We start from the raw sequence: 115,343 nt of genomic DNA, 5'->3' as shown, positions 1-115,343 counted from the left end.
ATTCCAGCTCACTCCAGCTCGCGCCAGCCCACTCCACTTCAGGCCTCCTGACGTCACTTGCCCCAGCCTCCACCCGACGCTACAAAGCGCGCACGCCACCCATCAATCCACAAAAAAAAAGACTACGTAGTCACTAAATTAAACTAAAGTATATTTAATTAATATTCAGCAACTTACTTCACATACATGGATCATGGAATTTTCTATTGTTGAATACGTATGTCGTTTGGATTTACAAGTGTGCACTCCGCAGCGCCACCACCTCGAGCGCCGCCGATTGCCCCTCGCTGCCGGCCAGGGGCTCACAACGACAACAGGAGAGCTCCATGCGCCACTTTCACCCCCTCCCCTTCAGCCTGACCGCCCTGACCGCCGCTGTCGGTCTTGGCCTGTCCGCGACCGCCCTTGCCCAGCAGGAACGCACCATCGACGTCAGCCTGCCGCTGGGACCCGAGTCACAGCAGGGCATCGGTATCCTCAAGTTCGGTGAGGAACTTGAGCGCCTGTCGGATGGCCGTCTGACCATCGAACCTCACTACGACAACGCCCTGGGCGCCGAGCGTGAGGTCATCGAGGGCATGGGGCTTGGCATCATCGACGCCGGCATCGCCTCCACCGGCCCCATGGGCGGTTTTGTCGACGAGTTCCTGCTGTTCGACCTGCCCTACATCTTCGAGGACCACGAGCACGCCTACGGCTTCCTCGACAGCGAACACGGCGAACAGCTCGCTCAACTCGCCGAAGAGCAGATGAACGTCAAGTTCCTGGCCTGGATGGAAAACGGCTTCCGCCACAACACCAACTCGGTACGCCCGCTCGAGCACCCGAGCGATCTCGACGGCATCAATCACCGCACCCAGGAAAGCCGCGTTCAGGTGGACACCTGGGAAGCGCTGGGCGCCAACGCCACGCCGATGGCCTGGACCGAGGTCTACACCGCGCTGCAGCAGGGGGTCATGGACAGCCAGGAAAACCCGCTGGCCACCATCTACGACGTCAACTTCTACGAGGTCCAGGACTACCTGAACATCACCCAGCACGTCTATTCGCCGGCGCCGCTGATGATGAGCCTGAACCTGTTCAACTCGTTCAGCAAAGAAGATCAGCAGATCATCCTCGAAGCCGCGCAGATCGCACTGCCGGTGCAGCGTGAGGCCAGCCAGGAGCTGGAGCAGCGCTACAAAGGCGAACTGGCGGAACTCGGCATGACCGTGACCGAGCCGGACCTGGGCCCCTTCCGTGAGGCCGTCCGTCCGGTGATCGACAAGTGGGCACCGACCGTGGGCGAGGACCTGGTCGACGCCGCGATCAACTTCGACCACTAAGCAACAAGGCGCCCGCCGAGCCCATGGCAAGGCGGGCGCCGTCTCTTCCTGCGAGGCATCCCATGCAATCCTTCCTGCAATTCGTCAACGCCGGGATCGGGCACTTCAACCGCTTGATCGGCTGGGGCCTGGCGCTGCTGCTGCTGGTCATGACCGTACTGATCTTCTGGCAAGTCTTCGCCCGATTCGTGGTCGGCAGTCCCTTGTTCTTCTCCGACGAGATCGCGCGCTTTTCGATGCTCTGGCTGACCTTTATCGGTGCCGGCTACGCCTACCGCAAGGGCACCCTGATTTCGGTCGACATCGTGCTGGAGTATTGCGGCGAACGCGTGGGCAGCCTGATGCGCATCCTGGTTGTGCTGTGCTCGGCGGTGTTCGCCTTCGTCATGATCAAGTACGGCTTCGAGCTGGTCGGCCGGGTCTCCAGCCAGACCGCCCCCAGCACCCGAATTTCGATGATGTGGCCTTACCTCGCCATCCCGGCAGGCGGCATCGTGATCATGGTCAATAGCCTCGGCCTGCTGATCGACGAAGCCCTGGGCCAACCGGTCCACCACCATCAGGAGGTGAACTGACCATGGCACTGTTACTGTTCGTCCTGCTGATTTCACTGTTCATTCTTGGCGTCCCCATCGCCTTCTCGCTGGGCTTGGCCTCGGCCATCACCGTCTGGCACGGAGACCTGATGCCGATGCTGATCGTCGCCCAGCAGATGCTGGCCTCGGTCAATTCCTTTCCGTTGATGGCGATCCCGTTCTTCATCCTGGCGGGCTACCTGATGCAGGGTGGCGGCATCTCCAAGCGCCTGGTCGACTTTTCCAACACCCTGGTGGGCAGCATGACCGGCGGCCTGGCCATGGTGGCCATCGTCACGTCGCTGTTCTTCGCGGCGATCTCCGGCTCCGGCGCCGCCACCACCGCCGCGATCGGCGCCATCCTGATTCCCGCCATGCTGTCCAAGGGCTATCCCGGTGGCTACGCCGCCGCCAACCAGGCCGCCTCCGGCGCCCTCGGCGTGATCATCCCGCCCAGCATCCCGCTGATTCTCTACGGCATCGCCGCCAACGTTTCGGTGGGCGACATGTTCATCGCCGGTATTCTGCCGGGCATCCTGGTGACCCTGACCCTGCTGGTGTTTGCCTACTTCTTTGCCCGTGCCAATGGGCTTGGCGGCGGAGAAAAAAGCTCGCTCGGCGACGTCTTTCGCGCCGGTAAAAAGGCGATTCTGGCCATCCTGATGCCGGTGATCATCCTCGGTGGCATCTATGGGGGTGTCTTTACGCCCACCGAAGCCGCCGTCATCGCGGTCGCCTACTCCTTCGTCATCGGCACGCTGATCTACCGCGAGATCAAGTTCGCAAGCCTGGTCGGCATCCTCAAGCAATCCGCCGTGACCACCGCGGTGGTGCTCAGCATCATCGGCGCCGCCGGGCTCTATGGGCGCATCCTGCAAAGCCTGCGGGTCCCCGACATGATCTCGGACTTCGTGATCTCGGCCATCGACAGCCCGCTTCTGTTCATCCTGCTGGCGAACCTGTTGCTGCTTCTCGCCGGCATGTTCATCGAAGCCGCCGCCGCCATCCTGATCTTCGTGCCGATCCTGCTGCCGATCGCGGTGAGCTACGGCTTCGACCCGATCCACTTCGGCATCATCATGGTGGTCAACCTGGCCATGGGCATGTTCACCCCGCCGGTCGGGCTCAACCTCTTCGTCGCCTCCCAGATCACCAACATCGGCATCGCTCGTCTGACCTGGGCGGTCATGCCCTTTGTCGCGATCGTGCTCGCCAACCTTCTGATCATCAGCCTGCTGCCGGTGTTGTCCACCTGGCTGCCGTCGCTGTGACCCCACACAAGGAGAACACCATGAACGTCGTTGAAAGCCTCACCCCGCGCCAGGGACTGCGCGTGCTGGTCACCGCCGGCGCCTCCGGCATCGGCCTGGCCATCGCCGAGGCCTTCGTCCAGGCCGGCGCCAGGGTCCACGTCTGCGACATCGACAGCGAGGCCCTGGCCGCCCTGCCAGACGGCATCACCCATACCCGTTGCGACGTCAGCCGCGAGGACGAGGTCGCCCGCCTGTTCGATGACGCCCGCGCACTCGGCGGTCTCGATGTGGTGGTCAACAACGCCGGGATCGCCGGCCCCACCGCGGGCATCGACGAGATCGATCACGCAAGCTGGACCCAGACCATCGACATCAACCTGAACGGCCAGTACCGCGTCGCCCACCGCGCCGCGCCGCTGCTGCGCGAAAGCCAGGGACTGCTGGTCAACCTGGCCTCGGTAGCCGGACGGCTTGGCTTCGCCTACCGCACGCCCTACGCCGCGAGCAAGTGGGCGGTGGTCGGCCTGACCAAGAGCCTGGCCTGCGAGCTCGGCCCGGACGGCGTGCGGGTCAATGCCATCCTCCCGGGCATCGTGCGCGGGCCTCGCATCGAGAAGGTGATCGAGGACCGCGCCGCCAAGCGCGGCATCAGCTACGCCGAGATGGAAACGGAGAACCTGTCGAAGATCTCCATGCGGCGCATGGTCGAGCCCACCGATATCGCCGCCATGGCGCTGTTCCTGGCGGCGCCGGGGGGCACCAACATCAGCGGCCAGGCACTCAGCGTCTGCGCCAACGTCGAATCCCTGTGACCACGGAAGCCTCCTTATGACCAGACCCGTAGGTATTCTCGGCGCCGGCCTGATCGGCCGCGCCTGGGCCATCGTGTTCGCCCGAGCCGGCATCGACGTGCGCCTGCATGACGCCGCAGACGAGGCGCTCGAGCGGGCCCGCGACGCCATCGCCACCTCCCTCGACGACCTCCACCAGGCAGGGCTGATCGAGGACCCGGAGCGGGCGATGTCGCGTATCCGCTACGACAGCGACCTGGCATCGGCCATGGCCGGGGTCGGCTACGTGCAGGAGTGCGGGCCGGAAGATGTCGAGACCAAGCGGCGCATCTACAGTGACCTTGAAGCCGTGGTGGCCAAGGACACCGTGCTGGCCAGCTCGACTTCCGGTATCGCCGCTTCGCGCTTCACCGATCACCTCCATCATCCTGACCGTTGCCTGGTGGCCCATCCGGTCAATCCGCCCTACCTGATCCCGCTGGTAGAAGTGGTGCCGGCGCCGGCCACCGGGCAAGCCGCGGTGGCGTCCACCATGGCGCTGATGGAACAGGCCCGGCAGACACCGATCCTGGTCAACAAGGAAGTCCCTGGCTTCGTGCTCAATCGCCTGCAAGGCGCCTTGCTCAACGAGGCGCTGAGACTGTTCGCAGACGGGGTGTGCTCCGCCGAGGATCTGGACAAGACGGTCAAGCACGGGCTGGGCCTGCGCTGGTCGTTCATGGGGCCCTTCGAGACCATCGACCTCAATGCGCCCGATGGCGTGGTCGACTATGGCAACCGCTATGGGCCGCTGTATCGCGACGTCGACCGCGAGCGCGGTGACGACGATCCCTGGAAAACCACGACCCTGGCGGCACTCGACCAGCAGCGCCGTCAACAACTGCCGGCCCAGCGCCTGGGCGAGCGACAGGCCTGGCGCGACCGACGCCTGATGGCGCTGATCGCCCACCAGCAGACGCTGACAAACGATTGACCCGGGCCAACGACGGACCCAGACCAGCCACTGTCCCACCTTACCCGCCTATCCATCATTCAAGGACCCGACCCATGGCAAAGCAACGCAAGGTCATCATCACCTGCGCGGTCACCGGCGCGATCCACACCCCGTCCATGTCGCCGCACCTGCCGGTCACCCCGGAAGAGATCGCCGAGGCAGGCATCGCCGCCGCCGAGGCCGGCGCCTCGATTCTGCACCTGCATGCGCGTGATCCCGACAACGGCAAGCCGACCCAGGACCCGGCCATGTTCGAGCGCTTCCTGCCCCGCATCAAGGACGCCTGCGACGCGGTCATCAACCTCACCACCGGTGGCAGTCCGCACATGACGGTGGAGGAGCGCATGCGCCCGGCCATGGAGTTCAAGCCCGAGCTTGCCTCCATGAACATGGGCTCGATCAACTTCGGGCTGTTCCCGATGCTCGACCGCTACGCGTCGCTTGAGCACCAGTGGGAGCGTGAGCACCTGGAGAACAGTCGCGACCTGGTGTTCAAGAACACCTTCGCCGACATCGAGAAGGCGATGACCCTGGGCGCCGAGAACGGTACCCGTTTCGAGTGCGAGTGCTACGACATCGGACACCTCTATTCCCTGCGCAACCTGCTCGACCGCGGCGTCATCGGCGGCCGCGTGTTCGTCCAGAGCGTGTTCGGCATCCTCGGTGGCATCGGTCCTCACCCGGAGGACGTGATCCACATGCGGCGCACCGCGGACCGGCTGTTCGGCGACGCCTACGAGTGGTCGGTGCTGGGCGCCGGCAGCAGCCAGATGCGCATCGCCGCCCAGGCCGCCGCCATGGGGGGACACGTGAGGGTCGGGCTCGAGGATTCGCTGTGGCTGGGCCCGGGCAAGCTGGCCGAGACCAACGCAAGCCAGGTCGCCAAGGTGCGCGAGATCCTCGAGGGTCTGTCGTTTGAGGTGGCGACCCCGGACGAAGCGCGTCAGATGCTGGGACTCAAGGGCGCCGACCAGGTCGGCTTCTAGGGAGACGGACGATGACCCTGTATCGACTCGGGGGCGAGGCCCCCGATATCGCCGCCAGCGCACTGGTGTTCGACGAGGCCACGCTGATCGGCGACGTACGCCTGGGTGAGCGCGTCAGCGTGTGGCCCGGGGCCGTGCTTCGTGGCGACAATGCGCCTATCGTGGTGGGAGACGACAGCAACCTGCAGGACGGCTGTGTGGTTCACTCGGACCCCGGCTATCCGGTTACCATGGGACGCCAGGTCACGGTGGGTCACCTGGCCATACTGCACGGCTGCCGCATCGGCGATGACGTGCTGGTGGGAATGAATGCCACGGTACTCAACGGTGCCGACATCGGTGATCGATGTATCATCGGCGCCGGCGCGCTCGTCACCTCGGGCAAGCGCTTTCCCCCTGGCTCGTTGATCATCGGCAGTCCAGCCAAGGTGGTCAGAGAACTGACCGAGGACGAGATACAGTCGGTGCGCGACAATGCCCGCGTCTACACCGACAAGATCGCCGCCTATGCGTCTCTGGAGCCTGTCGAGCCGGCGTGATCGCCGGCCATTTCTGCCACCCGACACGACATGACTCGATGAAAAAGAAATCCGTCACCTCACACGATGTCGCCCGTCTTGCCGGGGTCTCGCAGTCTGCCGTCAGCCGGACCTTTTCGCCGGATGCCAAGGTGTCGGACAAGACCCGCAAGAAGGTCATGGAAGCGGCGCGGCAACTGGGCTATCGGCCCAACACCATCGCCCGCTCTCTGATCACGCGATCGAGTCGCACCATCGCGGTGGTCGTCTACAGCCTCGAGAATCCCTTCTACAGCTATATGCTGGAAAAGGCGTCCCGCTTCTTCAAGCAGCAGGGTTACCACCTGCTGCTGTTCTCGGCGTCCAGCAGCGACGGCTTCGATGACGTGCTCGACGACATCCTGAGAAGCCAGGTCGAAGGCATCCTGATGCTGGCGATTACCCTCAATGACGACCAGGCGGCTCTGGTCTGCGACTACGGCATTCCGGTGGTAATCATCAACCGTACGGTCGACTACGCGGGCATCAGCCAGGTCGCCTGTGACAACTTCCAGGGCGGCTACTGGGCGGGCCGCCACCTGGTCTCGCTGGGCCATCGCCGCATCGCCTACCTGTCTGGCCTGGTCGATTCCTCCACCGACATCCAGCGTCGCGCTGGCTTTGTCGAGGGCCTGGCCTCCATGGGGGCAGCCCTTCACGACAGCGGCATCGGCCACTACCAATACACCAGCGCCTGCCAGGCCACCCGTCTGCTGTTCGCCAGCACCACCCCACCCGACGCCCTGTTTGCCGCCAACGACCTGATGGCCATCGCCGCCATGGAAGTCATCCAGAGCGAGTTCTGCCTCAAGGTGCCCGAGGACGTCTCGGTCATCGGTTTCGACGACGTGCCCATGGCCGCCTGGCCGAGCCACTCGCTGACGACCCTGCAGCAGCCGGTACAGACCATGATCATGCGAGCCACCGAGTTGCTGCTGGCCCAGATCGACCAGCCGGACACCCCACCACAGCAGATCACCCTGCCGGTCACGCCGATGCTGCGCGGCAGCGTCAGGCGCCCTTCAGGCGACGTCAACGACACCTAGTGAAGCGACGAGCCTATCGCCATCCGCCGACGCATGCGTGAGCATGCGCCGGCGGATGGGCCAGCGCCTATTCCACCTCGAGCTGTCCATGGTCGATCAATCGATCGAGGAAGGCGTCGCTGGATGCTCCGCCCATGCGCACGCCGGCCAGGACGATAAACTGATCGGCGCCGGCGCCGTGTGCGCCGATACCACCATCGGACTTGACCGCGATGACGGTATCGTCACCCTCCTGACGGGCGTGCAGGAAGTCCGACACCTGGTGGTCACGGGCGTCATCGAGCAGATCGGAAAGATCGAGCCGGTCTGCCTCGGGATTGCGGGCGGTGTTGCCCAGGGTGAAGTCCTTGATCTCGTCTTCTGCAGGCCTGCGCACACTGCCCGCATCCCCCGCCTCGTAGCCAAAGGTGTCGGCGCCAAAGCCGCCCCACATCACGTCGCCACCGCGACCGCCGATCAGCACGTCGTCACCACCACCGCCGATCAGCACATCGCCCCCCCCTTGCCCAAGCAGGGTGTCGTTGCCGCCATCGACACGGTCTGTATCCATCAGCTCCCGGTAGTGGTCCTGGATATAGGCAATGATCTCTGCGTCGCTCGCCTCGGCGCCATTGCCATGGTGAACCGACCACTTGAGGTACTCGGTCAGCCCTTCGTAGCCGAGGCCGTCGTGGCTGCCGGCGGCAAAGCTCTCGTGGGTATCGCCGTCTCTCCAGCGAAGGTGGTCGGAGTTGACGGTGTCGCCAAACAGAATATCGGCCTTCACCCCGCCGGCAAGCACATCGTCACCGAGTACCTCGAGCGGTGCGTCGGGGCCACCCTGCGCCAGCGCGGCGTTCAGTACCTCCTGGGTGTTGACGATGACCGACTCACCGGCGGGTGACGTCCACTCGGTGCCGTCCTGCAGGGTGATGGTGCGAGTCCCCTGGGTCTCGGTATTGTCGAAGATGTCCAGATAGTCCTTGCGCAGCAGACCCGCAGGATCCGGCTCCCCCGCTACCTCTTCACCGATACCGAAGGTATGCACCTCGGACAGCCGACCGAGTTGAAGGAACTGTTGATACGCCTTGTGGACAGGGGTAAAGGCCCCCGCCACATCGCTCTCCACGATGTGTCCACCCTCCCGGTAGGAGGTTGGGAGACCATCGGTCAGGAACATGGTCAGCGACCTGTCACCTTCATCTTCCTTTGCGACATGGTATTTTCTGGCGGCGGAGAGGGCTGCCTGATAGTTGGTGGAGCCCTGGGCGGCCGCACCGTTGACGTAAGCGATAAGGCCAGCCACGTTATGTTCGTTCAGACCATCGACCGCTCTGGGTGAATGCGCCTTGTCGTCAAAACGCACCACTTGTACGTCCACATTTCCGTCGTGACCCGCCAGACGTGTGAGCAACAGATTGACGTTCTGCTGCAATAGCTGGAGCCGAGTCAGACCATCGGTGCCGGACGGCTGGCGCATGCTGCCGGACTCGTCGATCAGGATCGAGATATTGTAGTCGACACCTGACGCAATCAATCCCTGCTTGCCGCCCGGGTCGCCGATCAGGACGTCATCACCCGGGCCGGTCGACCCATGATTGTCCCCATTGTCACCGACATAGAGTTCGCCATCTTCCCGGCCCGCCATCACATCGACCGTCAGTGACGCCGAGGTGATATCACCGTCGCCATCGGTGCCGGTGTAGTCGATCACTGCGTCACCGGCGAAGCCCTGGTGCGGGACGAAGGTCAGGGTGCTGTCGGGGTTGATGGTGACGCTGCCGACGCCAGCACCACCCTGAACGCTGGCCCTGATGACACCGCCCGGGCCATCGGCACCATGTTCATCGTTGGCCAGCACATCCACACGCACCGGCGTGCCGCTGGCGGTGGTGGCACTGTCGTCATGGGCGATTCCGCTGTCGTCATCGATGATGATCTGCACAGCTCCGTCAGCGCTGTCGCCGTCCCCATCGGTGACGGTGTAGCCCACTGTGAACTTGATATCGTCTTCAAACCTGCTGCTGCGGTGGTCCAGCGGACCCTCGACAAACAACTTGTAATAGGGGCCCGTTGCAGGGCCATGCAGTATCCAGATAACGCGGTCACCGTTGTCGTCGAATCCTTCCAGCGAACGACCGTTACCACTGAGCTGCCAATTGATCGGGACGCCGCCGGAGGTCAGTGCCGGCAGCCCGGCGGTGTGCCAGGTGAAGGAACGCACGCCGTCGTTACCGACGTCATAGTTCAAACGAGCGGCGGTAAAGCTCTGGGAAGTCAAGGCGTCCCCTACGCCACCTCGAATGCCGTCGGGTAGGCCCTCTTCGTCAACCACCGACCTGATCAGACCGGCGGTCGGGGTATGGTCGTGTGGACTGTCGATCGAGGTGTAGGTGCTCGCATTGTCTGTTTCGGAATCGGTGTTCATGACAGTCTCCTGTCCTTGGGTGGGTCGAAATTCGCGTATGACTCCTTGAAGCTAGGCGGTCGATACCGACCTCGACACTGGACTGGAGGCCACCACTTTTCGCCCCATTACTCCTCGACATCTGGCGCCAAACGCGACTTTCATAAAAAACCGACACTTGCGAATCAGCAAAAAACCACTTCACACCAAAAGCCACACGAAAGAAAATTCACGAAATTCGTTGCCAACTGAAAAACAACACTTTTTTGTTTTCCACCGATTTGAAAACATGAGATTCCGGCATCGAAAAACTCGAAACAACACAGTTCCGTAGGTCGGATCAACGCCGGCGCTGCCCTGGCTTATAAAAGCCAACAGTCCACCTTGTCGGTCACCGCTACCTTTTGGAATATTGATCGATCAACATTGATCACACGACAGAAAAAACATCCATCAATCATCGATAAGTCGAGGCAGAATTTCAGCCGGTTTATCGACTTAAAAAAGACGCAAAAAAAATTGCGATAGCCGACAAGATATCACCCGACCAAAGGCCGGGTGATCGAAGGGGATCTTCGCTGGAGTGATCCACCGCTGACTCCACTCTCTACTCCACTGCCTACTCCACCAGCAGCGCGGCCTCCTGGCCGATGCGCTCCAGCGTGGTGTCGCCTGCGCCCGGCACACCGGCACCGTTCAGGACCAGCGCTTGTTCGCTGTCTGCGCCACTGCCACTGCCGCCACCACTGCCTCCACCACTGCCCCCTGCCGACGCGGGGCCTACGCTGTCGGTCTGGTCCTGTTCCGGAGGCAGCCAGACCGATACCTCCTCGTCGCTCTCGTCATCAAGCAATTCCGACAGCGCCAGCCGGTCCGTCTGGGCGTTGTCCAAAGCGTTGCCGAGGACGTCGTCCTGAGCCTCGGCTTCGAGGACACTCACGGAGCCAAAGTCGTAGGGCAGCGATCCCGACTGGATGCTAGACTCACCGGGGGCGTCATCACCGCCATCGGTGATACCGTCCGCCAGACCGTCCTCAGCGACGACAACCGGGGTGAGACTCGAGTTGGCCCTGGCGTAGTCACCGGTATCGACATTGCTCTCCACTGTGATGGAAACATCGTCCACATCGATGGAGCCGTCACCGTCGATGACGTTCAGGTAGACGGTGGCGATTCCCGTAAAGTCGGGATGGGCCGTGAAGAAAAATCCTGCGCTGGTGGTGCTGACGCTGCCGACCGCGTCACCCCCCTGAACCTCGACGCTGAAGTCGAGGCCATAGTCGGCACCGGACCTGGAGAAGCGCAGTACATTGCCGAAAAATACCGTGGAGCCACTCTCGATGGTTGCTTCCATGCTGGCCACGGCGAAGGGGCTATCATCGTTTACCCGTACCTGTATCTTGCTTGCGGCACTGTCACCGTCGCCATCGGTGATCCGGTAACCAATATCGAAGTCGATGTTGCTTTCCACATAGGCATCGTCATGGTCCATCGACTGCTCCAACCACACCTGATAGTCCCCGCTGAGGACATCGGTGAGTTCAAACCGTATTACCGTACGCCCATCGGCAGCGCCCCTGAGCACAAGACCGTCGTCGCTGAGCTGCCAATCGATCGAAGATCCCCGACTCGTCAGCGTCGGCAGGTCCTCGGTCAGCCAGGTAAAACTGCCAGGCCCGTCATCGCCGAAGTCATAGCCCAGTTGACCATTGTAAGAAGTGCCAGCGGGGTCAGGAATATCGCCAGGACCACCACCTATACCGTCAACCAGACCGTCCTCGTCGAGGAGAACCCAGGGCGGCGTGGATGGGGTGGTGGGGATACCATTCCCCTGCGGGTCCCTGACGGTGACGGTAAGCCGCCCCTCACTGGTGTCGCCGTCGCCATCGCTGGCGCTGTAGTCGATCAGGGCGCTACCGGTGAAGCCGTCGCCAGGCACGAAAGTCAGGGTATCGTCGCCATTGACGCTGACGCTGCCGACGCTCGCCCCTCCCTGGACGCTGGCCGCGACCACCCCGCCACTCCCGTCGGCGCCGTGGTCGTCGTTGGCCAGCACGTCCAGGGTGACCGGGGTGGCGTTATCGGTGGTGGCGCTGTCGTCGTTGGCCCGACCACTGTCGTCATCCACGGTGACGCGCAATACACCGTCGGCACTGTCGCCATCAGCGTCGCTGATGGTATAGCCCACGCTGAAGTTGAGATCGTCCTCGACACCGGCGTAGGTGTGATCCAGCGGCTGTGCCACCGCCACCTTGTAGCTGCCGCTGGCGAGGTCGGTAAGCTGCACCGAAATCACCCGCTCACCGTTGCCGTCAAACCCCACCAGGGAGCGACCATTGCCGCTGAGGCGCCAGTTGACCGGATCGCCGCCGCTGGTCAGCGCGGGCAGGCCATCGGTGTGCCAAGTGAAGCCGCCCAGACCGTCATCGCCAGCGTCGTAACCCAAGACGCCGGTCTCCACGGTCTGCTCGGTGAGCGCATCCCTGACACCGCCGTGGATGCCGCCGGCCAGACCATCCTCGTCGACCACGGCCTTGGCCGGAACTGTGGCGGGGTCACCATCGGTCTCGGGGGTGGTCGGGACATCGTTGCGCTGCCCCTCGACCGTGACAGTAAGCCGCCCCTCACTGGTGTCGCCGTCGCCGTCGGTGCCTGTGTAATCGATCCGCGCCTCACCCACGAAGTCCACATGGGGCACAAAGGTCAGGGTGCCGTCGGGGTTGGCGGTAACACTGCCGACGCTCGCCCCGCCCTGGACGCTGGCCGCGACCACCCCGCCACTCCCGTCGGCGCCAAAGGCGTCATTGTCCAGCACATCCAGCGTCACCGAAGTGCCAATGGTGGTGGTGGCGATGTCGTCGTTGGCCCGGCCACTGTCGTCATCCACGGTGACACGCAATACACCGTCGGCGCTGTCGCCATCAGCGTCGCTGATGGTATAGCCCACGCTGAAGTTGAGGTCGTCCTCGATGCCGGCGTAGGTGTGATCCAGCGGCTGTGCCACCGCCACCTTGTAGCTGCCGCTAGCCACATCCGTAAGCTGCACCGAAATCACCCGATCGCCATTGCCGTCGACCCCCACCAGCGAGCGACCATTGCCATTGAGCCTCCAGCTCACCGGGTCGCCGCCGCTGGTCAGCGCTGGCAGGCCGGCAGTGTGCCAGCGAAAGCTGCCCGGACCATCGTTGCCCACGTCGTAGCCCAAAACGCCCTCGGCGACGGTATGTTCGGTCAGCGCATCCCTGACACCGCCGTGGATGCCGCCGGCCAGGCCATCCTCGTCGACCACGGCCTTGGCCGGACGGGTCGCAGGATCATCGTCGGTCTCGGGAGTGATGGGGGCATCCACGCCGCTGGTATTCATCAGCGCAGTGGCGCTGGCATTGGCTCTTTCGGTGTCGGTATTCATGGGAGTGTCCTCGCCGCCGGTTGGTGGCGGCAAACAACGAAAACAAGGCAACAAGCTCGGTTTTATTCCTGCGACTGCCTTAAACCTAGGCACTGATTTTCGCTCTCGACACTGGACTGACGAACACCAATATCACTCAAAGTCTCCTTGTTTTCCGACATCAAAAATTTCTTTTTTATAAAACAGCCAATTGCGCGTCAGAAAACACCTCAGGCACCAATCCACACTTTGTGATAAAAAATTCACAAAATTCTAAATAATTGATAATTTGACACTTTACTTTATAAATAAACACCAAGGTCGCTGCCATTAAGCGATTCCACAATCGATTAAGCACAATTTTGCATGCTTATTCCACGCCCCGAGCAACGATGACTGCGAACAATCACACAAAACACTCTAGACTTTACGTCACGATTTCCCTCCCTTGTCAGTTCGACAACTAAAAAAACAAGAACCACGCTTCCATCTTTCCATAAGCGAGTACACGCCGGCCTTTACGCACGCCGCTATAACGTCATGCCAAAGAATTATTACCTTTTGATTCAAACCCCGATTGGCTGGATTTACGTGCTGATGTTGTGGGTCGAGATCACCCCCGAAGAACAGCCGATAGGTGCTGCGCTTGCAGGATGCAGTGCACGGCTCTGTCGCTCGGAGGGGGCTGGGAGGGGGCTAGTGGTGATAAGAGATAGCCGTCCAGCGTCTGGCGTCTCGTACTCGAGGGAGGCTCGTCGCTATGCAAAAAACATCACCCGGCCAAGGGCCGGGTGATTGAAGGGGACTTTCGCTGAAGTGATCCATCGCTTGCTCCACGGCTTACTCCAACATTTGCTCCACCGCTTGCTCCACGGCCTATTCCACCGCTTGCTCCACCGCTTGCTGCACGGCCTATTCGACCGCTTACTCCACTCTCTACTCCACTCTCTACTCCACTGCCTACTCCACCAGCAGCGCGACCTCATGGCCGATGCGCTCCAGGGTGGTATCGCCGGCACCGGCGCCGTTCAGGGCCAGCGCTTGTTCACTATCTGCGCCGCTGTCACTGCTGCCACCACTGCCGCCGCCACTGCCCCCTGCCGACGCGGGGCCTACGCTGTCTGTCTGGTCCTGTTCCGGCGGCAGCCAGGCCGCTACCTCCTCGTCGCTCTCGTCGAGCAATTCCGACAACGCCAGCCGGCCCGCCTGGGCAGCGACTTCCTCGCCTGTCACAAGCACACCCGTGTCGCCAATGGCAGAGGCACTGACGTCAGCATCCGCTGGCGCTGGCGCCACGTTGGCTCTAGCGAAACTGCGAGCCTCATCGTATTCGCTATCAGCAGCATCTACCCAGAGACTCGTTTCACTGATAAAGCCCCCGTCGTACAAGAACGTCACCGTATGATCGGGATTGATCGTCACCTGGCCACCATCACCGCTGGAGACTCTCACCTTCAGGGAACCGTAGCCATCGCCGCCGAAGTTCACCAAATCGAGGGTCACCGGAATGCCGCTATAAAAGGTAAAGCCTTCCAGATCAGCAGTGATCACAGGCGTGTCGTCATCTACCGTCAGCCGGAGTTGTCCTTCAGCAGTATCGCCGTCACCGTCGGTAATGACGTAGCCGACCGCGACATTGATATCACTCTCCCCAAGGTCATCTTTGTGGTCCAACGGACGATACAGCTCGACGCGGTAGTCGCCGCTGTCGATATCGGTCATCTCGATGCCAATCACAGTATTACCGTCGCTATCGGAGGCCAGGAGGCTGTGGCCGGAGCTACCGAGTGACCAGGCCAGGGGGCGTCCTTGCGACGTTAAAGACGGCATGCCTTCTGTCGTCCAGCGGAAGCTGCCACGCCCTCCCTCACCGAAGTCATAGCCCAGCGAACCGGTCACCACGGTCTGCTCACCGGGAACGTCATTGAAACCGCCGGGGTTGCCGCCGAGGCCATCCTCATCGACGACGGCCTCGGCCACCATGGTGGCGGGGTCGCCATCGGTTTCCGGGGTCGTCGGTCTGGTGGGGTCGCCACCCGTCACATCGATAGAGAGCGTCGCCTCGCTGCTGTCACCGTCGTTGTCGCTGCTGCTGTAGTCGATCTCCGCCACGCCGGAGAAGCTCGGGTTGGGTATGAAGGTCACGGTGTCATCGGCATTGACCGTGATGCTGCCGACCCCTGCCCCTCCCTGAAGGCCAAACCCGCCGATGCTCCCCGGCCCATCGGCGCCATATTTATCGTTGGTGGACACATCCACGGTAATCGGGGTGTCACTGTCGGTACTGGCGCTATCATCGCTGGCGCTGCCGGCGTCGTCGTCGACAAAGAGCAGGAAGACACCCTCGGCACGGTCCCCGTCGCGATCGGTGACGGTATAGCCAACCTCTAAGGCGCGGTTATCCTCTACAACATAAGACAACGAGGGGGACGGCTCGTGATCCAACGGCTGGAACAGCGCCACTCGATAGCTACCGCTGGCAACATCGGTCAATTGCACCGAGATCACCCGGTCGCCACTGCTATCTACGCCCAGCAGCGAACGCCCGTTACCGCTTAACTGCCAGGTCACCGGATCTCCGCCGGTCGTCAGCGTCGGCAGATCGTCGCTATGCCAGGTAAAACCACCCTGACCGTTATTTCCGAAGTTGTAGCCCACCAAGCCGGTGGCGACGGTGCGTTCGGTGGCAACATCCCCATCTCCTCCCGGGATACCGCCTGGCAGCCCGTCTTCGTCGACGAAGGTCCTGACAGGGACAGTGTTCGGATCGTCATCGGTTTCCGGGGTAGTCGGGATGTCATCGGTTTCGACGTCCACGACAAGCGTGCCGGTACTGATGTCACCGTCGCCGTCCATTGCGTCATAGTGAACACGCGCAACGCCAGAGAAAGACGAATCGGATTCAAAGGTCAAGGTACTGTTAGGGTGGATCTTGAGGGTGCCGACGCCGTCGGCGCCACCCTGAATGCGGGCGCCGACAAGACGTCCCGGCCCATCGGCGCCGAACTCATCATTGGCCAGCACATCCACCCTGACCCGGTCACCGCTCACGGTGCTGACACTGTCATCATTGGCGCGAACGCTGTCGTCATTCACGCTGACATTGAGCACGCCTTGCGCAGCCTCGCCGTCACGATCGGTGATCACGTAGCCCAGCGCCATGTCGATACTGTCCTCGCTCATGGCATCATCGTGATCAAGCGGTCGGAGCAGTGACACGCGATACTCTGCGTTGAGAATATCGATGATTCTGACGCGCAGGACGTCATTGCCCTCGGTATCGGAGGCCGTCATGGTATGGCCGGTGGCATTGAGCGACCAGCTCAATGGGCGGCCTTGTGACGTCAAGGAGGGCAGACCGTCGGTGCTCCAGCGGAAGGTTCCACGCCCATCAGAGCCAAAGTCATAGCCCAGCGAGCCGGTCACGACGGTCAGCTCGCCTGGCGCATCACCCGGACCACCGGCAACACCACCGGCCAGGCCGTCCTCGTCGACAACCGCCGTGGCGGGTCCGGTGGCTGGATCGTCATCGGTCTCCGGGGTGGTAGGACGATCCGTGCCCTGGTCGACACTGACGCTGAGCTGTCCAGCGGTAATGTCGCCGTCTGCATCGCTGCCGGTGTAATCAATCAGCGCGGTGCCGCTAAAGCTTGCCTGTGGCACAAAGGTCAACACGCCAGCGCTGGTTAGCGTGACGCTGCCGACATCCGCGCCTCCCTGGACACTGGCAGCGATCACCCGTCCCGGGCCATCGGCGCCGTGGTCGTCGTTGGCCAGCACGTCCACATCGACCGCGGTAGCGCGATCGGTGCGCGCACTGTCGTCGTTGGCACGACCACGGTCATCATCCACGGTCACGCGCAGCACACCCTCAGCAGTGTCACCGTCAGCGTCGCTGACGCTGTAGCCCACGACGAAGTTGAGGTCGTCCTCGACCCTGGCGTTGGCGTGGTCCAGCGGCCTTGCCACTGCCACCTTGTAGCTGCCGGTCGCCTGATCGACAAGCTGAACCGAGATGGCCCTATCGCCATTGCTGTCAAACCCCACCAGCGAACGACCGTTACCGTTGAGCCGCCAGGTCACCGGATCACCGCCGCTGGTCAGCGACGGCAGGCCGTCGGTGCTCCAGCGAAAGTCTCCCTGGCCATCGCTGCCGAAGTCATAGCCAAGCACGCCCGTCGCGACCGTGAGTTCGGTGGGCGCATCCCTGACACCGCCGTGGATGCCGCCCGCCAGGCCATCCTCGTCGACCACGGCCTTGGCGGGGTTGGACAGGGGGTCGCCGTCGGTCTCCGGAGTGATGGGAATACCGGCATCATCGCTCTTGACCACAACGCGGAGCTGTGCACTGCGGGTATCACCGTCGGCATCGCTCGCGGTGTAGTCGATCAGCGCACTCCCTGAGAAGTCAGGGTGGGGGATAAAGGTCAGGGTGCTGTCGGGATTGATGGTGACGTTGCCAACCGCTGCCCCACCGCGCACGCTGGCGGAGACGAGACCACCCAGGCCATCAGCGCCGTACTGGTCGTTGGCCAGCACGTCCACGCTGATCGGGCTGGCCTTGTCAGTAGTGGTGCTGTCATCGACCAGCAGCATACTATCGTCATCCACGCTGATCCTTAGCTGGCCCTGGGCAGTGTCGCCGTTGCCGTCGGTGATCATGTAGCGAACGGTCAGATCGATATTGTCCTCGAGGCTGGCATCGTCGTGGTCAAGCGGCCGGTGCAGCTCGACACGATAGAGCCCCTGCTCGAGATCGGTGATGCGGACGCTGATCACCTCGTTGCCAAGCGCATCCACGCCCGTCACCTCATGCCCGGTACCGTTGATCAACCAGCTTAACGGGCTACCCTGTGAGCTCAGCGCCGGCAGGCCATCGGTGACCCAGTGGAAGGGAAACAGCCACGGGCCATCCTTGCCGAAGTCATTGCCCAGCGACCCGGTGACGACCCTGGCCTCTCCGGCCACGTCCCCCGGGCCGCCGGCGATGCCACCGGCGAGGCCTTCCTCGTCGAGCACGGCCCGGGCCGAGACGGTGGCAGAGTCGCCATCGCTCAGCGGCGTGATCGGTACATTGTTGCCAGAGGCGCCGACACTGACCTCGACACGTCCGCCGGTCTCATCGCCATCACCGTCAGTGTATCCGAGCTGCAACAAGGCCTTGCCGTGGAACTCGGGATGCGGCGTGAAGGTGGCATAAAAATCACCCTCTTCGTGGCTGACCTGGCCAACGCTATCGCCGCCGACGACCTCGGCGCGAAAGTTGGCGACCCGCTCGAAGTCGGCGCCGATAAGGATGTCATCCCGCAGATCAAACCTGACCGGGGTATCGGTGCCAGTGAAGTACCATCCCCTGTACCCACCACCACGGGGACTGTCGTCGTCCACCAGGATGTCCAGCGAGCCTTGCGCACTATCGCCGTTGCCATCGGTGATGACGTAGCCGACGCTGAAGGTGATGTCGTCTTCCAGGTAGGGGTCGCTGTGATCCAGTCCCTTTAGCAGTTCAACTTTGAAGATGCCCGGCTCCAGGCCCAGGAGCTTTATGCTGATCACGTCTACCTGGTCATAGTAGCCGAAAATATTGAGACCGCGGGCCTTGCCGATCAGGCTGTTACCAGCGGCGTTGAGCGACCAGGTCACAGGCTCACCATTCGCACTCAATTCGGGCAAGCCATCGGTGGACCAGCGGAAGCTGCCAGGCCCAGCCTCGCCAAAGTCGTAGCCCAGAAAACCGTCGAAATAGGCTTGGTAGTATCCGATATCGCCGGAACCACCTTCCAGGCCAATCAATTCATAGGCAAACAAGTAAAGCCGGTCCTCATCGACGATGGCGGTGGGCGCCACGTTCTCAGGATCACCGTCGCTGTCCGGGGTGGTGGGGCCGCCGGCGTCGCCACCTTCGACGACGACGCTGAGTGTGGCGGCGGCGGTGTCACCGTCGGCGTCACTGACGACGTAATCGATCAGCACCTCTCTGCCGAAAAGCTCCGGGTGAGGCACGAAGGTCAGGCTGTTGTCGGGGTTGATCGTGACGCTGCCGACCGCTGGCCCGCCGCGCACGCTGGCGTCGATGATGCCCCCAGGACCATCGGCGCCCAGCCCGTCGTTGTCCAGCACCGCTACCCTGATCGCCGTGTCGACGGCGATTGTGGCGCTATCGTCTCGGGCCACCAGGCTGTCGTCGTCCACCACGATGTCAAGCCTGCCGGCGGCAACGTCTCCGCCACCGTCGGTGACGGTATAGCCCACCTCGATAGAGAGGTCGTCCTCGATGCCAGAAATGACATGATCCAGCGGCTTGTCCAGCGTCACCTTGTAGCGGCCGGTCACCACGTCGACAAGCTGTACCGCGATGACCCTGCCGCCACCGCTGTCGACGCCCAGCAGCGAACGGCCATTGCCGCTTAGCCGCCAGCTCACCGGATCGCCACCGGAGGTCAGTATCGGCAGGCCATCGGTGTGCCAGCGGAAGCCACCCGGACCATCATTGCCGAAGTCGTAGCCCAGCGATCCGATGGTCACGCGACTCTGGGTAGCCGTGTCGCCGGCCCCCCCGGCGATACCGCCTGCCAGGCCATCCTCGTCGACCACCGCCTTGGGCGACCGGGTGTCGGGGTCGCCATCGGTCAGTGGCGTGATCAGCCCGTCAGGATTGACGGCCGCAACAGACACGGTGAGGGTGCCGACGGGGAAGTCACCGTCGCCATCGGAGCGGGCGTAGTCGATAAGCGCATCGCCGGAGAATCCCACAGCGGGAACAAAGGTCAGGGTGCCATCGGGATTGATCGACACGGTGCCCACAGCGTCGCCGCCCTGAACGCTTGCCTGCATGACCTTGCGTACGCCCTCGGCGCCGATCTCGTCGTTGCTCAGCACGTCCACGATGACCGGGGTGGCACTGAGGGTGGCAGCGCTATCGCTGTTGGCGCGGCCGGCGTCGTCATTGACACGGATCTCGAGTACGCCTTCAGCCGTGTCGCCGTCACCATCGGTAACGACATAGTCGATCACAAAGTCGACATTGTCCTCGATGCTTGGATCCGAGTGATCCAGCGGCTGGAACAGCTCGAAGCGATATTCACCCGTCGTAATATCGACAAGTTCAAGCCTGAATACCGAGCCGAACTGCGCGTCCTTGGCAATCAAGGTCCGTCCATTATTCACCAGTGACAGGCGCGGCACTTCCCCTCTCACCTCCACATCTACCAAATAGGAGCTACGAATCCAGGAGAAACCAGCAACCCCATCGTCGCCAGCGTCATAACCCAGGAAACCGGTGGCGACCGTTGACTCGCCGGCGATATCGCCGATACCGCCAGCAATGCCCCCGGGCAGACCCTCCTCATCGACGACGACCCTGGCCGGTTGGGTATCGGGGTCGTCGTCGGTTTCCGGAGTGGACCGCGTCGTCGAGGCAGCGTCGCGGACATTGACGGTCAGACCTCCTTGGGTGGTGTCACCATCGCCATCGCTGCTGGTGTAATCGATCAGGGCATCGCCCAGAAAGTCCGGGTGAGGCACGAAGGACAAGCGGCCATCGCCCCGGACCGTGACGCTACCGACATCGGCTCCCCCTTGAACGCTGGCCGCGACAACCCCACCCGAACCGTCGGCACCGAGAACGTCGTTAGCCAGCACGTCGACGATGACCTGGGTGTCCTTGGACGTGGAAGCCCTGTCGTCGTTGGCGCGAGGAGCGTCATCATTGACCGTGACCTCGAGCACGCCGAAAGCGCTGTTGCCAGAGACGTCGACGACGACATAGCCCAACTCGAAGTGAATACTGTCATCGTTGCCAGCGCCTGAGTGATCCAGTGCGGCAATCTGGTCGCGGTCAGCAAAGTGTCTAACGTCAGGCAACCGTACCTCATAGCTGCCGGAGGCTAAGTCGGTAAGCACCACCTCGATGACCGCATACTCCTCCTGGGCGTCACTATCGTAGGCAACCCCACGCACCCTGTGGCTACTAGCGTCAATCAACCATGACACCGGATAGCCGTCAGCGGTCAGACGCGGCAAACTGGCGATATCCCAATCGAAGCTGCTCACCCGTTGAATTTCGTAGCCAGTTTCTTCTGAGCAATCGCTGCCGAGGTCATAGCCCAGCGACCCGGCCGCCACGACCGTTTCGCCTGTGCCTGAGCCGCTGGCACTGCCGTAGTAAGAGGCGGCTTCATCGACGATAGCGTGGGCCGGTTCGGTGGTGGGATCGCCATCGGTCTCCGGGGTGGTCGCCACCTCGCTGTTCTCACATTCTCGGATATCGAAGTGGGCCTCGATGTTCACCCGGTCGCCGTCACCATCAATGACAACGATCTGGAACTCGAACGATCCCTCGGCATCGGGGTCGGCCTTGAACACCCAATATTCCAAGTTGACGGCGAGCAGGCCTTTGTCGGTGTCGATCATCGCCCCCAGTGGATATTCGGTGTCGTCACCGGGCAGGCTGACAAAGACGCGGTCGAGGCCTTCTTTGCCAGCATCCATCCTCCAGCGATCGACGACAAAGTTCCCCGGAACGACCGAACTGGGAGTATCGATGCCGTTGTACCCCGAGTAGGTGGGTGGCGCTACATCAACCACATTGATGTCGACCCAGGCCTTCTCTTCCCTGCCCTCGTTGTCGGTGGCGATGAAAGGAAACGATAACGACAGAATGTCGTCGAAATCAGGCCCGGTATGGTCCAGTTTCCGATTCACCGAAACAGTGACCAACTCGTCGTCGTCAGTCACTTGCAGGATCAGCAGGGCTCTTCCCGGATCCTCGTCCAGCAAACTCTCCTCGAACAGCATCAATCGCTGCCCGTCGGGTGAAATCCGAAACCCCACTGGCTCACCGTCCGCCGTCAGTTCGGGGAGGTCAGGAGCCACCCAGCGATAGGGCTCATTGCTGGCAGGATCTCTGTTGTATCCAAAGTCGTGGTTCAGCCTGAAGCTATAACTCCCACCGCCATCGGTGACAGAGAGAAGGACAGCGGGCTCCGCGCCGCGGGTATTCATCACCGCAGTGGCGCTGGCATTGGCTCTTTCAGTGTCGGTATTCATGGGAGTGTCCTCGCCGCCGGTTGGTGGCGGCAAACAACGAAAACAAGGCAACAAGCACGGTGTGATTCCTGCGTCTGCCTTAAACCTAGGCACTGATTTTCGCTCTCGACACTGGACTGACGAACATCATTATCACTCGAAGCCTCCTTGTTTTCCGACATCAAAATTTTCTTTTTTATAAAACAGATAATTGCGCGTCAGAAAACGCCTCAGCCACCAATTCACGCTTTGTGATAAAAAATTCACAAATTTTTAAATGATTGATAATTCGAAACTTTACTTTATGAATAAATACCAAGATCGCTGCCTTTAAGCGAATACATAATCGATTAAGCACAATTTTGCATGCTTATTCCACGCCTCGGGCAACGATGACTGCGAACAATCACACAAAACACTCTAGATTTTACGTCACGATTTTCTTCCCTTGCCAGTTCGACAACTGAAAAAACAAAAACCACGCTTCCATCTTTCCATAAGCGAGTACACGCCGGCCTTTACGCACGTCGTTATAACGCCATAACAAAAAATTATCACCTTCTGATAAAAACCCCGATTGGCCGAATTCAAGTGCTGATGTTGTGGGTCGAGATCACCCCCCGAAGAACAGCCGATAGTTGCTGCGCTTGCAGGATGCAGTGCACGGCCCTGTCGCTGGGAGGGGGCCGGGAGAGAGGGCTGGGAGCGCTCGTAGCGATGCGAGATAGCCGAGGCGTCTCGTACTCAAGGGAGGCTCGTCGCTATGCAAAAAACATCACCCGGCCAAGGGCCGGGTGATCGAAGGGGACTTTCGCTGGAGTGATCCACCACTTGCTCCACGGCCTATTCGACCGCTTGCTCCACTCTCTACTCCACTGCCTACTCCACCAGCAGCGCGGCCTCCTGGCCGATGCGCTCCAGGGTGGTGTCGCCGGCACCGGCGACGTTCAGGGCCAGCGCTTGTTCGCTGTCTGCGCCGCTGTCACTGCCGCCACAGCGCCATTGGGATGATCAGCCCAGCGGCCTTCGAAGCTCGAATGATCGCATAGACCGGTGTCCACTTTTGTTGGGCAAGATCAGGAAGCATCCGCCTGGCGATGGAGCCCAGGCCGTTATGCCTTTCGGGGGATGGCGCCCTCCCACCTCACTCGCCACACTGCGACCACGCCCGAGCAACACGCCAATGCTGCACATCCTGGCACCACCCGACGGATACCGGGAAGACATCAGGCGCCAGACAGCGTCCTGCTTCAGTGATCACATGTCTCCCCCGGCACCGCGGCTCTCTTCTTTCCCTGGGCCCGACACATGGAGTGGAAAATGAGGACTTCCATCGCTGCGACAATGCTGACCGTGGCCCTGTCGGCAGGCCTGTTGGCGGCCAAGGCCCCCATCGCCATGGCCAGCACGCTGTCCCGGGCGGTGGCGGAAAACGACCATCGCCAACCGGCCATTCCCCACCCCCAGCAGCAGGCCGCGGCCGCCCAGGCACTGGCGGACTTCGAGGCCCGCGCGGGCCAGAAGCCTAATATCCTGCTGTTTATCGTCGATGACCTGGGCTACGGTGACCCCGGCGCCTTCGGTGGCGGCGAGGCCGTCGGCGCCCCCACTCCGCATATGGACCGGCTGGCCGATGAAGGCCTGATGCTGACGTCGACCTATTCGCAGTACACCTGCACGCCCACACGTGCGGCCATCTTTACCGGCCGTCTGCCGGTACGCACCGGCCTGATCCGCCCGATCCTTGCCGGCGACAGCGTCAGCGTGAATCCATGGGAAGGCGAGACGTCCATTGCCAGGCTGCTGTCGAACCAGGGCTACTACAGTCTGCTGGTGGGCAAGTGGCATATCGGGGAAGAAGAAGGCATGCGCCCCCACGATGTGGGCTTCGACGAGTTCTACGGCTACTATCGCGCGCAGAAGGAATACACCCAGCGCTTCGATGAGCGTCGCTATCCCGACCTGGTACTGGATGACGACAAGCTTGAGCGCTACGACCGGATCAAGGCCGATGACAACCTGATCCACGGCCTCGCCGACGGCACCACCGAGGTGGTCAGCCAGGTCGACTCCATCGAGGACATGGCCGAGGGTGACGCCCGACTCAGGGACTACACCGTCGACAGCATCCAGCGGCTGTCGCAGCAGGACGCGCCCTTTTTCATCACCCACGCCTTCATGAAGGTGCACGCCGACAACTGGCCATCGGAGGCGTTTCGCGGCGCCAGTCCATCGAAGTATCCCTACAAGGACGCCGTCGTCGAGGTCGACAGCTATATCGGTGACATCGTTCAGGCGCTGGATGACAGCGGCGAGCTGGAGAACACCTTCATCTTCGTCACCTCGGACAATGGGCCCCAGATGGATAGCTGGCCGGACAGCGGCTACACCCCCTTCCGTGGCGCCAAGGGCACCACCTGGGAAGGCGGCGTGCGGGTCCCGGGCATCGCCTACTGGAAGGGCATGATCCCGCCCGGCCAGCGCTCCGACGGCCTGTTCGATCTGATGGACCTGTTCAATACCTTCGCCACCCTGGGCGGCGCCGAAGACGGCATCCCTCAGGACCGCTACATCGACGGCATCGACCAGACGTCCTTCTTGCTTACCGAGAACGGTCAGTCCCACCGCGAGCAGGTCTACATGTGGCTGGGCAACCAGTTCACCGCCCTGCGCATGCGTGAGTACAAGATGCATACCGCTGTGGTGCGCGCCGACGATGGCCTGCGCTGGATCGATATGGCGACGGTGGAAAGGACCGCCCTGGCCCCTTGGCTGTTCAATCTCTACATCGACCCCAAGGAACAGATGACCGTCGGCCACCGACGCAACGCCTGGCAGGCGTCCATGGTGGCCGAAGCCGGCGCCCATCGCGCCACCTTCGAGAAATTCCCGGCCAAGAACATCGGACTGGAGTAGCCCGGGCGCCGAGCTCAAGGCCCGCAGCGCCCCTCGCAGGACTGGTCTCTGCCAGGTCGGCAGACGGTGACGACCGTGGCGCCGACGACGTCTGTGCTATCGAGGCGACTTGCCTACTCTGAGGCTGTCGCCGCACGGTGCTTGAGCAGGCTGATACCGGTCACCGCGCCGAGAATCAGCAGCATGCCCCCGACCTGAGGCAGGGTCAGGCTCTCGTCCAGCACGAACAGCCCGAACAAGGTCGCGGTGACCGGTTCGACCATGGCGACGATGGAGGCCATGGTCGGCAGCGTATAGCGCACGCCGACAACGTAGCAGAAGAACGACAGCGCGCCGCCCAGCACACCGACCAACAGAAACAACGAAACGTCAGCGGACGCCGGCACCGAGGCCAGCGTCGAGAAATCCGCCAGCGGCAGGATCAACAGGGCGGCGGTGGCCAGCGCCATCGGCAGCGCCGCCGTGGCCGAGCCATGCAATGCCGCAAAGCGAAAGCCGAAGATGAAGAAGGCGTAACCGACGCCTGCCAGCAAACCGGCGGCGATCCCGAACGGCGTCACCACGCCGGCGTCGGCGCGGTAGATGCCGGTCAACAGCACGATACCGCCCATCACCACCGCCATGGCCAGCCACTGCACCAGTGATGGCCGCTCGGCCCCGGTGAGGAAGGACACGACGAACACGAAGATCGGCGCGCTGTACATCAGGGTCGCCGCCACCGCCACACTGCTCTCGCTGATGCTGATGAAGTAAAAAGTGAAGTTGGCGGCGATACCGCACCCGGCGAGCATCGCCCACATCACCATCCGGCGGTTGACCGTCGGTCGCCCGCGCCGCCACCAGGACAGCGCCAGCCACGCGAGCATCACACCCACCCCCACCAGCGCCCGCCAGAAGGACACCGCCTCAGGCGTCCAGTCGCGCTGCAACAGCAGGCTGCCGAAACCGCCGGCGAGCCCCCACTGCAGCGATGCCAGCATCACCAATAACGTCCCTGTCATTGCCATGACATGCCCTCGCTTCGAACAAATGAGCTCTCTATCGGGCGTCGCTGCCCAACCGTACCCCAGCGTAGGAAATGATCACGGCGCGTCCTAGAGGCGCGGCAATGACTTCGTGTAAGCCTCATGTACCTTCGGCCGGGCGGCGACACCTTCGGCTAAGGCGCCCCGCGTCACCTCACGCCAGCAGCGCCTCGATATCATCGAGCAGCGCCTGGGGCACCCAGGCGCCACGTGATTCACTCAGCGCCCGCTCACGGTAACGACGCTGGGCCGGCAAGCGTGCGCCCTGGCCCAGCAGCTCGTCGAACAACCGCTCGGCCCTGGCCATGTGCGCCTCGCTGCTGGCGCCTGCGGTGCGCGCCGGATCGATGGCGATGATCAGTTCGCCGTGGTACGGAAGTCCTGCGCGACCGGCGTCGTGCTCGCTTGACTCGACGCTCAGCAGGTCACCGATCATCGGGCCGGCGATCAGCTCGACCATCAGCGCCAGTGCCGACCCCTTGTGCTGACCAAACGGCAGCATGGCGCCGTGATCCAGCACTTCTTCGGGGTCGGTGCAGGGCGCCCCGTCGCGATCGACCCCCCAGCCCTCGGGGATCGGCTTGCCCTCGCGGCGATGCAGCTCGATGTCGCCCCGGGCGATGGCACTGGTGGCAAAATCGAACACCAGCGGCTCGCGCCCGGGCCTGGGCCAGCCAAAGGCCAGCGGGTTGGTGCCCAACAGCGGACGACTGCCGCCGTGGGGCGCCATGTAGGCCTGGGTGGGGTTACAGGCGATCGCCACCAGGCCCTGTTCCGTCAGCCGCTCGAGTTCGACCCACAAGGCGGTGGAATGCACGCAGTGATTGATCGCCATCAGCGCGACCCCGGCGTCGCGGGCCTTGTCCACCAGCAGCGGCAGCCCCAGCTCGAAGGCCAGCGGTGAAAAGCCACCGCCGGCATCGACCCGCACCACCCCGGCGGCCACGTCTTCGACCTCCGGGACGGCGTCGGCGACCGCCGCGCCCTGGCGCAGCGTCTGGACGATCCCCAGCAGACGGTAGAGCCCGTGTGAGTGGCTGGCATCCATCTGCGCCGCCACCAAGGTCTCGCCGAGGGCCCTGGCCTGCTCGGCACTGAAGCCCTGGTGCTCCAGCACGCGGCGACTGAGCGACATCAGCGCCTCGCGGGTCAGGTAGGCCCCGTTGTCGACGGTGGTGTCGGTGTCCTTCATGGGGGCGTCTCCTTTGTCAGTGTCCGGGGTCATTTCCACGAGGGGCCACTCAACTGCTCGGGTAGCCACAGCGCCAGCGACGGGAAGCTGAGTACCAGCGCCAGCACCACCAGCTGTACCACGATAAAGGGCACCACCCCGATGTACATGTGCTTGAGCGTCACCTCCGGCGGTGTGATCGCCCTGAGGTAGAAGATCGACGGTGCCAGCGGCGGCGTCAGATAGCTAGTCTGCATCACCACCAGGAAGGCCACGCAGAACCAGATCTCGTCGAAGCCGAGTGCACGCACGATGGGCATGGCCACCGGGATGACGATCAGCACCACCGAGATCATGTCGAGCACGAAGCCGGCCAGGAAGGCGATCAGCAGGATCATGCCGAGGATCATCCAGGGGCTCATGCCGGTGTCCATCAACAGCGACTGCACCGTGGCCATGCCACCGGCGGCGAAGAACACCCCGGCGAACATGTTGCCCCCCAGCACGATCAGCAGAATCATCGCCGAGATATTCAAGGTCCGCTTGGCCGAGTTCCACAGCACGTCCAGCGTCAGGTTGCGATAGGCCAGCGCCAGCACCACCGATCCCAGGGCACCGCAGGCGGCCGCCTCGGTCGGCGTGGCGATGCCGAGCAAGATCGTCCCAAGCACCGTCATGATCAGCGCCATGGTCGGCAGCAGCGCACCGAAGGTCATCTTGAGCTTCTCGCCGAGGGTCGCCCGCTCGGCGTCATCCTGCGCCATGCGCGGTGCCATCTCCGGCTTCAAGTAGGCGATCAGCACGATGTAGAGCAAGAAGAACAGCGCCATCAGGAAGCCCGGGAACATCAGGCCGCTGAACAGCGACCCCACCGAGACGCTGGCCACCGGGCCCAGCACCACCACCGTGATAGACGGCGGGATCGCCGTCCCCAGCGAGCCGCTGGCACAGATGGTGCCGGACATCAGCGACTTGCTGTACTGATGCTTGAGCATGACCGGGATGGCCAAGAGCCCGATCACCGCCTCGGTGGCACCGACCACGCCACTGGCTGCGGCGAACAAGGTCCCCATGACCACCGCGCCGACGCCCAGTCCCCCCGGCAGCCGGCGGGTCCAGAAGTGGATCGCCGTGAACAGCCGCTCGGCGATACCGGAGCGCTCGAGCATGGCGCCCATGAAGATGAACAGTGGCACCGCCGCCAAAATCGAATTGGAGGCGGTGTCCTCGATCTTGGTCAGCAACTGATAGGCGGCAGCGTCGCCGAACTGCATGATGCCGAACAGCGTCGCCACCAGAATCATTGAAAATGCGATCGGAAAGCCGGCGATGATGAAACCGATCAAAGCCGGGAACATCACCAGCGCAAGATAGTCGCTCATGCCGCGCCCCCCTGTTCGGGCGTGCGCCCTTGCATGATATGAACCGCCTTGAGGATCTCGGCCACGACCTGCAGCGCCAGCAGCACGAAGCCGGCCCACCAGGTCAGAAATACGGGCCAGATCACCGGGTTCCAGGCCGAGCGGCCAGAGCGCTCGTTCGAGGCGAAGGCCTCCAGCGCATACTGCCCCAGCTCCCACACCAGCCAGCCCAGCACCGGCAGAAACAGCAGGTAGCCGACCAGGCGCACCGCTGCGTTGGTGCGATCCGACCAGCGCAACGTCAACAGATCGACGCTGACGTGCTGGCCCAGGCGCAGGGCGTTGGCCATGCCCAGCATGAAGATGGCACCCATGACCATGTAGCTGACCTCGAAGGCCCACAGGGTCGGGCGGCCCAGCACGTAACGGCTGAACACCTCATAGACCAGGGCCGCGATCAGCGGAAAGGTCAGCATGGCGCCCAGCCCTCCCGCCATGCGGGTCAGCCGCTCGATAGCGTGAATAAGCTTCATCTCGTTTGCCCACAGGTGGTGGTAAAGACAGCGGCCCGACCAGGCAGCAAGGGGGTTAGCTCTTGCTGTCTGGCCGGGCCGCAAGACGTGTGGTCAGTCGCGACCCATGGCACCGATCGGCAGGCGATACTGCTGCCAGTTGGTCATGCTGGCCTTGAACTCACGCTGGGACTCGAGCACCCGGGCAAACCACTCGTTGCTCTCGGCGTTCTCGTCTTCCCACTTGCGCGTTTCTTCATAGATGGCGTCGATGAACGACTGATCCAGCTGGACGATCTCGTTGGGGCCGTCGACCAGCGCCTGGTAGGCCTCGAGGTCGGCGTAGGAGCTCGCGAGCCAGGAGTCGAACACGCTTAGCTTGCCGGCCAGACGCAGCAGCTCCTGCTGTTCGGCGCTCAGCGCATCCCAGGCGTCCTGGTTGACCTGGCACTCGAGGAAGCCACCCGACTGGTGCACGCCAGGCAGGATCACGTACTGCGCCACGTCCTGGAAGCCGGTGGGCTTGTTCATCTCGGGGCTACCCCACTCGGCGGCGTCGATCACGCCACGGTCCAGGGCGTTGTAGATCTCGCTGCCCGCCATGACCACGGTGGATGCACCCAGCTGAGAGGCGATCTCGGCCCAGGCGCCGGAGGTGCGCAGGCGCAGACCCTGGAAGTCCTCCAGCGTCTCGACCTTCTTGTTGGAGTGCAGGAAGATCTCGGTGCCCAGAATCGAACAGGGGAAGGCCACCACATCGAAGACGTCACGGCGGAACTCTTCATACAGCTCCACGCCGCCGCCCTCGTACATCCACATCATGAACTCTTCCGGCGTCAGGCCGCTGGAATGCCCGGCCAGCAGCGCCGCGGTGGGATCGGTGCCGTAGTCGTAGTTGACGTAGTTATGGCTGACCTCGGCCACCCCGGCCTTGACCGTATTGGTGACCCGCAGGGCGCCCCCCAGGGTGCCACCGGGGAACACCTCGATGGCGATGTCACCGGCCGTCAGCTGGTCGACATAGTCGGCGAAGGTCTGGGCATCGCGCTCAAGCCAGGGACCGCCGCCCCAGGGAGTGGCCATCTTCCAGTTCACTTCCTCGGCGTTTGCACTCAGCGAGGCACCCGCCAGCGCGGCCGCCAGGGCGACACCGCCCGCCAGTCGATTCAGTTTGTACATTATTATCCCCATTGGATTTTCTTGTGGAAATTCGGAGCGCAATGACCGTGCTGGCAAGCGCTTTGGCAACCCCGGGATCACGCCGGAGCGCCCGCTCACACGCACACACCTTGCTATTGTCGCGTTCGTGAATGAGGATTGCATATACGCAATATTCAGTCAAAACTATAAAAAAAGACCAACAATCAACGCTTTTTCTTGAAAAATTCGAGACAAAGGCGTCGGAGGCCAGCATGAGCGACACCGTCACCCCGCCCCCACGCGTCAGGGAGCGTCCGCGCAAGGCAGGTTCCATCGGCACCAACCTGAAGGCACTCAGAAGCGATAGGGGCCTGACCATCGCCCAGATGGCCGAGGCCTCGGGCAGCTCCGCCGCCAGCATCTCGCGTATCGAGAACGGCCGGCTATCCCCGACCTACGACGTGATCGTCAAGCTGGCCGCCGCCCTGGAGGTGGATGTCAGCGAACTCTTCTATCACAACGAACGCAGTGCCCTGAGCGGCTGGCGCACCCTCACCCGGGCGGGCCAGGGGCCGGTGGTCGAGACGCCCAACTATCGCTTCGAGCTTCTGTGCAACGACATGGTGGCCAAGGACTTTCTGGTGTTTTCCACGACGGTGCTCAACACCAGTATCGAGGAGTTCGGCGAGTTGCAGCGCCACGCCGGACATGAGCAGATCGTGGTGCAGCAGGGTGAAGTGGAGGTATGGACGGAGCACTACGAGCCGACCCGGCTCAAGGTCGCCGACAGCATGTCCTTCGACAGCCAGATGGGCCACGCAGTGATATCGGTCGGCGACGAGCCGGCGCGGATACTGTGGATCTGCACGTCCTGAGGGGCCCGGCAGCCGTAGGCTCGTCTCGACATCGAGCCCCATGCACACTGCGCCGGCCCGGAACAAGCGCCGGCGTGGCCGGCCACACAGGGGCCGACCACGCTCGTCGCCCGTAGCGCTTGCGTACAGGCAGACGAGCGATGGCTCAAGTGCGAGCGATAGTGCCAACGGCTTGCCGGACAACGTCGCAACATCGCCGATACGCTGGCGATGCCTGACGATGGCGACATCGATATCGACTTTGAACCTCCTCGTGCGGAGATCGCCACCAGACCAGCCGATGACTCATGATGCTGCTAGACTGCGCAAGGGCCAGTAAGGCAAGGCTGATCCTGCAGTGGCGGCCTGCGCCCAAAGCAGCAACTCACGGGTTACCCGTTCAGGACGAGATATTGCTGGAAGACATTCTGACGAACCGGCGCCTGCCGAGATCCACCAGGCTACACAGGACAAACACCACAGCGGCGAGGCTGACGATGGTGGGACCCGTGGGCGTGTCGAGCCAGTAGGCCGCCTGAAGACCACCGCTAGTAGACGCGGCTCCGATCACCGCGGCCACCAGCACCATGGCTTCCGGAGTGCGGCAGAAGGGTCTGGCGGCGGCGGCGGGAATGATCAGCAGTGCCGCGATCAGCAGTACCCCCACCACCTTGAGCGCCACCGCCACGACCACCGCCAGGGACAGTGTCAGCACCAACTGCTCGCGCCCGGGATGGATGCCATTGGCCCGTGCCAGATCCGCGTCCAGGGTCGCCGTCAACAGTGACGACCAGCGCCACCCCACCAGCGCCATGACCAGCAAGGCGCCGCCGGCGATCAACACCAGATCCCCCTTGCCGACCGCCAGAATGTCACCGAACAGATATGCCATCAGGTCGATACGCACCCCGGACACGAAGGACACCGCCACCAGCCCGAAGGCCAGCGCCGAGTGCGCCATGACCCCGAGCAAGGTATCTATGGCATAGCCGCGCCCGCTGAGCAACGAAACCAGGATCGCCATCAGCAACGACACCACCAGCACTCCGACGAAGATCGAGGTCGACAGCAACAGCGACAGTGCCACACCAAGGATGGCGGCGTGCGCGGTGGCATCGCCGAAGTAGGCCATGCGGCGCCACACCACGAAACAGCCCAGCGGGGCGGCGGCCAATGCCACACCGATTCCGGCGAGCGCCGCACGCAGCATGAAGTCATCGAGCATCAGGCCGAGACCCCCATTGAGCGGGCAGCGCCCACCTGCGCCAAGGCCGGGCTAGCGGCGTCGCTTTCGCGCAGGTGTTCGTGGCGGTAGAAGGCGAGCGCGTCAGCGGTGTCGGGGCCAAACAGCGCCTGATAGGCCGGGGACGCCAGCACTCGCTCGGGCGTGCCCTGGCAGCAGACGTGGCGATCGATGCAGATCACCCGATCCGAGGTGCGCATCACCACATGCAGCTCATGGCTGACCATCAGGATCGCGCAGCCCGTTTCGCGCCTCACCCGCTCGATCTGGCGATAGAAATCCGCCGTACCCCGGCGGTCGAGTCCCTGGGTTGCCTCGTCGAGCAGCAACAGGTCGGGCTTCTCGAGCAGGGCTCGCGCCAGCAGAACACGCTGTCGCTGGCCGCCTGACAACGACAGCAACTGTTGTGAGCCCAGCTCAGGCACGCCAGCCTGCGCCAGGGCCTGCTGCACGGCTTCGCCGGAACGTCGACGAGGCAGGTTGAGAAAGCGCGTGACCGTCATCGGCAGGGTCGGATCGATGGCCAGCCGCTGCGGTACGTAGCCGATGGTAAGCCCGGGCCTTCGCACCAAACGTCCGCCAGCGGGCGTCAGCGCACCGATGATGGTACGCAAAAGCGTCGATTTTCCCGACCCGTTGGGGCCGACCAGCGTCACGATTTCGCCGCATTCGAGCTTGAGGTCTATGCCCTCGAGGATGGTCTGCCCTCCCAGGACGACCCGCAGATCATCGATCGACAATAGCGGCATGAACATTCTCCAGAGCCTTTCTCGATTTCGAAAACAATGTTATATCATAACAAAACATGCCACAATCAGCCGCCCCGAGAACGCCCCAAGAGATCGATGACGATGCACACCTCGCTACGCCCCCTTCTCCTCCCTTGCCTGCTGCTTCCTGCGGTGGCTTCCGCAGAGGTCCCCTCGGTGGCCGTGGATATTCCACCGGTCCACAGCCTGGTGAAGCGCGTAATGGGAGACCTGGGGACGCCGCAACTGGTCATCCAGCCTGGGGCCTCTCCCCACGGCTACGCCATGCGGCCTTCCGAGGCCAAAGCACTGGCGCAGGCTGACGTGGTGTTCTGGGTCAGCGATGGGTTGACGCCCTGGCTTGCCAAGGCACGCCAGTCACTGGCGGCGGATGCACAAGAAGTCGAGTTGATGGAAAGCGCCGGCACCCAGCGCCTGACCTATCGACAGGGCGCCACCTTCGAGGCCCACGATCATGATGAGCACCATGAGCACGAGGAGCATGAAGGTCACGGGCACCACGAAGGGCATGACGGCCACGAGCACGAGCACGGCGCACATGACGGGCACAAGCACGAACAGCATGCCGGGCACGACCATCACGACCATTCAGGCTGGGACCCCCACGGCTGGCTGGACCCGGTCAATGCCCAGGCCTGGCTCGAAGCCATCGCAACCTCACTGGCCGAACTCGATCCCGACAACGCCGACATCTATCGACACAACGCCGAGGAAGCCCGCAGCGAGCTTGATGACCTGATCGATGAACTGGAGACCCGCCTTCAGCAGGCCCAGGGTACGCGCTTCATCGTCTTCCACGATGCCTACCAGTACTTCGAGCGCCGCTTCGATGTACCGGCGACCGGGGCGATCTCCCTGGGGGATGCCTCTGACCCGAGCCCTGCGCGTATCCGAGAGATCCAGCAGCGTGTCGCCGAACTCGGCGTGCAGTGCGTCTTCCGAGAGCCCCAATTCAACCCGGCGCTGGTGGACAGCGTGTTCCAAGGCACCGGCGTCGAGACGTCGCTGGTCATCGATCCTCTGGGCGTCGACCTGCCGCTCGGTACCGAGCTCTATCCCGCATTGCTGCGCCAACTGGCCGACGGCGTCGCCCGCTGCGCCGCCGAGGCCGAGTGATTAAAGACCTGTTCTTTCCAAGGCCTCCCCAGGGAGGCCACAACGCCCCACCGATCATCCCAAGGAGCAAGACGATGGACCCGATTCTGACCCGCCGCATGGCCGTCGCCGCAATCAGTGCCCTGACACTGGCGACCGCCCCCCTGGCCCTCGCACAAAGCGATTCCGCGGCCAGCGAAACGCACGATCACGACCACGATCACGATCACGATCACGATCACGATCACGATCACGATCACGACCATCATGATCATGAGCATGATCACGCCAAGGACATCTACGCCGGCTATTTCGACGACGACCAGATCAAGGATCGGCCGCTGTCCGACTGGGAAGGCGACTGGCAGTCCGTCTACCCCTACCTGCTGGACGGCACCCTCGACGAAGTGTTCGCCCACAAGGCCGAACAGAGCGATGACAAGACCGCCGAGGAATACAAGGCGTACTACGAGATCGGTTACGAGACCGACGTCGACCGTATCGTCATCGATGGCTCTACCGTCTCCTTCCACGAAGATGGTCAGGTGCTCTCCGGCGAATACGCCTCCGATGGCTACGAAGTCCTGACCTACAAGGCCGGCAACCGCGGCGTTCGCTACATCTTCGAGTACCAGGGTGAAGACGACAGCCTGCCGAACTACATCCAGTTCAGCGACCATGCCATCTACCCGACCGAGGCCGATCACTACCACCTGTACTGGGGTGACGACCGTGCGGCCCTGCTTGAAGAAGTCACCAACTGGCCGACCTACTACCCCTCCGAACTGGATGGCCAGGGTGTCGTCGATGAAATGCTGGCCCACTAAGGCCCAGGCATAGGCACAGAGAGACCAAAGCCCCTCGATCGAGGGGCTTTCTTCGGCAGCCCGCACTATTGTGCAATCGGAAGAGTCTTTAGGTGAGCCTCGATCGCCTCTCGAACTTGCGATGTCATCGGAAGATCAAGCTTTTCAGCCTGCCAATGCTGCTGAAACAGCGCGACAGTCTCCAAAGCCGTATCCCGAACCAGTTTTCCGGGAAGGGCAGCCTTGGCTGCCATATGCTTCAGTTCGTCAAAGGTCAGCTCGGAAAACGCGCGAGTCCGACTCACCCTTAGCCCCAGGTCATCACTCGGGATGTAGGGAATCGTCGAGACCAGATCATAAGCAGGAGCTAGCGCAGCACGTCGTCGGTCGGGGTAGATCAGCGACCAGTTTTTCAGATGCATATCGCCGTTTCCGATCAGCGCGCAGAACACCAGACGCCGCACGAACTCTACGATGTCCGCCTCACAGGTCTCGGCAGCCAGCACTTGAGCGATGTTGCGCATGGTCGCTTTCTGGTATTTTTGCTCGGCGTAGACTCCGTAGACCTGCGCGAAATCTTCGATATGGACGGCGCTGCCATCAGACAGCCTGTCAAAGCGTTCGATTACAAAGGCTCGCTGTCCGATCTTGTCGATACCTTCTGGCAAATTGTCGATAGCGTCAGTGTCGACAAGATCGATCAGCGGAACATCTATCCCGACAAGACGCGCAAGCGTCATCATCGAATACTCGTTCTCAGGCACTGCGTCGAACTCTCGCGACGGGAGTTTCACGATCCAGGAACCGCCCACACCAGATGCAGGAATCGTCAGACCACCAGACGGTGCGAGAACCGCCGATAACTTTAGCTGAACGCCAGCGAGCGAAAACCGCAAGGCACCGATGGAGGGAACTGAGCCGGCGTCAGCGGCACCGTTTGCGCCAACGCCCGACGACGACCATGCCTCGTCGTCGGCGAACCTGATGGTGACCGCGCCGGGCAGGTCGTGGCCGAGTGCCGACAGTAGATGAAATTCTCGCTCAGCGTTCACGCCGGCCTTTTCTGCAAGATAGGTACGCAAATGCCCTTCCGGCAGAAGGTTGGAAAAAAAAGGCATCACGCGCTTTTGATAAACGCGGAAGTCCGAAAGCAGTCCATCGAACTCGTCCTTGAAAGCGAGCCCCAGGGTCGGCCTGTAAGGGTCATCGATATAGCCATCATGGAAAGCGAAGATCGTCCGGTCGCCACCCACGTTGGTGAGCGTACCAACCGGCTCTCCGTTAAGCAGTACATCGAGCACAGAGACATCAGTCATCGCCCTCCTCCTCCAGGTGATAGGCCGGCCTGGGCGCACGCGACGTCGCTTGAGATGCCGCAAGCCGGGCCAACTGGGTGCGTAGGGAGGCGATGGCATTCGCAGCGCCGTCGATGGCCTCCTGGCTGGCGGCAGGCTTAATCGACTCGACGGTGCATCTCACCTGTTGTACTACATCGGGGTCAAGCTGACTGTGGATCTGGGTGATCTCGCGGATACGGCGCTTGAGAGTATCGTAATTCCCCGTGGGCATCTGGGTAGCGAGTACATCGACCTTGTCGCGCAAGCGCTGGAGTTCTCGCAGAGTCTCTCCGTTGGCGGGCGGCGTGTCGGCGACGCTACGAATAATCGATTGAACCGCCGGGATCGCCTTGCGAGGAACGAGCATCAAATCCAGTTCCAAAGCGTGGGCGATCGACGAAAGACTCGAGACACGCAAGTCAACGCCATGGTTCTCGATCTTCGAGATATGCGACTGCGGCACGCCTGCAAGCTTGCTCAGCTCCCGCTGGCTAAGCCCCTTGGCCTCCCGAGCGGCCTTGAGTCGTGCCGCCAGGTGCTCTACCCCGTAACTCATCGATTCGCCCTACCATCCCGACAGACATCAAATATATATAAAAATAGATCGGAAGGACCAATTGATCAATTTTTATAGATCACCAGAGACCTTCGTCTACGACATGGTCGACGACAGCGCAGTATCGGCGCGAGGTCCCGGACTGGATGCCAGAAAGAACGCAGCACGGGCTTCACCCACAAGGGGATGCACCTCGCAGCGCTCTGCCAATGGTGCCAAGGAACCCAATATCGGTCATGTACCGACAAGGCTAGAAAGGTGAGTCCGGCAAGCCGAGTAGCGCGACAAGGGAGCGAGATGAAGCCGCCATGAGGTTAAAACCGAAACGGGTCAAGGCGTTGAAGTGCGATACCGGCGAGATAAGGCAGGCAGAAGAGATCCCGAGAAAGGCATCAAGGTAAGGAAGAAAGCCTCTTCTCTCCCTCGGCGTTCGACCGGAAAAGTGAGCAAGGTAGCGGGGGCTAGATGGAGTGGCTAGATAACCGGGCCAGGCGGCTTCGCAAGACAACCCAAGCATGCGGAGCCCGAAAAGAAGATCAACGCCGACCTCATATGGCCAGACCTAGACTTTTCACACACAAAAACGACAAGACCCGCCGAAGCGGGTCTTGTCATTCATCTCAGTAAGCTAACTAGAAGTTAGATAACCTTGATGTTAGAAGCCTGAAGGCCTTTCTTGCCCTGGGTCACGTCAAAAGAGACCTCTTGACCGTCCTGCAGGGACTTGAAACCTTCAGCCTTGATTTCGGAGAAGTGGGCGAACAGGTCGTCACCACCGTCGGCCGGAGAAATGAAGCCGAAACCTTTAGCGTCGTTAAACCACTTAACTGTGCCAGTTGCCATGATCGAATTCCTTAACGCAGAGCGTTGTCATTACAGTTTGCCGGGTGTCATCCCAGAAATATGGATATAACAAGGGGGATATTGCCAGGCTACCGAATGATTCGATCAGTACTGAAATATACGACTTGCTAACCAACGAGAAGCATCCTCTCACGGATCGGCGTGCCTTGTCAAACCTTTTTAAAGCATGGCAACAGAACTTTCGCACGTTGCGCTTCAGCTGCTCCAGACGACGGCGTAAAAACCTCCAACATCTGACGAAATGACATTTTTATCAGAAACTTACACCCGCCTTCCGCCTAGGCCCGGCAATAAGCACGGGCTTGCTGGACGGCTTCAGCTCGCTTGCGAATCAAGGCGTGGCGAGCAGAGGCGCCGTGCGCGCCCCTCCAGGAATCTGACGAGGAGACGTCCAGAAATGCACCGGTCTATCAGCTGACAGACGCATCCTCGGCTGACGTCGCCCACCCACGATGAGAAAAACGCAAAATCGACCCTCCGCGCGCCCTGAGCCGACACGGAGCCCGTTGAGCAGCGTTGGCAGACCGAGCCCTTTTGGGCCCATGGCGTTTGCTGCCTAACCAATCGCTTGCGAATACGAGCCGGAAGACCAGTCTCGCTGTCCTCGTCTCCCACCAGCGCCAGGCAAGTCCGCTGGCTACTCACCAAGCGAGCAAGCATCCGGAATCTGATGCCTATCGATCAATACAGCCAACCGGTGAAACGCCTAGATCGCTCGGTCGACTTGGCTTCCACGCCACCCGATGGCTGGGAGGGCGGCTCCCCTTCGCCACATCAACTCCAGACGCCAGACTGGTCAAAGGCACATTATCTCTTGATCAACACCTTCTACGTTTCCTTGAGAAACCCATTGCAACAAAGAGCAGTGTGTCAAAAGTCATAGGCTGGGTCATGCAGCCCATCTCATGGAAGAGACCTCTAATAAATGTTAATCTAATTTTTTCATTGGCGCCCCATATTGATCCCATCGACGATCAAGATTCTCTACAGCCCGTGCTGATACCTAGAACTAAACCCCAGGTGGTTCATGAAGAAGATTTTTACTGCTGGCATTGTCGCATGTGCATTATTGGCTGGTCCTCAGTTAGCGCTTGCCGACCAAGACACTATTTACCTAAGCGCACAGGAAAAGACCGAGACGGCCAGAGAATTGGTGGGGAAAGCCATCGATGCCTATCTTGCTGGTGAAGACGATAGCGCCATTTTCGAGTTTGATCCTACGGGTGAAGCGGTTTACAAAGACAACTACACCTCCGATGACATCAAACAGTTGGTAGAAGAGAATGGCGAGCTGGTAGGATTCGAGGTTTTTCAAACAGATTGGAAGCCGTACGAAGGTAAGGAGTACAGCGTAGATACTGCATGGATGGCATATGACCGTGTCGGTGTACTACTGAAATTTGAAAACGGTGAGGAAGTTGACGTAAATACTCGTCTAGCCTGGACAAACGAAGAAGATGAAATGGGTGGTGTGCCGCCCGATCATATTCGTCCGTTTATTGTCGGCTATGGCTACGAATAAGTGAGACAAGCCAGAAGACCACGCATCCACCGTGGTCTTCTGCTCAACTGTGGTGGGTCTCACCCTTCAGGCCGCAGACCAGTCATCCAAGCTTACCTGGGTTCGCCATGGGCATCTGGCGCACGGTGGACGCCCATCGGATAAGCAGGATACCCGATACGATTTAGGCAAGTAGCACGCCCCCTCCCCGCCCCGCCACGCCACGCCACGCCACGCCAAGCCAAGCGATGCTACGGCTACAAGAACAGCAACGCTGCGCGACACCCTCCTGTAGGCCTCCTGTAGCGTTTGTAGCGCGGCATGCGTCAACCCGGTAGTTGAACCGACACAAAGTGGATGGTCAGCGCCGCGCGAAAAATCGGCGCAGCCGACCGATAAGGCCGTGAACGTCAACATCACTCGCTGGTCTTGGCTTCCACACCGGGAATGGGCTGGGTTGACCTGGGAAACTCTCCTTTCAACACATCAACACCCGACTGGGGATTGGCCAGCGGCACCAGATCTTGCCTGGCCTGACGCCGCTCCTCTGTGTCGATCCCCATACGTTGGTCTCGATCTTCGACCAGGCCTGGCTGCGGCTCTCCGGTACGATTGAAGGACCAAGCCAGCTCGGGCTTACCCAGTGGCAACGCCTGGTCTTCTTCATCGCTGTGTGAACTGCTCCACGTATGCCACGTCTTGCCATAGCTGTTCATCTTGGATTGCATCAGCTCATGATCCGCAGTTTCAGGCAGGTTGGGCGCGACCAGTTGACCAGACAGAATCTCCCCATTATGGGGGTGCCAGTATTGCTTCTCTTCTTCAGGTAGGGTCTCAAAAACGCTTTCGGATATGATGTATTCCACCCCGGTGAGGTGGGCATCCGCGGTATTTCCATCGTAAAGAGCACACTGCATGAAGTCTTCATTGACCTGCTGGCAGAAATGATGCGCTTCGAATTGATGGCTTGGCTCATCTTTCATGGGATGGAAGCCAACAAGATAGATATTGAGCTGATCCGTCGGTGCATCGGTCTGCAATGCACTGGCCCCTGCTTCCAGCACATTGGTCTTGGTGCTTTCAGTCTGTCCGGGCACGTCGGCTGCAGGGCCCGTCTCGGCCATACCGGTACAGCCGTTTAGAGCGACGACACACAGAGCCGCTGACGCACCGCGATAAAACACTGGAGTTACAGTCACACGCTTATCTTTCATGACCATTCCCTTGGCACGATGAATATCACGCTCACCCATCGCATCATCTGACAGATGCGCCTAGGTTACGTCTTTGCAATAGCATCACGACTATACAAGCCGGCTCTTATCTACATCAACACGCCGAATGCCAACTCTATATGACGTCAGCCTTGCTCTTGGCGGCTCTCCCAGCCGTTGTTTATCAGTTGCTTAGCGGCTTCTGGGCATCGGGATGAGGACGGAGACGGAGACGGAGACGGAGGCGGAGATAACATGCGGAAGCCACGGACACTTGTCAGCCGTTGATTATTGCCATTCGTGCAATAACAAATTGCAGACAGGCGCCTTTTTTGTGTCTGCGCCAATGCACTAAGCTCGCCAACCAGCCTCTTGGACTCGCCACAGCACAGGCGGTCGGCCCAAGTGCATGTCAGTGCTCATTCTCTGACGACTCATCGTGAAGGAGGTCTCGATCATGTCAGCGCCCATCCTTACCCGCTTGGCGTTCGTCAATTATCAGCTCGATCGCCCGGAAGGTCTGCAGATCAAGGTGGACCCGGACGGCGAGACCGGTCGGCGCATTGAGCCGAAGCATGATCGCCAAAGCGTCAGCTTGCAGGATCTGCGCGCTACTCCGCCAAGCTTCGCGTCCCAGGGCCTGCTGTTTCTCGATACGCCCGAGCTTGCCGTGGATGTGCGCGACGCCAAGGCGCGCGACCGCCTGCACACGCCAGCCATCGAGGCGTTGCTCAAGCAACAGCTCGGTGTCAGTGAGGTGCATGTGTTCGACCACACCTTGCGAGGCTTCGAAGGTGAACGCGTGTCGGCGCAGCATGTGCATGTCGACTATTCGCCAGCCTCTGGCCCGCAGCGCGTGCGCGATCTGCTGCCGCCCGAGCAGGCCGAGCAGTGGCTGAGCGGCCACTACGGCATCGTCAATGTCTGGCAGCCCGTCGAGCAGGCCGTCGCGCGTGACCCGCTGGCATTCGCCGATACCCAAAGCGTGCACCATGAGGACTGGGTCAACATCGACATCCTCTATCCGGATCGCTGCGGCCAGATCCAGGGCCTCGTCCACAATCCAGATCACCGCTGGTACTTCGTCTCGCACATGCGCCCCGACGAAGCCATCGTCTTCAATGCCTTCGACAGCGCCGGCAAGCCACCGGTCGCGCATACCGCGGCCGAGCTGCTCGACACGCCCGAAGATGCGCCGACACGCACCAGCCTGGAGACGCGGGTATTGGTCCGCTATCCCGACTGAGGTGGATCGGCCGTTGGTGGCTGCTGAGTTCCACGGTCAACATGGCGGCTACCTGGCCCATCCAGGTAGCTGACCATTTCTCCTGGGTACCGACACTCACCGCCAGATGACGGGCATCCAGGCCTTCCTCCCGGCAGGCCTGGCTGTCGCCACGTTCTCGTCTCACATTCTTCGTCATTCAGGAGCTTTGCCATGAGCTTGTCATTCCATGTCGTCAGCCACGAACGCGGCTTCTCCCCCACGCCCCTGCCCATCTGGACGGACAACGGCGACGTCTCTGACCTATTCGAAGCCGGCGCGACGCCTGAGGTTGTCCGTCAGGAGGTCGAGGGTGTCCCCGGCGCCTTCCAGCTGCTCAATGTGCTGACACCTGCCGAGGCCGACAACTTCGTTGCCGTTCTGGAGGACATGGGCTTCGAGGAAGATGCGCCGGTCTCCCTGCCGCGCTCGGTACGCCACAATCACAACGTCAACTGGATCGTCAGTGAAGCGGTCGATCAGGTCATCTGGCAGCGCTCAGCGCCGCTGGTCACCGAGCAGATCCAGGGCGAGGGAGCCAAAGGCATCAATGCGCGCTTTCGTGTCTATCGCTACGAGGCCGGCGACTTCTTCAAGCCGCACACCGATGGCGCCTGGCCGGGCAGTCGCGTCATCAATGGCGAGGTCGTCCAGGACGCCTATCCGGGCCTGATGAGCCAGTACACCTTTCTTATCTTCCTGAGCGATGGCTACACTGGCGGGCGCACCGAGTTTCTAGTCAGCCGCCGTGATCCCGACAAGCCGGCTCAGTCGCGGGACGATATCCAGACGGTCTCGGTCTCCACGCCCAAGGGTGGCGTACTGTGCTTCCCGCATGGCTCGCATCCGCAGCACTGCGTGCACGCCAGCGAGCCGATCCGCGACGGCGCCAAGTACATCATCCGCAGCGATATCCTCTACTGATGGCTGTCAGATGAGCACCATCTGATAAACACCGCCTGATGAGTATCGTCCAAGCAGTCGCGACGCGCGCACAGGGCCCGATCTCCCTTTAGATCGGCCCCTTCGTATATCTGGACGGCGGAAAGCGCTCACGGCTGGCTAGTGACAGGACAGCCGCTCGCGACGGGCCAGCAAGAAGTCGATCCAGGCGCGCACGCGCGGGTTATGCTGATTCTCGCGCGCGTAGACGACATGGATACCGGTGTCGAAATCCGATGAGGTGACCTGATAGTCCTCCAGCACCGGCATCAGGCGGCCGCTTGCCAGCTCACCTCGTATGGCCCAGAGCGGCTGTACCACGACGCCGGCGGCGCCCAGCGCCGCCTGGGTGAGAATGTCGGCATTGTTGGTGCGCAACGCACGGGCCCGCACCGAGATACGATGCTCACGATCCCCTTGCACCAATCGCCAGTGATGATTGGCGGTGGTATAGCTGAAGGTCAGCAGACGGTGCTGCTCCAGGTCTTCCGGCCGATGGATCGGGGGCTGGGCCGCGAGGTAAGACGGCGCGGCGGCCAGCACGAAGCGCTGGTCACTGATGTGCCGCGCGATCAGGCTCGAATCTTCCAGGTGACCGATGCGCAGGGCCACGTCGAAGTGGTCCTCGATCAGATCCACACGCTGGTCGCTGCTGACGATATCCAGCGCCACCTCGGGATAGCGCTGCATGAACTCGCTCACCAGCGGCGCCAGATAGAGGCGTGAATAGCGCCACGGCACCGAGATACGCAGCGGCCCCGCGACGCGCTCACTCAGCGTCTCGAGCTCATCCTCCAGTTGTTCCACCTCGGCCAGAATGGCGCGAAAGCGGATCAGGGCACGCTCTCCAGCGGACGACAGCCGCACATGGCGAGTGGTGCGCACCAACAGCGGCTCGCCCAGCTGGCGCTCCAGATGATTGACATGACGTGTCGCCGTGGAACTGGCGATATCCAGCTCCCGCGCCGCCACATTGAAGCTCTGATGCTCCGCCACCTTGAGAAAGGTGCGCAGGCGTTGAGTCAGTTCGTTCATGGTGCTCCTGCGAATCCTCCGCGTCCTTGTCGCATGCCCCACAGGTCAGCCGGCTGGCAAATCACCTGACCAGTAGACTCGGCAGTCGGTGGGCGAAGTCGCCTGGCGATGACGGTTGGCGATGGTCGGGCTCGAGCATATCATCGTCGCAACGCTGGATGGCCGAAAGGGAGGACGAATGACATGGACATCATGAGCAGCATGAAAGGACTCGCGGGCGGCGTCCTGATCGGCCTCTCGGCAGTGATGCTGATGGCCTTTCTGGGACGTATCGCGGGTATCAGTGGCATCACGCGGGGAGCGCTTCTGGAATCAGGCCCGGACCACCGCTGGCGCATTGCCTTCGTGCTCGGGTTGATCAGCGGCCCGCTGCTCCTCGTGCTGTTCAATCTTGACTGGGGCAATGTGGCCGAGCGCTCAGATGCGCTGATCGGCGATCCCACCAGCGGGGGCCTGAGCATGATGTTCGCAGGCCTGCTGGTAGGCGTGGGAACCGGCATCGGGGGCGGCTGTACCAGTGGCCACGGCGTCTGCGGTATCGCTCGTCTTTCACCCCGCTCGCTGGTGGCCACTGTGGTGTTCGTGACCGTCGCCATGCTGACGGTCTTCGTGAGCCAACACCTGCTGGGAGAGTCACCATGAAAGCGATCATCGGCTTCATCACCGGCCTGGTCTTCAGCCTCGGGCTGACACTCAGCGGCATGACCGATCCCGCGCGTGTCGTCGGCTTTCTCGACGTGGCCGGTGACTGGGACCCCACACTGATCTTCGTGCTTGGCGGTGCCGTCATCACCACCTTCATCGGTTATCGCCTCGTCTGGCGGCGCGGCACTCCCCTGCTGGGCGAGCGCTTCCAACTGCCCACGCGTCGCGATATCGATGGCCGCCTGCTGCTCGGCGCGGCCCTGTTCGGTGTTGGCTGGGGCCTGAGCGGTTACTGCCCCGGGCCTGCCATCGTCTCCAGCAGCGCCATGAGTCTGCCATTGGCGGGTTTTCTGCTGACGATGCTACTGGGCTGGTGGCTGGCCACACGCCTGACTCGCGGTCACTAAACCGAGTGCCACGCTTCGCCCAGCAAACGCCGGCCATCCGGCCGGCGTCACAACGGAGTCACACGGGATCTTGTGCGGTAGCTGGTTTATTTATCACTCTGAAAACGCCATTCAAGGCCGCTTTTAGCAGATAATTTAAACCTAAGCCGAGTCTCAGCCCCTGCTCGAGGCCAAAATCAGCCGGAGGAAGCTTAAGGGACAAAGTCAGGTAGAGAAGGCCGCTGCAGGGAAAAAGACGGGAAAACATCACGTCAATCCTGATAATGCGTGTACTTTTTCGCACTTCCCTTCACTTTCTCGGCCGGATATTTCTCCGCATTCTTCTCCATCTTCGTCCGGCACGCCGCTTCGATATCCACGTCCAGCTTGCCTGCCAGCCGGATCAGGTAGAGCTGAACATCGGCGATTTCATCGCGCACGGCGGCCAGTTGCTGCTCATCCAGCTCCCTGGACTGCGCCTCGGTCAGCCACTGAAAGCACTCCTGCAGCTCAGCTGCCTCCACCGTCAGCGCCATGGCCAGGTTCTTGGGTGAGTGGAACTGGTCCCAGTCGCGTTCGGTGGCGAACTGGTCCATGGCGTCGCGGAGCTGCTTGAACGGGTCTGACATATGGGGGTCACCTGGTTTGCGGTATCGGATAGCGCTGAGCATGCCTGCTCTGTCACTCGCTATCCAGCCAGCATTGGCATATGCGGCCACTCAGCCGTCCACTCACTCACAGCGTGGAGAGAAATTCGCCGATGACCGTCAGGTCTGCACAGTCACTGGGTAAGATCACTGACAGCGCGTCTCGATGCATTGGACATAGACATTCATCGTGAGCGAAACCAGCGCGAGAAAGCCGAGTCCGCGATGGCAACCGATATCCTCCGCTCAATCGATGACATCCTGCTGGTATTGACGCGTGATCGGGATCGCCTCCAGCAGGAGATCGATGACCACCTGATTAGCACCCTGCCTTGAAGCAAGATCGCGCCTTTCTGCAACCGATTCCCAAAGCCGGCCGTCGGGTGTCACTCCGACTATTAGCGATGCTACGAAGCCGCGTTTTCAAGAGCGCCCGGTAGGCTGCAGTATTTGCAGGACTGGTGCCTGTCAGTTGGGAATCGGGTAGCTCTGTAGGGGGCCGGCCCCGCTTGTCGAAAGCCGGTAATCCGATACTGCGTCAGAGCCTATACATGACAGCCATCGTCGGGCCGAAGCGAAATCCAAGTATCTCGGCGCTTTACCAGCGGCTAACCTGAAGTGGTAAGAGCAAGATGGCGGCCCTGAGAGCAGCGATGCGGAAGCTGATCCGCATCGCCTATCGTTTCTTCAAGACCCAAACTGAATATCGGCCACAAACCGCCTGATGAAATGTTTGTGGCGGGTTAGGAGAAAAATGGTACCAGGGCATCGAGCACAGCGTCGGTGACTTTCTTCTAGTAGAGACCTTGTATCACCTGGTCCTCGCCGTGGTGCGTACCTTGGCCTTCACGGCCTCGTCGCGTTCAATGCGATCGGCTATGCGGTAGGCGAGACGCAACTTGTCGTCGTCGCTGACCTCGGCGCCATAGACTTCGCTGAACTGGTCGGTGATCTCGGCCAGCCCCTACTTCTCGAGAACTAGAGCACATTCCTGGCTCTCCAGCTTAAATCATTGATTAATACAATGATCATTCGCGGTAGCCCACAATACTGAAATTGGATCAATACGTTCAGGTATCAATCCCGCCCCCATGTTCCTTCTCACTCGCTGGGCACAGTGGTTATAAAGCCCTAGGAAACGTTGTCGCGTGACTTCCTTATCATAGGTAGGTGGTGGCGCATCCATGGAGTTTTCCAAAAGCCATTGTTGCACTTCCACTGGATTGAGACGGTTATCACCCGCCGCATCAAGAAATAGCGAGAACTCTTCGCTCATACGTCGTCCGGCCTCATTTTGCCAACGCAGGAGAGCCGCGAAAATTATGCTCTGTTTAGGCACCATTCCTAAGCCAGTAGAGGCAAACTTACCACCAAATTCGATGCTCGTCGCAATATCGATCAGAACTCTAAAAAGTTCACTATTATAGTTAATAAGTTCAAAATCCTCACGTTCTCGGGCAAGCTCCCGATCAAAAGTAATGGAGTGGATAGCGCGTGTGAGGTTGAATCTTTCCTTAAAGTGATTGGGAAGACGCAGCCTCCAAGCACGTCCCTTTAAGTAGGCAGTATCTAACTCGATCTCTAGAATGCGGCACATGCCAGATACGAATGACTTAAGATGCTCTTCAGTCACCACGATTTGCTCGTTGAATGTCGCGGCATCGAAGCTGGCTGCATGTTCGAAAAGGTCACGCTGCAGACTGGCAGCTTCCCTTGCGCGCTCGAGTGCGTCGTCAATCCTCTTCTGGGTACGGCGAATATCCTGCTGCTGTGATTTCTCAATAATCTCCTCAAGATTAGCCATATCAGCCATTTCACCTAGGATGTCATCTTTTAGGTTCTCATTGAATTCATCGCCTTGGACATGGGCCATGTCCGTCACGACTTGGCTAAGCCGGTCGTACATCATGGCGATGATATCTTCATCTAGTGTTCCCTTGGAGTTGATGTTCAGGACCACGACACGCTTTCTCTGGCCATAACGGTAAAGGCGCCCTATGCGTTGCACTAGACGCATGGGGTTCCAAGGAAGGTCGTAGTTGATCATGATGTGACATTGTCGGTGTAAGTTAAGGCCTTCTCCACCCGCTTCGGTCGACACTAGGAACTGGCCGCACGATTCGAACGCTTCAATGGCAGCCATACGCTCATCAAGTGACATACTCCCATTTATCAAGTGCACCGTGGGTTCGCCGAAACTCTCTGCAAGGGCTTGGGCCAAATACCTCTGCGTCGTTCTGTACTCAGTGAAGATGAGAACTCTTTCTTCTGCGGAGTTCACCAAAGTGGACTGAATAATGGTCTCCATGAAACTTTGCAGTTTTAGATCATTCTCATTGAGAGCCTGAGCTCGTCTAATAAGATCCTCCAAGTGTTCCTTTTCCCCGGCGAAGAACTCGTCCTCCCCCTCTGAAATCAGCCGCGCTGTGGTCTCCTCAGACTCACCTTGGTACCTGTGATCTTCATACCTCTCGGTGTCATGACCGTCCTTTTCTTCGAGCTCACTCTCAAGACGTTTCAGCCGGTTTAGCAATGATTGGTGAATCGCAGCAACGCTCGACGCCGCCAGTTTCCTATAGACGGTCATAACGAAACCGATCGCATTCCCGGTACGTCCCAAGCTGGCACCGGCACGATAGCCTTTCTTTAAGTAGCTCTGCAGCGATTTGTCGAAATCACGCGATTCCGTGCTAGTTGGGACTTCGACAGAATGAGTAGCTTTGCCTTGGAAGATGAAATTTCCTTCTTTATCAGTAACGTCCGATTTGTAGTTCCGGATCACCATCTCGCCCAGCAGGCCAGGATTGAGGTCGATAAGTTGAAGCTCTTTTCGCAGTTCTGGCCGCAGTAGTTCGAGCAGTGCCGTAAACTTGTCTTGCATGCCTTGATGGGGAGTAGCTGTCAACAGTATTAAGTTCTCTATCTTTTCACGACGGCGTAATTCCTTAACGAGATCGAAACGTCCGGATGCATCTAACTTTAATCCATACTGTCTACGTGACAGCCGGTGCGCCTCGTCGACCAAAACCAGATCCCATGGCTCAGCATGCAGCAACATCTCAAGATGATGCTCTTGCTTCAACTGGTCCATAGAACCTATAACATAGTCATGAGAGTGATCCTGCCAGTGACTCGCCTTCCTGATGGTAAAATCCCGCCCATATATCTTGAAATCATGAAGGTCGAAGCGACTAGACAGCTCTTCCTGCCACTGCATGGTAAGGCCGGAGGGCGTGATAATCAGGACTCGTCTTGCTTCCTTTCGCTGTCGTAGAGCATAGATCAGCATGCCGGCCTCGATAGTCTTTCCAAGGCCTACATCGTCGGCCACTAGCCAGTTGTAGTTACCGGAATTAAGGATATGGTGGACCAAATGTATTTGGTGGGGAAGCGGGTCAATATCCAGGTTGGAAAGTGCGCCTGTATTCTGCTGCCAGTGCTGGAAGAGATAGGCCAATATGCGCATACGCGCACGCTCTGAAGTACAGATGGCATCGAACTTTCCAGTCAGAAATCTTTGCTTAACACTTGGTACTAAGGAGAGGACATACCATGGCAGCCAGCGCCTGATTTGCAGGTCCGGAAATTCAACTAGATGGAGGTCCATGCCTGCGACAACATTGGACTGTACAATCATTCCTTCGCCGAATCGCTTAGCTTCCCGTGATCCTGCAGCACTAACATGCATTCCTGTCTTAAACCCGGAGCGCACCCGGCTGGCCGGCAACCAAGTAGTCTCCTTCCTCCCCGGCCAGGCCAACTGGACTTTGGCCTCATTCTGAATGGTGTCGCTACGAATAACTCGTGCAACGCTCTCTTCCCCGGAAGGCAACGGACATAGCACCCTGCAGCCAGGGACCGGCAGGTGGCGTTCAGGAATAGTCATTTTATTACCAAAAGGTAGTCGCTAATTTCAATTTGGCTGAGAACCAGTGTTCGAACAGCCTCATCCTCGTTATACCCCGTCAGAAACAGTTTCTGTAGGGACGATACTACTTCTTCAGCCGTGCGTGACAAAGCTCCTGGTTTCCTATATTTCAAACTCAACAACTCCCCAATATTATTATTTGTTCCATTCAGCCTACTTATCATTCTGCGGGGGGGGGGGATTCCGTTTGTCTTTTGCCACTTCCCTTATTGATTCCCTTCCTTTTCTTGCCGTTCTTTCTTTTTTTATCGTCACTCATTGACTTCACCCCGGAATTGAAATTGGAGTCACGGTAGCGAACGTCAAACCACATTTGTTTCCGGGTTATCCACTATATACGCCATACCGAAGTACATCAGCTGCCTGCGAAGATTCTCACGCATCGGATCTATTGGAACCCAGCCAGGCACATCTTCATGTTCTAAACCATCTGGTTCCCATTTTAATTGCATGTGTACCGGGATGTCAGGATTGGCCCGATAGGTCACATAGTTGAGGTATTTACTGAAGGACTTAAAATACTTTCTTAGCCCATCATCCTGATACCATTCATCGAAAAGGTCCTCAATGAACCTCTCGACTTCTTCTATCTGGGGGATGCCGCCCATTGATGTACCAAGCATTCCGATGATACGCAGACATTGTGCCCAGCTGAGCACCCTATAGGTAGAGTCGGAACCACCGTTGCGGTAAAATGCAATCCAGAGCATCCGATTCTGAGACCAGAAGGCCTTCAGTTGGATAGCCAACTGGAACTCCTCAGGCACCATACCGTCATCCGCATGGCGCTGCAGATGCGTAAGGATCGCACCATAGCCTCTGGTATTGAGCACCTCGGCGAGCGCGTGTAGATAGCCATCGTCCCAATGGTTCTTCCGGATAAACTCGGCCGCTCGCTGGCAGGCCCTGAGGTACTGGCTGATACGCCTAGTTCCATCCTGAGCCGGTCCTTCGTCCAGGAGTGCCTCATCCAGCAACTCCTGGTCGGTCAGGCCATACTCGAATTCATTCCCCACTTCCTCGGTGAAGCCTTCGAAATCCTCTAACGACTCTGCGCCCTGCGCAAAGTCTCCCAAGGAGTCATGATCGTAAACATCATCTTCGAAGAAAGCAGTTAAACTGTAATCGTCATGATCTTCGTAGAGGTAATCCGTCGATTCCTGAACGTCTTCCTGCTTAAGGTTAGCCAGGCGGAATCGGCCGGCTTCCGACGAGAGTCGAGTGGCTACCGACGACTGCTCCGCAAGCACATGCTCAGGTGAGGCATTGCATTGGTTCGTCGGGACTACCAGGCCACCCTCACTTTCCTCCAAGTCTCCTGCCACGGAAGGCTTTGGATCTTCTTCAGAAGGTACTGGTAAACGGGCTTCCCCCCAATCAGCAGCAGCTTCATCTGGACAGGAAACCTCTGTGGTATTCTCGTTGCACTTAACAGAAATGGATACATCCTGATGGCTCGACTGGCTGTCAAAGTCGGTGCGGAATGATACTTGGGTGCTAACAGTTATGCTCAAGTCAGGATCACCTGTCAAGGTGCTATTATTTTTCTTTCTCTGTGCATTCATTTCTTTTACAGGCAACGTTGTATCAGCTTCGATGCCATAGGGTTCTTGCGTTGTTCGAGGCGGAAGGCAGTGACCCGTATCGGCATCCTTGTTTGATAGAAATATCTTATGGCCGATGCGCGACGGTCTTTGGAAAGAGGATCTTGCATGGCTCTTTTTAAGCGACAAGCGTTGCCTCCTGCGCCCCAGCCCTGATCCATCGGACTGGGATGGAGGCTCACAGAACACATGTCCTGGTACTTTATAGGGGGATTGTGGTACCTCCCCAGGATCAGGGATAGAACATTCCGTGGGGGTGTTTATCTCCTCATTTACGCAGCCTTTGTCTTGGATGATCTCGAACCAGCGCTGTTCTTCTTCGGGGAAGTCCTTCTCCGTTTCATGATCATGGACAGGAGGTGATTGCTCGGCATGCGACCCCAGAGCCAGGGTCTCGTCAACTGTTGCAGGTACTTCGACTGTTTCATCAACATCGGACAAGGCCTCCCCTATGTCAGGTTTCTGCTCGAAAAAAGCTAATCTTGCTATTTCCGAATAATGGGTCTCAGCGTTGCCCTCCTCGTAGATCCATGTGTCGTCTGCGAGAGTTTCCATGGACTGTAGCTCTTCCTCATGGAATTTCTCTTCGGACTCATGATCTCCAGAAGTAAGTTCTGAGTCTCTACTTTGGCCGGACGCATCGTCTTCTCTATCCTCCACTGGCTCTGACCGTAGATCCTCTTCTTTACCGCTTCGCAGCACCCTCCTGAACAGATCAAGCAACCCCATAACATGCCTCGTGGACCATCTTCGTACGGGAAGCACTCTCATTTCTCGGACCACTACCGATAGCAGCCCTTATCACTTGAAAAATCGATAGGTTAGTTCCCTGGTTGCACATTACTCGCGCTCCTTCCTGACAGTAGTTTCAGGATCAATAATGCAAACTGCCTTCCCGTCTCCTCATCTTCCAGAAGCGGCATGCTGAGCTTCTCGTGGTCGCTGAGGGCATCGAGCACGGCGTCGGTGACCTTCTTCGGGAAGAGGCCGTGCATCACCTGGTCTTCGCTGTGGTTGCGCACCTGGGCCATCACCGACTCGTCGCGCTCGATGCGGTCGGCGATGCCGTTGGCGAAGTGCAGCTTGTCGTCGTCGCTGACCTCAGCGCCGTAGAGGTCGTTGAGGCGGTCGATGATCTCGGCCAGACGTTTCTTCTCGGGGTCGTGGGGCTTGCCTGAACCCACTTCGCTGACCGGGGTGAGGCCGTAGTCGCCCTCGGCTTCCTCAAGGCGCAGGCGCTTCTCCTCGCGCTTGGTGAGACGGTAGTGGGTCAGCTCCAGCTCGCTGACGTCGATGCTCTCCTCCTCCAGCAACCGGTCGGTGCGCAGCAGCGGGTGCAGATGGCGGGCGAAGACACACAGCTGCTCCAGCTCAGGGTCATCGAAGGTGACGATCTGGCTAAGGAACTCGTAGGTACGCACAAAGCTCTGCAGGTTCTTGCGGAAAAGGTCGAGCTCGTCGCGGGTGGTGCCAGCGTCCTTTAGCTCCTGCTCGGCGCGTTTCAGGCCCTTGTCGTCACCATTCTGCTCGGCGGCCTGGCGAGCCTCTTTCCAGACCTGGAGCTGCTCCAGGGCCAGCTGGTAGCGCTGCTTGAAGCGATCCTGGGCGGGGCGGCAATAGTAGCTGAGGCTGGAGGCCGGCGCCTTGGGGTCAAAGAAGACCTTGGCGAAGGCTTCCACCTCAGGCCAGTGATAGATTCCACTGGCGTCCAGGCCGCGCTGCAGGTCATAGACCACGTTGGGATCAGAAACGTCGGCCAGCTCGGCCTTGCGGTAATAAGGCGCGAAGGCGTCAAGGATTTCCTGCTCGTCGTTGAAGAAGTCGAGGATGAAGGTCTGCTTACCGGGAAACAGCCGGTTGAGCCGTGAGAGGGTCTGCACGCAGTCCACATCACGCAGCTTCTTGTCGACGTACATGGCGCACAGCTTGGGCTGATCGAAGCCGGTCTGGAACTTGTTGGCGGCGATCATCACGTTGTAGTCGTCGGTGTCGAACGCCTCAGCCAGATCGCGGCCCTTGAGCCCGGGATTGAGCAGCTTGCTGGTCTCGGTGACCTCTTCGGGGATCTCCTCATCCGGTGGCACGCTACTGGAGAAGGCGACCATAGGGTGAACGTCGGCGTAGCCCTTCGCCACAATGTAGCGGCGCATGGCTAGCTGGTAGCGCACCGCTTCCTGGCGACTAGCGGTGACCACCATTGCCTTGGCCTGGCCATCGAGCAGGTGGCGGACGTTCTCGCGATAGTGCTCGACGATGACCTCAACACGCTGTGCAATGTTGTAGGGATGCAGACGCACCCACTTGGCCAGGGTCCGTGAGGCCTTCTTGGAATCGACTTCCTCGTCTTCCCCCTCGGGATGGGCGAGCTTCCAGGCGGTGCCGTAGGTGACATAGTTACGCAGCACGTCGAGGATAAAGCCCTCCTCGATGGCTTGGCGCATGGAGTAGAGGTGGAACGGCTCGGGCTTATTGTCGGCGCAAGCCGGTAGATCGGGGTCCGGCAAACGGCCGAACAGCTCAAGGGTCTTGGCCTTGGGGGTGGCCGTGAAAGCGTAGTAGCTGATGCGCTCGCTGGGGCGGCGTGAGGCCACGGCAGCATCCAGCATGTCCTCTGCACTGATTTCTCCTGACTCCTCCCCGTTGGCCGCTCCTGCGGCCGCCAGCAGGGCCTTGAGCTTGCTGGCCGAGCTGCCTGTCTGCGAGGAGTGGGCCTCGTCGGCGATCACAGCGTAATGGCCCTCAGCGAGCTGAGGGCGCTTGTCCAGGGCGTCAAATAGCGCCGGGAAGGTCTGGATAGTGACGATGATGATGCGGGTGTTGCTGGCCAGCGCCTCGGCGAGCTGCTCTGACTTGCTCTTGCTGCCAACGTCACGGGTGATGGGGCGCACCACGCCGTGGGCATGCTCGAACTGATAGATGGTGTCCTGCAGCTGGCTGTCGAGTACCGTGCGGTCGGTGACGACGATCACCGAGTTGAACAGCTTCTTCCCGTCCTCGGCGTAAAGGTTAGCCAGCTGGTGTGCGACCCAGGCGATGGAATTGGACTTACCGGAACCAGCACTGTGCTGCACCAGGTAGCGGTGCCCCGGCCCCTCAGCTAGGGTGACCTGCACCAGTCGATTGACCACCTCCCACTGGTGGTAGCGGGGGAAGATCAGTGTCTCTTTGGTGGTGCGCCGGCCGTGGAAGTCTTCGCTGGTCTTCTTCTCCAGGTGCAGGAAGCGACCGAGCACCTTCAGCCAGGCATCCGGCGCGAACACCTCCTCCCACAGGTAGGCGGTGGCGTAGCTCTGCTCGTCTTTCGCGGGCGGATTGCCGGCACCGCCCTCCACCGTGCCGCGGTTGAAGGGCAGAAAGTAGGTATCCTTGCCGGCCAGCTTCGTGGTCATGGCCACCTCGGCCTGACTCACCGCGAAATGCACCAGGGCGCCGCGCTTGAAGCTCAGCAGCGGCTCGGGCTTGCGGGTGACGGGGTCCTTTATCGGGCGGTCCTGGCGATACTGACGCTTGGCGTTCTCCACCGTCTGCTTGAACTGACTCTTGAGCTCTAGGGTGGCGGTGGGGATACCGTTGACGAACAGCACCAGGTCCAGCCGTGGGTTGTAGTTCTGGCCGGCGCTCTCGCCCCCATTGCCCTTCTCGCGCGCGTGCGGCGAGTAGGATACCTCCGGCACCACCCGCAGGCGGTTGGCGCGGTAGCGGGCCAGCGAATCCGGATTCATGCCGTGATCAGGCTGGAAACTGCAGAGGTCGAACTTCACCCCCGGTACCTTGAAGCCGTGACGCAGCACCTCCAGGGTGCCGGCCTGCTCCAGCTCGCGGACCACTTTCTGCACAAACACCTTTTCCGGTGCCTGAGGGTTGGACTTGCAGAACTTTTTCCAGCGCTCGGGCCAGGCATCGCGTACGTAGCCGAGCAGATCTTCGGTATAGAGCGCCGTGGCGCGCTCAAAGCCGCTGGCTGTGCCAGCCTTCCAGCCGTGAGCCGTCATGGCGTCGATGATGTCCTGCTGGAAGCGAGCTTCCCTGCTGTCCGCCATATTGTCCCCTGCGCTTGGCGTGATTATGCACAACAGCCTAGCGCGTCAGGGATATTTGGAGAAGGCTACTTAAGACAATGCATTGCCCTGAGAGGGTAGTCTTGCCAGTTTTCAGGGAAGGCCATTTCGGCCACTTGAATCGCTTGGCGGTTGATTTGGCCGATGGCCGTTCACGACGATGATGAAATACTCGCTCTAGATGCCGCCGCACGGTATGGCAAAAAGCAACATTCCTAGATCTGCTTCCGTGAAAGGAGTAGGAGCGTACGCGATGATAGCTGGACACAGCGAACGAGGTGGTTTACTGGCTCTAGATCGATGGTGATCTCCTGCAGATTTAGTTATTTCTCTGAAAGTGGCGCTCTGTGGAGCGATTCCACGCGCATTTGTAAACTGCACTTCGCCACCGGCCACCAGCCACCAGAACAAAACTGATGGTGCTTCAGCTAAGCGTCTCGATCAGCTCCGGATCATCCGCTTCCGGCTTGTTGACCCGGCTGCTTCTCGGCCAATGGGTCAGCTGGTCGTAGGGCAGCATCGGGGTTCAACGGATCGCCGTCATCGTCCCGGGGTACCGCCGAAATTCAGGTGCCTGGTGTGACGTTGTCGCGGGACGTCAGCTCACCTTCGGACAGTAGCAGCTTTAGAGCGCGCTCCAGACTGGGGAAGTCGCTGGATAGGGCGTAGCGGCCGCACATAGTCTTGGAGCCTCCGTGATAGGAAGCGCTGAAAGCAGCCACAAGCACGTTCGTTTGGGTTGCCAGCAGCAGACCTCATGCCTATCATATGGACATGGATTGGGAATGCCCGATCGGCAAGGGGCCTCGGCGAATGCGTCGGGGCCTTTTGTTTTCAAGGATATACCTTCAGGCCCCACCCCTGGATCCGACCCGCCCGACTACGCCGGAATTTGCCATTCAAAATGTCGTAGGCTCGATTGGGTTGGCCCGGGTTCAATAGGTGCCGGCCTATGGGGCGTGCAACCATGTCAGCTAGCTGCAAGCCAGCCGAATTCACTTTCTTGCTGGCCATGACGATGTCCAAAGTTTCTGCAAGCCCCTCCATTCGTGATCGATCTTTTATGCGTCGAAATTCAAGCTCCAAAGCCTGATCCTCTTGCAGCCCTCTCTGCTCGAAAACCACATGCGTCAACTGACCACTCTGGCCAAGGGCTTACAGCTCCATGAAAACACGCTCCAGCCCAAACTCCATCGCCACATGATATGGATTACCATCGACCCCATGTCGCGCGGAAAACTCATTTTTCATGATGCAGCTTGCCACCAGGATAAAAGGGGAGTTTTCAATAATGTCAGTAAGATCGGACAGAAAGTCACGCCTGACATTAGGGTTTAGAAGTATATCAAATGGCTTTCTTGACTTACGAATCTCAGCCTCATGCAAAACGACCATATCATGGCCAAAGTAACGAAACTTCAGCTCCTGTATTTTTGGAACAATCTGAGTGAGATAGTCACGCTTATGGATGATACAGAAGGCGAGGACAAAAACGGGGTAATCAGGGTTAATGTTCTTTAGACCATGATCTCCGCTTTCATCGACGTAAACAATATATTCTCCAAAATCCCCCATTCCCATCCTCAACCCTTTTCCTATTCACCTGCTTCATTGACCGCAGCACTCACCTGCAGATCCTGCCATTCGCCGTAGGTCATGCCGCTACCCTCGGCTTTCCAGGAGATGCGGCCATTAGCGCTGCGTCCAGAGACCACCGCAGCGGCAGCGCTGGGGCTGCTGAAGCTCTGGTCCTCGTTGAAGTTCCGCGTGCCATCGCTTTCCACCAGCACTCCATCCTCGCAGAGCTGATTATAGAGGCTCTGGTAACCTCGCTCGGTACCAACCCAACTGCCCCGGGCCAGGGAACCCTTGAAGACGTAGAACTCGCCGTCGATCTCCTGCCCGGTGGCACGGATACCGTGGCGCGGCACTTCCAGGGTGAAGCGCGGTGAGGTCTCGGGCTCGGTTGCTGGAGCCGACTCAGCAGGACGCGAGGGGTGCGACGACTCACGCAGGAAGTCTAGGCCCAGCACCGGCAACACGGTGCGTATCTGCTCCATAAAAAACGCCATGTCGGCACGGTCCGACTCGGGCAGGTTGATGTACTCGTGGGCGGTGCCGTTGATCAGCTTGCAGCGGCCGACCTGGCCGGCGCTCTGGATCAGCAGGCTCTCCAGGTACTTCACGTGGGCCTTGGTGAGGTTCTGGTCCTTGCTGGTGACCAGGCAGACCTTCTCCCAGAAGTCCTTGCCGCCCTTCTCCTCCGGGCGATTGTGCTGCTTGAGGCGAGTGCCGACGTCGTCGCTCTCACCGATGTAGACCAGCGGGCGCAAGCTGTTCTCGGGGTCCGGGCCGACCAAGAAGTAGATGCCGGTGCGACCGCACTCGGGGCGTTGCACCAGCTCGCTCAACTTGCTGCGCGGCCCGGTGAGCACGTGGCCGGTCCAGTTCATGATCTCGGCGGTGAGCAGGCCGTTGGGCGTGCCGTCCACCAGAAAGAGCCGGATGCTGCGTCCCTGCGTCATACCATCTCCGTTTGTGTGGCCTCAGTGAATGCCGTTGAGCCCTCAGGCGGCTGCCAGCCACGCACGTCGATCTTGCCGGTGACGGCGGCGGAGATCAGGGCGGAGCGGCGCTCTTGGAGCAACTTGATCCCCAGCTCGCCCTCCTTCATCAGGGCATCGAGGCGGGCGGTCTCGTGATCGAGAAAAGCAGCGATAGCTTGCTGCTCTTGCTCAGGAGGTCCGGGGTGCCAAATTGCTCCAAACTCATCTTGTCCCAAATTTTGCATGCTGGAACTGGTGCCTGCACAAGCAATCTTCACTTGATCTCTGTAGGCAGGCGAGCGAGTAAAATAGTAGAAATATTTCGGAATACACTCTCTACGAAGCGACACTTTCCATAGTCGATCCGGAAGGAAAATTCCGGTTGGAGCCTCGACCACTAACCCTGCTGACCCGACCAAATCAGGAGTATTCATCCTACTAACAATCAGTGTGCCTGCTTGTATCGGGCAGGAGACTCGCCCCAGATCTTCTTGATTGACAGTCTTGTTTTCCCGCCAATCAAACCAACCTTTATAAACACAACTGGTCTTCAAAATCCCCAGCTCCCCTTCGGCAGCAGGAACATCAGCCGCGTTGACGCTTGTACCCGATTGAACCGATGCAATAGCTCGCTTAAGCGGGGTTACCTCCCAATGCGCCGGCACTTCCCCCAGCCACTCGACACCGGAGTCCTTCATCGGCACATCCGGATCCAGCCCCTTGGTGACGGCATGAGAAATCACCGCCTGGCGCTTCTCCTGGAGCAGCTCGATCAGGCGCTGCTGCTCTTCCACTAAGGCGTCGATACGAGCGGTTTCGTGGTCGAGGAAGGTGGCGATGGCTTGTTGCTCTGCCATAAGAGGGGAAGGGTGCCAAATAGCTCCAAATTCATCCTGCCCCAGGTTCTGCATGCTGGAACTGGTTCCAGCACAAGCAATCCTCACCTGATCTCTGTAAGCAGGTGTGCGCGTAAAGTAATGATAGTATTTCAGGCTGCAGCTTTCCTGCATCGACACCTGCCATAGCCTATCTGGCAAAAAAATACCAGCCGGGGCTTCGATAACTAGACCAGCTGATCCGACCAAATCAGGCGTGTTCATTCTACTGACAATCAATGTGTTTTCACGCACTGGGCAAGAGACTCGCCCCAGATCCTCCCGATTAACGGTCTTATTTTCTCGCCAATCAAACCATCCTTTATAAACACAGCTGGTCTTCAGAACTCCTAGTTCGCCTTGAGCTGCAGGCATATCAGCCGCGTTAACGCTTGTCCCCGACTCGACTGATGCAATAGCCCGCTTGAGCGGCTTGACTACCCAATGCGCCGGCACTTCCCCCAGCCATTCGACGCCGGAGTCCTTGTATTCTGGATACTTCGGAAACGTCATGCCGATAGCTCCTCGATCATCTGCTTGATCCGGTCGGTGCAGGCCTTGAGGTCGGCGTCGATCTCCTCCAGCGGGCGCGGCGGGGTGAACCGGTAGAAGTGCCGGTTAAAGGGGATCTCGAAGCCGACGATACCAATACGGCCATCCAGCGGGTCGCGCTTGTCCTCGTCGATCCAGGCGTCGGGGACGTGGGGTTTCACCTCGCGCTCGAAGTAGTCGAACACCGACTCGTCGAGCGGCACGTTCTCGTTATCGCGTAGCCCCGTGTCGGGCTCGGGGTTACCCTTCTTGTCCAGGCATATGTCTGCCTTCGGGTCGCGCTCGGAGAGCGCATTGAGGATCGCCTTCTGCAATGGGGCGCCGACCTTCATGCCCTCCGGCAGGTGTTGCTTGAGCGCGGCCTTTAGTGCCTTGGTAAAGACCTCACGATTGGTCCAGAGCTGCTCCGGGTCCAGGGTCGCGCAGGCGGCCTTGATCGCCTCGCGCTCGGCATCAATGAGCTTCTGAATCGGCTTCTCGTCGTCGAGCTTGGCCAGGCGCTCGGGACTTGCCTGAAAGTTGAGGCGTAGCGGACGCTCCACGGTAATGCGCCGGTAGCCAAAGGCCTCCACCGGGAAAAGCTTGCTCTCCTCATTTTCCTGGTTGGCGCCGTAGAGACACACGATCTCGTCGATGTCGCGGTCGGCAACGAACTGGCGCTTGCTGCCCAGCGACTTGCGCATCTTGCTGGCCCGGCCGGTGGCGTTGATCAGCTGCACCTGGCCCCGGCGCTCGGCAGGCTTGTTGTTCGAAAGGATCCACACGTAGGTGGCAATGCCGGTGTTGTAGAACATATCGGTGGGCAGGCCGACGATCGCCTCCACCAGGTCGTGCTGCAGCAGGTAGCGGCGGATCTCGGACTCCCCGCTGCCGGCACCGCCGGTGAACAGCGGCGAGCCATTGAGGATGATACCGATACGCGAGCCCCCATCCTGCCGGGCGCGCATCTTGCTCACCAGGTGCATCAGAAATAGCAGCGAGCCGTCGGAGACCCGCGGCAGGCCAGGGCCGAAGCGGCCCTCATAACCTTTCTGGTTGTGCTCGTCGGTGATTGCCTTCTGGACCTTCTTCCACTCCACCCCGAACGGCGGGTTGGAGAGCATGAAGTCAAAGTGCTCGGCGGGCAGCTGGTCGTCGGAGAGAGTGTTGCCGAGCTTGATCTGCTCCACCGCCTGACCCTTGATCAGCATATCGGCCTTGCAGATGGCGTAGGACTCGGGGTTGAGCTCCTGGCCGTGCAGCGAGACGGTCACGTCCTGGCTGACCTGCTGGATGTACTCGTCGCTCTCGGAGAGGAAGCCGCCGGTGCCTGCGGTGGGATCGTACACGGTGACAATGCCGTGGGGGCTCAGCTTGCCCTCCTGGCCGGTCAGCACCAGGGAGGTGGTCAGGTGGACGATGTCCCGCGGGGTGAAGTGCTCCCCCGCCGTCTCGTTGGAGCTCTCGGCGAACTTGCGGATCAGCTCCTCGAACACCAGGCCCATGCCGTAATTGGTGAGGCGCTGCGGGCTCATGTCGATGGAGGCGAAGCGCTGCACCACCTGGTAGAGCAGGTTGCTGGCCGAGAGCTGCTGGACGAAGCCCTCGAACTCGAAGTGCTCGAAGATCTCCCTGGCGTGCTGACTGAACGACTGCACGTAGCTCATCAGGTCGTCGGCGGTCTGGGTATCGGAGAGCGTGCCCAGAGTCAGCGGCGAGGCGTTGAAGAAGGGCTGCTCCGCGGCGCGCAGCAGCAGCTTCTCGCGCACCGCCTCGGGCTTGGCCTGGTGGGCGTAGGCGGCGTCGAGCACCTCGGCCTTGGTGGGCTCCAGTACGCACTCAAGGCGCCGCAGCAGGGTGAAGGGCAGGATGATACGGCCGTACTGGGACTGCTTGAAATCGCCGCGCAGCAGGTCTGCCACGGACCAGATAAAGGCTGCCCGCTGAGAGTGACTCTCCGTATTCACGATGCTTCCCCACGTTTTGTGCAATTGAGAACTTGTCGGGGAGCATCATACACGGGAGGCAGGGCTTCCAGCAGTCTAGCCTTCAGGCGTAACCACAGTGTGATTGACTAGATCACCCTCGGAGCTTGCATCACTCATCGGGCCCTTAATGAAGCAACCCGACTGACCTTTCCCCCAGGGACCGCCACCGACATCAACACTTTCAAAACTTTCAAATCCCAACGTCGCTTTCAGCGACGGATCATGTCTCCGGTGTCATGAAAATTGGAAGTGCTTGAGGTTATCGGTATCCGAGGCTTGGACTATCTCTATAAATGGTTCAGCACCGACAGGCAGGGTAAGTAGACTCGCGTCATCTCGCAGGCGGTGCAGTGGCTCGCCTGCTTCCAGGTGCTCGAGCCAGTAGCCATCGGTGCCAAGCAGCACCATTTGACCCAGCTTCAGCGAGAACGCTAGGTGTTCAGGAGCTCTGAAACGCCTGGCGTTCAGGCACCGGGTTAGCTGGTGCTCACGCCGTTCGTGCTCTTCTCTTGAGCGTGGGGATGGAAGGCCAGACTCATAAGCCAGCAGGTGCGGTGTGGTCAGCCATCGTGTCTTGGTCTGCCCTTGTAGGCCTACCCGGCAATCACCACAGTGCCAGATCGGTGCTACCAGCGTCTCATGATCAAGGCTGACCATGCAGTAACTGGCGATATCACGAAGGAAGCCGTTGCGGAGAGAGGCCTGCTCCTCTCCGAGACGAGCATGTACCACCGCTTGTGAGCAAGCCGTTACCTCGGCGAGCGCTTGAAGCCCAGCATCCGCCCAATGACGCGCCAGCTCAGCGCCTCGGGGACCTTTTTCTGCGCCGTCGACCAGTACCGCCAGAAGATGATGGCGTTGCTGCCCCACTGCCGCAGCATCGCTGTTGCAGCTGCGCTCGCGGCCTTGTCTGCTGAACCAGTTTGCCAGCATCAGCCGCGCTCCCCGGCCAGGACCTCCAGGCGCTCGAAGAGCAGCGCTTCGCGGTTAGGGTCTCCGGCCGCACTCTGCACGGCATATCCGAAGAGATCATTGCCGAGAAGTTTGCTGAGCTCATCTGCGATATAGGTCCGAAGGACGCTGTCGGCAGCTCTCACCTCATCAAGTAGCTCGGGGCGGCCATCCACGAGATTGAGGATGTCCTCGATGTCGTGGCTCGATAAAGGATCGTCCTCACCCCGCCCCTTGTAGGCTTCAAGCTTGGTGGCAACGAAAAGCGGTGGTGCGACCACGCGGATGGAAAGCCCCCCACCTAACGAGACGGGCTGTGCCGTTTCCAGTGCCTGGGGATACCAGTGATTGCTGAAGCCGAGCACGTCGTCATGGTCCGGCATCAGATCGACGCGCAACTCCCCCAGCTTCATGGCGCAGATTGGCATATCCTCATCTAGAGAGGAGGGCTCATTGAATCCCTTCGCCTTCAGCGCTTGCTTGAAGCGCTGCAGGTCGACATAGCTCATGACGCTAATGATCAGATCCACGTCATCGGTACTGCGCACCTGCTCTCGAGTGAACGCATCGGTTAGTAGTAGCCCGGTCGTACAGCCCCCGACGAAAGCTACCTGATCGCGCAGTTCATCCCCGAGGGCCTCGGCCACCTGGCGCAACATGGCACGCTGATCGTCAAACAAGCTCATCGCTTACTCCAGATACTCAGCCAGCCGCTCCGCAGCGACCTTGCTCTCGCGGGGATGACCCAGCCGAATGGCATCGACCAGAGCCAACATGGCATACAACTCTCGATCGCGACGCACCGCATAGGGCACACTCTTGAACAACGGCTCAACAGCCTGGCCTTTGCTTTTGCCCCGGGCGTCTGGCCATACCATCGGCAACTCACCTGAGCTATATAACTGGCCTTCCAGCGCTGGCGCGGCAAAGGTCGTCGCAATGCCGCGGGTAATTTCCCCGGGCTTGGCCGGGAACACGTAGCGCACGCCATGCATGATGAAGTTGAACAGAGCTCGGGCGTTGGCGCGCGGCACGCCGGTTCGGTGATCCTTGCGAATCAGACCTACCTCCAGACATCGCTGAAGGGCAAGGCTAACCTGACTTTTGCTGATGCCGGTTTCCTCGGCCAAGGCCCGCACGCTGTAGCGTGCCTGCAACTGGTCGTCCTCGAGTCCAGGCAAGCTCTCGCGCACCCCGTCAATGTCATCGAGCGCCCAGTCCCTCCAGTCATCTGGGAGCGCCTTCTCTCCCTTGCCAGTGTGAGTATCGGGGCCACGGCCGTCCTTACGCCTCAGGGCCACCAGCTTCAAAAGCAGACCAATATCTTGACTTTTCATAGTGTCACCACCGCTCCTGTCCCACGTCCTAGGACACGGGACAGGCTCGATGAATCACTACCGAACTGTCAAGGAAAATCGTCCACTACAGAGGGATTCGCTTGTAAACCAAGATGGCGTCTGCAAGCTCGAGCGAATCCACCTCCGATAGCTCTACATGTCGCTCCTGCATGGTTGCGACTAAGCCACTGGCTTCGCAACAGGCCCCACCCTCAGGTTCGCCCGACCGATCATCCTGGCACACTCATCCAGGGCGTCAGGCGCAGAGTATGAACCCTGGCTGGCCGGAAGGCCCCGGTACCCGATACGAGTAAAGCGAATATCGCGATGATTGCAGACCAGATCCAGTATCAGGGCCGTAGGGCTACCCCATTTCACCTACTGCTCCGGTGGACGGGCGCATCTTATGGCGCCGACGTGCTTCAGAGTTCGGACCAATGCTGGGGACTATCTAGATGGAGGCTACGGGGGCAGTAGACGATCGCACACTGCGTGACGCCCGTTCACTCAAGGAAGTGGTGCTGGAACGATGTTCGTGGACAGCCAAGCATCGGGAAGCCCCGGCGTACAAGAGCAATGTAAAACCCAGACAGGACAACCAACAGGCAGGAAGGGGGGCGGTGGTGGGCCCAGTAGGACTTGAACCTACGACCAAGGGATTATGAGTCCCCTGCTCTAACCAACTGAGCTATAGGCCCTTATCAGCGCGGGCGTATGATAGCGAAAGCTGCGGCCGTAGGCTAGCGGGTTTCGGGTGGACGCTTGCCACTGGTCAGTATGGCGGCTTTCGAGGCGCTTTGGCTGTGCCCTTCCTCGCATCACAGCCCTTGTCGCATCATCGTTCTAGCGCCTCAAAGTCCGGTTTTGGCGGCTGGGTGTACCGCCGGCGTACCCGCAGCGCCCCGCTCCACCCCATGCGCCCCTTTCCCTTCACACGCCCCCTCTTTCCGCGCTCCTTCTCACGCGCTCGCCCTCTATGGCTTGGTATTACTCTCCGGGGCTCTCTATCAGGCTCCGCCGCCGCGTCCTGCCCTGCCCTGCCCTGCCTCGGTTCGAAGTGGCAATGCGCCATACCTGAACCGCTTGGTGCCTACTACACCAACCCAAGGATGGTGTAGGGGGCTTCGCAGCAGCGGCGTTCGTCGCGTTCGCTGACGCTGTGCAGGTCGTAGTTGCGGTCGTTGTCGTAGGCGACGAACAGGCGTTCGCGGTCGAGCACGGCGAGGCCTTCGGCCTTGTGTTCGAACTCGAGCACCTTGTCGTTCTCGTCGCGTACCAGGGTGGGTGCCCTGCCCTGGCGGAAGTCGTGCAGTGACATCACCCACAGATAGCCGCCGATGACCTCGTCGTCGCCCTCTTCGGTCTCGAAGCTGGTGAGCAGGTAGAGCTGGCCGTGGTAGGGATCGTACTCAAGGCTCGACAGGCCACAGATGTGCTCCACGCCGTCGTACTCGCCGGGGTCGAAGCTGAAGACGTCGTGCAGGGCGTCGACGAACTCCAGGTTGTCGTCGTCGTTGATGATGTAGTGGGCGCCGATGACCCGGCGCACGTAGTCGAAGTCATCGTGGGCCTTGCCCTGCTCGCGGATGCCAAACAGCAAAAGGCCATCGCCACGCTCGCCGGGGATAGCAGCCAGACCCTCGATCTTGTAGTAGGGCTCGCCTACGGCTGCGTCCATCTTGCGCCGGAACTCGAGCGACCCTTCCACACCGTCACGGGGGTCGGGGTCCACCACCTGGACCCGGTCAGGCTCATGAAGAGGCCAGATCAGCAGGTGGTTGTAGGCGTTGAGATCGTGGGTCTCGTCGTCGATGCGATCGAAGCCGGTGGTGGCGATCATGTGTCGCCCATCGGTGGTCAGGGCGAAGTCTTCATACTTCACCGCTTCCTTGATGGTCTGCTGGGTCAAGTAGTCGATACGGCTGTCGTCGGGACCATCGGCGGTCAACGGCAGGCTGAAGGCGGCAGAACGCTCGTGGCCGGGGATCGGCTTGTCGCTGGCCATCAACAGTCGCTCACCATCGTAGGCCACCGCGGAAATCTCGGCGTTGACCAGCTCGCCCTGGTCGTCACGCAGGCCGGGAGGAAAGCAGTGGATCGTGCCCTGCTTGAGGATCTTTACTCGTGCCATCAGGCCTCCTGATCGTCGCGTGGTAGATGCATCCAGCCTACGCCTTGTGCCTCTGGTCGGCGAGGGGGTGAGCTTGACTTGCACAAATCTTAAATTTTAATACGAACGCTTCGCATTATTTTCACAATTCGCTATATTGCTTGCCGCTGCCGAAGCTGCACATCTGCCCCACGGGCAACACGCAGCTCCCTCGGCAGGTGGCGCGAGACGGGCCGCCAGAAGCCCGGTCCGCACTGTCCCATCGGCTCGTCTCGACAAGCCGGTCAACATCAGCCAAGCGATCATTCCATGCCTTCCCAGATTCCGACCCAGATCCACACACGCCCGCGTCCCCTAACTACTGCGCCAGTCACCGCCGTTACGTCATCCGGCGGCTCTCCCTTGTCAGCGTCACTTTCCCTCGGTGCAGGCCTTTTGCTGCTGGCCGCTGCTCCGTCGCTTAGCTGGGCGCAGGCGGTTGGCGCCGATCAGCCAGGCACCGACGCCAGGGCGGCCACCGACGAGGCAACAGTCCAATCCCAGGAGACCATGGTGGTTGTCGGCTCGCGCACGCCGAAGTCGATCAGCGAGATTCCGGGTGCGGTGTGGGTGGTGGACCAGCAGCAGCTGGAGACCCAGATCGCGACGGGAGCCGACCTCAAGACCGCGCTGGGTCGGTTGGTACCGGGGCTGGATCTGGCCCCACAGGGACGCACCAACTATGGCCAGAACATGCGTGGCCGCAGCGTGCAGGTGCTGATCGACGGCGTCTCGTTGAACAGCTCCCGGGGTCTGTCGCGACAGTTCGACGCCATCGACCCGTTCAACATAGAGCGCGTCGAGGTGCTATCCGGCGCCAGCAGTCTTTATGGCGGTGGCGCCACCGGTGGCATCATCAATATCGTGACGAAGAAAGGTGACGGTCCCGGTCGCCACTTTTCCACCGCGACGAGCGTCACCAGCGGCTTCAATGACAGTGACGACGCCGACTTCCGCCTGGCCCAGTCGATCAGTGGCGGCAGCGAGCGTGTCCAGGGACGTCTGGCGGTGGCCTATCAGGACAATGGACGCTTCTATGACGGGCGTGGCGACGAGATCTTCCCGGACATCGCCCAGACCGACCTGCAGGACAATCGCTCCATCGACATCATGGGCAGCGTCGATCTGGCGCTGAGCGCCGAGCAGACGCTGACGCTTGGCGCTCAGCTATACCGCTCGGCCTATGAAGGGGACCGTGGGCTCTACTTCCCCAACCTGGCGCTAGGCAATCTGGAAGGCGCCGAGATCCGCGACGGCTATTCGTCGGATCGCGATCCCGAGACGGATCGTCGAATGGTCAACCTGCAGTACCACCACGCCGACCTGCTGGGTCAGGACTTCTACCTGCAGGCGTTCTATCGCGAGGAAGAGGCAAGCTTCAATGCCTTCCCCTACGCCACCACTCAGGGCGTCGAATTCCGCGCCTCCAAGCAGGACACCGATCTGGGCGGTATCAAGGCGCTGTTCGATGCCGAGCTGGGCGAGCGCATCTCGCTGACCTATGGCCTCGACATGGACCGTGAGTCCTTCGACGCCGACCAGATGTACTTCGACATCGCCACCTCGAATGCCAGTGGCGGTCTCACCCAGGAAGAGCGCGAGATCGGCCCACGCTATCCAAGCTACGAGGTCGACGGCTACGCCGGCTTCGCCCAGGGCGACTGGCGGGTCACCGACGGCCTGACCCTGTCCGCCGGGGTGCGCCAGCAGCATATGGACGTTGAGGTCGAAGACTTCAACGGCGTGCCGGGTGGCGAGAATGACTATGACGCCACCCTGGTCAACGCAAGCGCCCTCTACGATTACGGCAACGGCCACCAGAACTGGATCCAGTTCAGCCAGGGCTTTGAGCTGCCGGACCCGGCCAAGTACTACGGCAAGAGCGCCGATGTCAGCGTCGACGACAACCCGCTGGACGCCATCAAGACAGACCAGGTGGAACTCGGCTGGCGCTTCAATGACGCCGACTGGAGCACCCAGGCGGCGATCTACTACGCTTGGTCCGACAAGGCGGTGGAAAATGCCGAAGACCTGTCGGTCAGCGTGGTCGAGGAAAACAAGCGCGACTACGGCCTCGAGGCGGCGGTGACCCGCTTCCTGGACGGAGGCTTCGAGGTCGGCGGCACCCTGCACCTGGTGCGCTCGGAGCAGGAAGACGAGAACGGCAGCTGGGAAAAGCGTGACGCCCGCTATGCGTCGCTGTCCTCCGCCACCGCCTTCGTCGGTTGGCAGGACATGGCGGCAGGACGCAGCGCCCGCCTGCAGGCCAACCATGCCCATAACCTGGAAGATGACGATGACCGCCAGATCGACGGCTACACCACGGTGGACCTGGCGCTGGCCCAGGATATCGATATCGGCCGTCTGACGCTGGGCATCGACAACCTGCTCGACGAGGAATATTCCACCGTCTGGGGACAGCGAGCGGCAATGTTCTACTCGCCCTACTACGGTCCGGAGTACCTGTACGACTATCAGGGTCGGGGACGGACCTTTACCCTTGGCTGGACCATGGACTTCTAATATTCGTCCTGGGAATTTCCATTCCCACCAAGCGCCGGGCCATTTCAGGTCCGGCGCTTATGGTTTCCGGCTGGTGGCGTCGCTCACCTGGCGCGATGACTTCGGGTAGTATTCCTCCTTCCTCTCATTTGATAATGAATTGCATTTGCTTTTGCATCATGGCATGCTCTTGCCCCTCCGCATTTCCGCTTTCCAGGACTGTGAGACGGTTCATGTTCCAGGCCCGGCCCACCAACACACTCGCCAAGGCCCCTGCGTCGCGGGGTGCTGAGCTGTCTTGTGATGATTTATCGAAGGCCCGCGCCGGAGGTGCCTGGGTGCTGGTCAGCGTGTTGTTGGGCACCTTTACCGTCAGCCTCAACAACAGTGCGCTGAACCTGGCGGTGGCGGAGCTGATGGCGACCTTCGATGCCAGCGCCAGCCAGGTGAACTGGGTCATCACCCTGTTCATGATCAGCATGGCCATGACCATGCCGCTGACCGGCTATCTAGCCGATCGCTTCGGCCGACGGGTGATCTATCTGCTGGGGCTGATCGGTTTTATCGCCGGTTCTGGCCTCGGCGCCATGGCCGACAGTCTAGACAGCATCATCATCGCCCGGGGCGTCCAGGGCATGGCGGCGGGGCTGATGATGCCGCTGTCGCTGGCACTGATCTTTGCCGCCTACCCGCCCGAGCAGCGGGGCCGCGTCAGCGGCATCTGGGGATTTGCGGTGATGATCGCGCCGGCCATCGGCCCAAGCGTCGGCGGCCTGCTGCTGGAGGTCAGCCACTGGCGGGCGCTGTTCGTCATGAATCTGCCCTTTGCGCTGCTGGGGCTGGTGGTCGGCTGGCGCTGCCTTCGTCGGGAGGCACCCAACCGTGCCAGGCGCTTCGACCTGCCGGGCTTTGTGCTGATCACCATCGGTATGGGCGCGGTGCTGTTTTCGCTGAGCCGAATCGACAGTCTGGCCGAACTGCTCACGCCCTCGGCGCTCGTTCCCCTGGGGCTCGGGCTTGCCGCCCTGGCAGGGTTCGTGGTGGTCGAACGTGGTATGGAGTGCAAGGCGGGGCGAATGCAGGAACGGAATGCCGACCCAACAGCAGCCCAGGGCGCCCCGGCGCCTTTACTGTCGCTATCCCTGTTTGGGCACCGCGCCTTTCGCCTGAGCGTCGTCCTGGCCTGCCTGCAGTCCATCATCCTGTTCGGCTGCGTACTGCTGGTGCCGCTGTGGATGCACCAGGTGCTCGGGGCGAGTCCGCTGACCACCGGGCTGGTGTTTCTGGCCACGGCCCTGATGGCGTCGCTGTCCTCGCCCATCGCCGGGCGGATGATCGACCGCCACCCGCCCCAGTGGTGCCTGCTCGCCGGCCTTGTGCTGACCGCTGTCAGTCTTGCGGGGCTCGCGCTGATGTCGTCGGCGACGCCAGCCTGGGTAGTGGGGCTGTGGATGGGGACGCGTGGCATTGGCCTGGCTTGCGGCTATCTGCCCTCCACCACCGTGGGCATGCGCGCCCTACCCGACCGGGACATGGCCCAGGCCTCGGCCATGAACAATATGGCGAGGCGATTGATCGCCTCGCTGGGTCTGGTGGCACTCTCGCTGTATTACGACACCCGCGTCAGTGGCGTCACCGCCGCTGGCGTGAGTGCCGCCGAGGCCAGCGCCAAGGCCCTGCACGAGACATTTATCGCCCTGGCCGCCATTGCCCTGCTGTGCCTGCCGCTGGCCTGGGCGCTGGGGCGAGAAATCGGCCGCTCGTCGGGGCGCCAGACACGCCAATACAGGTGAAGGATCATCCCCATGACGTTCACGCCATCGCTGCGACCGCCGTCGCAACCCTCACCAGGCTCGCGCTCGCCATTTTCATCACACATGGCATCCAAGCCGCCGCACCGCTCCCGGCCCCAGCCTCGGCAGGCACCCTCAGTGCTGCGCAGTCTGCTGCTGGTGCTCGGGCTGTTCGCCGGCGTGCTGGCCTTTGTGGCACTCGCCCTGCTCGCCGGGATGCTGTTGTTTGCAGGCGCTGCCGAGGCCGACATCAGGGCTGGTGCAAGGGCTGATGTAAGGTCTGAAGTAAGCGCGGACTCGGCGGCCGCTGCGACGGTAGTCTCCTCGGCTTCGGCGCCGCGTCTGATCACCTTGTATCAGGGGGCCACGGACAGCGCGGTGGCGCTGGGTGTAACGCCCATCGGGGTGGTCGATGCCTGGATGGAGAAGCCGACCTATCGCTACCTGCGCGAGGCGCTCGATGGCGTCGAGCACGTGGGCCTGGAGACCCAGCCCAACCTGGAAAAAGTGGCCTGGCTCGATCCCGGGGTGATCGTCGCCACCCGCTTTCGACACGAACGGGTGCGCCCGCTGCTCGAGCAGATCGCGCCAACGGTGTTCTCGTCCACGGTGTCTGACTTCAGGGACTCGCTCGAGCTGGTGGCCAAGGCTACCGGTCGTGAGGACAGGGCCGAACAACTGCTGACCTGCTGGAACCTTCGGGTGGCAGATCTGCGCACGAAGATTTCCACGGTGCTGGGCAACGCCTGGCCACAGAAAGCCGCGGTGGTGCGCTTCAAGAGCGACCACGTGCGTCTATATTCCTCCGGCTTCGCCGGCAGCATCCTGGAGGAGCTGGGCTTCCGCCAGCCTGACGCCGCCGCAGACCAAGGCTGGGGCATGAAGTTGACCAGCGAGGAGAACATCCCCGCGCTGGACGCCGACGTCATCTTCGTACTGCTGGAAGACGACCCTGCGATCGAAAACACCTACCGCCACTGGACCGCCCACCCGCTATGGCAGCGGCTCACCGCGACACAAGCCGGCCGGGTGTACGAGGTGGACACGGTCAACTGGATCATGGGCGGCGGCATCCTCGCCGCCAACGCCATGCTCGATGACCTCTATCGCCACTACGGCCTGGCGCCTCAGGCGCTCTCCCCTTCCTGCGCGCTGGGTGACGCGCTGGGTGAGGAGCCTTCAGCTGTGAAAGAGCCTTCAGCTATTGAAGAGCCGTCGTCCACAACAGACGAGGGTGCGGCCTGATGCTGGAACGCACCTCGACCCGGGCCGCCGGGCTTATCCTCGGTACCCTGCTGCTGCTGGCGGCCTTTGGCGCCAGCGTGATCCTCGGCACCACCGAGATCACGCCGCTGACCGCCCTTGAGGCCGTCACCGACTACGACGGTGGCAGGGTCAGCCATATCATCATCCTCAGCGAACGCCTGCCCCGAGCGGTGATCGCCACCCTGACCGGTGCAAGCCTGGCGGTGGCCGGTGCGCTGATGCAGACCATGACGCGCAACCCGCTGGCCTCGCCAAGCATCCTCGGCATCAACGCCGGCGCCATGTTCTTTGTGGTGGTGGCGGTATCGCTGCTGCCGCTGCACACCCCCGGTCAGTATGTGTGGGCGGCCTTGCTCGGCGCACTGGTCGCCGCGCTCGCCGTGGTGGCGCTCAGCCGTGGCCGGCGCGGCGAGCTGTCACCGCTTCGGGTCGTGCTCGCCGGGGTGGCGGTGACGGCGATGTTCGTGTCCTTCAGTCAGGGCCTGTTGATCATCGACCAGCAGAGTTTCGAGAGCGTGCTGTACTGGCTGGCAGGGTCGGTCTCCGGGCGTGAGCTTGACCTGGTGGTGCCACTGCTGCCGCTGTTTGCCCTGGCCCTTGCGATCACCGCGGCCCTCGCCCGTCAGGCCAACGCCCTGCTGCTGGGCGATGACATGGTCACCGGCCTTGGCATGCGCGCCGGCACCCTGAAGCTTGCCCTGGGTCTATGCGTAATCCTGCTGGCCGGCAGCTCGGTGGCGCTTGCCGGGATGATCGGCTTCGTCGGCTTGATCGTGCCACACATGGCCCGCGGCCTGGTTGGCATCGACCATCGCTGGCTGCTGCCGGCCTGTGCGCTGCTCGGAGCCACGCTGCTGCTGGTCGCCGATATCGCCTCGCGCTTCCTGATGGCGCCCCAGGAGATCCCGGTCGGCGTCATGACCGCACTGATCGGCACGCCCTTCTTCATCTATCTGGCCCGCAAGAAGCAGGTATCCGCATGAGCAGCTTGCCCGGCGCCAACGCCGAATCCGCTACACGGGAACAGGCACAGGGCCATGCACACGGCCATACGCAAGGCCATACACAAGATCGGGCCAACCGGCGCTATCGCCGCCTGGTAGCGCTGCTGGTGCTTGCGCTGGTGGCAAGCGCAGGCCTGTCGCTGTCGCAGGGAAGCTTCCCCACTCCACCCATTGAGGTGCTGAAAGCCCTGGCCGCGACCCAGGCCAGCGACATTGGCTTTATCGTCTGGGAGTTGAGGCTGCCGCGCATTCTGCTGGCGGTGCTGGTGGGGGCGGCGCTGGCGGTGGCCGGCGCGGTGCTGCAGGGCATCGTCAGAAACCCGCTGGCCTCGCCGGATGTGATCGGTATCACCAGCGGCGCGGCGCTGGCGGCGGTGGTATTTCTGGCCGGCTTTGCCAGTCAGCTGAGCATCCATCTGCTGCCGCTGGCGGCGCTGGGCGGCGCCCTGGTGGCCACCGTGCTGGTGGTGGCTTTGGCCTGGCGTAAAGGGCTCAACCCCAGCCGGGTGGTGCTGGTCGGTATCGGGCTGTCCGCCGCCATGGGGGCGGCGACGACCCTGCTGATCGTGATCAGCGACGACGCCTCGGCGCTGCACGCCTACGTATGGCTCACCGGCAGCCTGTATGCGGCCCAGTGGCGCCATGTGCTGTCGCTGCTGCCCTGGCTGCTGGTGGCGATTCCGCTGTGCCTGAGCCTGGCTCGGCATATGGACGCCCTGGCACTGGGCGACGCCGTGGCCGTCGGGCTCGGTGTCGATGTGCTGAGAAGCCGGCTGATCCTGCTGGCCCTCAGCGTGGCGCTGGCCGGAGCGGCGGTGGCGTTTGCCGGAGGACTCAGCTTCGTTGGCCTGGTGGCACCCCATCTGGCGGCCCGCCTGGTCGGCCGCAGTCTTGCACGGCTGGTGCCGGTGGCGGCGCTGTGTGGCGCGCTGATCGTGCTCTACGCCGACTTGATCGGCCGCGTGGCCTTTCTGCCCAAGGACCTGCCCGCCGGGGTCTTCGTCTCCGCAGTGGGTGCACCCTTCTTCGTCTATCTGCTCTATCGCACCCGTCAGTAAGGGCGCTGAGTGCCTCGCCGTAATCTGGTCAGCACCCCCTCAGCAACACATCCGACAGGAGGTCCGATGTTCCATATTGCCCCGCGCAGGGACAGCTTCAGCCAAGCACAGATCGATCGCTTCGCCGGGCTTGCCACCTCGACCCTGGGCCACTTCAGCGACTTTGGCGCCATCGCCTCGCTGGAGCCGCTGCATCGTCCGGTGCGCCTGGTCGGCACCGCCCTGACGGTCAGAATTCCTCATGTCGACGGCAGCATCATCCGCGAGGCGCTGACGCTCGCACGCCCCGGTGACGTGCTGGTGATCGACGTGTCCGGTGATCATCGTCGCGCCTGCTGGGGCGAGTTTCGCGCCTACGCGGCGCTGACCAAGGGACTGGCCGGCGTTGTCACCAATGGCGCTGTCACCGACCGGGAGACGCTGTCTCGGCTGGCCCTGCCGATATTTGCTGCAGGTACCAGTCCGCTGACCACCCGCTCGCTGTCGCTGGAGGGTGAGATCAACACCCCGGTGGCTATCGACGGAGTCACCGTCACGCCCGGCGATCTGGTGTTGGGCGACGATGACGGTCTGTTCGTGGTGCCCGCACACCGGGCCGACGAGCTGGCCGAAAAAGCCCTGGCCAAGCAGCAGGACGAAACTCGTCGGCGCGAGGCGATGCTCACCGAGCATCCCGAATGGCTGCGCTGAATATCCCGTGCCTTGCGCGTGTAAAAACGGCGGCATCGGTATTCACCGATGCCGCCGTGCATTTTCCTGTCAATGGGCTCAGGCTTGCTGCAGCGTCTTCAGGCGGTCGGCTTCGCCAGCGATACTGACACCCTGTTCGACACCAGCAGTTGCCTCGGCCTCCTGATGTGCCAGTGCCCCCTGGCAGGCCCTCAGAGGATTGACGGTCTCGCTGACGCCAAAAGGCATACTGCCTGGGCCGCCGGCGCGCTCGATGATCGGGGCGATCAGGCGCTTGTAGGGCCAGCGCTCGCGCTCGAACAGCGCGGACTTCAAGGCGTTGCGCTCGGCGGCATCGAAGGGCACGGCGTCGAGCTGGGCCTCGAGCTGAACCGCCAGATCCCGCCATAGCGCGCGCTGGCAAAGGCCATAGTGTCCCGCCAGGGTGTCGATGATGGCGCGCAGGTTGACCTGGATCGCCAGGGTCTGCAGCCAGAACAACAGCGCCTCCTGACTGTCGTGGTAGAGGGTGTTGGCGTGACCCGGCTTGATCCGGTAGCAGGGATCCTGCATGCCGTGACGCTCGAGCTGGCCGACGTTGATACGCAGCGAATCATGATCACGCAGCAACAGTCCCTCGACCCTACCCTGGCGCACCACCAGCACGGCGTTCTGGCCGTGCACCTCCGCCAGCATGCCAAGCCTCAGCATGCGCAGGTTGATCTCGAAAAAGCGCGCACACAGCTCGCCAAACAGCGCCTGTGCGCTCGCGGCTCCCTGTTCCATGCCACGCTGCACCATCCAGTCATCGAAGACGTGATGGGCGCTGGTGCTCGCAGGACCGGACGCCCCGACCATCGGTAGCGGCGTACCCAGGGTCGCCATGGGCACCAGTTGGGTGCCGACCTGCTCGAGCAGTGCCCGCGGGTAGCTGCGTACCATGGCACTCAGATGCCGCGGGGCCTCATCAAACAGGCTGGCGTCCTCGGGCAGGTAAGCCCACCACTTGCCTTCGTCACACAGGTGCAAGGCGCTTTCCAGCAGTGGATCGCGCTGCCGGGCTTCTTCCAACAGCCCTGCGCTCAGATCGCCATTGATCATTTTCACCGCCGGCAGGTAACGCGAGGCTCCCAGCGAGTGGATGGCCATGGGCAGCTTGAGGCTATGCGCTGCGCCGTCTGACGAGGGCACAGCCGGCAGCAGCGAGCGCAGCGACGAGGTCGGCCACCAGCGCCCGGCGCGAACCTCCAGGGTGATGCAGTGACCAGCGGCAAAGTCCTCGGCGAGCCACTTCGGCAGGGCATGATCGTGCTGCCAGGGATGCACCGGCAGTGCCAGGTGGCTATCGGCGATTCCCTTGGCGAGCATCTCATCGGCGAGTGCCTGACGCTCCTCGGCCGCGAGCAGCCAGTCTGCGGGTTGTTCCAAAGGGGCGCTCTCTCTATCGCCGCCCGACCTCGCGCCGGCTGTCGCTCTATCGGCGCCCGAAGCCGCTCTATCGGCGCCCGACACCGCGCCAGCTTCAAGAGCCCCCACCCCTGCGCCATGGGTCAGCCGGTGACGCGCTACCGCCACCCAGTAGAGCTCGACAGGGTTGGCAAACTCGGCCATATAGGCGCGGTACTCGGCAGCGCTTAAACCCTGTTTGGCCTTGGCGGTGGGATGGTAGGGCCGGTCGAGCAGCGACGCCCACTGTTCCAGAATGGTGAAGTGCTCAAGGGTGCCCAGGGAGGCAAGATGGCGGGTGTCCACGCCGTGGGCCATGGAGGCCGTGGCTTGCCATAGGCTGTCCTCAAGGGCGTCGAGAAAGACGCGCTGGCCCGGTGTCAGGGTCTGGTCATCGCCGCCGAACACCCGGCGCATCAATGCCACGGGGTCCAGGGGCGCCGGTGTTCCCCCATGGAGCGCCAGCACTGGCGTGCCGGGCACCTTCTGCCAGTCCTGGGCAATGCCGGGCTCCAGCAGCATCACCAGGCTGATCTTTTGGCTAGCACCCTGGGCCCGCACTTGGCGCCACAATCGCGCTGCTGGATGGACCACCAGCACCTCATCACCAAACAGCTCAGCGGCAAACGAACGGGCATCGCTGTCATCACCGGCCAGCGAGTCGATCTCGAGGATCCCCTCGACCAGCAGGCCATCTACCAGCGACTGAAGGATCTGCTCGCTGGCCAGGCGCCTCGCCTGGGGTGAAGGAACGGGTGAAGAAACGGAATCAAACGCGGCCATATTGGGCTCTCCTTGCAACTGCAACAATCGGGGGCACCGACGAAGGCGCGACAGCAGGGTTCGGGGTTCGGGCAACAGGGGCACCGGAAGCAAGCGACAGGCACCTCATGCGCATGCCTCCTTCAAGGCGCTCGTCAGGGCGCGAAAGGCGATGCCCCGCTCGTCGCCGAGCAGGAAGGTACGCACTCCGCGCTCGCGCCACTCGGCCTTGGCGTCCGCATGGCGCAGGAAGGCGGCGTAGGGAAGGCCGTGGTCCGCCGCGCGCTGCTGCACCCGGCAAAGCGCCTTTAGCACCTCGGGGTGGGCGGTCTGCCAGCTCACGCCCAGGGACTGGGACAGATCGGCGGCGCCCTCCAGCACCAGGTCGAGACCATCGACGGCGCACAGCTCGTCGATGCGCTCGACGCCGGCCCGGCTCTCGATCATGGCAACGACCAGGATCTCGTCGTTGGCCTTTTGAACGTATTCGGCCAGGGAGTGCTTGCCGAAGGCACCTGGGCGCCCGGCGTTGAGGCTGCGCGTGCCCTGGGGGGCGTACTTGCAGGCACGTATCGCAGCGGCCAGTCGCTCGGGGTCTTCGACGCTCGGCAACACGATGCCCTGGGCGCCGCCGTCGAGCAGGCGCAGCAGGGTCTTGGGGTTGTCGTCGGCGACCCGCACCAGCGGCGTCAGCTCATAGCTCTCGGCGGTGCGGATCATGTGCTCGACGGTTTCCGGGTTGATCAGCACGTGCTCGGTGTCGATCACCACGAAGTCGAAGCCGGCCTCGGCGATCAGCTCGATCGACGCCGCCGTGGGCAACGAGGCCAGCACGCCGTAGACCTCGCGCTGCTCGCTTAGCGCACGTTTCAGGCGATTGGTTCTCAGCATGGGGTGCGCTCCTGTGTCGCTGCATCCTTCCCCGTGGTCACAGACGCAGGGCGCGACGCCGGCGCATGCACGGCCAGGGGATTGGGCACCCGCTTGATCTGAGGCACCTCGTCACCGAACAGCCGCCGGCGGGTCAGAGCTTCCACTTCCCACTCGGGGACGAAGACGTCGAACTGGCGATAGCGCTCGGCGTGCTCTGGATGGGCGTCCTGGTAGGCGGTGATGACGTCGGCGACCATGGCCCAGAAGGTGCCCTCGGTGAGTCCGAAGTGACGCTCGAGGAAGATCGCCATCTCGGCCAGGGCAATAAAGAAGAAGGCGTCGCAGGAGTAGTCGCGCACCGCCGCCAGGTCATCGGTGACGATAAAGGAGTTGCGGTTGCGCGCGGCGTGGGCCGCCGGTAACGGCTCCAGGCTGGGGGCCAGCTCGGGACGGGCCAGCGCCGAGGGACAGAAGCGCACCCCGTCGTGGAAGTCCTTGAGCGCGACTCGCAATGGCCAGCCGTCTCGGTGGATCACCACGATATTCTGGCCGTGGGACTCAAGCCCCACCCCTTCGGCGAACAGCAGGTGGATGATCGGCAGTGTCGCCACCCTCACCAGCTGGCGGGTCCAGGCGTCGCGTCCGTGGCGGGCGATCCAGTCGGCGATGAAGGGCTCTGCGGGCGCCCCGTCTCGGTCGCGTAGACACTGGCTCAAGCCGTTGAAGGGAACCGCCTGCTCGCCAGGGGCGAGAAAGCCGTCGATGTGCTCACGCCACAGGGCCCCGGCCTGGCCGTACACCTCGTCATGGCGCAGGCCGCCAAAGGCGCGTTCGTCCAGGGCAACCCCGGCCACCTCGCCGAGGATCACGACGTTGGCCGCCCCGGCGCCGGCGTCGCTCTCCAGAAGCTGCTTGAGCCAGGCGGTGATGATGGGGCCGTTGGTGATGGTATGGCGCGCCAGGATGCGGGTACTGGAGGTGTTGGTGATCCCCAGCGCCAGCTTGAGATAGGGCGTCGGGGACGCGCGCCGATCATGATCCAGCGGCGCCAGGGTACGAATCGACTGCTGCGGGCGATAGCGGGTCTCGCCCTCGCCGAGCAGGACGATCTCGCCACTGGCAAGCTCCGGGTAGAGCGCGCCGACCAGCACGTTTTCCCACTGCCAGGGATGCACCGGCAGCACCACCGCCTGCTCGCGCGCAAGGCCTCGCTCGACTAGCCACTCGGCCAGACGCTCCCTGGCCGGCGATCCCTCGTCGCCCAGCTCGGCATCGGCCATGGCCGCGAACGTCGCCAGGGCGCCGAGACCAGGAGCAGCCCCCTGATGTGCCAGCCGCGCCGGCAGCGCCAGCCACAGCACCCGCAGCGGCTGGCCGAACTCGGGACCGAAGCGACGGTTGTCGCCAAGCGTAAAGCCAAGCCGAGACTTGTAGCAGGGATGGTAGCTGTGGGCGTCGGTGAAGTACTGTTCCAGGGCGTCGGCGTCGAGAACGTGCGGCGCGCTCTTACCGGTGACGGGCGCTGCCGTCGAGGACTGCAGGTCCTTGATCAGGGTCTGCTTGAGCTCGTTGATGAACCCCGGCTGCAGCCGCCCTTGAAGGTCTCCCTCGGCCCTGGCGCTCAGTGTGGACGCCAGGTCGTCCAGAAACTCCGAGAGCGACGGCGACTGGGTCCGACCATCGTATCCGGCCAGAGCCGGCGCCTTTGTCGACGCCCGAGCCGACGCCTGTGTCGACGCAACAGCCAGACTCTGATGATCGAGGCGAATCAGTGAGAAGCTGTGGCACAGCCAGCCTCGCACCCGATAGTCGCGCTCTCCCAGGGAGACGACAAAGGTGGTTTCACGCCCCTGCCCTTCACCCTCAGTCGGCGCCAGGTGCTCGCAGCGATACTCGAGCACGTCTTCGTACAGCAGGGTCTGCAGCAATTGGCCGATGACCCGCCGCTCGATGCGCGGGCGATGACGCCAGTCGTCGGAACTGGCAAAGGGTACGGCAGCGGGATCAGCACTGGGAGCAACACAGGGGGCAACTCGAGGCGTGGCGACGTCAGCGGCGGCGTCAGCGGACCCCGTCGCGGGCTCGGCAACGTAGGAAGGTGATGACATGAATAACCTCAGCGTGCGGTGTCGGATGACGCCCCGTCGGCGCCAATGAAGATCTGCGACGGCCTTGGGTGGCACAGAAAGTCGGCATGGGAGATGTTGTAGCCGTAGGCCCCGGCCAGCGGCAGCACCAGAAGATCCCCCGGGGCAACATCGGCAAGCAGTCGATCGCGCCCCAGCACGTCCTTGGGCGTACACAGCTGCCCCACCACCGTCCAGGGTCGCTTCTCGCCGGACGACGCTTCGCCGCGCTCCCCGCTCGGCAGGTGGATGACCGGGTGGTCGTGGCCCTGGGCCGCGGGCAGCCGGAACTGGTGGGTACCGCCACGACAGACGACGAAGCCCTGACCATGGCTGTGCTTGGTGTCCAGCACCTCGATGGCGTAGTAGCCGCAGAAGGCACTCAGGAAACGGCCGATCTCGAAGCGCACCCGCGGGGCCTGAGCCATCGCCTTGAGTCGCGCGTCCAGATGGGCGCACAACGCCTGCCAGTCGAACTGACGCTCGGGTTCGAACGGCGCCATGTAGTCGACGCCGATGCCACCCCCGACATTGAGCTGGGTGACCCTGGCGGGCGAGGCGGCAAGCGCTCGCCATTCGGGCCAGCGCGCCAGGTAGCCGTCCAGCAACGCCTGGTGGCGCGCCACACTCGTCTGGTGGGACATGGCGTGGATATGAAAGCCGACCAGGGTGAGATGGGCAGCGGCGTCCACCGCCGCCACCGCCTCGCCAAGACTGGCTTCGTCGATGCCGAAGGGGGTGGCGGTACCGGCCATGCGCAGACGACTCGACAGCGCCTCGGGCAGGGTCGGATTGATGCGGATCAGCACCGCCTGGTGGCATCCCCTGGCTGCGGCGAGTCGCTCAAGCCGCGCGATCTCGCCAAGGCTCTCCACGTGAAAGGCCTCGATGCCCTCGTCCATGGCCAACGCCATCTCCGTGTCGAGCTTGCCCGGTCCCGACAGCACCCAGGGCAGCGTGCTCGTCACCTGCCGCATGCGACCGATCTCGCCACCGGAGGACAGCTCGAAGCCGTCCACGATGGGGGCCAAGGTCCCGAGGACCGGCGCCTCGCTATTGGCCTTGATGGCGTAGTAAAGCTCGACACCTTCGGGCAGCGCGGACTTGATCGAGCGCGCCCGGGCGGCCAGCGCCTCCAGGTCGTAGACGAAGGCGGCGATGGGATCTTGCGCTTTGGCCTGGTGGCAACGTATCGCCTGCCGCACCGCTGGCGGCAGCCGCTGGGCCTCGCTGCGCCCCGAGACAGCAACACTGTCAGCCATGGGCCACCTCCAGACGCTCACCTGCGAGCTGATGCCAGGGGTTGGGCAGCCACACATAGTCGGCGTGACGATCGGCCCGGGCCATCAGCCTGAGCTTGAGGTTGGTCTTGCACGGCAAGTCGCCGCCTGCGAGCAGGCCATCGAGCTCGGGCGTGGCGACTCCGAGCCGTTGCCTGACCCGCGAAAGCTCCTCCCCGGTGGCCTCCCACAGACGCTCGGCCAGGGCCGGGCGGCGCCAGCTCAACGCCAGGATCGCCTCGGCCAGGTGATTGACCAGCAGGCAGTAGGCGATGCGCTTCCAGCCCTTGTCGCGACTGTAGGTCATCGACGCGCGCACGCGCTCATCCAGCGTCTCGCCGGCGAGCCAGTCAAGGCCCTGATCCTCGGTCAGCTTGACGCCTTCGAAGTCGCGCAGCAGTACGCGACGGGGCCAGCCCTGGTCATGGATCAGCACACAGTTCTGCAGATGCGGCTCGACCACGATGCCATGACGGAAATACAGCGCCAGCACCGGCTCGACCAGGGCGCCAAGATAGGCCTTGTACCAGTCGACGATCCTGTGTTCGGGCACATCGTCGGCGGGGGCGCCGCTCACAGCAGCGGACGCAGGCGAACTCGCGCGCGCCACCAACGATGGCGCCATCGGCTCCAGTTCGGTGTCACGGGCGAATACCGTCGCCGCCAGCAGGCAGCGCTCGGCGCCGAAGCGCTGACAGAAGTTCTCGCGCAGGATGACCCCGGTCTGCTCACGGAACCAGCGGCGCTGATCGTCGTCAGCGTCCTGCGGGGCCCAGTGCAGGGTGGCGGGCTCCCGAGCCAGCTCGAGGGTCTCGAGCGCCGGGTCTTCACTGTCGATCAAGCGACTCATGATGCGATCGATCACCAGGGTGCTTTCGAGCTCGTACCAGGCGTTCTTGCGCACGCAGTTGGTGATGCGCACGTTGAGCGAGCCCTTGATGAACCAGGGATGCTCGGGCGCATGCCAGGTACGCATCGAGGCGGTGGGCAGCGCCAGCGGGCCGCTTCTGCCCAGGTCGCGGATGCTGCCGTCGTTGATCCGCGCGGCAACATCCGGCGCCTGGCGAAACAGCTCGGCCTGGACCGGGTGCATGGCCAGCACCACCCGCCCGGCCTCGGGCTCCGCGCTCTGGTCGGCGGCCTGGCTGAGCACCTCACCGGGCTCCAGGCCATTGCAGGCGATCCGTAGCCCTTGCGCCGGAAACGAGAACTGGTGCAAGCGGGTACCCTGACCAAACTCGGGGGAGCAGTCCCTGCCCTGCCCCTTCAAGCCTTGCGGCCACTGCCTGGCCTTGGGGGTGGGGTGATTGGGATGGCCGAACCACAGCCCCTGTTCGCTGGCGGCGTAGTCCTTGAGCGGGTCATGGGGGCGTCGCCGAGCGTCCTCGATGATGGAGGCCATCACCGCCTGGCTCTGCAGCACCTGGTCGCCGAACTCGGGGTTGGGGCTGGCCTCGCGCCAGGGGCCATCTTCCAGCAGGGCCGATACCAGCTCGTCGGTATCGGCCTCCCGCCAGGGCTGATCGAGGCTGCGGCGCAGATACAGCGGCGACACAACCTGATGGCAGCCCATCGCCGAGTGGCGATCGACCAGCACGAACAAGGTTAAAGAAGACGACCAGGCGACCTGCAATGGCAGGCCCTGGAGGCTCGTTGGCAGGCCACGCCTGTTGGCGGGCCAGTGGTGGCTCAACAGGTCGTGGGGGATAGCCACTTCCTTGATGATGCCGTTGAGCAGGGCATGCTGTGAGGCATGCCGAGCGATCTCGCCAGGGGTGCGAGTACATGGGGGGAATTGCATGTGCAACCTCCGCAAGGATTCCTTCCTTGTTTTGCTTCCCCGGACGTCGAATCATCGACGCCTTTCGTCAGGGGAAACCGCGCTTTCCTGGCTAGTCACTTGGCGAAGGGTTGTTGTTATGGCGTAGTTGTTATTGCGTACGTTGTTATGAAGTCGTTGATCTGGAAACTGATTCTGCAGATGGCCTGAAAACAGCCTCAGGCGTTGCCTGGTGTCATCGAAGCGGCACCACGGCCCGTCCGCGTGGACCGCCGCCGTCCTGGCGGCGGTCCGGGTCAGCCGACTAGCGGCGCTTACGAAAAGTAGCGCTTTCCAGCCGTAGTGCTTACAAACGCAGCCTTTAGAAGTCGACGCTATACCCTACCGTCAGGGTACGACCACGACCGGCGAAGTAACGGTCGTCGTTGACCAGCGCGCTCTGGGAGTAGTAGGTGATGTAGTCCTCGTCGAGCAGGTTGGACACGCCCACATTCAGCTTGCCGGTAGGCAGTTGGTAGCCCACCGCTGCGTCCACCAGCAGATAGCCGTCGAACTCGCGATCGTCCTCGTCATAGGTCTCATCGAACGAGTAGTTGGCCTGGAGGAAGGTGGACACCTTGTCGGTCCAGTTGGCGGACCAGCTACCGATCAGACGATCCGGCGAGACATCCAGGCCGGACAGTTCGGCATCGAGGTCGCCATCGTCGTCGCTGTCATACAGACCCGTCATGTGGGAATAGGCCAGGCGACCGGAGTGGCGCTCGGTAAAGGCGTAGTCCACCGAGGCCTCGATACCGGTGATCTGGGTCTCCTGGCGGTTCATGACGAAGACGTCGTCTTCTTCGGTCAGGCGGCTACCGAAGTCGGAGGTGGACTCGTAGTAGCTCAGCTCTGCCGACAGGCGATCTCCTTCGAAGCGCACGCCGGTCTCGACGTTCTCGGTGACAATGGGACGCAGATTGTCGATGCTGTCGACGGACTGTCCCGGGGTATCGATGCCGCGCAGGGCACGACCGACATCAGGGATCGAGAAGCCTTCGGAGTAGTTGGCGAACAGGCTGACGCGATCGACCGGCTTCCACACCGCGCCGACGTTGTAGAGCGTCTCGTCGAAGTCAGGATTGCCGCCCTCGACGTCGACGCCATTGTTGGCCCACACCGTCTGATAGTCATCGATATCCAGCTCGGCGTACTCATAACGCACCCCGGCGGACAGCAGCAACGAGTCGATGGGCTGCAGTTCGGCCTGGAAGAACGGCGACAGGTCGGTGTACTCGGTGGGCGGCACGTAGGTGCGGTTGCTCTGATACAGGTACTGCTCGGTCTCGTCGAACAGCGTATCGAAGCCACCGGTCAGCTTGAGCCGGTCATTCCACAGGTCGTCCTTGGTCAGCGAGACCTTGGTGCCGAACTTCTCGGTCTTGGCCGAGCTCTGGTCGTAGTAGGTGCCTACCGGCGCCAGCGAAGGATCCTGGAAGCTGCTGGAGTCGGTGGCGCCGAACAGCGCCTCGTAGTCCTGATAGTAGGCCTGGGCACTCAGGTGCATGCCGGCCAGGTCATAGTTCTCGTAGCTCAGACCAGTGGTCCAGACCTCGTTGAAGGGGGCGTCGCCCTCGGGGGTGCCACGCTCGGAGGTGGTCGGAATGCCGGCGTCGCGATCGCCGGTCACGCTGACGTAGTCGTTGTGACCTTCGATGTCGTAGTGGTTGAGGGTGAACTGGATGCGCTGGTCATCGTCGATCCAGTAGGCGATCTTTCCGAGCAGGTCATAGCTGCGCGAGTCCATCAGGTCGCCCTGGGTGTTGTCGACACCGACCGGGTCGTCCTTGGCGTCGAGGTACAGCCCCTGGTCCTCGTAGCTCAGACCAAACAGGTAGTCGACGTTGCCCTTGTTGCCGCTGAAGCCGTAGTCGGTCTTGTAGCTCAGGGTGTCCTCATCCAGCTCGCTGGTCGGGGTGGTCATCTGCACGCCGAAGTGCTGATTGAAGGAACCCGGCTCCGGACGCTTGGTGATGATGTTGATCACCCCGCCAGCGGCGCCGACGCCGTTGGTGGCGTTGGCGCCCTGGATCACCTCGATCTGCTCCACCTGGGAGAAATCGATGGTATGGGCCTCACGACCGGTCGGACGCAGCGGATTCGACTGGGGAATGCCGTCGATCAGAAACAGCGGTGTGCGGCCCCTCAGGGTCTCGCCGCTGCCGGTCATCTTCTGGCGGTTGGGCGAGTAGGACGGCAGCAGGTTGCTCAGAATCTGGGAGGAGTCGGTGGTCACGTCCAGCTGCTGGGCGATCTCCTCCTCGCTGATGATGCGCACGGTCTGCGGCGAATCTTCCGCGGTGGTATTGGTCCGCGAGGCGGTCACCACCATGGTCGGGGCCTCGTCGGCACGGGCGCCGTTCGAGGAAGAGGTATCGACGGAGGTCTGCGCCGCGACCTGCTGTGCGGCCACCAGGCCAAGCAGTGAAACGGTGGGCCAGAGAGCATGACGTTTCATGTCGTGCATCGTTCCTTTTGCTAAATCGAATGATCGCGCAAACGCTGACTCGAGGTCTGGCGAGTCCCTCACGCCAGGACGTTGCTCTCGGACGTCGTCCCTGCCCCGTGCTGCCGCTCCCGGCGAGCGCTGGCGATGCGATTCGCCACCTTCCCGAAGGGCCGCACCTTACCGAAGCCTCGATGCCGCATTGCGTCGTTTATTGCCATCTCACATACAAATGAGAACGATTATCCTAATTAATCGCTTTCCTGCTGTCTACGAAATGCGAACCATTCGTTCGGCATAAGCTAACAACACACTGTGCTAAAACGCCGCGCGCCATGCCGACAAACCGCGCCGATACGGGCTTGGCCGGATTGAAAATGAGAATTTTTTGTCATACCGTGCTGCTGCCACACACCCCAGGCGGGCCTTGCATGACCTCATCTCAGCCTTCTTTGCCGACCACACCCTCGTCCAGCGCGGCACCCCGACACCGGTCCGATGCATCGTCAGGCGTGTCGTCAGACGGATCGACCGCGGCGTCCGCGCTCGGCCACCCGTTGGCGGGACATTCTCTCAAGGTCGGCTACGAGGAACGGCTGGTACTGGACGGGGTGGATATCGCGGTGGCGCCAGGCAAGCTGACGGTGCTGCTCGGTCCCAACGGCAGCGGCAAGTCGACCCTGCTGAAGACCCTGGCACGCACCTTGAAGCCCCAGGGCGGCCAGGTGCTGCTCGACGGTCAGGATATTCACCGTCGCTCCACCCGCGAGGTCGCCCAGCATCTGGGACTGCTGCCCCAGGGGCCGACGGCACCGGAGGGGCTGAGCGTGCGCCAGCTGGTGGCAATGGGACGCTTTCCCCACCAGCGCCTGTGGCAACGCGATGCCCGTCGCGACGCTGAGGTGGTCAAGCAGGCGATGGCCTACACCCGGGTCACCGAGTTCGCCGAGCGCCACGTCGACACCCTGTCCGGTGGGCAGCGCCAGCGCTGCTGGATCGCCATGGTGCTGGCCCAGCAGACCGACCTGATCCTGCTCGATGAGCCCACCACCTTTCTTGACCTCAAGGTCCAGGTGGACCTGCTGGAGTTGCTCTCGGGACTGGCCCACGACCAGGGGCGCACCCTGCTTTTGGTGTTGCACGACCTCAACCTGGCCGCCGCCTACGCCGACGAGCTGGTGATGATGCGCGACGGTCGCATCCTCACCAGCGGCGCGCCGCGAGAGGTGTTCACCGCCGACAACCTGAAGCGCGTCTTCGACCTGGACGCCCACGTCATGGTCGACCCTGAAAGCGGCAAGCCGCTGTGCGTACCTTTGCTGGGGCGCCGTGAATCGCAGGCGCAGCAGCAGAGACCAACCGACGAGTCGCCGGCGCCGCACACTCAGGCAAGGCATCCTTCGACAACGTCAGGGCCGAGGCCATGAGCCACGTCTTCTGCACCGACCTGTCTCGCGAAGCAGGGGATCCGCTGCCCGGCAGCGGCGCCCACGCCGAGCGCAACCTCTTGATCAGCTGGCCCCGGGCCAGGTGGCAGCGCAACCTGCGCCACGCCAGCGACATGCCCCCTGGGCTGGCAGCACAACTCGACGCGCTGGCCGCCAGCGGCCGCCGGGTCAATCTGATCCATCGTCGTGATCAGCCTGCCGAGGTCCACGAGGTGATCCTGATGCCGGAGCGTCGGCGTCTCCAGCTCGAGCGCAGTGCGCTGCTGGCCTTCGTCGAGGCGCTGGCGGCGGGCGAGGATCTCGAGCGCTGGCCGTCCACACCACAGCACCACGACCTGGTGCTGTGCTGCACCCACGGCAAGAAGGACAAGTGCTGCGCGCGCTACGGCTATCGCAGCTACAAGGCGCTGGCCCGCGCCGTGGTGGAGCATCGCCTGCCCTTCGACGTCTGGGAGAGCAGCCACCTGGGCGGTTGCCGCTTCGCCGCGAGCATCATCCTGCTGTCACCGGTACGCAAGTACGGGCGCATCGAGCCCGGCCAGGCCGTGCCCATGCTGCAAGCCGAGGCGCAGGGACAACGCTTCCTGCCCGGCTATCGCGGAGCCTCCCACCTGACCCCGGCCCAGCAGTGCGCCGAGGTCGCCGCGCTCCAGTGGCTGGCCACGGACGCGGCCCTGCCCTGCGCTGAACTGGCGCTGGTCGAGGACAACGCCCTGGACCCGCAAGAGATGCCCGGCCACCTTGGCGGCAGCAGCAGCGGCAGCGACAGCGACAACGACGCTGACAACGGCCAGCAATACCGCCGTCAGGTCTGGCGTTGGCGCCAGCCCGGCGAGGGCGATGGCAAAGGCAAGGTCGGGGAAGCGAGCGGTGAGCTGGTCGTCCATTGCCATACCCTCACGCTTGAACGGATCGACATGTGCTCGGATATCGACCAGGGGTCCAGCCCCAGCCAGGTCTGGCGGGCCGCCAGCATTCAATCGATCGACGCCGGCTATCGGCAATATTCTTGATAACAATTCGCATTTAATTTATGGTGTGCACCGTTGGTCTTATGACCTCAAGCCTCCGGCCTGCAGGACACCCCATGACATCAGCGCTGCCTCGTCTGTATTGCGGTCCCCTGGAACACCTTGCCGTACCCACCGTCGCGGCCGAGCTACCCGACGACGCCATGCCTGCCGAGCGACTGCTCGAACCTGGCGTGCTGGACGAATTGCTCGAGCGCTTCGCCGCCCAGTACCAGGGCGATGACCTCAAGGCGGTGGCCTCGCTCTGGTCCAAGTGGCATTTCAGCGCCATGGCCGCCCATACCCTGGCCTCCAACCTGCTGCTGGAGCGCGACCTGCCGGTAGCGCTGGATCAGATGGGCCTGTATCTCAGCGACAGCGGCCAGACGATTGGCATCGCCCTGCCCCACGAAGGCACCCCGCTGGGGTCGCTCGACGCCTTCGAGCGCTTCGAACGCCTGCTGCAGGGGCATGTGGCACCGCTGGTCGACATGCTGGGCTGCGTCTCCGGGGCCTCTCCCAAGGTGTTCTGGAGCAACTTCGGCAACTACTTCGAGTACTTTGCCAAGGCTGCCGTGCACCACCCCATGGCCTCACCTGGGCTCGGCGACGAGGCGCTGCGCCTGATCGACCACCGGGTCTACCCGGATGGCCGGCGCAATCCCCTGTTCATGCCGGTGCGCTACCTGCCCGACGAACACGGCGAGACCCAGCGCACACGGCGGCTATGTTGCCTGCGCTATCGGTTAGAGGACTTCGGCTGCTGCGGCAACTGCCCGCTGGACGATGCCGCCGTTGCCAGGGCGAGCAACACGACCAGCAACAAGACCAGCAGCACGACCGGCAACAAGACCAGCAATAAGACCAGGCAGCCCAGGACCACAGCGATGCCCCAGAGCACGGGGGCAGTGGTGCAGACCTTCCCCTCCCGCGGCGACGCCCGCCGCCGGGTCGCAAGCTGAAGATGAGCGCTGCAAGCCACGCGCAGGTCTGCGAGCCGAGTGGTGATCAGCCTCGCTCGCGCCCGCTGGCCGGGGCCGCCGCGGGACTTGGTGATACCCGGGTCATCCGCGCGCGGGACTTTCTACGCTTTGGCCAGCGCCATGGCATCGACTACCGCTTCGACGGCGCCCGCTTCCCGGCGGTGGCCCACCACCTGGAAATTCTCAGAGGCCGCGTCATCGAGGAAGAGGTGCGCAGCGGCTGGCATCTGACCTTTTCCGATGTCGAGGTGCTCAAGCCCTACGACTCCTGCTCCACCATGGCCTCGCCGCTGTTTGTGTGCGTGGTGATGGAAGGCGCCATCGTGGTCGACACCGGAGGACGGCGGCAGCGGCTCACCGCCGGCAGCGCACTGAGTGCCCGGCTCGCCGATCAGGTTTCCCTGCGCGTGCATCAGGATGAGGGGCAGCGGTTGCGCACCCTGAACCTGTCGCTGGACCAGGCCGCGATCGCCTCGCTGAGCCAGCGCCCGGACATCACCGAACTGCTCGACGCCCCGCGTCCTCATCTGCACGTCTGGCCGCTGCCGGGCTATCTGGCGCCGATGCTCGAACAGGCGGTCATGCCGCAGCCTTCCCCCGGCCAGCGCCAGCTATTGATGGAGGCCATCGGCCTGCAACTGCTGGCCCACGGCCTGCGACATCCCGGCCCGCGCCAGCGCGGTGACCTGCCCCTGCCGGAGCGCCAGCGGCTGGAGCGGATCCGCCAGCGGCTGCACGACTTTCCCGCCGAGTCCTACTGCCTCGAGCAGCTGGCGGCGATGGCGTCCATGAGCGCCTCGGGCCTGCGCGCCAAGTTCCAGCGCCTGTTCGGCGTTTCGGTCTTCGACTACCTGCGAGAACGCAGACTGACCCTGGCCCACGAGCTGCTGGCCCAGGGCGCCAGCGTGCAGCAGGCCGCTTTCGAGAGCGGCTACAGCCACGCCTCCAACTTTTCCACCGCCTTTCGGCGGCGCTTCGGGGTCTCGCCACGCGACGTTGGCTAGACGCTTCCAGGACCTTCGCCCTGCGCCCAGCCCCCTGGGCAGCTCTCCCCCAGAGACCTCAACGGGACGCAGTACACCGCAACGGCACCCAGCCGTCGGGCGGTGCTTCGTCGATGAATGGATCCACTACATCAGCTAGCACTCGCTACGCCGATAGCACTTGCTACGCCGATAGCACTTGGCTACGGAGGTTTCATTATCGGCGCAGGTCCTGTCACCACGCATAAGGTTCTTGGCGCCGCGCATACACAGGCCCACTCGCAAAATGTAATAATTCGCATTACCGAAACATGACCGCTTTGTTCAGGTGCCTACCCCGCGGCGCCTTTCCCTGCTCCCAATGGTAAGCGACAACATGCGTATCACCTCGACCCTGCCCTTCGCGCTGACGCCTTTCGCCCTGAAACCTTTCGCCTTGAAGGCTGGCCCGGCGCTGCTGGCGGCCAGCGTGTCCTCCGCCGCACTGGCCCAGACCACACTCAGTGACAATGCCGTCAATGCTGGCACCTCCACCAATACCGAACTGGGCACCATGACGGTCACCGGCCAGGCCGCCACCAAGACCGATACGCCCTTCCTCGAGACGCCCCAGGCCACCTCGACGGTCAGCGCCGAGCAGATCGAGCGACGTGGTGCCCAGACGGTGCAGCGGGCGCTGGACTACACCCCCGGGGTCTATACCAACCAGCTCGGGTCGTCCAACCGCTACGACTATCTGGTACTGCGGGGCTTCTCCGACGGCAGCCTGAGCAATACCTTCCTCGACGGCCTCAAGCTGATGGGCGACACCAACAGCTTCAGCTCGCTGAAGGTCGACCCCTGGATGCTCGAAAGCATCGAGGTGGTAAAGGGACCGGCCTCGGTGCTCTATGGTCGCGCCTCCCCTGGCGGCCTGGTCGCGCTGACCAGCAAGCGCCCTGAGTTCAGCGACACCCCCACCGGCGAGGTGCAGGTCGGCTTCGGCAACAATGACCAGCAGCGCGCCGCCTTCGATGTCACCGGCAGTGTCGACGAAGGCCAGCGTGCCGCCTTCCGCCTGACCGGCATCGCCCGCTCCTCGGATACCCAGTTCGATCAAGCCGAAGAAGAAAGCTACGCCATCGCGCCGTCGCTGACCTGGGACATCACCGACGCCACCACCCTCAACCTCAACGCCTACGTGTCGCGTGAGCCCGAGGGCGGCTATCACGCCGGTCTGCCCTACGACGGCACGGTGACCAGCCATGCCGGCGGGCATATCGACAACACATTCTTCGAGGGCGAGGACGACTACGACAACTTCGAGCGCGACCAAACCCTGCTGGGCTATGAGCTGGAGCACCGTTTCGGCAACGGCATCACCGCTCGCCAGAAGCTCAAGTATCTGGAATCCGACGTCGAGATGGACCAGGTCTACGCCTACGGCTGGGCCAACGACACCGAGCTCAACCGCTACTACTCCGGCGCCGACGAGGATCTCGAGGCCTGGACCGTGGACAACCAGCTCGAAGCCAACTTTTCCACCGGCGGCTTCGAGCACCGGGTGCTGACCGGGTTCGATTACCAGACCCGCGAGAACGACGTGGTCTGGTCCGGGGGCACCTTCCCCAACATCGACGCCTTCAACCCGAGCTACGGTGCTGGCCCCATCGGCGATATCGTCGTGACCACCCGCGAGAAGCACGAACTCGACCAGACCGGTGTCTATCTGCAGGACCAGATCAGCTGGGATCGCTGGCACCTGACCCTGGGTGGCCGCTACGACTGGGTCGACATCGAGAACACCAACCTCGATAGCGGCGACAGCTCGGATCTTGACGAAACCCAGTTCAGCGGCCGCGCTGGCCTGCTCTACGCCTTCGACAATGGCGTCTCGCCCTACGCCAGCTACTCGACCGCCTTCACCCCGACCAGCTTCGTCGATGCCTCCGGCGATCTGCTCGAGCCGATGGAGGGCGAGCAGGTGGAAACCGGGCTCAAGTACCAGCCGTTGGGTACCCAGGACCAGTACTCCATCGCCCTGTTCCATATCACCCAGGAAAACGTGGCCACCAAGGAGCAGCCCACCGATCCGTATCGTGCCGTGGGCGAGATCGAATCCCAGGGAATCGAGCTCGAGGCGCGCACTCAGCTCACCGAGGCACTGAGCCTCCAGGCCGGCTACGCCTACACCGACATCACCTACGCCGAAAGCGATGACCCCAGCGAGGAAGGCAACGACGCCATCTACTCGCCCAAGCACATCGCCTCGGTGTGGGGCTACTACGACTTCCTCAAGGGACCGCTGGCCGGTCTCAACACCGGCCTCGGGGTGCGCTACCACGCCGATATCCAGGCCGACCGCGACAACACCAAGTCGGTCCCGGACTACACCCTGGTCGACGCCACCCTGGGCTATGACTTCAGCCAGGTCGGACTGACCAACGTCAGCGGCCGCCTCAACGTCAGCAACCTGCTGGACGAGGACTACGTGGCCTCCTGCAACTCGCTCGAATTCTGCTACTTCGGCGCCGAACGCAGCGTCAGCGCTACCCTGAGCTATCGTTTCTAGAAGACCAGCGCTCACCGGTAAATTACCAAAGCAGCCTCGTCACCGGCCCTCGCCCCCGAGGGCCGGTGCGTTCTGGTTTCAGGCGGAATAAAAAGCGACAACACCGATGGTGTCCGCAAAGCGACCTGCGTCAACTCTTCTGTGGTGTGGCGTCTGCCAATACCTTCACCGAGGCTGACCAGGCCCTGACCCGGCCATCGAGCAGTACGGAGTTGACGATGCACTATTAATTGGGGGTACACTAAAAAACATCAAGGAGAATCCCGCCGTGGCCGAGATCGAATACGACCTCAACAAGCGGGCAACCACCCTGGAAGAGAGAGGGTTGGATTTCGAGGATGCTCCGCTGCTGTTTGCGCGAGCACACATCAGCCGAGAAGATGCCAGGCAGGACTATGGCGAGACTCGCATCATTACCGTGGGCACATTGCACCATCGTATGGTGGTGATGGTGTGGACATGGCGGGACACCAAGCGCCGTATCATCTCCATGAGGTATGCCAATGAGCGTGAACAAAGGCGATTCCACCCCTACTTGGGTTGACCCGGACGATGCACCGGAATTGACCGAAGAGTGGCTGGAGGGCGCCCACCTTTATCGGGGCAACCAGTTGCTGAAGCGGGGCCGCGGCCGCCCTCCTCTGGAACGCCCCAAGGTCGCGGTCAAGGTTCGCTATGACCAGGATGTGATCGACACCTTCCGCGCCTCCGGAAAGGGCTGGCAGACACGAATGAACCTCGCCCTGCGTCGATTTCTTGCCGAACATGATGTCAGCGAGCTGGATCAGCGATAAAAAACTACCGTAGCTAACATCAGGGGCGTTCCGGTGGCGGGTGCCCGTTACCGATAGTCCCCCTACCCGTCGGGTCAGAAATAGCGGACAGAAACGGGCACCTAGCCCTATTTTCAGCAAATTGCTGGCGCGTTTACGCCAAGGTTTAATGCACCACCGGTGTTCACCTGGCAGCTCACACCCTGCCTCTCAGTTCCCAGAGTCATGGTTCCAACGCGCAAGCTGCCTCAGATGGTCATCGCGGGCACGCTCCGGCGACTCCGGCACCAGGCGCACCTCGGTGCCGGGCAGGCACTGGGCCAGACGGGCGCAGGCCAGCGGGGTCAGGGCGCCGAGGCGCGGGTAGCCGCCGATGGTCTGGCGGTCGTTCATCAGGATGATCGGCTGGCCGTCCGGCGGTACCTGTACCGCCCCCAGCGGAATGCCCTCCGACACCATGCCGCTCATGCTGCCCTCAAGCTGCGGCCCGGTCAGGCGAATCCCCATGCGATCGGCGCGCTGATCCAGCGTCCAGACGTCATTGAAGGCGCGATACAGGCTGGTGCCCGAGAAGCTCGCGATCTGGGCCCCGGGCACCAGTGACAGCGCCAGTGGCCCGTCGCTTGCCGTGACCAGAGCCCCCTGCTCTCGATCAGCGTCCCGCTGCCCATTGTCGGCGTCCCGCCGTGGCAGGCGACGATCGCCGCCCGAGGGCCGATCCTGCTTTGGCGACAGCACGTCGCCCTGGGCCAGCGACTTGCCGAAACCGTCGAGGCCACCGAGCCCTTCTCGCACGGTGCTCGTGACGCTGCCCATGATGGCGCTCGCCTCGATCCCGTCCGGCAGCGCCAGATAGGCGCGCAGACCACTTTTCGGCCGCTCGAACACTAGCCGCTGACCACGCTTGAGCGTTACCGGTTCCGCCAGAGCCAGGGGTTCGCCGTCCAGAGTCGCGCCCAGGTCGGCGCCAGCCAGCGCCACGCTCACGTCGGCCTCGGCCACCAGCGCAAGGCCGCCCACCATGATCTCGATGCCGGGGGCGTCCGGGGCGTTGCCCAGCAGCCAGTTGGCCCAGCCCAGAGCCACCCAGTCCATGGCACCGCCCTGGGTCACACCCAGATGGCGCACACCCTGACGGCCACCATCGACCACCAGCGCCAGGGGACCTGCGCGTTCCACCTTGAGACTCATGCGCCGCTCTCCTCGGCCGGGGGTTGGGGAGTGGTATCACCGCCCTGCGCCTCGAAGGTGGCGCGGTCGATGGCCACAAAGCGCACGCGATCGCCGGGCTTGAACAGGGTGTAACCCTCGCGCTCGCGATCGAACAGCCGGGTGGCGGTGCGTCCGATCAGGTTCCAGCCGCCAGGCGACGGCGCGGGATAGACGGCGGTCTGGCGATCGGCGATGCCGACGCTGCCCGCGGCTACCTTCTGGCGCGGTGTCTTGAGTCGAGGCGTGGCCAGGGCGTCCTCGACCAGCCCCATGAAGCCGTAGCCGGGGGCAAATCCTAGCGCGAACACGCTGTAGTCGTGGGCGCAGTGGCGTTCGATGACCTGATCGGCGGTGATGCCTGCGCGCTGAGCGATCAGCTCAAGCTCAGGGCCGACGCTTGCGTCATACCACACCGGGATCTCGTGCAGGCTGCCGTCCTCCGTCGCCCGGGGCGAAAGGCTCGTCAGGGCCTCACCGAGGCTCGCTCGGGCCTCGCCAAGCGACAGCCTGCGGATATCGAGCTGCACCAGTACCGTGGTGTAGGACGGCACCACCTCCAGGGCATCCTCGCCCAGCCGCTCGCGGATGGCGTCCACCGCCGCCAGCACCCAAGGCATATGCGACTCGTCGATGGCGTCGAACAGCCGCACGATCAGACTGTCGAAGGCCACTGTTTCCAGGCGTGGGCTCGGCGTCATGCCCCCTCCAGCTGGTCGAAGGCCTCACGGATGGCGCGCACCGCCGCCACTGAACTCTCGTTGTCGCCGTGCACGCACAGGGTATCGGCGGGAAGGACCAGTTTGGTGCCGTCGCGGGCGGTCAGCGCCTCGCCCCGGGCCAGGGTCACCGCCTGGCCGACGATGGTGTCCTCATCGTGATGCACCGCGTCTGGCTCACGCCGGGATACCAGCCGACCTTCGCCGTCATAGGCACGGTCGGCGAACACCTCGAACCACAGGCTGACGCCCTCCTCCTCGGCAAGCGCCCTCACACCGGCGGTGTCGGCGGTGGACATCACCAACAGCGGCAGGCTTTCGTCATAGGCCTTAACCGCGCGCATGGTGGCGCGCAGCAATTCCATGTTGGTGGCCATGTCGTTGTAGAGCGCGCCGTGGGGCTTGAAGTAGCCGACCCTGGTGCCCTCGGCACGACAGACGCCGTCGAGGGCACCGATCTGGTAGAGCAGCAGGTTCTCGGCTTCGCTCGGGGACACCGCCAGGCTGCGCCGACCAAAGCCCACCAGGTCGGGATAGCCGGGGTGGGCGCCGACCAGCACGTCATTGGCCACTGCGTAGCCTACGGTGCGTCGCATCACGTCAGGGTCGCCGGCATGGAAGCCGCAGGCGATGTTGGCGCAGTCGATATAGGGCATCACGTCGGCGTCACGGCCCATCTTCCAGGCACCAAAGCTCTCGCCAACGTCGCAGTTGAGTCGGGGTATCGGCATGGGGGCAGCCTCTGTTGTCGACGTCCTTTGGTGAACCTTCGCCAACGGACGTCAGGTGGTTAACGAACCTGTTATTGTCGTCTTCCGCTGTCTTCTGTCGCCATCGTGGCGTCCAGCGCGCGCTCCGAGCACTAGCCTTCGAGCCCTTTCGCGGATGCTTCGATCGCGTTGCCGGGGCGCCACACAATATTCTCTTGTCAGTTGAATCTAACGCCCGAGTCGATTCCCGACAAATTCGGCAAGAAGATTGACGCCACGATCCTCCCCGGCCAAGAATCAGTGATATACCCCTTCACCTACTCCGGAGTTTCCCCATGGCCGTCAGCGACCCCTTCCATCTTGCCATTCAGGTCCGTGATATCGACGAGGCCCGCGAGTTCTATGGCAACTTTCTCGGCTGCCCCGAAGGCCGCAGCTCCGAGTCCTGGGTCGACTTCGACCTCTACGGCCATCAGTTCGTCTGCCACCTGAACCCCGGTCTCAAGGACGCCGCCGACGCTGCCCACAAGAACCCGGTGGACGGCCACGGTGTGCCGGTGCCGCACTTCGGCGTGGTACTGGAAATGGACGCCTGGGAGGCCCTGGCCGAGAAGCTCAAGTCCCATGGCGTCAAGTTCGAGATCGAACCCTACATCCGCTTCAAGGGCGAGCCCGGCGAGCAGGCCACCATGTTCTTCAAGGACCCGTCCGGCAACGCACTGGAGTTCAAGGCGTTCAAGGATCGCGAAAGCCAGCTGTTCAAGAAGGCCTGAGAGCCCAGCGGCATCGGCAAGGCGGCTTGATCTTCAACGCCATCCTGCCCGATGCTGCATAGTCAGACTGATACCTCCATCACGACACGTCGTTTTCACCGCCACGTTTCTACAACAACAAGGTAGGCATCATGACTCGATACTCCTCCCTGGGGCTGGCCGTTGCCGTGGCCACGCTCTCCACCGCCACTGCGTTCAGCAGCGCCCAGGCCGCCGAATGGAATCTGGCGACGCCCTACGGGGATGCCAGCTTCCACACCGAGAACACCAAGCAGTTCGCCGAGGACGTGCGCGAGGCCACCGAGGGCGAGCTCGACATCACTGTGCACTCCGGCGGTTCGCTGATCAGCCACGGCGAGATCAAGCCATCGGTGCGCCGCGGTACCGTCCAGGCCGGCGAGATCTTCATGTCGATCCTGTCCAACGAGTCGCCGGTGTTCGAGCTGGACACCCTGCCGGGGCTCGCCGGCAGCTACGACGAGGCCTGGGAGCTGTGGCAGGCGAGCAAGCCGGTGATCGAGGAGCTGTTCGCCGAGCAGGGCATGAAGCCGCTGTACGCGGTGCCCTGGCCGTCACAGGGTATCTACACCGACTTCGAGTTGAATGACCCCGCCCAGTTCGAGGGGCTCAGGGTAAGAGCGCCCAACATCAATACCCAGCGCCTGACCGAGAACCTCGGCGGCCTGCCCACCGAGACCGAAGAATCCGATATCCCCACCGCCTTCTCCACCGGCCGGGTCGACGCCATGATCACCTCGGTGTCCACCGGCGAGTCGATGGCGGCCTGGGACTATGTCTCCCACTTCTCCGACGCCAACCTGTGGATTCCGAAGAACATCATCTTCGTCAATCAGAAGGCCTTCGATCGCCTGGATGAGGCGACCCAGCAAGCGCTGATGGAAGCGGCGACCGAGGCCGAAGAGCGCGGCTGGGAGGCCAGCAAGGCCGATATGGAAGGCAGCGCCCAGGCCCTGGAGGAAAACGGCATCACCATTGGCGAGCCCAACGAGGCAGTGGCCGGAGCCCTTTCCGAGGCCGGTGACAAGCTCTTCCAGGACTGGGAGAGCCGCGCCGATGACCGGGCCAAGGCGCTGATCGAGGACTACCGCGCCAATACCGAATAGCGCTCGGGACGAGCGGTGAGGGGTGTCCTCGCCGCTCGTTCGTTGTCCCGTTCACGGCCTGTCTTTCGCAACACGCCACGTCGCGGCGCCGTGCAAGAAAGGTGCGGTCAACGACTCACGGACAACGTATCGCTCCACTGACGCCAAGGATCGCCCATGAAGTTTCGCCTGATGCCGCTTTACCGCCTTGGTGGGCTAGGTGCGGCCGCCTCCATGGTCGCCATCTGCGGCCTGATCACCATCCAGGTGCTGTTTCGCCTGCTGGATGCCCTGCTGGTGCTGTTCGGCGGCGCGCGTCTTGGCCTCGAGATCACCGGGGTGTCGGAACTGGCGTCCTTCCTGCTGGTGGGCGCGACCTTTCTCGGCATGGCCTACACCTTCAGCCACCACGCCCACATCCGCATGTCGCTGGTGATCCAGCGTCTGCCGGCGGCGGTGCGCGCCTTCACCGAACTGTTCTGCCTGGCGGTGGCTTCGGCGCTCAACGCGCTGTTGTGCGTATCGCTGTGGCAACTGATGCACGAGAGCCTCGAGTTCGACGACGTCTCCTCGGGACTGCTCGCCGTTCCGCTTTGGATTCCCCAGCTGGCGTTGCTGGTCGGCATGGCGCTGATGAGCCTGGCCCTGGCCGAAGCGCTGATCTACACCGCCAGACAGGCGCTGACGGCGCCGCGCCGTTTCGAGGCCCCGGACGAGGAGCCCAGCCATGACTGACCCGAGAAACCTCGTTCGCCTGCTGCGCCTGTCTCGCCAGGAGGGCTTGCCGAGATGCTGACGATCAGTCTGGTCACCCTGCTGGCGCTGGCGGTACTGCTCGGCAGCGGCGTGTGGATCGCCTACGCCCTGCTCGGCACCGGCTTTATCGTGCTGACGCTGTTCTTTCCGCTGGAGCCCGGCCCGATCCTGGCCTCGGACTTCTGGGGCGCCAGTTACGGCTGGGACCTGACCGCGCTGCCGATGTTTGTGTGGATGGGCGAGATCCTGTTTCGCTCGGGGCTCGCCAACAACATGTTCCAGGCGCTGTCGCCCTGGCTCGGGCGTATTCCCGGACGCCTGTTGCATTCCAACATCATCGGCAGCGGGCTGTTTGCCGCGGTCTGCGGCTCCTCGGCGGCGACCTGCGCCACCGTCGGCAAGATGACCCTGCCGGAGCTTGAAAAGCGCGGCTACGACAACGACCTGGCCATCGGCACCCTGGCCAGCGCCTCGACCCTGGGGCTGTTGATTCCCCCATCGATCATGATGATCGTCTACGGCGTGGTCACCGAGCAGTCGATCTCGCGGCTGTTCATCGCCGGCGTCGGGCCGGGACTGATGCTGCTGGGTCTGTTCATGACCTACGTGATCGGCTGGTCGCTGCTGGTGGGCAATCGTCGTGGCGCGGTGGGCAAGCGCGACAGCGACATGCCGCTACGCCAGAAGCTGTCGGGAAGCCTGCAACTGCTGCCGCTGCTGGCGCTGATCGGCGGCATCCTCGGCAGCATCTACGGCGGGCTTGCCTCGCCCACCGAGGCCGCCGCCTCGGGGGTCGTGCTGTCGATGCTGATCGCTCGAGCCAACGGCCACTTCAACGCCACGATCTTCAAAGACGCCCTGTTCGCCGCGGTGCGCACCTCCTGCATGATCGCCTTCATCATCGCCGGGGCCTCGTTTCTGTCCTCGGCCATGAGCTTCACCCAGCTGCCCATGGACCTGGCCGAGAAGATCGGCGCCATGGGTCTGTCACCGGCCTGGCTGCTGGTGGTGCTGACCCTGTTCTTGCTGGTGCTGGGCTGCTTTCTCGACGGTATCTCGCTGATCCTGCTGGTGACCTCGATCATCATGCCGGTGATCGAGACCGCCGGCTTCGATCTGATCTGGTTCGGCATCTACCTGGTCATCGTGGTCGAGATGTCGCAGATCACCCCGCCGGTGGGCTTCAACCTGTTCGTGATCCAGGGCCTGACCGGGCGCGACATCATGTCGATCACCCGCGCCACGCTGCCGTTCTTCCTGCTGATGATCGTGGCCATCGTGCTGATGAGCCTGTTCCCGGGCATCGCCACCTACCTGCCCCAGGCGATGAGCGGCTGATAGACTAGTTGACAAGATGCTAGGCAGACAGGGGTACGCTACATGAACAGCAAAGTTGAAAAGTACGGCCTCCAGGCCGTGGAACGCCCGCGAATCAAGGCGACCAGAAAATTGGACCTCTCGGGTCCCGAGGGGCAGCAAATCGTCAAGTCGGAGACCAAGCTGGCGTTACGCACGCACAGAAATACCTTCCGGAAACTGGCCGACATGTAATGGAGATTATCCAGTTTCCATTTGAAAGAGTCATTGAGATCAACACCTTGATTCTAGCCACCGAGCCTGGGATGCAAGGTTCTGTGGATGTTTGAAAACTTCAGGGAGCACTGGGTCGTATTGACAATGCCATCGTCTACAGCGGGCTTTCCTGAGCACTGAACCACTTCTCCTTTAGCGGTTTCGAAATCCATCAACTTCGGCCGATAGCGCCTGGAATCGGCCAGCAGCCCCCTATCGAGAAGTCCCCTTACGCAAAGCGCTCCACCAGAAAGTCGATCAGCACGCGAACGCGTCTGGGCAGCAGGGTCGTGGCCGGCCGCACGATGGACACTGTCGTCGCCTGCTCGCTGGCGACGACGTCATCGAGCAGGCGTTCGAGCCGACCCGCCTGAAGATCCTCGTCGACCATGTACGCGGGTAGGCAGGCGATGCCTCGCCCCTGCAGACAGGCGGCGTGCAGTGTCTCCAGCGAATTGGAAAGAAACCCGGGTTGCGGGAGCCTGCTGTCCTTGATTCCCCACATGACGGCGCCCCGGCCCTGATGCAGGAACAGCCCCACATGCCGGGGCAACTCATCTTCCGCCAGCGGCCTGCCGTGGCGAGCCAGGTAGGCAGTTGCGGCGCAGATCAGCCGGGGATGCGCCACCAAGGGCCGAGCGATCAGGCTCGAATCGTCAAGCGTGGCGCTGCGAATCGCCAGGTCCATACGCTCGTGCACCAGATCGACCATCGCGTCGGTCAACGTCAGGTCGATCTCCACCGCCGGATAGCGCTCCATGAACGCCAGCAGCAGCGGCATCAACCGCTGCTTGCCCAGCGCGGTGGGCGACGTGAGGCGAATACGCCCGCGCAGCTCGCTGCGGCCTTCGGCGATACCCTGTTCCACCTGGGAAAGCCGCTCCAGCAGCCCCCGGGTCTCGCTGGCGAAGGTCTCTCCCGCTTCGGTCAGGCTCATTTGTCGCGTGGAGCGCAGGATCAGGGGGACACCCAGCCGCTGTTCCAGCCGGCTGATGCGCTTGCTTACGGCCGAGTGGGTGACGCCCAACTGGCGGGCGGCCCCTGAAAAAGTGCCGGCGTCGATGACGGCATGGAAGACGGAAAGTTCGCTGACAGTATCCATCTGTTCCTTATAGTCACAAGTCCTGTGCCTCGACAAGGGATTATCGCTGCCCCGGCGGCGTGCCAGGATGGCGGCTCCTGCTCAGGTGCCGTTCTACCGTTCCCTTTTCCCTTCCCATCGACGCTCGGAGTTTGCCCATGATCCCTTCCTGCGACACCGCGCACGACGACAACGACATCGGTCCGCTGTTCTCGCCGCTGACGCTGCCCTGCGGCCTGGTGCTGAAAAACCGCATCGCCAAGGCGGCCATCTCGGACTCACTCGGCGATGGCACCGGTCACCCTACCGAAGCCCAGGGCCGGCTCTACGAGCGCTGGGCCCAGGGCGGAGTCGCCCTGTCGCTGATCGGCGAGGTACAGGGCAGGCCCGATGTGGCCGAGAAGCCCGGTAATCTAGTCTTGAACGAGCACTCGGATCTGACGGCCTTCGAGCGACTGGCACAACGTGGCAATCAGCATGGCAGCGGCCTGTGGCTGCAGCTCGGTCACGCCGGAGCGCTGGCCTATCCGCCGACCAGTGTCGCTAGGGGCCCCAGCGCCCTCGACCTGCCGGGTCTACGCTGCGCGGCCTTGAGCCCAGACGAGATCCACGCCCTGCCCGATCAGTTTGCACGCACCGCCGCACTGGCCAGGGCGGCAGGCTTCGCCGGCGTGCAGGTCCACGCCGCCCACGGTTTCCTGCTCAGCCAGTTTCTTTCCCCGCTGTTCAACCGACGCGACGATGCCTACGGTGGCTCGATCACGGGACGCCGACGCCTGCTGCTCGAGGTGATCCAGGCGGTACGCGATGCCGTGGGGCCGGCGTTTCCGGTGGCGGTCAAGCTCAACGCCAGCGACCAGCTCGAAGGCGGGCTCGACCAGGAGGATGCGCTCGAGGTGGTGAAGTCGCTGGACAGCCAGCCCATCGACCTGATTGATATCAGCGGTGGCACCTACTTTCCCGGCGCCCGTTCTGCCTCAGACACGGGCACGGCGGCTGGCAGCCCCTACTTTCTGGCGTTTGCACGTCGGGCTCGCCGACACACGACGCTGCCGCTGATGCTGACCGGAGGCTTCAAGACACTGTCCCAGGCACGCAGCGCGGTGGATGAAGGGAGCGTGGATATCGTCGGACTGGCCCGGGCCCTGGCCATCGAGCCCGAGCTGCCCCGCCACTGGCAGCAAGGTCAGAGCGCGGGCCCGACCTTCCCACGCTTCGACACCCCGCCCGAGGGCGGCATCACCGCCTGGTACACCATGCGCCTGACGCAATTGGCCGAGGATCGCGACGACGAGTCGCCGGGATCCCTCGAGCAGGCGCTGACTGACTACGAGGCCCGCGACCAGACCCGCACGCTAGCCTGGTGTCGCCACTTCTATTCGACCCCGGGTTGATGCTGCGTCGTGCCCCAAAGCCCCTGAACGCTTCCTCGGCCCTCGCGCTCAGGCCTGGTGGCGCTGCCTGAGCGTCTCGATTACCTCTCCCAGACGACGCCTGGCCTCGCCGTCTGGCTGCTCGGCGACCAGATCATCCAGCACCTGAACCACGTCGGCGTCACGGCGAGCCCGCGCCGCCTTGCCAGTCTTGTCGCCCGCGTCGTTTGCCAGCAAGGCGCAGATCACCCGGTCCAGAGTGCCGAACAGAAAATCGATGCTGTAGCCGGCGAGAAAGCCCAGGGCGGCGCCGCTCAGCGCCACCTGTGCGCCCTGATCGGTGGGAATCTGGGAGACGAACAACACGATGGCGCCACCGGAGAGCGTGCCCAGCACGATGCGATTGACATGTTCACCGATCCGCGCGGGATCGAAGGTGCGACTGTACAGCCGGGTCGCGGTCACCCGCAGCACAAAGGCGAAGGCCCCGAGGGCACCATAAAGAAAGGGCTCGGTGTGGCGAAGTCCCTCGTAGATAAAGTCGAGCGCGGTATTCCAGTGGGTCCAGTCGAGCCCAGAGGACGGCCGGCCCGTATCGATGGCGTACATCAGCACGTTGGAGCCGATCACCGCCATCACCACCGCCCCGGTCCACCACCAAAGGCGAATCAAGTACTTGCCGGTTCGGCTGTCGCGCATTCGACCATCGCTGTCCGGGCGCGTCGCCGCCAAGGTACGTGGCGAGATACCTGGGTAGAGCCGAGACAGCCGCCGGTAGCAATCCACCACGCCGGCCAGTTCTTCGGTGGTCAACAGCTCCTTGCGATCGGTCTTTTCCTTGGCCACGAAGTAGGCGGTCAGGTCGATCTCCGGCGGGTAACCTTCGAACTCCTGGGCGTAGTCCAGCAGCGCCGTGGTGTCGTCGAGCAACTTGCGGATACGCTCTCCGCAGCCGTCTTCACTGCCGTTGCCGTTGCCGTTGCCGTTGCCGTTGCCGTTGCCGTTGCCGTTGCCGTTGCCGTTGCCGTTGCCGTTGCCGTTGCCGTTGCCGTTGCCGTTGCCGTTGCCGTTGCCGTTGCCGTTGCCGTTGCCGTTGCCGTTGCCGTTGCCGTTAACATTGTCACTATCGCTGCCGCCGTCGGCATCATCGTCCCTGCGATCGCGACGAGGCCCCTCCTGCTCTGAACTGCTCATCGACAGTGTCCTCCCTCGCTTGCCTGGGTGCGCTCGTCCACCACACAGATCAGGCCGTTGATGGTGTAGCTCTCGCCATCGGTATGAACGACGATGTGGCGATTCTCGACGTAGGCCCCCAGGTAGCTTCCACCTTCGCCCTGGCGCGTCTGGAACAGCAGCGGTGCCGGGCTGAGCTTGGCCAGGCGATCCAGCGGAGCCTGACGCGGCAGGCGATAGCGCAGGTTCACTCCGCCATCGCCGACGCTGAGCACAGCTACCTCGGGTCTCAGCGTCTGCACAAAGGTGTCGCTGGTACTGGTGTCGGAACCGTGGTGATTCAGCTTGAGCACGTCGACGTTGCCCACCTGGGCGGCGACGAAGGCCTCCATGGGTACGCTGCGAGCGCCGCCACCGGTGAGGTCGCCGCCGGTGAAGTAGCGAAAGCGCCCGTGCTCGATGATCAGTGCCACGCTGCGGGCGTTTTCACGCCGTGGATGAAGTGACTGCTCACCGACCTCGCAGAAACCGATATCCCCGGCCAGGTGCCGGCCGCCGGCTGCGGCCACCTGGATACGGGTGTCGGCGCCCAGGCGCAGCTGGGGATGATCGGGACGACAGTCGGGGATAAGCTCGATCAGCCGCGCCCCCACTGCCCGGGCCGCCGCCAGGTACTCGCCGTACTGGGTGTCGCGGCCGGTGGGAGACAGCACCTCGGGCTTGATGCCGGGTCGTTCCAGCACCGTCTCGACGGTGACGCCCGCCTCGATGAGTTCATCGAAGCCACCGATATGGTCGGCGTCATAGTGGCTGGCAAGAAAATAGTCGAGTCGATCGACCCCCAGTGCGATCAGGGCCGGCGCCACCACCCTGCGGCCATCACCGCGATTTCCCGCATCGATCAACAGACTCTGACCGCTGCCGGTATCCACTACCAGGGTGGCGTCACCCATGCCCACGTCGAGGTGCAGGATGCGCAGGTCGGCGAGGGCCGGTGTCGTTGCCAGGCAACCCAGCAGCATAGCGGCCCGGACCAGGGCACTCGGACGCCAAGCCGCCAGTAAACAAGCCGCCTGTAAACAAGACGCCGACACTCGCAAGGCCCGCATCGCCAAGGCAGGTGCAGCTATGCCCGGTACAACAAAGCCCGGTACAACAAAGCCCGGTACGACAAAGCCCGACAGCAGACGATGGAACGCCCGGCGACGGACTCCGCCCCCGAGCAGTACGCAGCTCATCCTTCACGCCTCATGCAGCATAGGAAGTTACTACTTACTTACCCTAGACTGCACAGACGGCGCTGGCGAGCCGTATCCTCCACACCGGAACCGGTTCCGGGGCCGATCCCGGGGCCTGTTCATGGGCCGGCACCGGGCCCGCGGCCAAGCCCCGCGCATCGCGACAGGTCAGGGCGACAGGTCAGTGCGCCAGGTCAGGGCGACGTGGCTGCCACCGTCGCCGCCTCGCCGGTCTGCACCTGCCACTGGGCGGCGTAGCGCCCGCCCCGGGCGATCAACTCGGCGTGGTCTCCACGCTCGACCACCTGCCCCCGCTCCATCACCACGATCTGGTCGGCGTGGACGATGGTCGAGAGCCGGTGGGCGATCATGATCACGGTACGCTCACCGCCGATACGCGACAGCGAGCGCTGAATCGCCGCCTCGGTCTCGTTGTCCACCGCACTGGTGGCCTCATCCAGCACCAGCACCGGGGGATCCTTGAGCAGCGCCCGGGCCAGCGACAGACGCTGGCGCTGCCCGCCGGACAGACGCACGCCGCGCTCGCCGACACGGGTATCGAGGCCGTCCGGCAGACGCTCGATAAACTCCCAGGCTTCGGCGGTGCGTGCCGCTGCGATGACCTCCTCATCACTGGCCTCGGGACGAGCGTAGGCGATGTTGTCACGCACGCTGCCCTCGAACAGGTAGACGTCCTGGCTGACCAGGCCGATGGCGTCGCGCAGCGCCCCTTGGCGAAGCTCCGCCACCGGGACGGCGTCGAGCTCGACCCGCCCCTGGTCGGGGTCGTGAAAGCGCAACAGCAGCTTGATCAGGGTCGACTTGCCGGAGCCGGTGGGCCCGACCAGCGCCAGGGTGCTGCCGGCGGGTACCGCCAGGTCCACGGCGTCGATGCCGGCGCCGCTGCCCGGGTAGTGAAAGCTCACTTCTGAAAAGCGCACCTCGCCACACACCGGCGTCTCGAGCTCACGGCGTCCATCGTCGCGCACCCGGATCGGGGTAGCGATCAGATCGAGGATGCGCCGGGTGCTGGCCATGGCCCGCTCGAACAGGTCGATGACCTGGGCCAGTCCGGTCAGCGGCCACAGCAGCCGCTGGGTCAGGAACACAAGCACGCCGTAGGCGCCGACGTTGAGCTCACCGGACAGCGCCTGCATGCCGCCGACGATGAAGGTGGCCAGAAACCCGGTGAGGATCGCCATGCGGATCACCGGAATAAAGGCCGAGCTGATACGAATGGCACGGCTGTTGGCGTCCACGTAGGCCTCGCTGTCGGCCTTCAGCCGAGCCGCCTCGCGGGCCTCTGCGGTAAAGCTCTTGATGGTGGCCATGCCCTGAATATTGTTGGACAGCCGGCTGGACAGCACCCCGACCTTCTCACGCACGTCGGCATAGAGGGGACCGGCCTTGCGCTGAAACACGAAGGCACCCCACAGGATCAACGGCACCGGGGTAAAGGCCAGCAGCGCGATCAGCGGCGACAGCACGAAGAACACCGCCCCCACCGCCACCACGGTGACGGCGACCTGGATCAGCGAGTTGGCACCGCCGTCGAGGAAGCGCTCGAGCTGGTTGACGTCGTCATTCATGGTGGCGACCAGCTCACCGGACGAGCGCGACTCGAAGAACCCCATGTCCAGGCGCTGCACGTGCTCGTAGGCGTCCTGACGCAGGTCGGCCTGCAGGCGCTGGGCAAGGTTGCGCCACAGGATCTGATAGAGGTACTCGAACAGCGACTCGCCGGCCCAGATAAAGAAGGTCAGCACCCCCAGCACAATGATCTGGGAGCTGGCCGAGACGAAGCCGAGCCCTGCCACGAAGCTCTGCTCCTGGTTGACCACCACGTCGATGGCCACTCCGATCAGGATCTCGGGGGCGATATCAAACAGCTTGTTGATCATCGAACACAGGGTGGCGGCGACGATCCGTCGACGATAACCGCGGGCGTAGCGCAACAGGCGCCCTAGTGCCTGCAGGCTGGATGAGCGGGACACGGCGTGAACTCCTTGCTGTCGCACCACAAGGGCGACGACCAATCCAGACGGCGCCCCAGCCGGGGCACCAACGAAAAGCGCCGCGGCCCTGGGGGCCGCGGCGCGGGTCTTGCGCTAGCACGGATGACGTCGAGACATCGACGTCAGGCCGGCTTCGCTCAGGCAGTGGCGGCCTGGTAGCGACGCTCGACTTCGTCCCAGTCCACCACGTTGAAGAAGGCGGCGATGTAGTCGGGACGCTTGTTCTGGTACTTCAGGTAGTAGGCGTGCTCCCACACGTCCAGACCCAGCACCGGCGTGTTGCCGTGCATCAGCGGGCTGTCCTGGTTCAGGGTGTTTTCCACCACCAGGGCGCCGTCCGGAGTGACGGAGAGCCAGGCCCAGCCAGAGCCGAAGCGGCCCAGCGCGGCCTTGGTGAAGGCATCCTTGAAGGCGTCAAAGCCGCCCAGTTCCTTCTCGATGGCCTCACCGACCTTGCCCTTGGGGTCGCCACCACCGTTCGGGGACATCACGGTCCAGAACAGCGAGTGGTTGGAGTGACCGCCGCCGTTGTTGATGACCGGCTGGCGCTTGTCTTCCGGCAGACGCTCCAGGTTGGAGATCAGCTCGTCGACCGGCAGATCCTCGAGACCGGTGCCTTCCAGGGCGCCGTTGAGGTTGGTGACGTAGGTGTTGTGGTGACGAGAATGGTGGATCTCCATGGTCAGCGCATCAATGGAGGGTTCCAGTGCGTCGTAGGCGTAGGGCAGTTCCGGCAGAGTATGTGCCATGGTGATACCTCCTTCCTTGTCGAAATTGGGCTGGGTTCAGGGGGGATAATCGTATCCCACTCACCAGCTTACGTCATCGTGGGCCTCATACTATAGGCAAGACGCGTTCTTCTCGCTAGCGTGCGCCACGCCAAACGCATTGCCCGCCTGGCGGTGTCGGCATCCCTGCCGCCGTTGAAGAGGCCCGATGTCGTGGACCATAGGGTGTCATCCTTTACGCCCCTTCTACAAGGGTTGATCAATTGTCTTTCAGCGCAACGCCTCCCTGACGTGCATCATTGACAATAACAAACAAATTGATAACCATTCCTATCCATTATCTTTCCTGCCCGGTCGCCCGGACCAGCCTGCCCGGACCAGCCAGCCCAAGCCACCCTGCCCCAGTCACCCAGCGGAGCCGTCTTCATGTTCGATCTTCAGTCCGCTTCCTTCGCGATCCCGGGCAAGACCCTGCTGTCGCCGACCAGCCTGAGCTTCGATGCCGGCCGGGTCCACGGACTGATCGGCCACAACGGCTCCGGCAAGTCGACTCTGCTCAAGCTGATGGCTCAGCAACAGCCGGCCAGCGAGGGGCGCATCCTGTTCAACGGCCAGCCGCTCGAAGCCTGGGGTCGCCGCGCCTTCGCCCGCGAAGTGGCCTATCTGCCGCAACACCTGCCCAGTGCCGAAAGCCTGACCTGTCGCGAGCTGATCGCCTTTGGTCGTTACCCCTGGAAGGGGCTCTTGGGTCGCTCGCGGCGCGACGATCACGAACACGTGGCCCGAGCCATGGCGCTGACCCACACCGAGGGCTTTGCCGATCGCCTGGTGGACACCCTGTCCGGCGGCGAACGCACCCGGGTGTGGCTGGCCATGCTGCTGGCCCAGGGCAGCCGCCTGCTGCTGCTCGACGAGCCACTGGCGGCGCTGGATATCGCCCATCAGGTGGAAGTGATGACCCTGGTACGCAAGCTGTCGCGGGAGCTCGACCTGGGCGTGGTCATCGTGTTGCACGACATCAACATGGCCTCACGCTTCTGTGATCGCCTGGTCGCCCTGCACAGCGGCCGCGTCATCGCCGAAGGCGACCCGCAGACGCTGATGACCGGCGACCTGCTCGAGGACATCTACGGCGTGCCGATGCAGGTGATGCCCCATCCCTCCGGCGAACACGCGGTGGCGCTGGTGCAATGAGGTTGTCCTTGAATGTCCGCCGTGCTCTGACTGTCCGCCCTTCTCTGGTGTCCCTGGCTTCCCTGCGCTTGCGTTCTGGCCTTTTTCGCTCGGGTCGTTGCCATAGCCTGGCGTGGCTGGCGCTGTCGGCCTGGCTGCTGGCGTCTCCGGCCAGTGCCGCGCCGCGTATCGCCAGCCTGGACTGGACCCTGGCCGAGACGCTGATCGCACTTGACGCGCCACCGGTGGCGCTGGCCCAGGTCGACGACTACGAAAGCTGGGTGGGGCTCGAGGCGCCGCCAGGTGCCACCGACATCGGCCTGCGTACCCAACCGAACCTGGAACTGCTGTCCGAACTCGACCCCGACGCCATCGTGATCTCGCCGATGTTCGCCAACCTGGCGCCGCGCCTTTCATCGATCGCCGAGGTCAAGCAGCTCGCCATGTACAGCGGCGAGGGCACCTTCTGGTCGCAGTCTCTGGCGCTGACCCGACAGCTCGGCCAACTGGTGGATCGCGAAAACGCCGCCGAGGCGCTGATCGAGGAGACCGAGGCCTACATCGCGGACATCGCCGCTCGACTGCCCGAGGACACCCGCCCGCTGTTGCTGCTCCAGTTCATGGATGAACGCCACGTGCGCCTGTTCGGTGAGCACAGCCTCTACCAGGCGGTGCTGAAGCGCATGGGCCTGACCAACGCCTGGCAGGGCACCACCAACGCCTGGGGCTTCAGCCTGATCGGCATCGAACAGCTGGCCAACTATCCCGAGGCCCGCATCGTGGTGGTCGAACCCTATATCGCCGGGGTCCGCGAGGCGCTGGCCGACAGTGGCCTGTGGCGCCATCTGGGCAGCGTCCAGCGCGACGACGTCGTCACCCTGCCACCGGTGTGGAGCTTCGGCGCCCTGCCCTCGGCCAGGCGCTTTGCCACCCTGCTGGGTGACGCCCTCTCCAGCAACATGCCAGATACCAGCGCTCCCGATACTAGCCCCCCCGACACCAGCGCTCCCGGCACCAGCGCTTCCGATACCCACACTCTCGGCACCAGCGCTCGCGACACCAGCGAACAGGCCACCACACCGGATCAGGCACAAGGAAATACCGATGCTCGCCGCTGAATCCCGCGCCCGCCGTACCACCGCGCTGGGCATCACCGGCCTGGTGCTGGCGGTGGCCTGCACGCTGGCCGCCTTCTACTCCCTGGCCGAGCTGGGCGGCCCACAGGCGGCGCTTGCTGCCCTGACCGATTCAGGGGCGCTCGGCGCCACCGCCCCGTCAGACCCGAATACGCTGGTGCTGCACTATAGCTGGTGGCCGCGCCTGGTGATGTCGCTGAGCGCCGGCGGCGCCCTGGGGCTGGCCGGGGTGCTGATGCAGCAGGTGCTGCGCAATCCACTGGCCGCCCCCACTACCCTGGGGGTGGCCAGCGGCGCCAACCTGGCACTGATGGTCGCCACCCTGATGGCGCCTGGCCTGCTGGTGCTGGGCCGCGAGTGGGTGGCGCTGGCCGGCGGTGGCCTGGCCATGGGTCTGGTGTTCGCCCTCGGCTGGCGCCGCGGCCTGTCACCCGGCGTCGTGGTACTCGGCGGCCTGGTGGTCAACCTCTACTTCGGCGCCCTGGCGGTGGTGCTGTTGCTGTTCAACCAGGAGGCGCTCAAGGGGGTGCTGGTGTGGGGCGCCGGCTCGCTGGCCCAGAACGGCTGGGACGGCGCGCTTTACCTGTTGCCGCGTCTGGCGATCGCCGGCGCCCTGGCCATCTGGCTGCTGCGCCCGCTGGCGCTGCTGGAACTGGATGACGCCAGCGCACGCAGCCTCGGCGTCTCGCTCAAGTGGCTGCGCCTGGGCGGGCTGGGGCTCGCGGTCTTCATCACCGGCTGTGTGGTGGCGGTGGTCGGCATCATCGGCTTTATCGGCCTGGCGGCGCCCAATATCGCGCGCATGGCCGGCGCCCGGCGTCTGCCGGCGCGGCTGGGTTGGTCGATCGCGTTCGGCGCGCTGCTGCTGGCGATCACCGACCTGGTGCTCCAGGGCGGCGTCGACGCCCTGCCTACCCTGCTGCCCACCGGGGCGACCACCGCCGCCCTGGGGGCACCGCTGCTGCTGTGGCTGATCCCGCGCCTGCGCCTGACCGCCCGGCGTCCACCGCCCAGCTCGAACCCGCAGGCCCTGCGTGCCGAGGCACCAGGGCGCCTGCTGCTGGTGCTCGCCGTGCTGCTGGCCCTGGCGGCCCTGGCCGGCATTCTGATCGGCCAGTCCAACAGCGGCTGGTCGTCGAGCCTCGACGGTGACGTTCTCGACTGGCGCTGGCCGCGCATCTTCGCCGCCGCCGGTAGCGGCGCCCTGCTGGCCATCGCCGGCACCCTGATCCAGCGAGTCACCGCCAACCCCATGGCGAGCCCGGAACTGCTGGGCATCAGCGGTGGTGCGGCGATTGCGCTGATTCTCACCATCTTCCTGGTGCCAGCGCCGAGCAACCTGACGCTGGTGGGCGCCGGCACCGTCGGCGCGCTGGTCGTGCTCGGCGTGCTGGTGGCGCTCAATCGCGCCAGCGGCTTCCAACCAGAACGCCTGCTGCTCAGCGGCGTGGCGATCACCGCGCTGTTCGACGCGGTGCGCTCCATCGTGCTGGCCGGCGGAGACCCACGTGGCCAGCAGGTCATCGCCTGGCTGTCAGGGTCGACCTACTACGTCGACCCGGTCTCGGCGCTGGTGGTACTAGGTATCGGGGCGCTGGCCGCCGTCGCCGCCCAGGCCCTGACTCGCTGGCTGGATATCCTGCCGCTGGGCGCTGCCACCGCCAAGGCACTCGGGATCCACGTCGAGCGTGCCCGCCTGGGCCTGCTGGCGACGGTGGCGATACTGACTGCGGTGGCCACTCTGATCGTCGGTCCGTTGTCCTTTGTCGGCCTGCTGGCGCCTCATATGGCGCGTCTGATGGGGCTGTCCCGGGCTCGCGCGCACCTGGCCGGGGCGGCGCTGATCGGGGCGCTGCTGATGGTGCTGGCCGACTGGGTCGGCCGCCAGCTGCTGTTTCCCCAAGAGATCCCGGCAGGCCTGGTCGCCTCGCTGATCGGCGGCAGCTACTTCATGTGGGGGTTGCGAAAGTTGTAAGCTAAAGGCGTCTTCGGTGACAAAGCCGCTCCGCCAACGAGAGAATCCCGATGCACGACAGCCTGCCCCTGCTCCGCCCTTCCCTCGCCCGCCTGGCCCTCGGCGGTAGCTGCTACTGGTGCCTGGAGGCGGTCTATCAGTCGCTGCGCGGGGTCGAATCCGTCCACCAGGGCTGGGTCGCCGCCGACGGCGAGCACTCGGACTTTCATGAAGCCGTGGTGGTGGACTATGACCCCTCTCGCCTGCCCCTGGACGTGCTGATCGAGATCCACCTTTACACCCACCGGGCCACCGCAGACCACCAGCGCCGCGACCGCTATCGCTCGGCGGTCTATGTGCTGACCGAGTCTCAGGCAGCTTCTGCTCGAGACACCCTGGCCCAGTTGCAGGATGACTTCGACGCGCCCCTTCTCACCCGAGTACTGCCGCTGGTGGACTTTCGCGCCTCGAAGGAGGACTACCAGGACTACTTCTACAGTGACCCGTCGCGGCCCTTCTGCGAACGCTGGATCACCCCAAAACTCAAGCTGTTGCTCGAGCGCTTTAGCGACGTCGCCGACGACGAGCGCCTGGCCCGGGCCGGGGTAACGACGGAGGGCGGCCGGGGCCTGGGCTAGAGAGATAGAGAGATAGAAAGATAGAAAGATAGAGAGATATGGCTATAGAAAGATAGGAATAGCGATAGCACTCGCCCCGCCTAGGCCCGCAGCCCTTCTACCGGCAGCCTCCATGCCAAGACGCCCGACCAGGAAAACCGGTCGGGCGTCTCGATTCAGAGAGTTGATCAGCGGGGCTGGAAGCCCGCCACTGGATCAGAAGCGGTACTTGATGCTGCCGACCACGCTGCGCTCCTCGCCGTAGTAGCACCAGTATTCGCAGCCTGAAACGTACTCTTCGTCGGTCAGGTTGTTGACGTTGACCTGGGCGGTCCACTGGGGCGTGATGTCATAGCTGACCTTGGCGTCCCACAGGGTGTAGGAGTCCACCGTGGCATCAGAGTAGCGCGGGCTGTCCTTGGTCTCGCCCACATAGCGCACACCGCCCCCCAGGTTCAGACCGTGCAAGGCGCCGGGGACCGCATAGTCCAACCACAACGAGGCCTGGTTACGCGGGATCAGGCCGGCGCGCAGGTCGCGCTCCTCACGACTGATATCGACGCGTACGTCGGTATAGGTGTAGGCGGCGGTGACCTTGAGGTCGTCGGTGACATAGCCCACCCCCTCGATCTCGAAACCCTGAGACTCGCGCTCACCGCCCTGGCGGTTGGCCGACTCACCACTGGTATAGAGGGTATCGCTTTCCTCGAGGTCGAACACGGCAGCAGTGATATAGCCATCCAGCCAGTCCGGGGCATACTTGACGCCGACTTCCCACTGCTCGCCCTCGCTGGGACGATAGGCGCGACCATCCGGATCGGTGCCGATCTGCGGTGAGAAGGACTCGCTGTAGCTCAAGTAGGGCGAGATGCCGTAGTCACCCAGGTACATCACGCCACCGGAGAAGGTGGTCTCGTCCTCGCTGCCGCCACCGTTATCCTCACCATCGATGCGGTTGGTCACGTCCACGCTGTCATGACGCAGGCCGGCCAGGAAGATCCAGCGGTCATCCAGGCGAAGCTGGTTCTGGGCATAGAAGCCGAGCTGTTCCTTGCCTTCCTCGTGATCGGTTCCGTTTCTGGAACTCGGGGTAAAGTTTCCGTACTCCGGATCGAAGATGTCGAAAGGCGAACCGAAGGCGAAGTCGTCGTAGTTGTCGTAGTCGATATCCAGATCCTGGTAGTCGACGCCGACCAGCAGGGTGTTCTCGGTGCGATCGCTGTACCAGCGGCCGATGGCGCGGGTATCCACCGTGACCGCGTCGAAGTCGCCGTCGCGATAGGTCAGGCCGCGCTGGGCGTTGCGGTCGTCCAGCAGGTAGGACACATAGACGTCGCGCTCGAGCAGGTCCAGGTGGCTGTAGCGGAAGTTCTGCTCGATGTCCCAGGTATCGTCGAGACGGTGGGACAGTTCGTAGCCCAGCGCCCACTGCTCGTGTTCCTGGCGCTCGTAGTCCGGCTCTCCCAGGTTGTCCTCGGGGTCGAGCTTGCCGAAGGGGGTGTTATCCACGGTGCCGTAGGGCAGCTTGAAGCCGTTGGTAGGCGTGCCGTGGTCCTTCAGGTAGCTGGCCAGGAAGGTGACGCTGGTATCCTGCGACAGATCGAGCTCCAGGCTCGGCGCCAGATAGACCCGCTGATTGTCGGTGTCCTCGATCTGGCCATCATTCTCGCGGAACAGTCCGACCATGCGATAGCGCACATCATCGCGCCCTGCCACAGGCCCCGAGACGTCGACGCCCACCTGCTCGTGGTCGTCGCTGCCGTATTGCAATTCGATCAGCCCCTGAGGCTCGTCGGTGGGACGCTTGCTGATGGCGTTGATGACACCCCCGGGAGGCGCCTCGCCATAGAGGATCGAGGCCGGCCCCTTGAGCAGTTCGACGCTCTCGAGGCCGAAGGTCTCGGTGCTCCACCAGAAGTAGCCGCCCTCACGAAACTGACGCAGGCCATCCTGGTACAGTGAGTCCTCGCCATTGAAGCCGCGAATATAGAACCACTCGGCCTTGTTGTCCTGGCCGAACGGCTGGGATACCACACCGCTGCGGTAGCGCAGCACCTCGTCGTACTTGTTGACCTGGCGGTTATCGAGTTCCTCGCGGGAGACCTGGGAGGTAGCACGAGGCGTCTCGAGCACCGGGGTCTCGACCTTCAGCGCCGAGGTGCTCACCACCATGGTGTCGCTCGTCACCTCGGTGACCGCCTCCTCCTGGGCAAACGCCATCCCCGCCCCGGCAAGCGGGGCCAGCCCCAGCGCGAGGCGCACGGCGATGGCAAGCGGGCGACGGGAGACAGGACTACCGGGCAGGAAGTCAGTGAACCGTGGGCTGGCGGATGGACGGGGACTGGCGGGTTGCATGCGGTAGGCCTCGGAGCGCATCGAAGACGACAACGAACGACGTTGAACGTTCGTGAAACATGCTCGATATGCTAATTGTTTTCATTTTTACACGCAATCAAGACCAGCTTTCATTTACAGAAATCCCGCCAAAGGCCGATGTCGATCAAGGACTGCGAAACCACCTCGCGCCATCAGCGACACCAGAGCGTCCCGTCAACCGCAGGCAGGCGAAGGCCCGAGCCAGCCATGGACGGGGCCCAAGGATGTCAGGCAGGGGTTGTGAACGAATCGCTGGATGGTGGCGAGAGCGCTCTACCGGCTGAGCGAATCGCCCTACAGCGGATCGAGCCGGGCCACGGCGTCACGACTGGCAGCCTCGCGGCTGGACCCGGTGAGTTCGACAAGCTGCCCCGAGCGCATCTCGAACAACCGGTCGGCGTGCTGAAAGTAGTGGTCGTCGTGGCTGATGGCGAACACCGTCTTGCCCATGTCCTTGAGTCGCGGCAGTAGCTCACGATAGAACACCCGTCGGAACTGCGGGTCCTGGTCGGCGGCCCATTCGTCGAGCAGCAGGATATCTCGCTCCTCGGCCACCGCCATCAACAGTGCCAGCCGCTTGCGCTGCCCCTGGGACAGCTCCGGGTTGGTGACCCGCTGGCCGTCGAAGTGAAGCTTCTCGCGCATCGCCAGGTACTCGAGCCAGTCCTCGACCAGCGCGGGGTCGGCCTTGTCACCGCCAGGGCCTATCAGGGTGTCGAACTGGTGGAAGTCGGTATACACCGCGGAAAAGCGCTGGCGATAGGCGCCCAGCTCATTGGCCCCCACCTCCTGGTCGTCGATCAAGAGACGCCCCTGGTGGGGCCGGTAGAGACCGGTCAGCAGCTTCGCCAGGGTCGACTTGCCGCTGCCGTTGCCGCCGATCAGAAATACCAGCTCGCCACGCCGCAGGGTCAGGTCCAGCGGCCCCACGGCGAAGCCCGGGCCTTTCGACGCTCGCCCTGCCCCGTCTTCTTCGTCGGCCGCTTTAGCGGGCTCGGGGTAGCGAAAGGCCACGCCTTCAAGGTGCAACCGCTGCCAACGCTCGCCATCTGCCTCCTGCACGCCGAAGTCGCCCTTGGCCTCGGCCAGATCGAGTCCACGCAGTTTGTCGAAGGCCACCTGGGCGCTTAGCAGCGTCGGCAGTGCGCCCACCGCCGAGATCAGCGGGGTGCGCAGGAACAACAAGGTCAACGAGAAGGTTGCCGCCACCTCGGTGGTGGCCCAGCCAAGCCCATTGGCCAGATAGAACACCACCCCGATGGCGCC

General features: G+C 62.6%; 82 protein-coding genes, 1 tRNA gene and 1 pseudogene (1 of these 84 cut by a window edge). 40 read left to right on the top strand and 44 right to left on the bottom strand.

Annotated features, from left to right (window positions below):
- Window positions 1-326: 326 nt before the first annotated feature.
- The 8 genes from C9F12_RS06510 (at window position 327) to C9F12_RS06475 (ending at window position 7,527) form a co-directional block, all read left to right on the top strand.
- Window positions 327-1,325, top strand: coding sequence for a TRAP transporter substrate-binding protein (locus tag C9F12_RS06510; RefSeq protein WP_108448358.1), 999 nt, complete (start codon window positions 327-329; stop codon window positions 1,323-1,325).
- A gap of 62 nt (window positions 1,326-1,387) precedes the next feature.
- Window positions 1,388-1,900: a TRAP transporter small permease gene (locus tag C9F12_RS06505; protein WP_108448357.1), complete on the top strand. Its 513-nt coding sequence runs from the start codon at window positions 1,388-1,390 to the stop codon at window positions 1,898-1,900.
- A 2-nt stretch (window positions 1,901-1,902) separates the two neighbouring features.
- Complete coding sequence (locus C9F12_RS06500; RefSeq protein ID WP_045992526.1) at window positions 1,903-3,171, top strand: TRAP transporter large permease; 1,269 nt, start codon at window positions 1,903-1,905, stop codon at window positions 3,169-3,171.
- Between the two features lie 20 nt (window positions 3,172-3,191).
- Entirely contained in the window at window positions 3,192-3,965 is a 774-nt protein-coding gene (locus tag C9F12_RS06495; RefSeq protein WP_108448356.1) for an SDR family oxidoreductase, read from the top strand.
- A gap of 16 nt (window positions 3,966-3,981) precedes the next feature.
- A complete protein-coding gene (locus C9F12_RS06490) occupies window positions 3,982-4,917 on the top strand; it encodes a 3-hydroxyacyl-CoA dehydrogenase (RefSeq protein WP_045992524.1) in 936 nt (311 codons plus the stop codon).
- Window positions 4,918-4,991: 74 nt separating this feature from the next.
- Complete coding sequence (locus tag C9F12_RS06485; protein WP_045992523.1) at window positions 4,992-5,924, top strand: 3-keto-5-aminohexanoate cleavage protein; 933 nt, start codon at window positions 4,992-4,994, stop codon at window positions 5,922-5,924.
- An 11-nt stretch (window positions 5,925-5,935) separates the two neighbouring features.
- Window positions 5,936-6,463, top strand: a complete 528-nt coding sequence (locus C9F12_RS06480; protein WP_045992522.1) for a gamma carbonic anhydrase family protein — start codon at window positions 5,936-5,938, stop codon at window positions 6,461-6,463.
- 38 nt (window positions 6,464-6,501) lie between these two features.
- Window positions 6,502-7,527, top strand: coding sequence for a LacI family DNA-binding transcriptional regulator (locus C9F12_RS06475; RefSeq protein ID WP_045992521.1), 1,026 nt, complete (start codon window positions 6,502-6,504; stop codon window positions 7,525-7,527).
- Between the two features lie 67 nt (window positions 7,528-7,594).
- Here C9F12_RS06475 and C9F12_RS06470 read toward each other — a convergent pair whose 3' ends face one another.
- The 3 genes from C9F12_RS06470 to C9F12_RS06460 all read right to left on the bottom strand — a co-directional run bounded on the left by C9F12_RS06470 (window position 7,595) and on the right by C9F12_RS06460 (window position 22,349).
- Complete coding sequence (locus C9F12_RS06470; protein WP_108448355.1) at window positions 7,595-9,934, bottom strand: type I secretion C-terminal target domain-containing protein; 2,340 nt, start codon at window positions 9,932-9,934, stop codon at window positions 7,595-7,597.
- A 598-nt stretch (window positions 9,935-10,532) separates the two neighbouring features.
- Complete coding sequence (locus tag C9F12_RS06465; protein ID WP_108448354.1) at window positions 10,533-13,322, bottom strand: cadherin-like domain-containing protein; 2,790 nt, start codon at window positions 13,320-13,322, stop codon at window positions 10,533-10,535.
- Between the two features lie 939 nt (window positions 13,323-14,261).
- Complete coding sequence (locus C9F12_RS06460; RefSeq protein WP_108448353.1) at window positions 14,262-22,349, bottom strand: tandem-95 repeat protein; 8,088 nt, start codon at window positions 22,347-22,349, stop codon at window positions 14,262-14,264.
- 1,299 nt (window positions 22,350-23,648) lie between these two features.
- On the opposite strand from C9F12_RS06460, the gene C9F12_RS06450 reads away from it, so the two are divergent.
- The gene (locus C9F12_RS06450; RefSeq protein ID WP_108448351.1) at window positions 23,649-25,244 is read left to right on the top strand and encodes an arylsulfatase; all 1,596 of its coding nucleotides are present in this window, start codon (window positions 23,649-23,651) and stop codon (window positions 25,242-25,244) included.
- Window positions 25,245-25,357: 113 nt separating this feature from the next.
- On the opposite strand, the gene C9F12_RS06445 is transcribed toward C9F12_RS06450, so the two are convergent.
- The 5 genes from C9F12_RS06445 to C9F12_RS06425 all read right to left on the bottom strand — a co-directional run bounded on the left by C9F12_RS06445 (window position 25,358) and on the right by C9F12_RS06425 (window position 30,492).
- Complete coding sequence (locus C9F12_RS06445; protein ID WP_108448350.1) at window positions 25,358-26,251, bottom strand: DMT family transporter; 894 nt, start codon at window positions 26,249-26,251, stop codon at window positions 25,358-25,360.
- A 172-nt stretch (window positions 26,252-26,423) separates the two neighbouring features.
- Entirely contained in the window at window positions 26,424-27,461 is a 1,038-nt protein-coding gene (locus tag C9F12_RS06440) for an Ldh family oxidoreductase (protein ID WP_108448349.1), read from the bottom strand.
- A gap of 29 nt (window positions 27,462-27,490) precedes the next feature.
- Window positions 27,491-28,822 (bottom strand): TRAP transporter large permease subunit, encoded by a 1,332-nt coding sequence (locus C9F12_RS06435; protein ID WP_045992516.1) that lies wholly within the window; start codon window positions 28,820-28,822, stop codon window positions 27,491-27,493.
- Complete coding sequence (locus C9F12_RS06430; RefSeq protein ID WP_108448348.1) at window positions 28,819-29,334, bottom strand: TRAP transporter small permease subunit; 516 nt, start codon at window positions 29,332-29,334, stop codon at window positions 28,819-28,821. Before C9F12_RS06430 ends, C9F12_RS06435 begins: the two co-directional genes overlap by 4 nt.
- Before the next feature lie 93 nt (window positions 29,335-29,427).
- Complete coding sequence (locus C9F12_RS06425) at window positions 29,428-30,492, bottom strand: C4-dicarboxylate ABC transporter substrate-binding protein (protein WP_108448347.1); 1,065 nt, start codon at window positions 30,490-30,492, stop codon at window positions 29,428-29,430.
- A gap of 233 nt (window positions 30,493-30,725) precedes the next feature.
- Here C9F12_RS06425 and C9F12_RS06420 point away from each other — a divergent pair, with 233 nt between their 5' ends.
- Window positions 30,726-31,328 (top strand): XRE family transcriptional regulator, encoded by a 603-nt coding sequence (locus tag C9F12_RS06420; RefSeq protein WP_052704543.1) that lies wholly within the window; start codon window positions 30,726-30,728, stop codon window positions 31,326-31,328.
- Between the two features lie 379 nt (window positions 31,329-31,707).
- On the opposite strand, the gene C9F12_RS06415 is transcribed toward C9F12_RS06420, so the two are convergent.
- Together C9F12_RS06415 and C9F12_RS06410 are read right to left on the bottom strand one after the other, a co-directional pair.
- The gene (locus tag C9F12_RS06415) at window positions 31,708-32,532 is read right to left on the bottom strand and encodes a metal ABC transporter permease (RefSeq protein ID WP_108448346.1); all 825 of its coding nucleotides are present in this window, start codon (window positions 32,530-32,532) and stop codon (window positions 31,708-31,710) included.
- Entirely contained in the window at window positions 32,532-33,299 is a 768-nt protein-coding gene (locus C9F12_RS06410; protein ID WP_108448345.1) for a metal ABC transporter ATP-binding protein, read from the bottom strand. Before C9F12_RS06410 ends, C9F12_RS06415 begins: the two co-directional genes overlap by 1 nt.
- A gap of 96 nt (window positions 33,300-33,395) precedes the next feature.
- Between C9F12_RS06410 and C9F12_RS06405 the strand changes: the two genes are divergently transcribed.
- Both C9F12_RS06405 and C9F12_RS06400 read left to right on the top strand, forming a co-directional pair.
- Window positions 33,396-34,436 carry a zinc ABC transporter substrate-binding protein gene (locus C9F12_RS06405; RefSeq protein ID WP_108448344.1) on the top strand — a complete coding sequence of 347 codons (1,041 nt, stop codon included), beginning with the start codon at window positions 33,396-33,398 and terminating at the stop codon, window positions 34,434-34,436.
- Between the two features lie 74 nt (window positions 34,437-34,510).
- Window positions 34,511-35,242 (top strand): metal-binding protein ZinT, encoded by a 732-nt coding sequence (locus C9F12_RS06400; protein WP_108448343.1) that lies wholly within the window; start codon window positions 34,511-34,513, stop codon window positions 35,240-35,242.
- Between the two features lie 65 nt (window positions 35,243-35,307).
- On the opposite strand, the gene C9F12_RS06395 is transcribed toward C9F12_RS06400, so the two are convergent.
- The 3 genes from C9F12_RS06395 to C9F12_RS06385 all read right to left on the bottom strand — a co-directional run bounded on the left by C9F12_RS06395 (window position 35,308) and on the right by C9F12_RS06385 (window position 37,957).
- On the bottom strand, window positions 35,308-36,537 hold the full coding sequence (locus C9F12_RS06395) for a HipA domain-containing protein (RefSeq protein ID WP_108448342.1): 1,230 nt from the start codon (window positions 36,535-36,537) through the stop codon (window positions 35,308-35,310).
- Window positions 36,530-37,114 carry a helix-turn-helix transcriptional regulator gene (locus C9F12_RS06390; RefSeq protein WP_108448341.1) on the bottom strand — a complete coding sequence of 195 codons (585 nt, stop codon included), beginning with the start codon at window positions 37,112-37,114 and terminating at the stop codon, window positions 36,530-36,532. Before C9F12_RS06390 ends, C9F12_RS06395 begins: the two co-directional genes overlap by 8 nt.
- 639 nt (window positions 37,115-37,753) lie before the next feature.
- Window positions 37,754-37,957, bottom strand: coding sequence for a cold-shock protein (locus tag C9F12_RS06385; RefSeq protein ID WP_045993826.1), 204 nt, complete (start codon window positions 37,955-37,957; stop codon window positions 37,754-37,756).
- Window positions 37,958-39,005: 1,048 nt separating this feature from the next.
- Here C9F12_RS06385 and C9F12_RS06380 point away from each other — a divergent pair.
- Window positions 39,006-39,500 (top strand): hypothetical protein, encoded by a 495-nt coding sequence (locus C9F12_RS06380; protein ID WP_108448340.1) that lies wholly within the window; start codon window positions 39,006-39,008, stop codon window positions 39,498-39,500.
- 395 nt (window positions 39,501-39,895) lie between these two features.
- Here the strand turns inward: C9F12_RS06380 and C9F12_RS06375 are convergent, their stop codons facing one another.
- Complete coding sequence (locus tag C9F12_RS06375) at window positions 39,896-40,693, bottom strand: OBAP family protein (protein WP_240184189.1); 798 nt, start codon at window positions 40,691-40,693, stop codon at window positions 39,896-39,898.
- A 457-nt stretch (window positions 40,694-41,150) separates the two neighbouring features.
- Here C9F12_RS06375 and C9F12_RS06370 point away from each other — a divergent pair, with 457 nt between their 5' ends.
- Together C9F12_RS06370 and C9F12_RS06365 are read left to right on the top strand one after the other, a co-directional pair.
- Window positions 41,151-41,939, top strand: a complete 789-nt coding sequence (locus tag C9F12_RS06370) for a CmcJ/NvfI family oxidoreductase (RefSeq protein ID WP_108448338.1) — start codon at window positions 41,151-41,153, stop codon at window positions 41,937-41,939.
- A gap of 192 nt (window positions 41,940-42,131) precedes the next feature.
- The gene (locus C9F12_RS06365) at window positions 42,132-42,881 is read left to right on the top strand and encodes a 2OG-Fe(II) oxygenase (RefSeq protein WP_108448337.1); all 750 of its coding nucleotides are present in this window, start codon (window positions 42,132-42,134) and stop codon (window positions 42,879-42,881) included.
- Window positions 42,882-43,019: 138 nt separating this feature from the next.
- Here C9F12_RS06365 and C9F12_RS06360 read toward each other — a convergent pair whose 3' ends face one another.
- Window positions 43,020-43,934, bottom strand: a complete 915-nt coding sequence (locus C9F12_RS06360) for a LysR family transcriptional regulator (protein ID WP_108448336.1) — start codon at window positions 43,932-43,934, stop codon at window positions 43,020-43,022.
- Window positions 43,935-44,117: 183 nt separating this feature from the next.
- Here C9F12_RS06360 and C9F12_RS06355 point away from each other — a divergent pair, with 183 nt between their 5' ends.
- The gene (locus C9F12_RS06355; RefSeq protein WP_108448335.1) at window positions 44,118-44,576 is read left to right on the top strand and encodes a hypothetical protein; all 459 of its coding nucleotides are present in this window, start codon (window positions 44,118-44,120) and stop codon (window positions 44,574-44,576) included.
- Complete coding sequence (locus C9F12_RS06350; RefSeq protein WP_108448334.1) at window positions 44,573-44,986, top strand: DUF6691 family protein; 414 nt, start codon at window positions 44,573-44,575, stop codon at window positions 44,984-44,986. The genes C9F12_RS06355 and C9F12_RS06350 overlap by 4 nt, the downstream gene beginning before the upstream one ends.
- Window positions 44,987-45,237: 251 nt before the next feature.
- Here C9F12_RS06350 and C9F12_RS06345 read toward each other — a convergent pair whose 3' ends face one another.
- From C9F12_RS06345 to C9F12_RS06280, 13 genes and pseudogenes are all read right to left on the bottom strand, one after another.
- A complete protein-coding gene (locus C9F12_RS06345) occupies window positions 45,238-45,594 on the bottom strand; it encodes a nucleotide pyrophosphohydrolase (RefSeq protein ID WP_108448333.1) in 357 nt (118 codons plus the stop codon).
- A 1,027-nt stretch (window positions 45,595-46,621) separates the two neighbouring features.
- Window positions 46,622-49,498, bottom strand: a complete 2,877-nt coding sequence (locus tag C9F12_RS06335) for a helicase-related protein (RefSeq protein WP_240184188.1) — start codon at window positions 49,496-49,498, stop codon at window positions 46,622-46,624.
- A gap of 344 nt (window positions 49,499-49,842) precedes the next feature.
- The gene (locus tag C9F12_RS22480; RefSeq protein WP_162816400.1) at window positions 49,843-51,873 is read right to left on the bottom strand and encodes a hypothetical protein; all 2,031 of its coding nucleotides are present in this window, start codon (window positions 51,871-51,873) and stop codon (window positions 49,843-49,845) included.
- 92 nt (window positions 51,874-51,965) lie between these two features.
- Complete coding sequence (locus C9F12_RS06325; RefSeq protein ID WP_108448329.1) at window positions 51,966-55,184, bottom strand: DEAD/DEAH box helicase family protein; 3,219 nt, start codon at window positions 55,182-55,184, stop codon at window positions 51,966-51,968.
- An 852-nt stretch (window positions 55,185-56,036) separates the two neighbouring features.
- A pseudogene (locus tag C9F12_RS23085) lies at window positions 56,037-56,777 on the bottom strand (DUF3800 domain-containing protein).
- Between the two features lie 20 nt (window positions 56,778-56,797).
- The gene (locus C9F12_RS06315) at window positions 56,798-57,727 is read right to left on the bottom strand and encodes a GIY-YIG nuclease family protein (protein WP_108448328.1); all 930 of its coding nucleotides are present in this window, start codon (window positions 57,725-57,727) and stop codon (window positions 56,798-56,800) included.
- Entirely contained in the window at window positions 57,724-59,136 is a 1,413-nt protein-coding gene (locus C9F12_RS06310; RefSeq protein ID WP_108448327.1) for a restriction endonuclease subunit S, read from the bottom strand. Before C9F12_RS06310 ends, C9F12_RS06315 begins: the two co-directional genes overlap by 4 nt.
- Window positions 59,133-61,121 (bottom strand): class I SAM-dependent DNA methyltransferase, encoded by a 1,989-nt coding sequence (locus C9F12_RS06305; protein ID WP_108448326.1) that lies wholly within the window; start codon window positions 61,119-61,121, stop codon window positions 59,133-59,135. The genes C9F12_RS06310 and C9F12_RS06305 overlap by 4 nt, the downstream gene beginning before the upstream one ends.
- A gap of 255 nt (window positions 61,122-61,376) precedes the next feature.
- Window positions 61,377-62,075 carry a protein phosphatase 2C domain-containing protein gene (locus C9F12_RS06300; protein WP_108448325.1) on the bottom strand — a complete coding sequence of 233 codons (699 nt, stop codon included), beginning with the start codon at window positions 62,073-62,075 and terminating at the stop codon, window positions 61,377-61,379.
- Window positions 62,075-62,779 carry a hypothetical protein gene (locus tag C9F12_RS06295; RefSeq protein WP_108448324.1) on the bottom strand — a complete coding sequence of 235 codons (705 nt, stop codon included), beginning with the start codon at window positions 62,777-62,779 and terminating at the stop codon, window positions 62,075-62,077. The genes C9F12_RS06300 and C9F12_RS06295 overlap by 1 nt, the downstream gene beginning before the upstream one ends.
- Window positions 62,780-62,782: 3 nt before the next feature.
- A complete protein-coding gene (locus C9F12_RS06290; RefSeq protein ID WP_108448323.1) occupies window positions 62,783-63,430 on the bottom strand; it encodes a helix-turn-helix domain-containing protein in 648 nt (215 codons plus the stop codon).
- Window positions 63,431-64,051: 621 nt separating this feature from the next.
- A tRNA-Ile gene (locus C9F12_RS06285) sits at window positions 64,052-64,128 on the bottom strand.
- A 395-nt stretch (window positions 64,129-64,523) separates the two neighbouring features.
- A complete protein-coding gene (locus tag C9F12_RS06280) occupies window positions 64,524-65,561 on the bottom strand; it encodes a hypothetical protein (RefSeq protein WP_108448322.1) in 1,038 nt (345 codons plus the stop codon).
- A gap of 381 nt (window positions 65,562-65,942) precedes the next feature.
- On the opposite strand from C9F12_RS06280, the gene C9F12_RS06275 reads away from it, so the two are divergent.
- The 6 genes from C9F12_RS06275 (at window position 65,943) to C9F12_RS06250 (ending at window position 73,892) form a co-directional block, all read left to right on the top strand.
- Window positions 65,943-68,102 carry a TonB-dependent receptor gene (locus tag C9F12_RS06275; RefSeq protein ID WP_240184187.1) on the top strand — a complete coding sequence of 720 codons (2,160 nt, stop codon included), beginning with the start codon at window positions 65,943-65,945 and terminating at the stop codon, window positions 68,100-68,102.
- Between the two features lie 212 nt (window positions 68,103-68,314).
- On the top strand, window positions 68,315-69,874 hold the full coding sequence (locus C9F12_RS06270) for an MFS transporter (protein WP_108448320.1): 1,560 nt from the start codon (window positions 68,315-68,317) through the stop codon (window positions 69,872-69,874).
- A 138-nt stretch (window positions 69,875-70,012) separates the two neighbouring features.
- Window positions 70,013-71,119: an iron-siderophore ABC transporter substrate-binding protein gene (locus tag C9F12_RS06265; protein ID WP_240184186.1), complete on the top strand. Its 1,107-nt coding sequence runs from the start codon at window positions 70,013-70,015 to the stop codon at window positions 71,117-71,119.
- A complete protein-coding gene (locus C9F12_RS06260; protein ID WP_108448319.1) occupies window positions 71,119-72,123 on the top strand; it encodes an iron ABC transporter permease in 1,005 nt (334 codons plus the stop codon). The genes C9F12_RS06265 and C9F12_RS06260 overlap by 1 nt, the downstream gene beginning before the upstream one ends.
- Entirely contained in the window at window positions 72,120-73,202 is a 1,083-nt protein-coding gene (locus C9F12_RS06255; protein WP_108448318.1) for an iron ABC transporter permease, read from the top strand. The genes C9F12_RS06260 and C9F12_RS06255 overlap by 4 nt, the downstream gene beginning before the upstream one ends.
- Window positions 73,203-73,268: 66 nt before the next feature.
- Window positions 73,269-73,892, top strand: coding sequence for an S-adenosylmethionine--2-demethylmenaquinone methyltransferase (locus C9F12_RS06250; protein ID WP_108448317.1), 624 nt, complete (start codon window positions 73,269-73,271; stop codon window positions 73,890-73,892).
- 78 nt (window positions 73,893-73,970) lie between these two features.
- Here the strand turns inward: C9F12_RS06250 and C9F12_RS06245 are convergent, their stop codons facing one another.
- The 6 genes from C9F12_RS06245 to C9F12_RS06220 all read right to left on the bottom strand — a co-directional run bounded on the left by C9F12_RS06245 (window position 73,971) and on the right by C9F12_RS06220 (window position 84,635).
- Window positions 73,971-76,100 (bottom strand): IucA/IucC family protein, encoded by a 2,130-nt coding sequence (locus C9F12_RS06245; RefSeq protein ID WP_108448316.1) that lies wholly within the window; start codon window positions 76,098-76,100, stop codon window positions 73,971-73,973.
- 105 nt (window positions 76,101-76,205) lie between these two features.
- On the bottom strand, window positions 76,206-76,970 hold the full coding sequence (locus tag C9F12_RS06240) for an aldolase/citrate lyase family protein (protein ID WP_108448315.1): 765 nt from the start codon (window positions 76,968-76,970) through the stop codon (window positions 76,206-76,208).
- Window positions 76,964-79,060, bottom strand: a complete 2,097-nt coding sequence (locus C9F12_RS06235; RefSeq protein ID WP_108448314.1) for an IucA/IucC family protein — start codon at window positions 79,058-79,060, stop codon at window positions 76,964-76,966. Before C9F12_RS06235 ends, C9F12_RS06240 begins: the two co-directional genes overlap by 7 nt.
- 8 nt (window positions 79,061-79,068) lie before the next feature.
- Window positions 79,069-80,340, bottom strand: coding sequence for a type III PLP-dependent enzyme (locus C9F12_RS06230; RefSeq protein WP_108448313.1), 1,272 nt, complete (start codon window positions 80,338-80,340; stop codon window positions 79,069-79,071).
- Entirely contained in the window at window positions 80,333-82,159 is a 1,827-nt protein-coding gene (locus C9F12_RS06225) for an IucA/IucC family protein (protein ID WP_108448312.1), read from the bottom strand. The genes C9F12_RS06230 and C9F12_RS06225 overlap by 8 nt, the downstream gene beginning before the upstream one ends.
- A gap of 340 nt (window positions 82,160-82,499) precedes the next feature.
- Window positions 82,500-84,635 carry a TonB-dependent receptor gene (locus C9F12_RS06220; protein ID WP_108448311.1) on the bottom strand — a complete coding sequence of 712 codons (2,136 nt, stop codon included), beginning with the start codon at window positions 84,633-84,635 and terminating at the stop codon, window positions 82,500-82,502.
- A 500-nt stretch (window positions 84,636-85,135) separates the two neighbouring features.
- On the opposite strand from C9F12_RS06220, the gene C9F12_RS06215 reads away from it, so the two are divergent.
- The 7 genes from C9F12_RS06215 to C9F12_RS06185 all read left to right on the top strand — a co-directional run bounded on the left by C9F12_RS06215 (window position 85,136) and on the right by C9F12_RS06185 (window position 92,392).
- Complete coding sequence (locus C9F12_RS06215; protein ID WP_275886750.1) at window positions 85,136-86,050, top strand: ABC transporter ATP-binding protein; 915 nt, start codon at window positions 85,136-85,138, stop codon at window positions 86,048-86,050.
- Entirely contained in the window at window positions 86,047-87,084 is a 1,038-nt protein-coding gene (locus C9F12_RS06210; protein ID WP_108448309.1) for a sucrase ferredoxin, read from the top strand. The genes C9F12_RS06215 and C9F12_RS06210 overlap by 4 nt, the downstream gene beginning before the upstream one ends.
- Window positions 87,085-87,158: 74 nt before the next feature.
- A complete protein-coding gene (gene fhuF / locus C9F12_RS06205; protein WP_108448308.1) occupies window positions 87,159-88,043 on the top strand; it encodes a siderophore-iron reductase FhuF in 885 nt (294 codons plus the stop codon).
- A gap of 2 nt (window positions 88,044-88,045) precedes the next feature.
- On the top strand, window positions 88,046-89,068 hold the full coding sequence (locus tag C9F12_RS06200; RefSeq protein WP_108448307.1) for an AraC family transcriptional regulator: 1,023 nt from the start codon (window positions 88,046-88,048) through the stop codon (window positions 89,066-89,068).
- A 532-nt stretch (window positions 89,069-89,600) separates the two neighbouring features.
- A complete protein-coding gene (locus C9F12_RS06195; protein WP_108448381.1) occupies window positions 89,601-91,598 on the top strand; it encodes a TonB-dependent siderophore receptor in 1,998 nt (665 codons plus the stop codon).
- A gap of 268 nt (window positions 91,599-91,866) precedes the next feature.
- Entirely contained in the window at window positions 91,867-92,142 is a 276-nt protein-coding gene (locus C9F12_RS06190; protein WP_108448306.1) for a BrnT family toxin, read from the top strand.
- A complete protein-coding gene (locus tag C9F12_RS06185) occupies window positions 92,102-92,392 on the top strand; it encodes a BrnA antitoxin family protein (RefSeq protein ID WP_108448305.1) in 291 nt (96 codons plus the stop codon). Before C9F12_RS06190 ends, C9F12_RS06185 begins: the two co-directional genes overlap by 41 nt.
- Window positions 92,393-92,581: 189 nt before the next feature.
- Here C9F12_RS06185 and C9F12_RS06180 read toward each other — a convergent pair whose 3' ends face one another.
- From C9F12_RS06180 to C9F12_RS06170, 3 genes are read right to left on the bottom strand one after another with little or no spacing between them, the layout of a single operon-like run.
- On the bottom strand, window positions 92,582-93,562 hold the full coding sequence (locus C9F12_RS06180) for a biotin-dependent carboxyltransferase family protein (protein WP_108448304.1): 981 nt from the start codon (window positions 93,560-93,562) through the stop codon (window positions 92,582-92,584).
- Window positions 93,559-94,281 carry a 5-oxoprolinase subunit PxpB gene (gene pxpB / locus C9F12_RS06175; protein WP_108448303.1) on the bottom strand — a complete coding sequence of 241 codons (723 nt, stop codon included), beginning with the start codon at window positions 94,279-94,281 and terminating at the stop codon, window positions 93,559-93,561. Before pxpB ends, C9F12_RS06180 begins: the two co-directional genes overlap by 4 nt.
- Window positions 94,278-95,030 (bottom strand): 5-oxoprolinase subunit PxpA, encoded by a 753-nt coding sequence (locus tag C9F12_RS06170; RefSeq protein WP_108448302.1) that lies wholly within the window; start codon window positions 95,028-95,030, stop codon window positions 94,278-94,280. The genes pxpB and C9F12_RS06170 overlap by 4 nt, the downstream gene beginning before the upstream one ends.
- Before the next feature lie 314 nt (window positions 95,031-95,344).
- Between C9F12_RS06170 and C9F12_RS06165 the strand changes: the two genes are divergently transcribed.
- From C9F12_RS06165 to C9F12_RS06145, 5 genes are all read left to right on the top strand, one after another.
- A complete protein-coding gene (locus C9F12_RS06165) occupies window positions 95,345-95,782 on the top strand; it encodes a VOC family protein (protein WP_045992313.1) in 438 nt (145 codons plus the stop codon).
- A gap of 131 nt (window positions 95,783-95,913) precedes the next feature.
- A complete protein-coding gene (locus tag C9F12_RS06160) occupies window positions 95,914-96,906 on the top strand; it encodes a TRAP transporter substrate-binding protein (protein ID WP_108448301.1) in 993 nt (330 codons plus the stop codon).
- A gap of 156 nt (window positions 96,907-97,062) precedes the next feature.
- Window positions 97,063-97,620, top strand: a complete 558-nt coding sequence (locus tag C9F12_RS06155; protein WP_108448300.1) for a TRAP transporter small permease — start codon at window positions 97,063-97,065, stop codon at window positions 97,618-97,620.
- Window positions 97,621-97,674: 54 nt separating this feature from the next.
- Window positions 97,675-98,979 carry a TRAP transporter large permease subunit gene (locus C9F12_RS06150; protein ID WP_108448299.1) on the top strand — a complete coding sequence of 435 codons (1,305 nt, stop codon included), beginning with the start codon at window positions 97,675-97,677 and terminating at the stop codon, window positions 98,977-98,979.
- A gap of 42 nt (window positions 98,980-99,021) precedes the next feature.
- Window positions 99,022-99,192 carry an acetyltransferase gene (locus tag C9F12_RS06145; protein WP_108132496.1) on the top strand — a complete coding sequence of 57 codons (171 nt, stop codon included), beginning with the start codon at window positions 99,022-99,024 and terminating at the stop codon, window positions 99,190-99,192.
- A 250-nt stretch (window positions 99,193-99,442) separates the two neighbouring features.
- Here the strand turns inward: C9F12_RS06145 and C9F12_RS06135 are convergent, their stop codons facing one another.
- Window positions 99,443-100,315: a LysR family transcriptional regulator gene (locus tag C9F12_RS06135; protein ID WP_108448298.1), complete on the bottom strand. Its 873-nt coding sequence runs from the start codon at window positions 100,313-100,315 to the stop codon at window positions 99,443-99,445.
- A 137-nt stretch (window positions 100,316-100,452) separates the two neighbouring features.
- Here C9F12_RS06135 and C9F12_RS06130 point away from each other — a divergent pair, with 137 nt between their 5' ends.
- Window positions 100,453-101,688 (top strand): oxidoreductase, encoded by a 1,236-nt coding sequence (locus tag C9F12_RS06130; protein WP_108448297.1) that lies wholly within the window; start codon window positions 100,453-100,455, stop codon window positions 101,686-101,688.
- 48 nt (window positions 101,689-101,736) lie between these two features.
- Here the strand turns inward: C9F12_RS06130 and C9F12_RS22475 are convergent, their stop codons facing one another.
- The 4 genes from C9F12_RS22475 to C9F12_RS06105 form a co-directional block, all read right to left on the bottom strand.
- Complete coding sequence (locus tag C9F12_RS22475; RefSeq protein ID WP_162816399.1) at window positions 101,737-102,861, bottom strand: hypothetical protein; 1,125 nt, start codon at window positions 102,859-102,861, stop codon at window positions 101,737-101,739.
- A complete protein-coding gene (locus tag C9F12_RS06115) occupies window positions 102,858-103,862 on the bottom strand; it encodes an MBL fold metallo-hydrolase (protein ID WP_162816398.1) in 1,005 nt (334 codons plus the stop codon). Before C9F12_RS06115 ends, C9F12_RS22475 begins: the two co-directional genes overlap by 4 nt.
- A 410-nt stretch (window positions 103,863-104,272) precedes the next feature.
- Window positions 104,273-106,072 (bottom strand): ABC transporter ATP-binding protein, encoded by a 1,800-nt coding sequence (locus C9F12_RS06110; protein WP_108448294.1) that lies wholly within the window; start codon window positions 106,070-106,072, stop codon window positions 104,273-104,275.
- 158 nt (window positions 106,073-106,230) lie between these two features.
- The gene (locus C9F12_RS06105) at window positions 106,231-106,842 is read right to left on the bottom strand and encodes a superoxide dismutase (protein WP_045992322.1); all 612 of its coding nucleotides are present in this window, start codon (window positions 106,840-106,842) and stop codon (window positions 106,231-106,233) included.
- A gap of 405 nt (window positions 106,843-107,247) precedes the next feature.
- Between C9F12_RS06105 and C9F12_RS06100 the strand changes: the two genes are divergently transcribed.
- The 4 genes from C9F12_RS06100 (at window position 107,248) to C9F12_RS06085 (ending at window position 111,722) form a co-directional block, all read left to right on the top strand.
- Window positions 107,248-108,015, top strand: coding sequence for an ATP-binding cassette domain-containing protein (locus C9F12_RS06100; protein ID WP_045992323.1), 768 nt, complete (start codon window positions 107,248-107,250; stop codon window positions 108,013-108,015).
- A gap of 68 nt (window positions 108,016-108,083) precedes the next feature.
- On the top strand, window positions 108,084-109,112 hold the full coding sequence (locus tag C9F12_RS06095) for an iron-siderophore ABC transporter substrate-binding protein (protein ID WP_240184185.1): 1,029 nt from the start codon (window positions 108,084-108,086) through the stop codon (window positions 109,110-109,112).
- The gene (gene fhuB / locus C9F12_RS06090; protein WP_108448292.1) at window positions 109,099-111,105 is read left to right on the top strand and encodes a Fe(3+)-hydroxamate ABC transporter permease FhuB; all 2,007 of its coding nucleotides are present in this window, start codon (window positions 109,099-109,101) and stop codon (window positions 111,103-111,105) included. Before C9F12_RS06095 ends, fhuB begins: the two co-directional genes overlap by 14 nt.
- A 50-nt stretch (window positions 111,106-111,155) precedes the next feature.
- The gene (locus tag C9F12_RS06085) at window positions 111,156-111,722 is read left to right on the top strand and encodes a peptide-methionine (S)-S-oxide reductase (protein ID WP_108448291.1); all 567 of its coding nucleotides are present in this window, start codon (window positions 111,156-111,158) and stop codon (window positions 111,720-111,722) included.
- Between the two features lie 195 nt (window positions 111,723-111,917).
- Here the strand turns inward: C9F12_RS06085 and C9F12_RS06080 are convergent, their stop codons facing one another.
- Both C9F12_RS06080 and C9F12_RS06075 read right to left on the bottom strand, forming a co-directional pair.
- Window positions 111,918-114,056 (bottom strand): TonB-dependent siderophore receptor, encoded by a 2,139-nt coding sequence (locus C9F12_RS06080; RefSeq protein ID WP_345840276.1) that lies wholly within the window; start codon window positions 114,054-114,056, stop codon window positions 111,918-111,920.
- A 315-nt stretch (window positions 114,057-114,371) separates the two neighbouring features.
- On the bottom strand, window positions 114,372-115,343 hold the 3' portion of the coding sequence (locus C9F12_RS06075; protein ID WP_108448290.1) for a multidrug ABC transporter permease/ATP-binding protein. The gene runs 732 nt beyond the window's last position; only the last 972 of its 1,704 coding nucleotides appear in the window; its start codon lies off the right edge, out of view; its stop codon occupies window positions 114,372-114,374.

Origin of the sequence: Halomonas sp. BN3-1, from assembly GCF_003056325.1 — a bacterium.
Lineage (GTDB): Bacteria > Pseudomonadota > Gammaproteobacteria > Pseudomonadales > Halomonadaceae > Halomonas > Halomonas litopenaei.
The sequence above is the reverse complement of the archived record's forward strand: the minus strand, read 5'-3'. Positions and strand labels throughout refer to the sequence as shown.

What these genes read in the sequence shown, in the direction of transcription:
- C9F12_RS06335 (WP_240184188.1), bottom strand. Translation starts at nt 49,498, where the DNA reads ATGACTATTCCTGAACGCCACCTGCCGGTCCCTGGCTGCAGGGTGCTA.
- pxpB (WP_108448303.1), bottom strand. Translation starts at nt 94,281, where the DNA reads ATGACGCCGAGCCCACGCCTGGAAACAGTGGCCTTCGACAGTCTGATC.
- C9F12_RS06245 (WP_108448316.1), bottom strand. Translation starts at nt 76,100, where the DNA reads ATGGCCGCGTTTGATTCCGTTTCTTCACCCGTTCCTTCACCCCAGGCG.
- C9F12_RS06365 (WP_108448337.1), top strand. Translation starts at nt 42,132, where the DNA reads ATGAGCTTGTCATTCCATGTCGTCAGCCACGAACGCGGCTTCTCCCCC.
- C9F12_RS06435 (WP_045992516.1), bottom strand. Translation starts at nt 28,822, where the DNA reads ATGAGCGACTATCTTGCGCTGGTGATGTTCCCGGCTTTGATCGGTTTC.
- C9F12_RS06280 (WP_108448322.1), bottom strand. Translation starts at nt 65,561, where the DNA reads ATGGCACGAGTAAAGATCCTCAAGCAGGGCACGATCCACTGCTTTCCT.
- C9F12_RS06375 (WP_240184189.1), bottom strand. Translation starts at nt 40,693, where the DNA reads ATGAAAGATAAGCGTGTGACTGTAACTCCAGTGTTTTATCGCGGTGCG.
- C9F12_RS06255 (WP_108448318.1), top strand. Translation starts at nt 72,120, where the DNA reads ATGAGCAGCTTGCCCGGCGCCAACGCCGAATCCGCTACACGGGAACAG.
- fhuF (WP_108448308.1), top strand. Translation starts at nt 87,159, where the DNA reads ATGACATCAGCGCTGCCTCGTCTGTATTGCGGTCCCCTGGAACACCTT.
- C9F12_RS06210 (WP_108448309.1), top strand. Translation starts at nt 86,047, where the DNA reads ATGAGCCACGTCTTCTGCACCGACCTGTCTCGCGAAGCAGGGGATCCG.
- C9F12_RS06325 (WP_108448329.1), bottom strand. Translation starts at nt 55,184, where the DNA reads ATGGCGGACAGCAGGGAAGCTCGCTTCCAGCAGGACATCATCGACGCC.
- C9F12_RS06490 (WP_045992524.1), top strand. Translation starts at nt 3,982, where the DNA reads ATGACCAGACCCGTAGGTATTCTCGGCGCCGGCCTGATCGGCCGCGCC.
- C9F12_RS06150 (WP_108448299.1), top strand. Translation starts at nt 97,675, where the DNA reads ATGCTGACGATCAGTCTGGTCACCCTGCTGGCGCTGGCGGTACTGCTC.
- C9F12_RS06085 (WP_108448291.1), top strand. Translation starts at nt 111,156, where the DNA reads ATGCACGACAGCCTGCCCCTGCTCCGCCCTTCCCTCGCCCGCCTGGCC.
- C9F12_RS06220 (WP_108448311.1), bottom strand. Translation starts at nt 84,635, where the DNA reads ATGAAACGTCATGCTCTCTGGCCCACCGTTTCACTGCTTGGCCTGGTG.
- C9F12_RS06345 (WP_108448333.1), bottom strand. Translation starts at nt 45,594, where the DNA reads ATGTCAGACCCGTTCAAGCAGCTCCGCGACGCCATGGACCAGTTCGCC.
- C9F12_RS06310 (WP_108448327.1), bottom strand. Translation starts at nt 59,136, where the DNA reads ATGACGTTTCCGAAGTATCCAGAATACAAGGACTCCGGCGTCGAATGG.
- C9F12_RS06445 (WP_108448350.1), bottom strand. Translation starts at nt 26,251, where the DNA reads ATGGCAATGACAGGGACGTTATTGGTGATGCTGGCATCGCTGCAGTGG.
- C9F12_RS06480 (WP_045992522.1), top strand. Translation starts at nt 5,936, where the DNA reads ATGACCCTGTATCGACTCGGGGGCGAGGCCCCCGATATCGCCGCCAGC.
- C9F12_RS06440 (WP_108448349.1), bottom strand. Translation starts at nt 27,461, where the DNA reads ATGAAGGACACCGACACCACCGTCGACAACGGGGCCTACCTGACCCGC.
- C9F12_RS06500 (WP_045992526.1), top strand. Translation starts at nt 1,903, where the DNA reads ATGGCACTGTTACTGTTCGTCCTGCTGATTTCACTGTTCATTCTTGGC.
- C9F12_RS06505 (WP_108448357.1), top strand. Translation starts at nt 1,388, where the DNA reads ATGCAATCCTTCCTGCAATTCGTCAACGCCGGGATCGGGCACTTCAAC.
- C9F12_RS06470 (WP_108448355.1), bottom strand. Translation starts at nt 9,934, where the DNA reads ATGAACACCGATTCCGAAACAGACAATGCGAGCACCTACACCTCGATC.
- C9F12_RS06355 (WP_108448335.1), top strand. Translation starts at nt 44,118, where the DNA reads ATGGACATCATGAGCAGCATGAAAGGACTCGCGGGCGGCGTCCTGATC.
- fhuB (WP_108448292.1), top strand. Translation starts at nt 109,099, where the DNA reads ATGCTCGCCGCTGAATCCCGCGCCCGCCGTACCACCGCGCTGGGCATC.
- C9F12_RS06160 (WP_108448301.1), top strand. Translation starts at nt 95,914, where the DNA reads ATGACTCGATACTCCTCCCTGGGGCTGGCCGTTGCCGTGGCCACGCTC.
- C9F12_RS06370 (WP_108448338.1), top strand. Translation starts at nt 41,151, where the DNA reads ATGTCAGCGCCCATCCTTACCCGCTTGGCGTTCGTCAATTATCAGCTC.
- C9F12_RS06135 (WP_108448298.1), bottom strand. Translation starts at nt 100,315, where the DNA reads ATGGATACTGTCAGCGAACTTTCCGTCTTCCATGCCGTCATCGACGCC.
- C9F12_RS06240 (WP_108448315.1), bottom strand. Translation starts at nt 76,970, where the DNA reads ATGCTGAGAACCAATCGCCTGAAACGTGCGCTAAGCGAGCAGCGCGAG.
- C9F12_RS06100 (WP_045992323.1), top strand. Translation starts at nt 107,248, where the DNA reads ATGTTCGATCTTCAGTCCGCTTCCTTCGCGATCCCGGGCAAGACCCTG.
- C9F12_RS06230 (WP_108448313.1), bottom strand. Translation starts at nt 80,340, where the DNA reads ATGGCTGACAGTGTTGCTGTCTCGGGGCGCAGCGAGGCCCAGCGGCTG.
- C9F12_RS06185 (WP_108448305.1), top strand. Translation starts at nt 92,102, where the DNA reads ATGAGCGTGAACAAAGGCGATTCCACCCCTACTTGGGTTGACCCGGAC.
- C9F12_RS22480 (WP_162816400.1), bottom strand. Translation starts at nt 51,873, where the DNA reads ATGGGGTTGCTTGATCTGTTCAGGAGGGTGCTGCGAAGCGGTAAAGAA.
- C9F12_RS06485 (WP_045992523.1), top strand. Translation starts at nt 4,992, where the DNA reads ATGGCAAAGCAACGCAAGGTCATCATCACCTGCGCGGTCACCGGCGCG.
- C9F12_RS22475 (WP_162816399.1), bottom strand. Translation starts at nt 102,861, where the DNA reads ATGAGCAGTTCAGAGCAGGAGGGGCCTCGTCGCGATCGCAGGGACGAT.
- C9F12_RS06235 (WP_108448314.1), bottom strand. Translation starts at nt 79,060, where the DNA reads ATGTCATCACCTTCCTACGTTGCCGAGCCCGCGACGGGGTCCGCTGAC.
- C9F12_RS06450 (WP_108448351.1), top strand. Translation starts at nt 23,649, where the DNA reads ATGAGGACTTCCATCGCTGCGACAATGCTGACCGTGGCCCTGTCGGCA.
- C9F12_RS06315 (WP_108448328.1), bottom strand. Translation starts at nt 57,727, where the DNA reads ATGACGCAGGGACGCAGCATCCGGCTCTTTCTGGTGGACGGCACGCCC.
- C9F12_RS06350 (WP_108448334.1), top strand. Translation starts at nt 44,573, where the DNA reads ATGAAAGCGATCATCGGCTTCATCACCGGCCTGGTCTTCAGCCTCGGG.
- C9F12_RS06425 (WP_108448347.1), bottom strand. Translation starts at nt 30,492, where the DNA reads ATGTACAAACTGAATCGACTGGCGGGCGGTGTCGCCCTGGCGGCCGCG.
- C9F12_RS06495 (WP_108448356.1), top strand. Translation starts at nt 3,192, where the DNA reads ATGAACGTCGTTGAAAGCCTCACCCCGCGCCAGGGACTGCGCGTGCTG.
- C9F12_RS06195 (WP_108448381.1), top strand. Translation starts at nt 89,601, where the DNA reads ATGACGGTCACCGGCCAGGCCGCCACCAAGACCGATACGCCCTTCCTC.
- C9F12_RS06295 (WP_108448324.1), bottom strand. Translation starts at nt 62,779, where the DNA reads ATGAGCTTGTTTGACGATCAGCGTGCCATGTTGCGCCAGGTGGCCGAG.
- C9F12_RS06170 (WP_108448302.1), bottom strand. Translation starts at nt 95,030, where the DNA reads ATGCCGATACCCCGACTCAACTGCGACGTTGGCGAGAGCTTTGGTGCC.
- C9F12_RS06360 (WP_108448336.1), bottom strand. Translation starts at nt 43,934, where the DNA reads ATGAACGAACTGACTCAACGCCTGCGCACCTTTCTCAAGGTGGCGGAG.
- C9F12_RS06465 (WP_108448354.1), bottom strand. Translation starts at nt 13,322, where the DNA reads ATGAATACCGACACCGAAAGAGCCAATGCCAGCGCCACTGCGCTGATG.
- C9F12_RS06130 (WP_108448297.1), top strand. Translation starts at nt 100,453, where the DNA reads ATGATCCCTTCCTGCGACACCGCGCACGACGACAACGACATCGGTCCG.
- C9F12_RS06380 (WP_108448340.1), top strand. Translation starts at nt 39,006, where the DNA reads ATGAAGAAGATTTTTACTGCTGGCATTGTCGCATGTGCATTATTGGCT.
- C9F12_RS06270 (WP_108448320.1), top strand. Translation starts at nt 68,315, where the DNA reads ATGTTCCAGGCCCGGCCCACCAACACACTCGCCAAGGCCCCTGCGTCG.
- C9F12_RS06300 (WP_108448325.1), bottom strand. Translation starts at nt 62,075, where the DNA reads ATGCTGGCAAACTGGTTCAGCAGACAAGGCCGCGAGCGCAGCTGCAAC.
- C9F12_RS06115 (WP_162816398.1), bottom strand. Translation starts at nt 103,862, where the DNA reads ATGCTGCTGGGTTGCCTGGCAACGACACCGGCCCTCGCCGACCTGCGC.
- C9F12_RS06410 (WP_108448345.1), bottom strand. Translation starts at nt 33,299, where the DNA reads ATGCCGCTATTGTCGATCGATGATCTGCGGGTCGTCCTGGGAGGGCAG.
- C9F12_RS06165 (WP_045992313.1), top strand. Translation starts at nt 95,345, where the DNA reads ATGGCCGTCAGCGACCCCTTCCATCTTGCCATTCAGGTCCGTGATATC.
- C9F12_RS06155 (WP_108448300.1), top strand. Translation starts at nt 97,063, where the DNA reads ATGAAGTTTCGCCTGATGCCGCTTTACCGCCTTGGTGGGCTAGGTGCG.
- C9F12_RS06105 (WP_045992322.1), bottom strand. Translation starts at nt 106,842, where the DNA reads ATGGCACATACTCTGCCGGAACTGCCCTACGCCTACGACGCACTGGAA.
- C9F12_RS06180 (WP_108448304.1), bottom strand. Translation starts at nt 93,562, where the DNA reads ATGAGTCTCAAGGTGGAACGCGCAGGTCCCCTGGCGCTGGTGGTCGAT.
- C9F12_RS06225 (WP_108448312.1), bottom strand. Translation starts at nt 82,159, where the DNA reads ATGCAATTCCCCCCATGTACTCGCACCCCTGGCGAGATCGCTCGGCAT.
- C9F12_RS06260 (WP_108448319.1), top strand. Translation starts at nt 71,119, where the DNA reads ATGCTGGAACGCACCTCGACCCGGGCCGCCGGGCTTATCCTCGGTACC.
- C9F12_RS06395 (WP_108448342.1), bottom strand. Translation starts at nt 36,537, where the DNA reads ATGACTGATGTCTCTGTGCTCGATGTACTGCTTAACGGAGAGCCGGTT.
- C9F12_RS06390 (WP_108448341.1), bottom strand. Translation starts at nt 37,114, where the DNA reads ATGAGTTACGGGGTAGAGCACCTGGCGGCACGACTCAAGGCCGCTCGG.
- C9F12_RS06510 (WP_108448358.1), top strand. Translation starts at nt 327, where the DNA reads ATGCGCCACTTTCACCCCCTCCCCTTCAGCCTGACCGCCCTGACCGCC.
- C9F12_RS06405 (WP_108448344.1), top strand. Translation starts at nt 33,396, where the DNA reads ATGACGATGCACACCTCGCTACGCCCCCTTCTCCTCCCTTGCCTGCTG.
- C9F12_RS06385 (WP_045993826.1), bottom strand. Translation starts at nt 37,957, where the DNA reads ATGGCAACTGGCACAGTTAAGTGGTTTAACGACGCTAAAGGTTTCGGC.
- C9F12_RS06250 (WP_108448317.1), top strand. Translation starts at nt 73,269, where the DNA reads ATGTTCCATATTGCCCCGCGCAGGGACAGCTTCAGCCAAGCACAGATC.
- C9F12_RS06080 (WP_345840276.1), bottom strand. Translation starts at nt 114,056, where the DNA reads ATGCAACCCGCCAGTCCCCGTCCATCCGCCAGCCCACGGTTCACTGAC.
- C9F12_RS06415 (WP_108448346.1), bottom strand. Translation starts at nt 32,532, where the DNA reads ATGCTCGATGACTTCATGCTGCGTGCGGCGCTCGCCGGAATCGGTGTG.
- C9F12_RS06290 (WP_108448323.1), bottom strand. Translation starts at nt 63,430, where the DNA reads ATGAAAAGTCAAGATATTGGTCTGCTTTTGAAGCTGGTGGCCCTGAGG.
- C9F12_RS06475 (WP_045992521.1), top strand. Translation starts at nt 6,502, where the DNA reads ATGAAAAAGAAATCCGTCACCTCACACGATGTCGCCCGTCTTGCCGGG.
- C9F12_RS06420 (WP_052704543.1), top strand. Translation starts at nt 30,726, where the DNA reads ATGAGCGACACCGTCACCCCGCCCCCACGCGTCAGGGAGCGTCCGCGC.
- C9F12_RS06460 (WP_108448353.1), bottom strand. Translation starts at nt 22,349, where the DNA reads ATGAATACCGACACTGAAAGAGCCAATGCCAGCGCCACTGCGGTGATG.
- C9F12_RS06430 (WP_108448348.1), bottom strand. Translation starts at nt 29,334, where the DNA reads ATGAAGCTTATTCACGCTATCGAGCGGCTGACCCGCATGGCGGGAGGG.
- C9F12_RS06145 (WP_108132496.1), top strand. Translation starts at nt 99,022, where the DNA reads ATGAACAGCAAAGTTGAAAAGTACGGCCTCCAGGCCGTGGAACGCCCG.
- C9F12_RS06400 (WP_108448343.1), top strand. Translation starts at nt 34,511, where the DNA reads ATGGACCCGATTCTGACCCGCCGCATGGCCGTCGCCGCAATCAGTGCC.
- C9F12_RS06200 (WP_108448307.1), top strand. Translation starts at nt 88,046, where the DNA reads ATGAGCGCTGCAAGCCACGCGCAGGTCTGCGAGCCGAGTGGTGATCAG.